The following is a 92,164-nucleotide window of genomic DNA, read 5'->3' as shown; positions in this document are numbered from 1 at the left end:
CAATGGCTGCCGCAACCGCTGCTTTTTTCGGATCAAGTGTGGTTGAATTTTCTGCTGTTTTTTCGAGCGTTTCGGTTTCTGCCTGCTGACGAGCCAAGCGGCGGGCTTTACGTAATGCCATCACATCTGAATTATCGGGCTGAACTTCGCCTTTTTCCGATGTTAAGGTTTTAATTGGTGCCGCTTCATCAGAATGAGATTTTTTGGCTTTTAAGCGTTCTAATGCGGCTTTAACCGGATCTTCGCCGTTGGTTTTGGCGAGTTCTTCCCTGCGTGCCTCAGCCGCACGTTGAGCTCGGGCTTTGCGTTCTTGTTCTTCACGAGCCATACGTGCCTGTTTGGCTTCAAAACGAACTTTCGCTTCATCGGCTTTTTTCTGTTTTTCTTTGATTTGCCAAATTTTCGCTTTTTCTTGGCGGAAATATTGGATTAAGGGAATGTGGCTCGGGCAAACATAGGCACATACGCCACATTCAATGCAATCTTTAAGGGCATATTCCTCTGATTTTTGGTGATCTTCGCTACGTGCAAACCAATAAAGTTGTTGTGGCATCAGATTAATCGGACAGGCATCAGAACAGCTTGAACAGCGAATACAGGCTTGTTCCGGCTCCGGTTCGGCATATTCAAAATGATCCGGTACGAGCAGACAGTTGACGATTTTTGTCACCGGTGCATTTAGATTAGGGAGTTCCAATCCCATCATCGGGCCGCCGGCAAAAACAGGAAAACGTTCATCAAATTGATAGCCTGCGTGGGTGAGTGCGTGATAAATCGGCGTGCCTAACCGCACCCAATAATTGCCTTTTTGTTGAATTTTATCGCCGGTGAGGGTAACGGCACGTTCGATTAAGGCTTCATCATCCATTACCGCTCGTTTAATCGCAAAGGCTGTGCCAACATTGTGCATAAGCACGCCAATATCGGATGAACGCCCGCCACTGGGTACTTCCATTCCGGTGAGTAAATAGATGAGCTGTTTGGAGGCACCGGAAGGATATTTTGTTGGAATAACACGCACATCAATATCGTTTGCACCTTGCAATGTATGTTTGATGGCTTGAATGGCAGCAGGTTTATTGTCTTCAATCGCAATGACAACTTTTTCCGGACGCAAGATATAGCGTAAAATCCGCACACCTTCGATAATTTCATCACTATGCTCTTGCATAAGGCGATCATCACAGGTGATATAGGGTTCACATTCTGCCCCATTAATAATTAATAATTTAACTTTTTTTTCCGCCGATTGAATTTTGGCGGCGGTTGGAAAGACGGCTCCGCCTAATCCTGCTACACCAGCTTGATAGATTTTTTCAATGAGTTGTTCCGGCGTGAGGGTGAGAAAATCTTCAATAGGATTTTGTTCAACACCTTTATCCAATCCGTCTGCCTGCAAATGAATAGTTGGCTCATCCAAACCGGAAGGGTGGGCGGCAACATAGGGTGCAATAGATTTAATGACGCCTGAAGTGGGGGCGTGGATCGGCAACATACGCAAGCCATCGCCTTGCGTTAAGGCTTGCCCTTTTAGCACATAATCGCCCACGTTCACCAATAAATGACCCGCTTGTCCGGCGTGTTGTTTGAGAGGAATGTAATAATCTGCACTTAAAGGCATATTTCTCAGTGGTTGATGGGCGGATTGGGCTTTCATATCAGGTGGGTGAATTCCCCCTTTGAAATCCCATAATTTACCGGAATTAAAACGAGATAAAACGTCCGTCATTTATTCCTCCACGCCTTTGAATACTGTCGATTTTTTATTGGTATCCGTTATATTCACCACCGGAATAATTAATTTTTCATCAAATTTCCAATCCCAGCTTTCAATCTCTTTTTTCACCGCAATCATCGAAATACAGTCGGTTGGACAAGGGGCGACACAAAGTTCACAGCCGGTGCAAAGATCGGGAATAATGGTATGCATTGCTTTGTTTGTTCCGATAATGGCATCCACCGGACAGGCTTGAATACACTTGGTGCAGCCAATACACATATTTTCATCAATAAAGGCGACCATTTCGACCGGTTCTTCCACACCTTCCATCGCCGGTACATCAACACCTAAAATTTCTGCGATTTTGACAACCGTTGGTTGACCGCCGGGAACGCATTTAGTGATTTGATCGCCATTGGCAATGGCTTCGGCATAAGGTTTGCAGCCGGGATAACCACACTGACCACATTGGCTTTGTGGCAATACGGCATCAATTTTTTCCACGATAGGATCGGCTTCTACTTTGAGTTTTAAGGAAGCAAAACCTAAAATCGCACCAAAAATTAAGGCGAGCAAGGTGATTACGATGAGGAGCGTTGTCATTGTTTCTTTATTTTTCCGAAAAATTTTTGATAAAGCCCGATAAATAAAATCAATAGGGTGATTGCCATTGCGGTTAAAAGATAGAACATAAGATTTAATTGGCGTTATTTAATCAGTCCGGTAAAGCCCATAAATGCAAGAGACATTAAACCTGCGGTGATAAGGGCAATGGATGAACCCCGAAACGTTATCGGCACATCTGCCGCCACCAGACGTTCACGCAAAGCGGCAAAAAGGACTAAAACAAGGGCAAAACCAAGGGAAGCACCAAAACCATAAATCACCGATTCCGTCAGATTATTGGCTAAATTCACATTGAGCAGGGCGACCCCTAAAACCGCACAGTTTGTTGTAATTAAAGGCAAGAAAATACCAAGCAGGCGATAAAGAGTAGGGCTGGTTTTATTGATCACCATTTCGGTAAATTGCACGACTACTGCAATAACGAGAATAAAAATAAGGGTTCGTAAAAACGTGGCATTTAAAGGCAACAAAATATAATGATCCACCAAATAAGCACAAAGAGATGCCACGGTTAATACAAACATTGTCGCCAAGCCCATTCCGATTGCCGTTTCAATTTTTTTCGACACACCCATAAATGGACAAAGTCCTAAAAACTTCACCAACACAAAGTTGTTAATCAATGCCGTGCTAATAATCAATAAAATATAATGTGTCATTCCTTTCCGCTTTTTTTGATGTTGCCCTTTTTACAGGGGCGTTATTATCCCTATTTATGCCCAAGAGAACAATAGGAAATTTTGGGGCGGAGAGGGGTGTTTTCCCCTCGATAAAGTGCGGTTAATTTACTTAGAGTTTTCCACCAATCCCCCTAAATTTTTCCACAAAAGCACTGATTTTTCTCTATATAACTAAAACTCAAGAATTCAGTAATATCTCATTGTCTCGCATTGGACAATAAAAAAGCCTTGAAGTCAGTATTTTCAAGGCTTTATCGGTTCTTATTGGATTGTGTTGGATTTAAATTTGGTGGAGCTGGCGGGAGTTGAACCCGCGTCCGAAATTACTCTACCTTCAGTACTACACGTTTAGTCGGTCTTTAATTTCACTTAAATATGCGGACAGACACGCTAAATTTAAGCTAGTTTGATTTAATTTAATGCTTCGATCCTCAAACGGCGGCATCCACACGATCTCGTTTTGGTTTGACTCCGCGAACTCCCCGTCTTACGAGCGGAAGCTGGGGCGCGAAGGCTAAATGCAGGTTATTAAGCTGCTAAAGCGTATTGTTCGTCGTTTGCGACTATTTTTTTGCGGTTTGTTTACGAGGCCTACCGCACCTCGACGTGCACCTTGGGCTTCGCTAATCCCGTCGAATCCAGAATCAGCCCCAAATTTGGGCGTAAGTGTATCAAAAAAAAACGGCAAATAAAAGAATCTATTTATTCAGGCTTTTTATTGGGTTAGAATCTGCCCGTTTTTATCAAAAGGAAAAATAAAATGAAAAATTTAACATCTCTCATTGCTATTTTTGTGGGTATATTTTTTTTAGCGTTCAATGTATCGGCGGCGTCAAATAAAGAAGTACCAAAAACAGCATCTAATAAGAGTGCGGAAATGGCTTCACTGAATCAAACTATCTCAATTAATGTTGAAAGTCGTCAGTTAAATGTAGATAGTAACGGGCAAGCACTTGCCGTGTTTAAATATGCGATTTCCAATGTGGGGAACAAGCCTATTTCAGGCATTGATTGGTTAAGTGTTTATGTGAATAATCGTGAGGTGGTACATAGTCAAGAGATGAAAATTGATCTTGCCTCCCCTTTAATGCCGGGCAAATCCTTAGCGATTAATTTACAAGTGCCTTTTGTGCAAATTCAAGAAAAATTCAGACCTATTTTTATGGATACCCAAGCTAAAATTGATGTTTATCCTGTCGATCGTATTATTCGATTTAGCGATAAAAAAGAGCTTCGGGAGAGTAAATAATCTGTTTTTGAATAAAGCCTGTCTTTGTACAGGCTTTATTTTTAACTGTATGCTTGAACAGTGTTTTGTTTGTGGTTATACTAAATGCCTTCATTTTTAACCGCACTTTTCAGCTATGCCTTTTACCCGAAAAATTATTCATATTGATATGGATTGTTTTTATGCCTCGGTAGAAATTCGTGAAAATCCTTCATTGGCAGGCAAGCCCGTTGCCGTAGGTGGTAGTTCACGCCAGCGTGGTGTATTGACAACCTGTAATTATGAGGCACGAAAATTTGGGTTGCATAGTGCGATGCCAACGGCACAAGCTGTGAAAAAATGCCCTAATTTGATCCTCGTGCCGGTGAATATGGCGTTGTATAAACAGGTTTCTGCGCAAATTCATCAAATCTTTCATCGTTATACCGATATTATCGAACCCCTTTCTTTAGACGAAGCCTATTTAGATGTGACAGATTGCCAAAAGTGTTCGGGATCGGCTACTTGGATTGCCCAAGAAATTCGTCAGACTATTTTTGATGAACTTAAACTTACCTCATCGGCAGGCGTAGCACCCTTAAAATTTCTTGCCAAAATTGCCTCGGATATGAATAAACCCAACGGACAATTTGTGATTAAACCAAATGAAGTCGATGATTTTGTTAAAAAACTCGCTTTGAAAAAAATTCCCGGCGTGGGAAGAGTCACCTCGCAACGTTTATCAGAAATGGAGTTGGAAACCTGTGCCGATGTGCAGCGAATTGATCAGTCTATTTTATTGAACCAATTTGGCAAAATGGGAAAACGTATTTGGGATTTCAGCCACGGCATTGATCCACGTGCAGTGCAGCCCCATCGGGAGCGAAAATCTGTCGGCGTTGAGCGTACTCTCGCAGAGAATATTCGGCAAGTGGAGGAGGGGATTGCCTTATTGGATAATTTGTATGCGGAATTACTTCGCCGTCTTGAACGTACCGTACCAAATCTCCCTTTATCTGCTTTTCGTAAAATAGGCGTGAAACTCAAATTTGAAGATTTTCAAGTGACTACATTAGAAAAGACCGGTTTGTCTTTTTCCTTGGCAAGTTTTCAGCAATTACTTTTGCAAATTTGGCAACGCAGCCAAGGGCGAAGCGTGCGTTTGGTAGGGCTACACGTAAATCTTCCGGAAGAAAATAAGCAAGAGCAAATGACCCTTTGGTGATATAATTCACCGCTTATCACATCAGTATTTGGAGAGATTATGGAACACAAATTAGAAGATATTATTGCCATTTTTAATCAATGTTTTGAACAGGAATACAACACCCGTCTGGTGAAAGGCGGCGAAGAACCGATTTATATTCCGGCAAATGAGGATGTCCCTTATCACGCTATTTATTTTGCCCGTGGCTTTTATAGCAGTGCCTTGCACGAAATTGCACATTGGTTGGTGGCGGGGAAGGAACGCCGAAAGTTGGAAGATTTTGGTTATTGGTATGAGCCGGATGGACGTTCTGAAGCACGCCAACGGGATTTTGAAAAAGTTGAAATCAAGCCCCAAGCCTTAGAATGGATTTTAGCCACGGCGGCAGGCTTTCGTTATTTTGCCAGTGCAGATAATTTAAACGGTAATCCGGGCGATACCCAACCTTTTAAATTAGCCGTGTATGAACAAGTAAAGATTTATGCCGAAAAAGGGCTGCCAAAGCGTGCGGAAACGTTGCGTAAAGCCTTGGCAAATTTTTACGGCACGGAAGATCGTATTGATTTAGATAAATTTGATGTAACCCGCATTTAAAGTGCGGTCAATTTTCGGCGTGTTTTCCGCACTGTCAATTTTCCCTAAAATCGGCTAGAATACGCCGATTTTATTTTTGCCGAGCAGATAGAAAAAGATGAAAGATTCCATTATTGCAAAACTTGAAAGTTTAAAAGAACGTTATGAAGAATTGGAAGCCTTGCTGGGCGATGCTTCCGTAATCAGTGATCAGGATAAATTCCGTGCCTATTCCAAAGAATATGCCCAACTTGAAGAAGTGGTGAAATGCTTTAACCGATGGACGCAACTCAATAGTAATATTGAAGAAGCGGAGATGTTGTTGGACGATCCTGAAATGAAAGAAATGGCGCAAATGGAAATTGAAGAATCCAAAGCGGAAATTGAAGAAGTGGAACAACAACTTCAAATTCTTTTGTTGCCGAAAGATCCAAACGATGAATATAACTGCTATTTAGAAATCCGTGCGGGAACAGGCGGTGATGAAGCGGGGATTTTTGCCGGTGATTTATTCCGAATGTACAGCCGTTATGCGGAAAGTAAACGCTGGCGTGTGGAAATGCTCAGTGCGAACGAAAGCGAGCAGGGCGGCTATAAAGAAGTGATCGTAAAAGTGAGCGGAGAAGGCGTTTACGGTCAGCTAAAATTTGAATCGGGCGGTCATCGCGTGCAACGTGTGCCGAAAACCGAATCTCAAGGGCGTATTCACACCTCTGCTTGTACGGTTGCCGTAATGCCGGAATTGCCGGAGTCCGAAATGCCGGAAATCAATCCGGCGGATTTACGTATTGATACCTATCGTTCGTCCGGTGCAGGCGGTCAGCACGTCAATACTACGGATTCTGCGGTGCGTATCACCCATATCCCAACGGGGATCGTGGTGGAGTGTCAGGACGAACGTTCACAACATAAAAATAAAGCGAAAGCGATGTCTGTACTTGCCTCACGCATTGTTCAAGCGGAGCAAGAACGCCAAGCCGCAGAACAAACGGATATGCGCCGTAACTTATTAGGTTCAGGCGATCGTTCCGACAAAATCCGCACTTATAATTATCCGCAAGGTCGAGTGACGGATCACCGTATCAATTTAACCATTTACCGTTTGGACGAAGTGATGAACGGTAAAATTGATGAATTAATTCAGCCAATTATTACCGAATATCAGGCAGATCAGCTGGCTGCGTTGTCTGAACAAAATTAATCTTTGGAGCATCCCTCGGTGGATGCTTTTTAACTTTCGGAGAAAATAAAATGTTAATTGAAAATCAACATGATAGTGATTTCACAGATTCTTCTGCTTTAATTCCTGCCGGTCGGTTCAAACGCTGGCTTGCGAGTATGATCAATGGGCTGCTTCTTTGGCTTATCCCCGGCATTGGTTTTGTTTTGGGGGATTTTGGTGGTTTGCTATTCACCATTTTGTATGTGGCATTACAGATTTATTTTATGAAAACCTACGGGCAGACGATTGCCAAACGTTGGTTGGGGCTACGGGTATTTGATTACAACACACAGCATCCAATCACATTGGGCAAATATATTGGACGTGAAGTGATCGATCTTTTGTTTGCGTGGACAGGATTTTTAATCATCATCAGTGGCATTGTGGCGCTTGTGCGTGATGATCGCCGTTCTTTAACGGATTTGCTGATTGGCTCTGTCGTGGTAAAAGACGAGTAATAATGAATTATCGACAATGGTTGCTACAAGCTACTACGAGGCTCAATGAAGCCAATCCAAAGGAGAACGGCAAACTTGATGCCTTGGTGTTATTGCAATATGCCAGCGGAAAATCCCGCACGCAGATCCTTGCATTTGATGAGACCGAAATAGATGAAAAAGTGCGGTCAAATTTAACCGCACTTTTGGCACGCCGAATAAAAGGCGAACCCGTTGCCTATATTCTGGGGGAAAAAGAGTTTTGGTCATTGCCGTTGAATGTGTCGAAAGAGACTTTGATTCCACGTCCCGATACTGAAATTTTAGTGGAAAAGGCTTTGGCGATAGCGATAGAACAACTCCAAAAAAATCCACCGCACTTTAAGATTTTAGATCTTGGCACCGGCACAGGGGCAATCGCTTTAGCTTTGTCTTCCGAGCTTGCACCGATTTGTGAAAAACAACAAATTTCATTGGAAATTATCGGGGTAGATTTAATTCATCAAGCCGTTGATCTTGCAAAATCGAACGCAGAAAAAAATCGCTTGAATGTGAGTTTTTTTCAAAGCAAGTGGTTTGATAAGGTAGAAGGACAATTTGATTTGATTGTCAGCAATCCGCCTTATATTGATGAAAAAGATGTGCATTTGGCTCAAGGTGATGTGCGGTTTGAGCCTTCATCCGCACTGGTTGCTTCCGAGCAAGGCTATGCCGATTTACGTCATATTATTGAACAGGCACCGCATTATTTAATAAAAGGTGGTTGTCTGCTTGTTGAACACAGCTGGCAGCAAGGCGAAAAAGTGCGGTCAATTTTTCAGGCAAATTATTGGGAAAATATTGCAACCTTGCGTGATTATGGCGACAATGAACGCATTACATTCGGTTTTTGGAAAAAATAATGAAATATTACAGACGTGGGTTATACGATCAATTTGTCAGTTTTTATCTTGCGGTTTCTGATGATGGCGGCGAATTAGAAACGCAATTTCGTGCCAAAATGGGGCATTTTGTGCGTAAGGCTCGCCGAGAAATTTCTTTGGAATGGACGCTGGAAAAGCGTATTCGTCATTTGCTGAAATTGGTTTATGAGGATTGGGCATTCCATTGTAGTCCCGACAATTATTTTTACGCCCGTAACCTTTATTTGCCTTATGTATTTGAATATCGTGAAGGAATGCCGGTTACCCTTGGCGCAATCGTACTTTATCTTGCTGATGCCTTAGATTTGCCGATTTATCCGGTAAATTTTCCAACCCAACTGATTTTGCGGGCGGAAATTGAAGATAAGGTTATTTTTATTGATCCTTGGAACGGTCAGGATATTTCCCAAGAAAAATTACAGCAACTTTATGAAGGTGCTTTTGGTTTTGGCGCGAAAATTCAACAGGAAGAACTTGAACGGGCGGATTTGAATTTGCTTTATTCGCGTTTTGAACAGCTTGCCAAAAACGCGCTGATTCGTGAAGAACATAATGATATGGCATTTCGTTACATAGAATATTTACTTATTTTAAAGTCTGATGATCCTTATCATATTCGTGATCGTGGATTTGTATTGGCACAAATGGGGGCGTATCCTGCTGCCTTGAAAGATTTGGAATATTTTGTTGATAACTGTCCTCAAGATCCTACATCGGCACTCATCCGCACCCAACTTTTAGAACTCAAAGGCGAAATTGATCAAGATCGCCATTTTCTTCAGTAAATAAAGGAAAATTTTATGCAAAACAAAATTGTAAAAATCGGCAACATTGATATGGCGAATAACAAGCCTTTCGTCCTTTTCGGCGGTATGAATGTATTGGAAAGCCGCGATATGGCAATGCAGGTATGCGAAGCCTATGTAAAAGTAACGGAAAAACTTGGTGTGCCTTATGTGTTTAAAGCCTCTTTTGACAAGGCGAATCGTTCGTCTATTCATTCATATCGAGGCCCGGGAATGGAAGAAGGGTTAAAAATTTTCCAAGAATTAAAACAAACTTTCGGCGTGAAAGTGATCACCGATGTCCACGAAATTTATCAGTGCAAACCGGTGGCGGAAGTGGTGGATGTGATTCAATTACCGGCATTTTTGGCCCGTCAAACAGATCTTGTTGAAGCAATGGCGCGTACCGGTGCGGTGATTAATGTAAAAAAACCACAATTTTTAAGTCCGGGGCAAATGGGCAATATTGTTGAAAAAATTGAGGAATGTGGCAACGACAAAGTGATTCTTTGTGATCGCGGTACAAATTTTGGTTACGATAATTTAGTCGTGGATATGCTTGGTTTCAGCGTTATGAAAAAAGCCTCCAAAGGCAGTCCGGTGATTTTTGATGTTACCCATTCTCTACAATGTCGCGATCCTTTTGGTGCGGCTTCCGGTGGTCGCCGTGAGCAAGTGACGGAATTGGCACGTTCAGGTTTGGCGGTGGGCATTGCCGGTTTATTTCTTGAGGCGCATCCAAACCCAAATCAGGCAAAATGTGACGGCCCGTCCGCATTACCGCTTTCAGTGTTGGAAGGCTTTGTTGCGCAAATGAAAGCCATTGATGATTTAGTGAAATCTTTCCCTGAATTAGATACTTCTATTTAACGGAAAAGTGCGGTTGAAAATTAAAAAATTTTTGACCGCACTTTTTAACATTACAAGTTTTTTAAAACGAAAAGGAGAACACAATGAAAATCGTATTTTTAGACAGCACCGCCATTCCAAAACACATTCCAATTCCTCGCCCGAATTTTGCTCACGAATGGATTGAATATGAACACACTTCTGCACAACAAACCATTGAACGTGCAAAAGATGCAGAGATTGTGATTACCAGTAAAGTGGTTTTTGATCGCAACACATTGGAACAGCTACCAAAACTTAAACTCATCGCCATTACCGCAACGGGAACGAATAACGTGGATCTTGTTGCTGCAAAAGAATTGGGTGTGGCAGTAAAAAATGTAACCGGTTATTCCGGTGTGACCGTGCCGGAACACGTGTTGGGATTAATTTTCTCGTTAAAACACAGTCTTGCCGGCTGGTTGTGTGATCAAACGATGGCGAAATGGGCAGATTGTCCGCAATTTTGTTATTTTGATTATCCGATTACCGATGTACGGGGAGCGACTTTAGGGGTATTTGGCAAAGGTTGCTTAGGGACGGAAGTCGGGCGATTGGCTGAAGCTATCGGGATGAAAGTGCTTTATGCCGAACATAAAGATGCCACAACTTGCCGTGAAGGTTATACGCCTTTTGCAGACGTATTAAAACAGGCGGATATTGTTACCTTACATTGTCCACTAACGGAAACCACGAAAAATTTAATCAATTCAGAAACCCTGTCACAAATGAAAAAAGGGGCATTTTTGATTAATACGGGGCGTGGGCCTTTGGTGGATGAAAATGCTTTACTTGAGGCTTTAAAAAGCGGTCATCTGGCAGGTGCTGCATTGGATGTAATGAGTAAAGAGCCACCGGAAAAAGACAATGCGTTAATTCTTGCGGCAAAAACAATGCCGAATTTGATTATCACACCACATATTGCTTGGGCAAGCGACAGTGCGGTTACCACATTGGTGCAAAAAGTGACGCAAAATATGGAAGAATTTGTGGCGCAATTAAAATAATATGAAATTACCCATTTCCCTTTATATCGCCCTACGTTATTGGCGGGCTAAAAGTACCGATCGTTTTGGGCGATTGGTGACCAATCTTGCCGCTTTCGGTATTGTATTAGGCGTGATGGCATTAATTATTGTGCTTTCGGTGATGAACGGATTGGAAAGTTACCAAAAACAACAGGTGTTATCTTCTCTTCCGCACGCCATTATAAGTAAAGAACAGCCCATTTCTACGGAAAAACTACCGGAAAATTTACCGTACTTTGTACAAAAAATCGTACCGATTAATACCACAAATGTGATTTATCAAACGAAAAAAGGCGTGAGTGCGGGGCAGGTGATTGGCGTGCAATCCTTTTCTGATGATCCCTTGTTGGAATCTTTGGATAACGCTCAATTTGAGGCGTTGTTACCTGAAGGCGAATTTAAGCTGATTATTGGTGATCGACTTGCGCAAAAATTGGGGGTGAATATTGGTGATAAAATCCGCTTAATGATTACGGAAAACAGCCAATATACCCCCTTTGGGCGTGTGCCAATGCAACGTTTGTTCACGGTGAGTGAGATCTATTTTGATTATGGTGAAGCCTCGGATTATGAGGCATTTGCGAATTTATCGGATATTGGTCGTTTAATGCGTATTCAGCCTGAGTTGGCGCAAGGTTATCGCCTATTTTTAACCGATCCTTTCTTGATCACAGCACTACCCCAAGCCTTTTCGGAATGGCAAATTGACGATTGGCGGGTTCAAAAAGGAGAATTTTTCCAAGCGGTGCGAATGGAAAAAAATATGATGGGGTTATTGATTAGTTTAATCATTGTGGTGGCGGTTTCTAATATCGTCACTTCACTTAGCCTTATGGTGGTGGATAAAAAAGGCGAAATTGCCATTTTACAAACGCAGGGATTGACGAAGTCTCAAGTGCGTTTGGTCTTTATTTTTCAAGGCTTATTAGTGGGATTTGTCGGCACATTGATTGGCACGATTTTAGGCGTGTTGGTTACGTTAAATTTGACGACAATAATAAGTGCGGTCAATTCAAACGGTGTTTTTCTCCCTACCGAAATTTCTCCGCTGCAGATTATGACGGTGGTGGTTTTTTCTTTATTATTATCTTTTATATCAACCATTTATCCGGCTTATCGTGCGGCGAAAACCGCACCGGCGGAAGCCTTACGCTATGAATAGTAGTAAAAGATTTTGATACGATTGAGAGAATTATGGAAGAACAAAAACTCTTAGAATTTGATCATCAATATATTTGGCATCCTTATTCTTCAATCTATTCAGATATGCCCCTTTATGCGGTAGAAGGAGCAGAAGGTGTGCATATCAAATTAAAGAGTGGTGGCTCATTAATTGATGGTATGTCGTCTTGGTGGGCGGCGCTGCACGGTTATAATCATCCTCGTTTAAACGCCGCTGCGCAAAACCAGTTGGCAAAGATGAGCCATATTATGTTTGGTGGTTTTACGCATGAACCGGCTGTAGAGTTAGCGCAATTATTGGTTCAAATTTTACCACAGGGATTGGATAAGATCTTTTTTGCTGATAGTGGTTCTGTTGCTGTTGAAGTTGCAATGAAAATGGCAATTCAGTATCAATATGCCAAAGGTGAGCCGCAACGACAAAAATTTGCCACGATTCGTTCGGGATATCATGGTGATACTTGGCATGCGATGTCCGTTTGTGATCCAACCACTGGTATGCATCATTTATTTCGTAGCAGTTTGCCGGTGCAGTATTTTTTGCCACAGCCTTGTATAACATTTAATGAATCTTGGAATGACAACGCGATAGCTCCTCTTGCGGATTTATTGGAAAAACATGGGCAAGAAATTGCCGCATTAATTTTTGAACCAGTTGTGCAAGGTGCTGGCGGAATGTATTTCTATTCACCGACTTATCTTGTTAAAGCGCAAGAATTATGCCAAAGACATAATGTATTATTGATTTTTGATGAAATTGCCACCGGTTTTGGACGAACCGGAAAATTATTTGCATCAGAACACGCAGGTGTTTCACCGGATATTATGTGTATTGGTAAAGCCTTAACTGGTGGGTATTTGACCTTATCGGCAACGATCACAACTGAAACAGTGGCACAAATAATTTGTAGTGGCGAAGCAAATTGTTTTATGCATGGTCCTACCTTTATGGCAAACCCTTTGGCTTGTGCCATTGCTGCGGAATCTATTCGATTATTATTAGAAAGTCCGTGGCAAGAGAATGTTCGACATATTGAACAAATATTGCATCAACAACTTTCACCGCTTACAGAAAAAAATTATGTGGAAGGCGTCAGAGTATTAGGCGCAATTGGGGTGATTGAAATGAAAAAATCGGTGAATATGAAAAGTTTAGTCCCGCGTTTTGTTGAAAATGGTGTTTGGATCCGCCCTTTTGGAAAATTGGTTTATGTGATGCCACCTTTTATTATTCAAGATCATGAGTTAATTCAATTAACTCAAGGGATGATCAATGCATTATCACAAGAATATGAAAAATAAAGGAATGAAATGAACTATTTTGAGCAGCAACTAAACCAATTAAAAAATATCAATCAATATCGTTCGCTCCCTAATTTAACGCATCGTGGACGTTATATTGAGCATGATGGGCGGTTAATACTTAATATGTCTTCTAATGATTATTTGGGGTTGGCATCAAATGAAGTATTACGTCAAACTTTTCTTGAACAATATGGCAGAAAATTGCCTGAATTTACCTCTTCATCTTCCCGTTTACTAACAGGTAATTTCCCAATTTATAATGAATTGGAACAGTTGATTGCACAACGATTTCAACGTGAAAGTTGCTTGTTGTTTAATAGCGGTTATCACGCCAATATCGGTATTCTACCGGCATTGACAAGCTCAAAAAGTTTGATTTTGGCGGATAAATTGGTTCATGCAAGTCTCATTGATGGCATTCGATTAAGCCAATGTCAATTTTTCCGTTATCGCCATAATGATTACGAACATTTGCAGCAATTTTTAGAAAAAAATATCGGCAAATTTGACCGCACTTTTATTGTAACCGAATCGGTTTTCAGTATGGACGGTGATGTTTCTGATTTGACTCAATTAGTTCAACTGAAAAAACAATTTCCAAATACGTATCTTTATGTAGATGAAGCCCACGCCATCGGTGTCTATGGCGAAAATGGGCTGGGTATGGCTGAAAAATTTGGCGTGTTGCAGGACATTGATTTATTAATCGGCACTTTTGGCAAGGCTTTGGCATCGATGGGAGCTTATGTAGTCTGCGATGAAATATTGAAAGACTATTTAATCAACCAAATGCGTCCGCTGATTTTTTCTACCGCATTACCGCCAATTAATGTGGCCTGGACCTATTTTCTCTTTGAACGTTTGCCTTTGTTTTCTACTGAAAGGAAACATCTTGCCGAATTAAGTACGTTTTTGCGTGATGAAGTAGAACAATATTCAGGAAAAATGCCAAGTTCTACCTGTATTGTGCCTTATATTTTAGGCGATAATGAATCTACCCTTGAAAAAGCACAACAGCTACAACAAAAGGGTTATTATTGCTTACCTATTCGCCCACCGACAGTACCGGTGGGAACGTCAAGAATTCGTTTATCACTTACGGCAGATATGACCAAAGAAGAGTTGATGCAGTTTGTCGAGTATTTGTAGGTAATAAAATGAAAATAGAATTTGAAGATCACCAAGCTGATAATTTGCTGGTGTATTTTGCAGGTTGGGGAACACCAATTTCAGCCGTTGACCATTTAAAACTGCCTGAAAATTATGATTTATTAATTTGCTATGATTATCAAGATTTCACATTAAACTTTGATTTTTCACCTTATCAAAAAATTCGCATTGTCGCTTGGTCTATGGGCGTTTGGGTGGCAGAGAGGGTATTGCAAAATGTTCAACTTGAGTCAGCAACGGCAATAAATGGGACCGGATTGCCTTGCGATGATAATTTCGGTATTCCTTATACTATTTTTAAAGGGACATTAGATAATCTGAATGAAACCACACGAGCAAAATTTGATCGCCGTATTTGTGGCGATAAAGCAAATTTAGTATTTTATCAGTTGGCACCAAGCCGCGAGTTTAAGGAAATTCAGCAAGAATTGACCGCACTTTTTGAAACAATTTTGCAAGATAAACGTACTGATTTAATTGCTTGGGACAAAGCGATTATCGGTAATCGGGATAAAATTTTTTCACCGTTCAATCAACGTCAATATTGGCTAAATCGTACGACAATCAAGGAAATTGAGGGGGAACATTATCTATTTTCTGCGTTTACCCATTGGTCACAACTATGGGATTAACTATGAAATTTATTGAAAAACAACGCATACAACAACATTTTCAGAAAGCCCTTAACCGTTATGATGCAAATGCTTTAGTACAGAAAAAAATTAATCAACAGCTTATTGCTCAATTAATACCGAATTTGCCTGCTACACCACTTGATCACGTTTTAGAATTAGGTTGTGGAACAGGACTGCTAAGCGAACAATTACAGCAGCAGATACAAGCCAAACACTGGATATTGAATGATTTATGTGATGTAAAAAATTGCCTTCACAAAAGATTATCACAACCCTTTGAGTTTTATTGTGGTGATGCCGAGCAATTTCCTTTTACCAGAAAATATGACCTCATTATTACGGCTTCCGCAGTACAATGGTTTCACCATAAAGCAGAGTTTATTCAGCATTGTAAGGTGGGATTAAAGCCTGATGGATTATTGGCAATCGCTACTTTTGGGCAAGAAAATTTAAAAGAAATTCGCACACTCACGCAAATTGGTTTAGATTATCCCGATTTATCCGATTGGAAAGAGTGGTTACAAACCAATTTTGATTTGCTCTATGGTGAAACAACAACAGAAGAGCTTACTTTTCCGACACCGATAAGTGTGTTACAACATCTGAAAAATACCGGAGTAACCGCAACAGGGAAAGGACATTGGACAAAACAACAACTCAATACGTTTATCAAACAGTATCAACAGCAATTTTCTTTATTATCAAAAAAAGTACGTTTGACTTATCAGCCACTATGGTTGATTGCGCGGTATAAACAATAGGAGTATGTTGTGGGAAAAGTGATTTTTATTTCAGGAATTGATACGGATGTGGGAAAAACCATTGCCACAGGTATTTTGGCAAAGCAATTAATGCTTCAAGGATTTTCTGTGATCACACAAAAAATGATTCAAACGGGCTGTAGGAAAATTGCCGAGGATTTATTGGTTCATCGAAAAATTCAAGGTATTGCATTGACTGAAGATGATCTTAACGGCACAACTTGCCCTTACCTTTTTGAATATCCTTGCTCTCCTCATTTAGCGGCAAAAAGAGAAGCTTATGTAATTGATACAAAAAAGATTGAAAAATCAACCGCACTTTTGGCTGAAAAGTACGATTATGTGCTACTTGAGGGCGCAGGTGGATTAATGGTTCCTTATAATGAATATGATACCTCATTGGATTATATTCAGGCTCAGGGTTATCCTTTAATGTTGGTCACTTCAGGAAAATTGGGCAGTATAAATCATACTTTATTGAGTTTAGAGGCGTGTAAAACGAGAAATATTTGCGTGTTACGCGTATTGTATAACCTTTATCCCGAATATGATCCGATTATTTCTGAAGATACGCGGCGTTATTTAGAAAATTATTTGGCAAGGTATTTTCCTCAGACGCTATTTGAAACTTTTGAAAAGGTTGAGGTTTAACCAGAATTGAGAAAACGTATTAATAGATTTATCTACATTTCTTAATTGTTTACATTAACAAATTTAATATGCAAGTGCGGTTAAAATTAGAGTAAAAAATGAATAATTATCTACTAAAATGTAAAAATATCAGCAAATTTTATCAAGAAGGCGAGCATCAAACTCAAGTGTTGAAAGGGGTTTCTTTCGCAATGAAACCGAATGAATTGGTGGCGATTGTCGGCAGTTCCGGTTCGGGAAAAAGTACGCTTTTGCACACCTTGGGTGGTTTGGATCAGCCAAGCAGTGGTGAAGTGTTTATCAAAGGGCAATCTTTACAAAAAGCCTCCGAATCGGAATTGGCGAAATTGCGTAATCAACATTTAGGCTTTGTGTATCAATTTCATCATTTGATGGCAGATTTTACCGCACTTGAGAATGTGATGATGCCAATGTTGATTGGGGGAATTAATAAAGGGGAAGCAGAAGATCGTGCGGGGAGTATATTGAGAAAAGTGGGGTTGCAACATCGCATTTCTCATCGTCCTTCAGCATTGTCGGGGGGAGAGCGGCAGCGTGTGGCGATTGCCCGTGCTTTGGTAAATAACCCTGCTTTGGTGTTGGCGGACGAACCAACGGGGAATTTGGATCATAGAACCACCGAAAGTATTTTTGAGTTGATTCAAACCCTAAATCAAGAACAAAATATTGCCTTTTTGTTAGTCACGCACGATATGGGATTGGCGGAAAAATTATCTCGCCGTTTAACGATGCAAGACGGTGTGTTGTGGGAAGGGGCATAATGAATACACCTTTTTTTATTAGCTGGCGTTATCAACGCGGTAAACAAAAAAATCCGTTGGTCGCCTTGATTTCAAAATTTTCAGCCATTGGTATCGCCCTTGGCGTAGCGGTGTTGATTGTGGGATTGAGCGCAATGAATGGCTTTGAGCGTGAGTTAAATCAACGTATTCTTGCCGTTGTGCCTCACGCGGAAATCACGGTGAACCCCAATGGGCGTGAGCAAACCATCAATCAATGGCAAAACCTTGCGGATCTATTAAAAACAAATGAAAAAATAACCGCACTTTCACCTTTCGTGAGTTTTACGGCGTTGGTTGAAAACGGCAGTAAACTGAAAGTAGTGCAAGTAAAAGGCGTGGATCACGCGGCGGAAGATAGGGTGAGTTCACTGGGTAAGTTTGTAGAAGGTGAAGGTTGGCAGCGGTTTGGCAAAGAAGGTGGCTTGGTACTTGGCTCGGGCATTGCAAGAGAGTTGGATGTGCAGGTGGGGGATTGGGTTTCTTTATTGATTTCCCAACAAAATGGTGAAGAACAGCTTTCCCAACCGAATCGGGAGCGGATTCAAGTGACCGCAATCTTGCGTTTGGAAGGGCAGCTTGATTATAGCTATGCCTTAATGCCTCTTACGCAAGCGCAGACATTGCTTGGTTATCGGGAAGATCAAATTACCGGTGTTGAGCTAAAAGTAAATGATCCTTTTAACGTACAATCAATTGATTATTCGGCATTAAACCACTATCCACAAATACTTTATTTACAAAATTGGATAAGCAAATTTGGTTATATGTATCGCGATATTCAGCTTATTCGCACGGTAATGTATATCGCAATGGTGTTGGTGATTGGTGTTGCCTGCTTTAATATTGTTTCCACTTTAATGATGGCGGTGAAAGATAAGCAGGGGGATATTGCCATTATGCGTACTCTTGGGGCAAATAACGGCTTTATTAAGCGAATTTTCATCTGGTACGGCTTGCAAGCGGGAATGAAAGGTTGTCTAATAGGGATTGTTCTTGGCGTAATATTGGCGTTGAATTTAACCACGCTGATTCAGGGCTTGGAATATTTACTCGGAAAGAAATTGTTATCGGATGGTATCTACTTTATTGATTTTCTTCCTAGTGAACTTCATTGGCAGGATGTTTTGTTGGTGTTAATGGCGGCATTGGTGTTAAGCCTTTTGGCAAGCCTTTATCCGGCAGGTCGGGCGGCAAAACTTCAACCGGCTCAGGTTTTGAGCAATCATTAGTTAACACGTTAAAAACTTACTGTTGAACTAGTTTACTAGTACATAAAATGAGTGTAGAGTATCCGCAATTTTTAAACACAACATTTTACAATTATAAGAGAGTGATGTATGAAAAAAGAAAAAATCGAAATTGTTGTCGCAAATGATGACACACGCATTGAAAAAGTTGATCAGGTTTTACCGCCAATCGCGTTATTAGAAAAATTTCCGGCAAGTGAAGAAGCTGCCGCATTAGTGAAACAAACCCGCCAAGAAACGCATAACATTATTCACGGCAAAGATGATCGTCTGCTGGTTGTTATAGGGCCTTGTTCTATTCACGATCCAAAAGCCGCCTTAGAATATGCCGCACGTTTAAAACCGTTACGTGAAAAATACAAAGACAGTCTTGAAATTATTATGCGTGTTTATTTTGAAAAACCGCGTACAACGGTGGGTTGGAAGGGTTTAATTAACGATCCTTATTTAAATGATACTTATCGCTTAAATGATGGTTTACGCATCGCCCGTAAATTATTATCCGATATTAATAATTTAGGTGTGCCTTCAGCCGGTGAATTTTTAGATATGATCACACCGCAATATGTTGCAGACTTTATGAGCTGGGGGGCGATTGGTGCGCGTACAACCGAATCTCAAGTTCACCGTGAATTGGCTTCAGGCTTATCCTGTGCGGTGGGTTTTAAAAATGCAACCAACGGTGGTGTGAAAGTCGCATTAGATGCGATTGGGGCGGCAGAAGCGCCACATTATTTCTTATCGGTGACTAAATTTGGTCATTCCGCCATTGTTTCCACAAAAGGTAACGAAGACTGCCACATCATCTTACGTGGTGGCGATAAAGGCCCAAATTATAGTGCAGAAGATGTTGCGAAAGTTTGTGCGGATATTGAAAAATCAGGGCGTATTCCACACGTTATGGTGGATTTCAGCCACGCAAACAGTAGCAAACAATTCAAAAAACAAATGGAAGTTTGTGAAGACGTGAGCAAACAAATTGCCGGTGGCTCAAAACAAATCTTTGGTGTAATGGTGGAAAGTCATCTTGTGGAAGGTCGCCAAGATTTAGTAAATGGTAAAGCCGCCACTTACGGACAAAGCATTACCGATGCGTGTATCGGTTGGGAAGATACGGAAATTTTACTAAAACAGCTCTCCGATGCCGTCATTGCAAGACGTCAAGTAAACGCTTAGTTTTTCACACCTAAAGTGCGGTCAAATTTAGTTCTATTTTGACCGCACTTTTTTGTTTTTACGGTATTACCCATTCAACGTATAAAGAAAAAATAAATTGATTGGTTGGATTGATTCCATTCAGAGATTGAAAAATTTGGCGGGAGGAAATAAACAATGCAAGAGATGATAAGTGGGCTGCTAATGGTTTTAGTGCCATTGTTATTAGGTTATTTGCTCAAAATAAAGAATAAAAGTTACATCACAAAAATTAATCAAATTGTGATGTTTTTACTTTATATCATTTTATTTTTGATGGGATACCTGCTTGGTCAATTAGACAATCTTGAAAAAGTCCTCCCCGTGATTGGTAAAACGGCAGTGATACTTTCAGTGACGATTTTATCCATTAATATAGGCGGGCTTATGTTATACGATCGTTTAAATCCCGCACCACCGCTTAAAACACAGGGTAAAATCGGTTCTCGATGGCACGCTTTTCAGGATTCTTTTAAACTTTTCTGTGCCGTAGTGATTGGGGCATTACTGGGTTGGTTATTAAAATCTCATTTCACCCTGTCGGGCGGAATGAATCTTTATGTATTAATTGCTTTAATCTTTTTTGTGGGTATTCAGCTTCGCAACAATGGTATTGCTTTGAAAGAGGCACTTTTTAATAAACGGGGTTTTCAAACCGCAATCATATTTACCCTCACATCATTATTGGGAGGAATGATCGCCGCCTTTATCTTATCTATACCGATTACTCAGGGGTTGGCATTTGCTTCAGGAATGGGGTGGTATTCTTTATCCAGCGTGGTACTCACCAATGCTTGGGGGCCGGTGCAGGGAAGTATCGCATTTTTTAATGATTTATTACGTGAAATGGTAAGCCTATTTATCGTGCCATTTTTTATGCAACATTTTCGCTCAACCGCTATCGGCATTACCGGCGCAACGGCGTTGGATTGCACTTTACCCATTATTCAAAAATCCGGTGGAATTGAAGTTGTTCCCATTGCTATTTCTTTTGGGTTTGTCACAAATATCTTACCGCCATTATTATTGGTGCTTTTTTCCGGCATCCCACTTTAAAACAAAAGGGAAGTCATCAATGATTTCCCTTGTGTGAACTCTATTTTTTCCAAATAACGTGAAATTCGCGATCTTCTTCACGGTGGGAAATTAAGAATTTGGCGAAAATATCCTCCATTTCATCCTGTTCATTCACCAAGCCAATCCAAACTTCGGCAAATGCTTCGGGATCAATTAATACACCGATTTCTTGCTCCCAATCATCGGCGGTTTCGACAAATTCGACTGCACCGCATTCTTCAAATTGAAGATTGAATAAAATGATGTCGGCAGGATCTAAATTTTCCCCTGCCATTTCTAAGAAAATATCGTAAGCAATATCAATCGCCGTATCGGGGGCAAGTTTTTGAATTTGAGTCGTCATTGGTTTTCTCATTATTAATTATGGGGAAAGGGTGAAATAAAAGTGCGGTCAAATTTTTCGGTGTTTTATTCCAAATGTGTTGCATCATTGACTTTCTCAACACGAAATCCGTTTTCGCTGTCATAATGGACAACACTGATGGCGGTATTGAGCAAAGAGACGGATTTACCCTGTTCACGGTGATTTTGCCAGCTTGCACCGGCAAGTAGGGCAATCAATAGGCGTAGCGTGTGTCCGTGGGAAACAATTAAAATATTGCCACTATTATGAATTTTAATGATGTCTTGTAAGGCTTTCATTACACGCTTGGCAAGTTGCCCGTAGGTTTCACCGCCATTGGTTTCCGCTTTGTAATTTGCCGGATCATTGATCATCTGTTTAAATTCCGGATGTTCACGCAATGGCTCAACCCATTGGCCTTCCCATTTTCCGAAAAATTGTTCGTTTAATCCTTTATGTTGAAAGAGGGGAATATCACGCTCGCCAATGATCAATTCTGCCGTATCAATTGTACGTTTTAAACAGCTGGAATAGGCAGCATTGAAATTAATCTGTTGCAACGCAATACGGGCTTTTTTCGCCCCGAGAATGCCTTGCTCCGTTAAAGGTGAATCGCCGTGACCCTGCATTAGTCCTTGTTCGTTCCAATGTGTTCTGCCGTGGCGAATGAAATAAAAAGTCAGTTGTTTTTTCATTTTTTTTAATACTCTGTCAAAAAATAAGGAAGTCGAAACTTCCTTATTATGTGATTAGCGGGAGTAGTAACCTGCCATTGAGCTATATACCGCATTTTCTGCCTGAATGACGTTATATTTGGCTTGTAAAATGGCAAGTTGTGAGCTTTTTTCCGTGTTTGCGGCATTTAACCATTCACGAAGTTCCGATACGCCGGCGTTATAGCGGTTACGGTAGTATTGCGTAATACGTTTGTTGTAATCGAAAGTTTTTTGTTGGTTGGCAAAGGCATTTTGCGCTTGCGTGAAGGCAAAATAGTTGGTGTCCACGTCATTTAAGGCGGTGGTGATACTTTGTTCATAACTTAAACGCGCACTTTCATAATCGGCTTCGGAAATTTTCACGTTCCATTTTACGGTATTCCAATTTAAGAACGGTAAATTAATACCAATTGTGCCACCTGCAACCGGACTATGGAGGGCATTGCCTACTTTTGTGCCGGTCGAGCTTAAACTGCCGCCCAATGTAATTTCAGGGAACCAGCTTTTTTGTGTGGCTTTCGCATTTTTAAAGGCACTGCTTAGACGATATTGATAGCCTTTCACATCAGGACGGTTGGCGATGGCGGAAACCGGTACATTTAAGTTCACGCCCACATTTTTCACATTCAGAATGTGTGGGAAGGTGATATTTAATGCTTCTTCCGGTTTTAAGTTAAGCAAATTACGCAAGGTTTGTTCTGCGGTTTTGCGCTGGGTTTGATAGTTAATCAAATTGTTGCGTGCGGTTAATACGGATTGTTGTGCTTGATCCACACTGGCGGCATCGGCAACCCCTTGGCTTAAACGGCGTTGCATAATGCTACTGATATCGTTGTAATATTTAATGCTTTCTTCTGTGGTGCTGATGGCGTCATTCAAATAGGCAATTTGATAATAAGTCGTTACCACTGAATTGATTAATGAAAGTTTGGTCGCTTCCAAGTCTTCTGCGGTGGCTTTGTGTGTCCATTCTGCCGCATCGGTGGTATCGGCTAAACGACGCCATAAATCGAGGGTATAAGAGACATTAAGTGAGCCGGTGTGGGAAATGGTAGAACCCGCGCCGGTATCAATACGGCGTTGTGCGCCGGAGGAGGTTGAACCGTTAAATGCCGGCACTAAATCCGCCCCAACCAAATTGGCGTTATAAAGCGCACGGTTTACGGCAACGGCAGCTTTGGCGAGATCTTTATTGTTCAACAGAGCCTGTTCCACCACACGATTGAGTTGGGCATCGTTATAAAGCGACCACCAATTTTCTTTTATATTAAATTGCTTGGTGATTTCTTCGTATTGTTGATAATCCGCTTGGCTGGCTTTGTAAGAATCGCCGATATTGGCGCAGCCTGCGAGGGTTGTTGCCATTACAACGGCAAGGCTTAATTTTTTCATTTTTAACATTGGTTTTTCCTTCATTATCATCGTTAAAAAGTGCGGTGAATTTTAACCGCATTTTGAGGTTTTACAAAATCTATTCACGCGCCAGTGCGGTGATAGGGTTTAACTGTGCCGCACGTTTTGCCGGCATATAGCCAAATATCACGCCGATAAGGGTGGAAAAGACTACCGCCGTAATAATTGACACCGCAGAAAATGCCATTGCAAAATCTTTCATAAAAAGATTAAACAGCAAACCGATTACGCCTGAAAGTAAAATGCCGGTAATACCGCCAATTAAACAAATTAACACCGCTTCAATTAAAAATTGCTGCAAAATATTGGTTTGACGTGCGCCAATCGCCATTCGCACGCCAATTTCTTTGGTGCGTTCCGTCACTGACACCAACATAATATTCATTACACCGATACCGCCCACAATTAACGAAATAAAGGCAATAGAGGAAATGAGCAATTTCATTGTGCCGGTGGTACTTTCAATGGTTTGTTTGATGGTATCGCTGTTCATTACGAAAAAATCTTTTTTGCCGTGGCGTGCTTGCAACAATTCGGTAATGCCTTTTTCGGCAGCGGTAGAATTGATGTCATCGGCGATTTTGAGTGTGATCGAACCAATTTTTTTACTGCCGGAAATTTTATTCATCACCGTAGTGTAAGGGGCATAAACATTCAAAGAGCTGCTTGCGCCACCCATTTGTTTATCGGATACCACGCCGATAATCCGTAGCGGGCGTTTGTTAAAGATCACCACTTTTCCAAGAGGGGATTCATTGGCAAAAATAGCTTTTTGCGCACTTTCATCAATGAGTGCCACCTGATTATTTTCCCGCACGTCTTGTGCCGAGAAAAAATTGCCTAATTTGAGGCTAAGTCCGTCCACATCAAAATATTGTTCACCCACGCCTTTTAAATTGGTGGAAGAAAAGGTTTGATTGCCATAAACCAAGGTGCCACTGGAGCTACTGTTTGGCGTAACACTTTGCACATAACTTTGTTTATTTAACGCATTGGCATCGCTCACGGTAAGATTTTGCATTTGTTCTGCCTTGCGATCGCCAAAGCCTGTACCGTTAAAAATCGTCATTGTGTTTGTGCCAATGCCTTTAATATTTTCTAAAATTTTTTGTTGCGAACCATTCCCAAGGGCAACCACGGAAACCACCGAGGTGATCCCAATAATAATGCCGAGCATTGTCAGCAACGAACGCATTTTATGCGCCACAATGGCACTGACGGACATTCGGAAGGCTTCAATAAGTTGATCTTTGCTGAACCCAAAGTGCGGTTTTATTTTGGCGTGATTTTCGACCGCACTTTTCACTGCTTCTTTTTGTGTATCGGCAATGATTTCGCCGTCTTTAATTTCGATCACACGGTTTGCACCGGCGGCAATATCACGATCGTGGGTGACCATTACAATGGTATGCCCCTCGTGATGAAGTTGGCGCAAAATTTCCATTACATTTTGCCCACTGTGGGAATCCAATGCACCGGTAGGTTCATCGGCAAGGATGATTTCACCACCGTTCATTAAGGCTCGGGCAATACTTACCCGTTGTTGCTGTCCGCCGGAAAGCTGGCTTGGTTTATTTTGCCATTTATCGCCCAAGCCCAGTTTCTCCAATAATTGCTTGGCGCGTTCTAAGCGTTGGGTTTGTGGCATTCCGGCATAAATAGCCGGTAGTGCCACGTTTTCTGCCGCCGTTAAACTGGAAAGCAAATTGTAACGCTGGAAAATAAAACCGAATTTTTGGCTGCGTAAGTCAGAGAGTTGATTGGCAGAAAGTTGGTTGGTTTCTTTGCCGTCAATTTTGTAAGAACCGGAAGTGGCGGTATCAAGGCAGCCAATGATATTCATTAGGGTGGATTTGCCCGAACCGGATTGCCCGATAATTGCTACAAAATCGCCTTTTTCTATTTTCAGTGAAATATTTTTCAAAATATGAACGCGATTTTCACCTTCGCCAAAGTAGCGGTTGAGCTGGTTAATTTCGATAATATTCATTAAATTTCTACCGCACTTTAAAACATTCTCGGGCCACGAACCGCACCGCCCACTTTTTCACCTGCCGCAACTTGTGAGACGATGACGTTATCACCTTCATTTAAACCGGCTTTAATTTCCGTTTGAAAATCATTTTGTACGCCTATTTCAACTTCACGCATTTCCGGTTGATTGTCGGCATTGAGAATATTCACAAAGGTTTTACCGTCTTTATGTTGAATTGCCATATTGGAAACCAACAACACATCTTGCGCATCGGCAATTTTAATATTGTTTTCCGTGGTCATTCCGATACGCAAAGTGCGGTTAGGGTTATCCACGATTAAATTGGCATAATAATAGACCGCACTTGTGCTGCTTGAAGAACTTGAGCTACTTGATGTCGAGGTATTATCGCTTTCTGTTGTGGTGGCGGGATCGACGGAAGAAATCACGCCTTCATATTGCGTATTCGGTTCAGACAAAATTGTAAAACTAACTTTTTGACCAGCCTTTACCTTTGTTATATCGCCTTCCGAAATCTCCGGTTTCACCCGCATTTGGGTTAAATCTGCTACTTTTACAATAGTTGGGGTCGTTTGTGCCGAGTTGACGGTTTGTCCTTCGGAAATTGGAGTCGAAATAATCGTGCCATTAATTGGGGAAGTGATTTTGGTATAGCCCACATTGGTTTCGGCAGTGTTTACTTCAATTTCCGCCTGTTTTATGGATTCTTTTAAGGCATCCACTTCCGCTTTCGCCGCATCAAAGGTGTTTTTGGCATTGTTTAGCTCATCAAGAGAGGTGGCTTTTTGACCGTAAAGTTTTGAATAGCGGGAATAAGCGGATTGTGCCACGTTAAGTGCCGTCTCTTTGGCTTTTAATTGTGCCTGAAAACTCGCAAGGGCGGCTTTTTTGGTATTGAGATCATTAATTTGTGTGGTGGAATCAATATCGGCAATTAAATCGCCTTTTTTGACCTCCTGCCCCAAGGTGACATAAAGTTTGGTGATTTTACCGGAAACCTGAGCCCCCACATCCACTTCATTAATACTGCTGATAGAGCCTGAGGCGACAACGGTTTTTTCAATGTTACCGCGTGTCACTTTTTCCGTTAAATAGGTGGATTGTTGGTTGTTATTGTTTGTAAAAAAATAAAAGGCGGCACCGCCTAAAATTAAGAGTCCGAGTACAAATAAGATTTTCTTCATTGACAATAAATTTCCAATAATGAACGATTGTTCAGTTTGTGTATTTTAATGATAAATTTTCCGCTTTGCACGAAAAATCTTGGTGTGAGACAACATCTTTCTCAAGATGTTTAATCTTACATTTTAAAATTAGCTAAAAATTAGTGGTGCGAAATTCCACATTTTTGCATATCTCGCTTTTTTTTTATAAAACAGATAGAATAGCCGATTATTTTTTTACCCATTTGAGAAAGTTATGAGCAATACCGAACATTCCTTAGAAAATGCGGAAAGCACTCGCCCGCATAATTTTATTACCCAAATTATTGACGAAGATTTAGCAAGCGGAAAACACAATAATGTGTACACCCGTTTCCCGCCAGAACCAAACGGCTATTTACATATTGGCCACGCCAAATCCATCTGCCTCAATTTTGGTCTCGCAAAGGATTACAACGGATTATGTAATTTACGTTTTGACGATACCAATCCTGTTAAAGAAGATGTGGAATACGTGGATTCCATCAAACAAGATGTGGAATGGCTAGGATTCCATTGGGCAGGGGATATTCATTACGCTTCCGATTATTTTGATACACTGTACGGTTATGCCATTGAATTGATCAAAAAAGGCTTGGCGTATGTGGATGAACTTTCACCGGAAGAAATGCGTGAATACCGTGGCACTTTGACCGAGCCGGGTAAAAACAGCCCATATCGTGATCGCAGCGTGGAAGAAAACCTCGCCTTATTTGAAAAAATGAAAAACGGTGAATTTGTCGAAGGAAAAGCCAGTTTACGGGCAAAAATTGATATGGCTTCGCCTTTTATGGTAATGCGTGATCCGGTGCTTTATCGCATTAAATTTGCAAGCCATCACCAAACGGGCGATAAATGGTGCATTTATCCAATGTATGATTTTACCCATTGTATTTCCGATGCCATTGAGCGTATTACCCACTCATTGTGTACGTTGGAATTCCAAGATAACCGCCGTTTATATGATTGGGTGTTGGATAATATTTCTATTGAACGTCCGTTGCCGCACCAATATGAATTTTCACGTTTAAATTTAGAATATACCCTCACTTCTAAACGTAAATTGTTGAAATTAGTGACAGATGGCATTGTAGATGGTTGGAATGATCCGCGTATGCCAACTATTTCGGGATTACGCCGCCGTGGTTATACCCCTGCTTCCATTCGTGAATTTTGCCGCCGCATTGGGGTGACAAAACAGGACAATGTGGTGGAATACAGTGCGTTGGAATCTTGTATTCGTGATGATTTAAACGAAAATGCACCACGTGCAATGGCGGTGTTGAATCCGTTAAAAGTCGTGATCGAAAACTTTGGCGAAAAAGAAATATTAACCGCACCAAATCACCCGAATCGTCCGGAGCTAGGCACGCGTGAACTGCCTTTCACCCGCGAGATTTATATCGATCAAGCGGATTTCCGTGAAGAAGCGAATAAACAATATAAACGCTTGGTGCTGGGTAAAGAAGTGCGTTTACGCAATGCCTATGTGATTAAGGCAGAACGCGTGGAAAAAGACGCCGAAGGCAATATCACCACTGTATATTGTTCTTACGATCCGGCAACCTTGGGCAAAAATCCGGCAGACGGTCGCAAAGTGAAAGGCGTGATTCAATGGGTTTCCGCAGAAGATAATTTACCGGCGGAATTTCGTTTGTACGATCGTTTGTTTACCGTGGCAAATCCAAGTGCGGCGGAAGAGCTTTACGATGTGTTAAACCCAAATTCATTAACCGTTAAACAGGGTTTTGTGGAAAAAAGCCTGCATAATGCCGAAGCGGAGAAAGCCTATCAATTTGAACGTGAAGGCTACTATTGTGCCGACAGCAAAGATAGCCGTCCGGAACATTTAGTTTTCAATTTAACGGTAAGTTTAAAAGAAGGTTTCTAAACCGAATATAAGAAAAAAGTGCGGTGAAAAATGACCGCACTTTCTTTTTTATGACGAAATTGTAGGCTCGAATATCGGTTAAAAATACACAATTTCATTATGTTATTGTTACTTATGCCTGCGTGTCGCCCCTAAGTTTTCATTATAAAATTGCTAACAACGCCTTATCTCATTTCTATGAAAAATTTAACCCCCAATTTTTGGCAAACCAAATCCCTGCTTGAGATGACAGAATCTGAATGGGAAGCATTATGTGATGGTTGCGGCAAATGTTGTTATCGGAAATACATTCAAGGGCGGCGCAAACATCAGAAACTTTATTACACCCGTATTGCCTGCAATTTATTGGATCTTGAAACCGGCAAGTGTGCTAATTATACGCATCGTTTTCAAATCGAAAAAGATTGCACAAAATTGACGAAGAAAAATTTGCCGGATTTTCATTGGTTGCCAAACACTTGTGCTTATCGCCTCATTTATGAAGGTAAACCTTTACCGAATTGGCATCCATTAATTTCAGACGATCCGCAGGCGGTGAAAAATGCCGATATATTAATTGCCAATGGTATTCACGAAAAGGATGTAATTGATTGGTTTGAATTTGTGATTGATGAAGTATAAAACCATTTTTATTGCAAAGAACGGCAAGAGATAAATGCTGATAGTCAATAATTTTTATGCTAAAATCCGCCACCGTTTTTATCATTATGAAGAATATAGGAAAAAATATGAAAGTTTTAGAAGGCGCAGTTGCCGCACCAAATGCAAAAGTTGCCGTGGCTATTGCCCGTTTTAACAGTTTTATTAATGAAAGTTTACTAGAAGGTGCAGTAGATGCCTTAAAACGTATCGGTCAGGTTAAAGACGAAAATATTACGATCGTGCGTGCGCCGGGTGCCTATGAATTGCCGTTAGCGGCACGCCGCTTGGCAGAAAGTAAAAAATTTGATGCGATCGTAGCACTTGGCACGGTTATTCGTGGCGGTACGGCGCATTTTGAATATGTTGCAGGTGAAGCCAGCAATGGTTTAGGCAAAGTGGCTATGGAGGCGGAAATTCCGGTGGCATTTGGTGTGTTAACCACGGAAAATATCGAGCAAGCCATTGAACGAGCCGGCACCAAAGCAGGTAATAAAGGGGCTGAAGCGGCATTAACCGCCCTTGAAATGGTCAATCTTCTTCAACAAATTGACGCGGCATAGTGCTTATGACTGAACAAAAACAAGTGAAAAAGCCTTCTGCCCGCCGCCGTGCGCGTGAATGTGCGGTTCAAGCCTTATATTCTTGGGCGATTTCCGGTAATAATGTTGAACAAGTGGAACTTGCCTTTGTGCTTGATCAAGATATGGATGGGGTGGATAAACCTTATTTTCGTAAATTGTTTCGCCAAACGGTAGAAAATATTGATACCGTTGATTTTACTATTGAGCCTTATATTGACCGCACTTTTGATGAACTCGATCCCATTGAAAAAGCGGTGCTACGTTTAGCCGTGTATGAATTGCGTTTTGAATTGGATGTGCCGTACAAAGTGGTGATTAATGAAGCGATTGAGGTTGCAAAAGTATTCGGTTCGGACGACAGCCATAAATATATTAACGGTGTGTTAGACAAAATCGCTCCGGCACTAGGGCGTAAATAAATCCTCTTAACTTAAAATGGCGCGCGTTTACAACGCGTGCTTTTTTATTTGACACAAAATAATCAGTGGAGCCGCCACGCTTGGTATCCTGATTAACACTCAAGCTATTTCAATGGGTAAACATTTTTAGATAATAGACGTGGTTTCTCGTTTGGGTATTTTAGGGATGAAAATCAATGGAAAATAATCCTTTAAAACGTATTTCTTTAAAAAATCCCGTGCATTTACTGGCGGTGGGATTAGGCTCCGGCTTACTGACCCCCGCCCCCGGCACTTGGGGAAGTGCAGTAGGTACGATTTTAGGTGTCGCATTACTGATGCTTTGCGGCACAAAAATCTTTCTCATTTTGACCGCACTTTGCTTTGCGCTGGGTTGTTACCTCTGCCAAAAAACGGCGGAAGATATGGGCATACACGACCACGGTGCAATTGTATGGGATGAATTTGTCGGCGTCTTTATCGTTTTGTCTGCGGTACCGACACTTTCTTGGCAATGGATTGTCACGGCATTTGTGCTATTTCGCTTTTTCGATATTCTAAAACCTTTCCCAATTCGTTATTTTGATGAAAAATTAGAAAGCGGTTTTGGCATTATGGTGGATGATGTCCTCGCCGCCATTTATGCGGTAATGGTAATTCTTGTTGTACAAATTTGGATTTAATGATGTTGAATTTAATGATCGTTCATTTATTTGGTTTAATGACACCGGGGCCGGATTTCTTTTATGTAAGCCGAATGGCGGCGAGTAATTCCCGCCGAAATACAATCTGTGGCATTTTTGGCATCACATTGGGCGTGGCATTTTGGGCAGCGTTGTCAATGCTTGGTCTCGCCGTGTTATTTGCCACAATGCCCGCATTACACGGCGTGATAATGATGTTGGGGGGGAGCTATTTGGCGTACCTTGGATTTTTAATGGCACGAAGTAAAAAACACGCTCAATTTGAACCCGTTTCAGCGTTGGAATTAAATCAACAAACCACCATTAAAAAAGAAATAATGAAAGGGCTTTTGGTGAATTTATCCAATGCTAAAGTGGTGGTGTATTTCAGCAGTGTGATGTCGCTGGTGTTGGTGCATATTACGGAGACGTGGCAAATTTTGTTCGCTTTTTTCATTATTGTGTTGGAAACCTTTTTCTATTTTTATTTGGTTTCATTGATTTTTTCACGCAGTATTGCCAAGCGATTATATAGCCAATACAGCCGTTACATTGATAATGCGGCAGGTGTAGTGTTTTTGTTTTTCGGTTTATTACTGATTTACAATGGCATTAACGAAATTATTCATTAAAAAGAGGAAAGTAAAATGACAGTAAAAATGGCGATTGTCGGTGCCGGCGGAAGAATGGGACGTCAGTTGATTCAAGCGGTTCAAAATGCGGAAGGGGTAGAATTGGGGGCGGCTTTTGAGCGTAAAGGTTCATCTTTAGTCGGGGCGGATGCCGGTGAATTGGCGGGCATTGGAAAGCTAGGGATAGCGGTTTCCGATGATTTACTTTCACAAAAAGATCGCTTTGATATTTTAATTGACTTCACCCGCCCCGAAGGCACGCTTGAACACCTTGCTTTTTGTATCGCGAATAATAAGAAAATGGTGATTGGCACAACCGGTTTTGATGAAGCTGGTAAAACCGCGATTCAAATGGCGGCGGAGAACATTGCCATTGTATTTGCCTCAAATTACAGCGTTGGTGTGAATTTAGTGTTTAAACTTCTGGAGAAAGCCGCCAAAGTAATGGGGGATTATTGCGATATTGAAATTATCGAAGCCCATCATCGCCACAAAGTAGATGCGCCTTCAGGCACCGCACTTTCAATGGGAGAACATATCGCAAAAACCTTAGGACGTGATTTAAAAACTCACGGCGTATTTTGCCGAGAAGGAATCACCGGTGAACGCAAACGGGAAGAAATTGGCTTTTCAACCATTCGTGCCGCCGATGTAGTGGGCGAACATAGTGTGTGGTTTGCCGATATTGGCGAACGGGTAGAAATTTCCCATAAAGCCTCAAGCCGAATGACCTTCGCAAATGGAGCCGTGCGTGCCGGAAAGTGGCTTGAAGGTAAATCAAAGGGGTTATTTGATATGACGGATGTGTTGGATTTGAATAACTTATAAATCCAGCTCAATATCACTTTCCACTCGGCAACAGCATAGTAAAATTTCATCAGGTTGAATAAAGGCAAGGGGGGATTCCCGATAGGAAACCTTGCCTTTTTTGATCTTCACCCGACACGAACCGCAATAACCGCTGCGGCATTGATATTCGTGGTGAATGTGATGGCGTTCTAAATGATCGAGCAAACTGGTTTCATTATTGAAATCAAGGGTGATTTGGCGGCGGATTAAGTGGATTTTCATAATCAAATTGAAGATAAATTTTAGTGCATTATATAGGGAAACAATGAAATTTTTGATAAAAACTTCCGTGATTTTGACCGCACTTTGCTTAAGTGGGTGCAGTGCAATCAGTAAAGAACCGATAAAATCCATTGATATTTATGTGAAGCCTTATTATTCCGCCCAAAAGGGCAAAGCAGATAATGTGTTTGTACATCCTAAAATTGATCCGATGTTGCGTGCAAATACATTGGAAGACTATCAAAGTGCGGTCAAATTTGTGGAAGAAAATCCGGCGCGAATTTCACCGATAACAATGTTTACGCTGGCAGCACGAGCTTATGATTTCGGCTTACGTGATGAGGCGGTAAATTGGTATTATCGAGGGCAAAATCGTCTTATTACGACACTTTATGTGCTGGGTTTACCAACACAGACCGTGGCAGAAAATACCGGATTTAGCCAATTAGTCGGGCAATTTATTAATCCCTATGCTTTTTGTGATTTGAAAAAACAGCGTAAAGCAGCAGAAGAAGCGATAAGTTGGACGATCTCCCATCCTTATGAAGTGCTTTTTATCACAGCATTTCCATCAAAATTTCAAGATCGCACGGCAGCATTAAAAGAAGCGGAAGTTAAATTAAAAGCGCGTTTGAAAGCTCAAGATGACTTTTTTGCCAATCCTCAAAATAAGGAAAAGTGGCAAAAAGAGCGGTCGGAAAATTTTGTAAATCAGCGGTTCTGTTGGTAAGAACAAAAATCCCTTAATCTTTTGATTAAGAGATTTTTATATACGATCAATTAATTTAATCAGACGATTATATTTTTCCGTCTCTCTAAATTGAAAATTTACGCTGGCTCTTTTTAATAATATTCCATTAAATATTTATTTAGGCATACGCATTACTCTCTTTCTATTTTGTGTATCTGGTACATATTTCCCCAAGATTTGGTTATTTCTTCGGTAGATCATTTATGATGAATAATTTATATCTATCCATCGCCGTTGTTGTGCAGATATCATGATTGCTTCTAAGATTTTTGATACGTTATATCCTTCTTCAAAATCAGGATATATTGAGTTATTGGTCGCGATACCATTGATTAAATCTCGAATTTCAACACTTTTTTGCTCATTGAATCCAACGCCATGTCCGGCACTAGCACAGAATGCAGCATAATCAGGATGTGTTGGCCCAACCAAGATAGTTTTAAAGCCTTGTCTTGATGGTGTGTCATTGTGAATGTAAAGTTTAAGTTCTGCCATTCTTTCTTGGGTGTAAATCAATGTTCCTTTTGTTCCTGTAACGGTATAGGTTAGCCCCATTTTTCGCCCACAAGCAATACGGGAGCTTTCAATCGTACCCATTACACCATTAGAAAACCGTATTAAAGTAGAGGCTTGATCTTCATTTTCTACCTGTATTTTTTGTGTTGGATTATGGGGATCGGGACGTTCGGTAATTATAGTTTGAATATCGCCACAGACGCTTACAATTTGTTCACCAACTAAATAATGTGCCATGTTGATGATATGTGCGGCAAGATCGCCTAACGTACCTAAGCCGGCTTTATCCTTGTAACAATGCCAATCTATCGGTGTATTAGGATTTGCGAGATAATCTTCATTATGTGTACCGTAAAAGTGAATGATTTCTCCGATTTCACCATTTTGAATAATTTCTCTTGCTAATTGAGTTGTAGGATTCTTAATATAATTAAAGCCGACCATCGTTTTTACACCAGCTTTTTTGGCCGCTTCTACCATTTCTTTAGCATCATCGGCTGTTAAAGCTAACGGTTTTTCCGAGTAAACGTGCTTACCATTAGCAATAGCAACCAAGGCAATTTCTTTATGTAGAAAATTAGGTGTGCAAATATCTACTACATCGACATTTGGATGGGATACCAATTCTCGCCAATCACCAGTGGCGTGAGCAAAACCGAACTCTTTGGCTTTTTGTTCGGCGAGATTTTGATTAATTTCTGCTAGATACTCTAGTTTGATATTTGCTTTAAGTGGGAAAAGGGTTGCTACTTGAGCATAAGCAATAGCGTGACAACGTCCTATATAGCCAGTACCGACTAAGCCGATTCTAATGGTTTCATTGTTGCCTCCTGAATATGAGTTTACGAATATTTATTAAAAAATAGCCATTGTGAGGAGTTAAATTGCCCCTCGATGACTTTTTGCATAAGTATCAAAGGTGACGGCTAGAATAATGATCACTCCCATTATGATTTGTTGGTAATAAGCGGAGACATCCATTAATACCAAGCCATTGATTAACACCCCTATAATGATTGAACCAAAGATAGTACCGGTGATTTTGCCGTAACCACCCAATAATGACATACACACTTACCAGCGTACGGTTGATATTCACTCCAGCGAGGTGAGCCGCTTCGCGATTGTCTCCTACGGAATAGACGTAACGTCCCCAACGGGTTTTGTGCAACGCAAAATAACCAAGTATAGCAATAAGCGCAAACAGTAGGATTGGTACAGGTACGCCAAGCAGATCGCCTCTTCCCCACCAGTGATAATTGGCATCAAAACCAGCAATAGGGGAACCGTTATTGATGACTAAGGTAATTCCACGCCAAATGGTCATTCCTCCAAGGGTAACAATAAATGGCGGTAGTTTAAGTTTTGTTACACCCAGTCCATGTATCCAGCCAATAAAGGTACCAAGGATGAGGCAAATAACTAAACCAATCATTCCACTCATCCCACCCACGATCCAGGTTCGATAGTAATGGCATTACCGCCTTTGATAATATAGGCGGCAAACATTGTAGTTACTGCTAGAATTGACCCAACGGATAAATCAATACCTGCAGTTAAAATAACAGATGTCATTCCAACCGCCATAATCCCAAAAATAGATACTTCAGTTAGAACATTGTAAATATTACGTTGAGAAAGAAAAGCTTTATTTTGAGCTTGGAAGAAAATTAATACGCCAAAGCGTTCAAAAAAGGAGATAAAATCAATTTTACCTTTTTCATCAACTATACCTAAACATTTTAAAAATTGAGTAGACATAAATTCCTCACAGATTTAATTGTTACGCTGTACGCCTATTGCCATCATCGACATTAATTTTTCTTCAGTTGCTTCATCACCGTGAATTTCACCTGTTACCCTTCCTTCAGAAAGGGTAATAATACGGTCGGAAATTGCCATAATTTCCGGTAAATCAGATGAAATCACTAAAATGGCAACTCCCTGTTTTGTCATATCAAATAGCACTTGATGAATTTCAGATTTTGCTCCTATATCAATTCCCCTGGTTGGTTCATCAACAATTCTTCTGGTACGAGCGCGATCCCTTTTTCAAGCGCATCAAGCGGTGAGGTGGCTTGATAGGGTTTGCCATTGAGTGTCAATACATCTGCGGTATATTTCTCAAGTCCAAATAGACAACGGGCGATTTCAGTTCGTCCGGTACCGACTAAGCCGGCAATACCCAATATTTCGCCTTGATGAATACTAAAAGAGATATCATGTAAAGCGATACCGTGCGGATCAAGTATCGGTTTTTCCCGTGTTAGATTTTTTACGGTAAGTACAATCGGTTTATCGGCATGATGAGTTTCTTCCGAGGGACGGCGGGTAAAAGCCACCTCTCGCCCAACCATCATTTTTATAATGTTATCCACTGAAGTGTCTGAAACATTACCTTCCCCGACATAACATTCGTCTTGAAAAACAGTAAAACGATCACATAAGGCAAACACTTCATTTAAACGGTGGGTTATATAAATAACACTAACACCACGTTTTTTAAGATCTCGCACGATTTTATGGAGTGTTTCTACTTCTTTATCGCTCAATGCGGCAGAAAGTTCATCCATAATAATCAGCTTGGTATTCAGCGTCATCGCTCGGGCAATTTCTACCATCTGCTGTTGAGCGATACTTAAACGGGCGACCTGAGTATCCGATTTGATATTCAACCCTAAATTATCCAACACCATTTGAGCTTCTTCATTCATTATTTTTTCATTGATAAATAGGCCATGGGTTGGCTCTCTACCGAGAAAGAAATTCTCTGCAATGGTCATATTTGGTAATAAATTAAACTCTTGATAAATGGTCACAATCCCTTTTAATTGGCGATCAAAAGGGGGAATCATGCAATGAAAGTACTTCACCGTTGAAGATAATTTCACCTCTTGTTTGAGGCTGCGCCCTGGAAAGCGCTTTGAGTAAGGTTGATTTGCCAGCCTCATTTTCGCCAAGCAGCGCATGTACTTCCCCTGGTTGCATGGTTAAATATGCTTTATTTAATGCCATAATAATCCTGCTTGCAGATATAACTCGCACTTGTCTGTAACGTTATTCGTTTATAGTCTTCAAACGCTTTCCAGTTTTGCCATTTATCTTCAACCATCGCTTCGATAAAGCGGATAAACTCGCTTTTAGTCGAGCTAAAAAAGATGTACGGCGGGCGGGTTAAATGTATCAACCTCAAGAAATCAACCAAATCAAAGTAAGTCGCTTGTTTATAGCTTTCTTGCTTTGTACATAAATATGGCGGATCTAACACAAATAACGCTTTCGGATTGTCTGTAAGTTTAGGTAAGAGCGTATGAAACGACTCCCGAATAATCTCAACTCCGTCTAAATAACCGTCTGCGCTTGGATAATTAGATTGACGAATACAACGCCAAAAATCATTTTTGAATAGATCTTCGAGCGTGCCGACTTGCTGACCACTAAAAAGCAACCAACTCGCCAAGCAATTTAAGTCCTTTATATCCCTCAAAATTTTGAATGATTTTGACGAGTTCTGCCTTTAATACCTTTGGCATTCGTTTGTTTTTTGGCGTACCGTCACCGATTGCAGCATAAAGTTGTGAACGCAATGCGTTAGTGTCATCAATATGCGCTAATCGCTCGGCGTATCCGTCAAAGTCATTGTAAATCACTCTCGCCTTGGGTTTGATATGTTTTGCCGTGTGACTTAATAAACCCGAACCACCAAAGGTATCAATAATAGTCCAGTCTTCGCCGTCACCGAGAATATTTTCATTAAGAACGTTTTCAAAATGTTTCAGAAACATTCGTTTTTGACCGACAAATGGGAGCGGGGCTTGTTTGAAGATAGTTTGATTTGCCATAGTTTTATTCTATGGCATTCCGGCACTCTTAGCTTGGTGCTCCGATACTCAAATTTGTTAAAATTGATTTAAAGTTTTACAACGCACGCATTTAATTTCTAAGCGTTGTACATTTTCTGCTCGTGCAAGTAATTTTTTACAGCACTTGCACCGGATTTCTTTCATTTTTTGCATATAAGCATTTCCCACTTTTAATGGTTTTGTTAAAATCCGCACGCCTCGCGAGGCAGGCGGCAGATGGCTATATGCAAGCTAGGATTGCGTAGCTGGCACAGCGGGTGCGGTAACACCTACTGTGTCGCCGTCTTCATTTTTTAAAGATAATTGCTAAGTCATTAGGACTAAACCTCCATCCATTGTCCGAGTTAAATATCACATTAAAACACCACTCGCTACAAAAATACTTGCTTCTTTTTTGCTTGATGCCGAATACAATCCCCAACACGCCCCACCAGTCATATTTCGCCCCACAAGTGCGGTCAAAATACGCCTTAATTTGGGCTTCGGTGAGGTTATCGATTGGGATTAAATCCCACTTTGAACTGTCGGCAACGTTGATTTGTTTACAACGCACGCCCCCGTCCCGAGGGCTTGAGCTGTAACAATCATAAACAGGGCGGTAGTCATATTGTCCCCATTGTTCTAACCGTTCAACAACTAACTCACAGTGCGAATATTGACCTTTTGTAAAAAAACGAATAATACTGTCTTGCAGCCGTTCAACGAGATTTTTAGCTTTGCCTTTGTAAATGGCTAAATAGATTGCCATTTGTCAATCTCCTTACTAATGTTTTCCAGTTCTTCTAAAGTTTGGGCTTGTTCAATATGGGTTTCAAAATTCTGCTTAACGGCAAAGGTTTTGCCCATAATGATTGCAAACAAATCCGCTTTTTCGATAACTTTTTCCTTGAGTTGCTCAATATTGACTAAATCGTCCCGCCCCTCGAATAGTTCGGTCAATAACATCAACGGTAATTCGCCCCGTGCTTCACGTTCCTGTCGATAAAAACTATCAATTTCAGCTTGGGAATAGCCCAGCAAATACTGTGCTTTTAATTGGTCGGTTTTATCTGCAATGTGTTGTAATAACGCTGTTTTTCGGTCGGTTAAAAGTGCGGTCAGTTTTTCCTGCGAAACTTCCCAGCAACCCGCATCTTCATTCCACATGTCGTATTCGCTATCCGGTTTGAGTGCGGTTAAATTTTGGGGGATTTCCCCGAGTTTTGAGATGATTGTTTCTGTTCGGGTCGATTTGTCGTAACAGATTTTGCCTCGGTGGTCTGCAATATACTCCCAACCCTTGTCGGTGCGGATAATCGCAAAACCTGCTTTATCCTGTAGCGGAGCATCTAAAAATGCTCCGGCGCTTAAACCGGCGCCAATACTCACATATTCATTTTCACTGTGATGGTAAATGCCTTGGCTATCTACCACATAAACGGTTACTTCGCCACTTTTAAGGGCAAAGCCTTCTGCGTTAAACTGAACGGTCATTGTCATTCCTTTTATTTTTTGTTAAATAGTGAATTACCCAGCTAAACAAATGTACTGAAAAGCGATATTGCGAGGACGGGTTTCGCCTGCGGTTCGTTGGTCGGTGTTATATTTAGCACTAGCGCGGTAAGTTCTTGCTATCCCATTGTCGGCGATATTTGGATTATTTCCATTATTGCTCCCTAATGCACTAACACGAATTAATGCACCATCGATTTTTCTATTGCCACCGTTATCTAAGAATACTGATTGAATATCCTCTTCCCACTTTGATGAGTCGCCATTCTGTGTTGGCAATAAATGGAAATGGTCTTGAATGGCATCGCTTTGAGAACTTAATAAATTTCGTCCTGCATCTACGTTTCTTCCGTTATCCCAACCCCGAATAAATTCCCCCCGTAAATCGGGTAAATAGCCTGATGGATAACGCTCCGCCAAAATAGGATAACGATTCTTATCGAAACGAGAGCCATTCATCGCCAAAAAGCCTTCGGGAACATTACCGAGCGGATAGGGTTGTGGTATGCCAATTAAATGCCTTAGCATGACAGCTTGAGATAATGACTTGCCTTGAGCAATAAAATCTTGTCCGAATATTTTTCCGTTTTCGTACACGGCAGCAATTTCTTGCTTTTGAGTCAAATTGAAAAAATGAAAAGTACCATTGGAGTTAAATCCTATCGCTGCTACATCATTGCCTATTAAAGTATCGTTTCCTATTTTGATAGGACGTTTCCAATCCCAGTTGCTTAGACGAATGCTATCTACATACTCCGAATTAGCTAATGCTAATCCGTTTTTTAAACGGACAGTTCCTACGAAATTTTTTATCCCGTTGATATCAGCATTGCCATCAAGGGGAATGCGGCTATTGACATCTTCTATTGTTGCAAGTGTGGCATTTTTTTTGGGTAACCCTAGTACGTTTAAGTTGTCGCCATTCGCATTTCTTAGAATAAAATTACCAAAAGTATCAGAGCCTAATGAATAAGGTTTATGCTCAAATAAAATTCGCTGTCCAGCGCGGTTTCGCAATTCAATGTTGGAGTAATCACCATAATCAATAATCAGATTACCCGTCATCGTATCGCCTGATTTTGAAACTCGTTCGTTGGCGTTATCGTTTGCAGATTTTACCGCCGCACTTGTTGCAATGGTGGCGCTACTTGAGCTATTGGTAGCGTTGGATTTTTTGCTGTTTGGAATGTAATTCCCAAGGCTTCGGGTGAGGCTGTCAATCAGTCCCTTAAATTTTTTAATCACTTTCAGTGTTGGAGCTTTAGTCTCGTCATCGCTGTTATCGTCATTTGAGAGTTGTACAATCCCTGCTTGACTTGTCGTAGCTTTGTCTATTTTGTGATTGTGACCGCTTTCATCAAAGCCATTTTCGTCGTAGCGGTGATAGTTTTCGGGGTGAGTTGTTGGCGGGGGACAAAAATCACACTGTGATCGACACTTAATGTGACGGCACTCACTGTTGCACGGTGCTTTTCACGCACAAGGGAAGTGCGATTGGCAGTTGGCGTAACGGTTTGTCCGTTGCCATCGCCCACGGCAAAGGTGGTAAGTTGTAGCGGTTGGCTACTGCTGATGACTTTGGCAAAAGCGGCAGTGCCGTAATCTGTTAAAAGTGCAAAATATTGTGATGCCATAAATTATCCTTGTGGGTAAAGGGTGGTGATTTCGCCTTCTTGTTGTCCGATAAAGGTGTTCAATGCCCCTGTTGGCGAAATGGCGATAGCGAGTTGTGTCAGGTGGCGAGAGACGGGTTTGACATCATTCACCAAACGCACCAACTCATTGTAAGTTTGTTCAGTCAAGCCGCTTTCCGGCACTTCAACGGTTAAACTAAAGGTGCCGGGTTGTCCTTGCGGTTGGGTGTTAAACCATTCTTTTAATTCAATCAAATAGCCGATAGGCTCAATCACCCGTTTCACGGCGGCAATCGTGCCTTTGTGTTTATGCACAAAATAAGATTGCTTAATGGCAATGCGTTTGACTTCGTCTGTCCAATGTTCGTCCCATTTATCCACCGAAAACGCCCACGCTAAATAGGGCAGGAGTTCGGGTGGGCAACGGTCGGGGTTGATTAAATCCGCAATAATAATGGGATTCTCGACCGCACTTTTGAGGATTTTCGCTGCCCGTTTTTCAAGGGGTGTTGAGCCAATGGGCAATAAATGGTTAGTAATCATCGCTGGTGACTATTTCAATATTGATGTTGGTGCAGTAACCCGATTTTGAGCTTGGCAGCACAATATCGGTGGTTGGGGAAAGCAGTTCTACCCGTTGCACACCTTCTAAATGTAAAGCGGCGTAAATGCCGGATAGGCTAATATCCCGTCCCAGTCGGCGTTTTTCTTCCGTGTAGGCGGTAAGTTTTTTTAAGGTTTCCGCTTTGATTGGTTCATATTCCGGGCCACGATATAAATGCAGTTTGGCGTGGATTTGATAAGGATTGATCACCGCACTTTGTATGGTGACACGGTCGCCAATAGGGCGGGTGTTTTCATCGTTGAGTTTTTCCCGCACGGCGTTGAGTACTGCCTCGCTTGCCGTGCCTTGTCCGATTCGGCTTAAAATGGTGACGGTAACCTGTGCCGGTTCGGGTGAAACCACGGAAACATCCGCCACTTCAGGATGAGCAGAAAGGGCGTGAAACACATAAGCTGAACGCGGCCCTGCAACCGAAAGCCCCTCAAAGGCTAATTGGGTGCGCAGGCGTAGGGCGGTGTCGTCTTCCAAAATGGCAGGAATGGGCGGTGTAACGCTGTTATCTTCTGCTTGGATGACTTGGCGTTGCACGTTGTAATTTGCCGCAATCACATCTAAATCGCTGCCGGTGGCATAAGCCAACATTGTGGCTTGTGCCGCTTGATTAATACGTGAGCGTTCCAACAACTGCAAATACACGGCTTCTTGCAATAATTTGGTAATGGGTTCACTTTCAAGATTGAGCCGTGCCTGCCAAAAGGGCTGCTCTTCCGGCGGATAGAGGGCGATAAATTCCGCTTTGCGTTCGGCAAGTAAGGTTTCAAAGTTTAAATCTTCAAGCACTTTGGGGGCTTCAAGTTTGGATAAATCAACAAGTTCGCTCATTATTTGCCACTTAGTAATAATTGTTCGTTTCGGATTTCTTGATTGTTTTTGCGAAAGCGTGCCACATAGCTTGCATTAATGCCGCCTTCAATCGGCTGCGGTTTAAATTGGGTGATTTGCACGCGCGGTTCCCAACGGTTGATCGCCGTAACCGCACAAGCGGCAAGTTGTAATAAAAGCGTGCGATTAATCGGGCGGTCAAGCAACATTGGAATAAGACTGCCATATTCACGCCGCTGCAGGCGGGAGCCAATGGGCGTGAGCAGAATATCTGCAATAGATTGTTTGATGTGAGCGGTTTCGTCCGCTAACTGTTCGCCTGTGTATCGGTTCATTTTGCTTTGCCTGTGTCTTTACCGTCACCTTGCTCAAGGTGTTTGTGATTTTGTAGGCTAATTTTGCCGCCTTTTACATCACCGCTTGCGGTGATGCTGCCTTCGACTTTTACATTGCCTTTGATATTGACGAAGGGGCAATCAATATTGATTTGGTTTGCTGCCGTAATATTGGCGACTTTAATACCGCTGACAGTCAATGCGCCTGTGGCTTGGTTGTATTCAATGATTGCCCCGTCTGCAAATTGAATGAGGTGCAAATCTTGGGAATGGCTTGGGCTGTTTTGGGTATAAAGCCCCACAAGCACACAAGCCGTGGTAAATTCACCACTTGCCGCCAAAATGACACATTGCTCGCCTATGGTTGGCGGCGACCACGTTTGGGTTGTGCCGGCACGAAAGGTTACAAAGGGTAAAAAATCCGTCAGAATTTGACCGCTCTTTACCCGCGCACGGGCTTGCGCATAATCCACTTCGGCAATCAGCCCAAAGCGGATCAGGTTATCAATTCGGCGGTTGATTTCGGCAGACATAGGGTAGATTGTGATGATGTAATAAATAGCCCTATTGTTGGTGAGATAAAGGAAGATTGCGAGGGTGGGGGCGTGTGAAGTGTGGGGTAACAAAAAAAGCAAGCGTGAGACTTGCTTTAGATAGAAAAAGGAAAAGATTTAGGGGCGAGGATATAATCGGCGGGAGTGGATAATAGTTTGAATATATACTTCACCGCCGACAATATCATAAACGATACGATAACCACGGCAAAAAGCTTCACGGCGGTTATCTTGAATAATTCTGCCTGCGGCCATAGGCATATAGGCGATCACATCAATTTTAGCAAAAATATCATCGGCTAACTTAATTCCGCTTAACTCATAACCCGTATATTCAATAACGTTTGAAACAATCTCGTTTAAGTTACGATCGGCTTCTTGGGTAAAGATAATCTTAGCCATAAATCAATACTTCACGTTCAGTATCTTCAAGTTCTCGTGCTTTTTTTTCGATTGTTTTTTGCAGATGTGCTTTAGTTTGTTCTAAAGTAAATACGCGCCCTGCAGCAACGTCCGCTTCACCACGTTTAATACTTGCTGCTAAAAATTCATCATAGCCTTTTTCTTTGAACATTTTTCACACTCCTATGGGATGGATAGGTTCGCTACTATAACCCGAGTGATTTTTTTTATCAAACAAAAAAGGGCTTTCGCCCTTTTGTTACCCCCTGTCGCGTAAGCTGTTGCGTGCGCGTGCCTGTTGTTGGTTTTGGATGCGTTGAAATTCTTTTGCCACTTGTTGTGCAATCATTCGCTCGTCCATACCTTGTGCGGCATTAATGGTGATTTGCACTGTCATTGGTTGGGTGACTTGTGCGGCAACGGGACGTGCTGAAATGGGCGGTCGGCTATCAGCCTGCACCGGTGCGGCCGTGGCAACACTTACGCCCAAGCCGCCTGCAATTAAGGCTTGTTTGCCATAATTGAGGGCGTTTAGGGTGTGAATGCCAAGGCGTGAGGTCGCCTCTTTTGTCATCACATATTCGCCGCCGTGAACAATCCCCATTGGTTGATATTTACCGCCGTTGCCGGTGTAGCCGCCTGCTGAATAGCCTTTCACTAATCCGCCTTTCCAGTGTTGTAAATTAGGATCGCTTAGTAGTTGCATAGTTTTGCCTAAAATACCGTCCCCAAAAGCCTTTTTGATTCCTTCTTCTTTTATTTGTTGGGCTTGTTCGGTGATTTGGTTTCCTTTATCAAGGGCGTTACTGATACCTTCAATACTTGGCATATGATCTAATACCCATTGAATGCCATCTTGTAATAATTTCAACGGTGTGAGCGCGAGATCAATTCCTTTTGCTACCCATTCACCAAATTTTTTACCGGCACTTGCGGCGGCATCTAAATCTTTTTGTGTGCTTTGAACCGGCGAGAGCAAATCCATAAACCATTTCACGGCTTTTTCAATCCAGCCGACTACAACGCCAAATAGATCGCCCAACGGTTTAAATTTTTCAATAACCGGTGCAAGCCCTGATTTTAATCCTTCCCAAAAACCACCGAAAAAGGCTTTGATTGGTGTCCAATATTTATAAATTGAACCGGCTATTATTCCAACTGTTGCAATAATAACTGCCCCTAAAGGCGTGAAGGCAAACATCAATAATTTAAGTGGTGACAATAAACCGCGTAGAATTGAGCCATCGACAGTTTTGAAGGACGCACTAATTTTAGGCAATAAAATTTTTAGCTTTGACAAGCCAAGAAATAATCGGGCAATAGGATAAACCACAAAACTTAATGCAAGGCTTAATGCGCCGAAAGCAGTAAGCGTTGTGCCGATTGCACCCGCAACAATAAGAATTTTTCTTGCGAGTTCCGGATTAGCTTCTATCCACGCTTTGACCTTGTCAATGATCCCCCCAATTTTAACCATTACTGAATTTAGTGTAGGTGCAAGCACGCCTCCAATCGTTGCTTTTAAATTGTAAAGTTGGTTTTCAAAAATCTGTGTCGATGCCGAAAGGGCTTTCATTCTTGTTTCAAACTCTCTCGCCATTGAGCCTTTTGCTGCCTCGCTATTGGCAAGTTTAATTTGTCTACGCCATTCTTCGGTATTTGTCACTAATTTTGAAATGGTTTTAATATGCGGAATCCCCACAAGTCCTTTCATTACATCAGTTTGTTCACTGTCTTTTAACCCTTTGATTTTTTCGACAATCAACATCAATGTGGCTTGTGCATCTTTTGCCATTCCACTTGCAATTTTTTTCGGATCTAACCTTAATTTTTTAAGTGCGCCATCCACTTCTTTATGGTTTCCTGCCACACCTAAACGGGTAAAAATCGTGGTAACGGCTGTGGCACTATCTTCTTCTGCCGCGCCTAATGTTTGTAATGTTGAGCCAAGAGCAGCCATATTTTTATCGGTGATTTTGGCAATGCCGGCAATACCTGCCACTCTGTTCATATAGCCTATAATGCCCGTACCTTTAGAAATGGTGTTATCGTCCAAATAGTTGATCGTATCGGCAAGTTCTCTTGTTTGTTCTTGAGTGAGTTTAAAGTTTTTACTGACTTTTCCGAACGCCTCAACCATTTCATCCGGATTGGTTGCATCAAATGCAGTTGCCATTTGTGTGTTAATCCGCACAAATTCTTCCAGTTGCTCTTTCGGAATATCCATTCTTGCCGCACTTTCAATCATATTGGCGATTTGAACAGTGGTTAGCGGTAGCGTTTTTGATAGATTTTGGATTTTCTTTTTCCACTCATCAAATTCAGGGGTAAAGTTTCCGAATTCATCTTTTAAGCCCGGAACTTGGCGTGCCACACCAATCATTGCATCTTCAAAATTCATAAAATCTTTGGTGACGTTGGCAAGTGGAGCGGTGATAGTCGCACCGGCTGCCATAGATTGCGCACCAATCATTTGCGCTTTTCCGCTGATTTCTTTTAGATTTTCGACTTGCCCACGATATTTTTGATAGGCAGCCTGTTTAGCGTTTAATTTCGCTAAGCGTGCTTGTTGTTGCTCAATGGTTTTATTGGCTGCTTTAATTTTTTCAGCAAGCAAGGTTTCTTGTTGGGCAAAATGCTTTGTATCAATCCCTGCCTCTTTCAACTTGCGCTTTAACTCTCGAAGTTGTAAAAGTTGTTTGGCTTTTTCACGGCGACCGGCTTTCCATTCAGCATTTTCTTTACTTATTTTTCTGCCGGTTTCGCTAATGCTTCCTTGTAGCTTTTCATATTGTTTGGTGAGATCGCCAATTTTGACACGGACTGCCAAGGCTTCGGCAACCTTTCCCTTAGAAATTAAACTTGAATGATAAAGCTCGGCATCTTTAATTTGACCTTTGAGATCAACCCGCTCATTTTTCATTTTAGAAATTTTATTGCGTAGGTTATCTAATTTTTTGGCGTGTTTATTGATTGCCTCGGTGCTTTTATTTATTTTCTCTGTGGTGCGAGAAAATGAATTCATTTGATTTTGTACTTTTTCAAGTTCACGCAATGCTGATTTGCTATTTTTTAATTGTTCTGAAAGGGCATTGACACTTTTAGCCGCATTTTTTACCGGCGCGGAAATTTTATCAATGGCATTGAGTAATACGGTAAGCTGTAAATTATTCATAAAAACTCGCTTTTTTATTGACAAATTTTTGTGTTAGGTTTAATAATCAGCAAAATAAAGGGAGGAAATATGGCACTGATACTGGCATTGGCATTTCGTTGATTATCTGTTTAGGATTATTTTTTGCCGGAAGCCTCACTATTGCGGTGATTTCTGCTATTTTTAGTATGGCAACGGTTGCGTTTATTCCGATTGTGGCATTGGTTTTCGTGCTTTGGTTAATAACCGATAGTATTCTTTTATCTCTATTTATCACGATAATTTTGGGTTTTATTGTTGCCGCAATACCGGATAATAACGCTAAAGCCTAATTCAATTATGTGATAATTGAGTTAGCACCAGTTCTTCAATCAATTCTAAATCCTGTTCCGTAAAGCCCAACAATTCCCGTTGGGCATATTTTGTTTTAATCCCTTTCTTTCTATCTACCGTGCCCTTTAACCCATATTGATGCACCGTTGCAATCGCCGCACTTGAGCCGTTAAAGCCCACTAAAACCTCATTGCCGTTTGACCGCACTTTTAAATGGCGGGCGGTGCGCAACTTGGCGAACATTGCTTTGCGTTTAATGCGCCCCTGCTTTTTGCCAAAATGTTTACGGGGCTTGCGGGCTTCAAAGGCACTGCCGTCCGGGTTTTGTTGTCGGGCAATGCGTGCGGCTTGATTTTTTCGCAAGGATTGTCCGATGTTTTTTGCCAGTTTGCGGCGTGCTTGGGGCGATAAGTTGTTGATAAGTGCGGTTAATTTTGCTTGGATTTCTTGCACCGTTGCCATTAAACGTTCCCCTCAAAAATCAAATTATCCCAATCCTGCAAATACACTTTCACGCGGCGGGCTTCGTCAAGCACCGGTTCTTTGGCATAACGAATTTGCACGCCTTCAACCTCATTTTTAGACACCACCCGTTCGGTGAGTTGGATTTCAAAACTGATGTCGGCGGTGTTGTTATTGTTGTAATCTACTTCAAACTTGAAGGCATTTTCACGCCGTGCAGGGTTTTCAAATATTTCAGGCTGATTGGTGCGTAGGTAAGCAATGATTGGCACGACAAGGGCGGCAATATCACCGGCATAATCCGTGACAACCACGTTGAGGGTGTAGCGATATTCAAAGCTGAATGAATGGCTACCGGTGGCAATGATTTGACCGCCGTCAACATAAAGCTGCAGGCGGTCGGGATTGTTGATAAAGTCGGCGTGACTTTGTTCAAGGATGTTGCGTAGTTGGTTGGGCTTTTTCATTTTCTAAAGTTCCGTTGGCGTTTTTCTTCACGTTCTTGGCAAGTTACACAACGGGTTACGCCTACAATAGTTTGGCGGCGTTTTTCCGGAATGGGTGCCTCGCAATCTTCGCAATAAAGACGGCTGACCGCTTTAAACGTGCGGTGTTTTTTGAGGGCGATTTCACGGTGTATTTCTTCAAGCTGTTGTGCGCGGTCGAATTGGTCGGTCATTGGTTTTGTTCCTTTTGGTTAAAATCTTCGATGCATTTTTTTAGGCTGTCGTTTTCTATCACGCACAAATTTAGCCTGTGCTGTGTCTGTTGATAGGCTTCGGCGAGTTCGCCATTGGTGCGAATTGGTGGCGAAAACCGACCGCACTCGGCAACCTGCGGACAAAGTATCGGCGATTTAATGATTTGCGGGGGCGTTGAACACGCCGCGCACGCTGTCAGGCACAGGGCTATCAGCCCACGTTTGATGTTGTTTAAGCGCATTTTTTAAATCCTGTGTTTGTTTTGTTTGTTGGGTTTTGAGATCATTCACGGCGGCGGTGAGCTGTTTTTGCTGTTCGGCAAATTGTTGGACTTGATTGTTTAACGCAAAGTAAGCCGTTTGCCACTTAGCTTTGAGTTGTTCCTCTTTTATCATTTCGGCACGCCAGTGATTTGCCTGCCAACCAAGAAAAAGGATAACCAACCCCATCAACATTGGCCCGATGAATAAAATGCCTTTTTCTTTGAGGCTTAAAAAGTTAAACATAGGGCTTTCTCCTTTTGGCGGCGGTCAATTAAGCCGTTGAGCGGTTTACCGCCGGCATAAATCCAACGTTCAAATTGACCGCACATTGCGGGGCTGTAACCTTGACGGGCGAGTTTAAACAGGGTGCTGTTTTTGAGCTTTCCGCAACCGACATTGAAGGTGATCGAGGTTAAGGCATCAAATGCGCCTTGTGGCATTGTTTGCCCGTTGGCGTAGGTGTTGACACATTTTTCCGCCTGTTGTACGCCTTTGGCAAAGGCGCGGGCAATTTCTTCGTCTGTGTAAATTTTATTGGGATTGATTTTTTCCACCGTGTCTGTTGTGCCAATGCCAAAAGTGAGGACATCGGCAGGGCAGGTGTAGGGCTTACGTTGGCAGCCTTCGGCATTGCCGATTAAGAGCAAGCCTTGTTCTGATGTGCGAATTTCATTGCCGTGTGCGGCAATCACTAGGGCAACCACGGCAACCACCGAGCAACCCCATTTAGCGGCTTTTCTTACCATTGATTTTTCCTTCAATTTCCAGTTTTCTTAGTTCAAAATCTTTTTTCTTGTAATACCAGTTGACGATAAAGGTGGCGACAGCAATCAAAATACCGACCACCGAGGCGACATCCGCCCAGTTGATATTTGCGTACATATCGGCAATGCGCCCCATAATAAAACTCGTGAATGCGCCCGTGTAGGCGTTTTGAGTGGCTTTTTCGTGCATATCAGCTCCAAAGTTGTAAGGTATCTTGCGCCACGTTAATTTTTTCGGTGTCCGGATCAGGCAGGTTGACTTCTGTTCCAATAGGAATGACGGCCAAGTGCATTAAGTGCGGATTTAATTCGCAGGCAATTTCGAGCAAGCCTTGGCTTTTGCCGAAATGGCGATAAACGATGGCATCAAGATTGTCATTTTGTTGGGCGCGCACTTTCATTAAATCAGCTCCACATCAATTCGGCGGATTTTTAACAAATCGCTAATGGCAAAACGAGCGTCACGGCGCAGTTGGTCGATGCTGTCTTTGAGCAGTTCCATTTTCTTTTCGCCGTCATTGGTGTTGTCGTAGGCGGCGTAGCGTTCGTTCAAATTGGCTGCTGCAAGGCAAAGGACGGCACGGCGATAACGTTGCACCAAAATGCTTTCATTGTTGATACGTTGTGCCGGAATCTGTGCCAGTGTGCCGTGTTCGGCGTTTTCTTGTTTAAACGCCGCCAGTTCTTCGTTCACCGAGGCAACGGCTTCAATCAGCGCGTCAAGTAAACGGGTTTCTGTTACGGTGCCGTCAATGCGCATTTGATTACGACATTGTGCAAGGGATAAATCGGGGAAAAATGCCTCATTGATAATGAGATCATCATTTACACCGGAAGGGGTTTCGAGCCGCTGTTGTACTGCCCCCATTTCATAATTGGGGGCGAGTTTGATAGAAATTGCACCGTCTGACATTATGTTGACCTTTAAAAAAAGAGCGGGGTGGGGAGAATCAGTGCGGTCAAAAAAGGAGAAAAATTTAACCGCACTTTCTCCGCCCCGCGGCTGCGTGGTTTGCTTGGTTACGTTCTTTCTTGCTTGTGCAAGAAAGAACCAAAGAACACACCCCGACTAAATCGCTTTTCCGTGCTTAGAATGCATTTTTTGACGGAAAATTTGTCAACTCGCTACGCTCAAACAGTACAAATTTTCCTAAAAATTCATTCACGCTCGGGCGATTTACACGGGGCTTAAACAACATCAAGATTCACTGTCGTTTTTCTCAAGTTGTTTTCTTAATTTTTTAATCTCGCCTTTTACGCCGATGTTTTGATTTAATCCAAGTGCGCGTTCAAGATATTCAAGAGCTTGTGTTGGATTTTTCGGGGCGGTGAGTAACCCTAGTTCCCGCAATAACCTTGCCCGACTTTCATCCGGCATATCGCAATCGGCGGTCAGGCGGTTTGCCTGTTCCAAGTAGGCGACTTCAAAGGGTTGATTGGTCGCTTGTGCCGCCTTGGCTGCGTCAGCAAATTCTTCGGCGATAAGCGTGCCTAAGGTTCGGGTGAACGGTTCAGGCAGGCGTAAATCGTGAAAAATCGCATAGTTGGCAATGGTTAAGGCGAGGTGATATTCGCCGCAGTCAATCGCCCAAACACACCACATCATCAGCACGTTATCTTGCTTGCCGCTGCCGGTCGATAACGCGCCCTCAAGCCACGGCAGATAATCCGGCAAAATGCGTTTTTTGAAGTCTGCTTTGCGTGCCGTAGATTGGATTTGTTTTAAATCCTTTTTATGACGGGCAAGCAGACGGAGCATTTTGTCGTATTCGCTAAATTGGCTTAAATCTTCGGTTTCTGCCGCATTCGCTAAAGCGGCAGAGGTTTCCAGAAAATGACGTTTGGTTGGGCGCATTGGTTTATTCCGTTGCTTTTGGCGGTTCGGTCGGTGCGACCGGTGCTTCGACAATGGTGATATTTTTCGCCATTGCCACGGCTTCGTAGTTCTCAACCACATAGGCTTCGTTGGACGATAAATAATCTTCCACGCGGTTGCGTTCCGGCACGTCTTTAATGTGGCGGCGCACTTTGCCTTCCTGTACATAAATAGACAGGTTATCAAGCGAGGTAACAAGCACCGTACCTTTCGGGAAATACGGCACAGAAACAGCTTGTAAGCCGCCCACCCGTTTTTGGCTGATGACCGTATCACCGGCTAGCATTTCCGTTGGTTTTTCTTGGTTGATTAGCGGGAAGTATTTATCCGCCAATAAATCACTGCCCATAATGGCAACCAGTTTGGTGTCGTCTCGGTATTGGGCAGGGATAAAATCTTCTTTAAGCGCAAAAATAAGCGCGTCGAGGTTTTTGTAGGTTTTGCCTGCGCCCACTTCAATTTTGCCGCTGCCTTTGACTTCTTCTTTCATCACGCGGGCAGGGGCTTTTTCGTCAATTTGGACTAGCCAACCTTTATTGACATCTTCCAATAATGGATTTTTGACACGGTTGGTGGTTGTGGCAACACTTGCGCCGTTAAAGCCAATCATAATGCGGTCAAGGGCAATGCGTTCGGCTTTTAAGTTGCCAATGCGCGCCGCAAAATCAGGGAATTTCGCCCACGCGTCTAAAATCGGGTAGCTTAAATGGGTGTCGAAATTAGTTTGTACACAGTCGTAGATGTTTTCTTCAAGCGAGTGAATATCGGTGGTTTCACGGGCTTTTTTGTTGGTGTCGGTGCGGCTTGCTACCGGGCTTAATACACCTAAACGCAGTGTCGCCCCTTTCATTTCTTCAACCGTAATAACATTGATGCGTTTTAAGAAATCAGAATTTTCAAGCACCGCTTTTTCTAATTTTTGTTGAATGGTCGGCTCAATGGTAATTTGACCGCCGCTTGCGACAAAACTTTCGCTTACGTTGTTGTCTGCCGCAACGCCTGCAAGGTATTGAGTAAATTTTTGTTGGGTAAATTTTTTCATTGAGAAAATCCTATGAGTAAGTGGTTCGGTTCATTTTAAAATGGGGGGTATCGCTTATTTAGAAAAAACGACCGTCAGCGTTTTGGCTTTCCCCTGCCACAATCGGGCGTGGGGTGTAATTTGTTGCAGGTTGTTTTTCAAGCTCGGCAAATTTGCTGTGGATTTTTTCATTTTCCGCTTTCAATTCGGCAAATTCGCTTTCACGTTTGGCTAAATCTTCTGAAAGTGCGGTCAATTTTTCTTGCGTTTTTTGTACCTGTTCGCCAAGCAGTTCTAATGCTGCTTGATGATCGGCAAAGCGTTCATCATCGGATTTTTCTTTACTTGCAAACAAGGTTTGGAGTTTAGCAAAGATGGATAAACCTTTTTCTTTTACTTCTTCAAACTCTAATTGCGTTTCAATCGCTGCGGTGAAAAGGTTTTCGGGTTTTTCTTTGCGGTTTGAAAGGGGATTGGCAGCCGCACCGGCAGAAAATTTCAACATTTCAGTGCCGAGGCTTGCCGGATTGTCTGTCACCGCTAAACCGACTAAATAAGCCTCGCCGGTGTCGGCAAAATTCGGATCACATTCAATGGACGTGTAGATTTTTTGGCGGTCTTTATTGAGTTTGATTAAATCTTCCGTTGGGTCGATTTGTGCCAATAATTGCAATTTGCCTTCTTCGTTTTCTTCGGTTTTTAATGCCAAAACATCGCCATAGCATTTTGAATGGGGTTCGCCTTTCCAAAGCATACTGAATTTGATGTGTTCAAGATTGATCCGTGCGCCGTATTTTTTCGGGTTGTAATTTGCCGCCATTTGCTCAATCCAAGCGCGATTGATGGTGCGGCCGTCTGTGGTTGCACCTTCTGTTGCAACGATAAACCATTTTGATTTTTTCGGCATTGTCTTTCCTATTTGAGTGAGTTCAATCATTGCGCCCATTCTGGAAGACTTTTCACACCTATGCGAGAGCTTGCCATTGTTGAGGATTATCTGTTTTAAGATTATCCAATAGTTTTTTGATGAATGGTTTATTGGCTTTATAAATCCGTTTGTATTCCGTGACATTGCCGTAAATATTCGGGCTGATTGAAGAATCCAACAAGGCTAATGGCTTGTAAAGGCGTTCAAGTAAAAAACGCATTTTTTCGTGGCTGAAGAGTAACCAAACAAGCTGATGTATCTCTTGTTGAGAGAAAGATTGTGTGTACGTGGGTTCCGGTGTTAAGAGTTGATTTTGTTGTGGCTCAATTTGATTTAAAAACGCTCGGAGTACAGTAAGGTGAAATGTAGGGCTGATCCACGCAGCGTAAGCGATAACGAGTTCTTTGCAAGCGTATGTACCGCCAGTTGTACCTCGTAAGGTTTTAATTGCGCAGATCGGCGCATTTAAATTTTCAGTCTCAATTTCATTAATGAGATCTTTTGTAGTTTCAAGACGAATAAACTGATTTGGGCGGTGTTTTGAATTGTTTCCACTGATAGCGTGGAGATCATTTAAAGAGTAAAGATTATCAAGAGTATGAATTGAAGTGTTGAGAATGGTTAAATTTGACATTTGAACATTTCCTTTTGAGAGAAATCCCGATATTCGGGCGGTCGGCAGCTCAAAACCTGTGTTCAATCAGGCGGAATTATTTCCCTTGCGGGTGTTTTATTCTTCGCACTGCCGACCATTGAAAAAAAATATTTATTTTTGACCGCACTTTTTTGCGGATACAAAAAAATCACGCTGACGGGGTGAATTACCGTTGAACATAAGGCTTTTGAGACCTTGAAGCAAATCCTACCCTTGAAATAGGCGTATGTCAAGAACTAGAATTTAACAGATTGAGATTTGTATATGGATAAACTGGAACATAATCAAGAAACCACGGCAGACACCAAACGCCAAGCGCAAGTGATGTATTTTAGCGGTTATAAAATCGCTGAAATTGCGCGCCAACTTAACATTCCAACTTCTACTATTTCCAGTTGGAAAGAGCGCGAAAAATGGGACGATTTTGCACCGGTCGGGCGTGTCGAACTAACACTTGAAAGCCGTTTGAATTTGCTCATTCTGAAAGAAAATAAGAGCGGGGCAGATTACAAAGAAATTGATTTACTCGGTCGCCAAATGGAACGTATGGCACGAGTGAAAAAATATTCCTTTGGCGAAGGCAATGAAGTGGATTTAAACCCGAAACTTGCCAATCGCAACAAAGGCGAACGCAAGAAAGCCGAGCCAAATGCAATTAGCCAAGAACAAGAAGAATTGTTGATTAATGGCTTTCTTGAAGGAATGTTTGATTATCAACGGGTGTGGCATAGAGCCAAGCAACATCGCATTCGCAATATTTTGAAAAGTCGTCAGATTGGGGCGACTTATTATTTTGCCCACGAAGCCTTTGTGGATGCCTTAACAACCGGTCATAACCAAATTTTTATTTCCGCCAGTAAAAAGCAGGCATTGCAATTTCGCTCTTATATCGTCAATTATGCCAAACAAACCGCCGATGTGGATTTGAAAGGAGAAACGATCAAACTGCCAAATGGGGCAGAGTTGATTTTTCTGGGGACGAATTCCGCTACGGCGCAATCCTACCACGGCAATTTGTATTTTGACGAAATCTTTTGGGTGCCAAAATTTGATGTGATGCGCAAAGTGGCAAGCGGTATGGCGGCGCAAAAGATGTATCGCCAAACCTATTTTTCTACGCCCACAACCATTGCCCACCCTGCCTATGCGTTCTTTTCCGGCAAAGCCTTTAATCGCAACCGTGCAAAAACTGAAAAGGTTGATATTGATATTTCTCACGAAAATTTACGTGCCGGCAAGCTCTGTGCTGATCGCCAATGGAAACAAATTGTGAGCATTTACGATGCAATGGAAGGTGGGTGCAATCTGTTTAATATTGATGATTTGATTGCGGAAAATAGCAAGGAAGAATTTGAGCAGTTATTTTTATGTCAATTTGCCGATGATAACAGTGCCGCCTTTAAATTTGCCGATTTGCAGTTATGTCAGGTGGATAGCCTTGAGGAATGGGAAGATTACAAGCCATTTTGGGCGCGTCCCTTTGGCAATCGTGAGGTGTGGTTGGGCTATGATCCTGCCTTTACCGGCGACCGTGCCGCCTTGCCCTTGTCGCCCCGCCAAAAGTAGAAGGCGGGGATTATCGGGTGCTGCATTGGCAAACCTTTCACGGAATGGATTATGAAACCCAAGCAGGGCGGATTAAGCAATTTTGTGATGATTACAACGTCACCCGCATTGTGATTGATAAAACGGAAATGGGGTCGGGCGTGTATCAAGAGGTAAGAAAATTTTACCCAATGGCACAAGGGCTGGACTATAACGCAGAGCTAAAAAACGAAATGGTGCTAAAAACCCAAAACCTTATTCAGAAACGCCGCCTGAAATTTGACGGCAAAGAAATTATCACCAGTTTTATGACCGTGAAAAAACGCACCACCGGCACGAGCAGAATTACTTACGTTTCCGACCGTTCGGAAGAAGCAAGCCACGGCGATTTATCGTGGGCGATTATGAACTGCATTTTAAATGTACCTTACGGCTTTGGCGCTGATATTGCCGGCAATCAAGCCACGATTTTTACTTTTGAATAGGACAAATAAATGAAAAAATCACGTAAAAAAATGACCGCACTTTCTCATCCAAAAGCGGAAGCCTTTAGTTTTGGCGAACCCATTCCGGTGCTTGACCGGGCGGAAATCCTCAATTACTTTGAGCCGGTGGCGATGTATCAAAAATATTATTATCCACCCATTAATTTGACTTATCTCGCCAAGGCGATTAATGCGTCATCTCATCATCAAAGTGCGATCACCGTGAAGAAAAATATTTTACTTTCTACTTGCAAAACGACCGCACTTTTGCCCCGTACCCAGTTCGATATGGAAGCCTAGCTGATTGCATAGACAATGCAATAAAAGATATTCAAAAAATACAAAAAGTATTTTGGATTGACGAAGATACGGAAATATATGCCGGACATACAGTAGAAGAGATTGTTCACGAATTCTTTGATGAGCAAGATCGTGAAAGAATTTTAAAAGAAAAAATGTATGGTGAGATTGATTTAAATCAGAAATTCATCGTAAGAGATGAGTATTCGGGTATCGGTATAGAAAAAACAGCTAAAGAGTTAATTGATGAAACAGTAACTTTTCCTGATTTAATACTAACCGTTTACTAATAACGCCTTATTAGATTATTCGCCCACTGTAACAGGTTGGCTTTTTTATGGAGAAAATTATAATGATCATTATTTCAACAATCACAATCATTTTTGCATTAATATTGATTTTTACATTTAAAAGATAGCTATTTCTTTATCAATTTAATTATCTTTATTAGATAATCAGGAGAAATGATTAAATTATCCCTACTATCTATTTGATGATTTATTTTTTCAAATTTTGAAAAACTTTTAAGAATATCTTGACATAAAGTCTCATCATTTTTTCTTAATGCCAGATTTAAAGCTAATACACGATGTTCAATAGCTGTTAGTTCATCATTCCAATATTTTATTTCTTGTAAATTATCTTTGTATAATCGCAAAAAGAAATAAGCAAAAGTTTCGATAAGCAGCACAAAAGATAACCTAGGTAAGAAATTAGAAATAAAATCTAACGTATCCTTAGGTGAAAAATTAAAAGAATGAGCCAGATAAAGTAATACAAGCGCACCTGTTAAGCTAAATACAATACCTAATAACAAGTTAATTATAGATTTCTTTTCCTGCTGCTTGATAGCACTCAGAATTCGAGATGTTGTCCATTGTGTTTTATATTCAGCATATGTTTGCAATTTTTCTTCTTCTGTTTCTTCCATTGCTTCTTCCATATTATCAACAATATCTAATATTGATTTACCAGAAATAACGTGTTCGTCATCGCTATAGTCATTGGGGGATAAATAAGAAATAAATAACATAAGTAATACAGCGACACTAATAATGATTACAAAAACATTAATGCCTTTAATCCATTCTTGTATTTTTGTTTCTGGAATACCGTAGATTTCACTGAAAATAACAAGCCCCCCAACTAAACATACAAGAACAGCTAAAAAACCCTGGAAGAATTTAATCACCTTATTATGGTTTTGTTTAACACAATTTAAAATAAAACTAAACATAGTCACCTCAAATTAAGTAAAAAAATTATGCAACACTTTTTGTCGCCCTTTTTACTTGTGATCGCAAAGCAAGTGTACCACGTTGGCGAGCGTGGATAAATAAGTCGCAGAAATATTGACACCCACCGCCCTTTGTTCTAAACTACTCCCACTTTCAACAGAAAGTCGTTAATTAAAAAATAGAATAATACGCAGTGGCTTACAGTAATGTAGGCTTTTTTTATATTGAGCGGAAAATAGAATGAAATCAATATTCACAGCACAATTTGGACAATTCCCGTTACGATTTATCTTAAAAAATGACGAATTATTTTTTTCTAAATCAGATTTAACCACCATTTTTTATGATTTTTTCCCAACATCACATCGTTATTTTGTAGATGAAAAGGTATTCCAAATGTCATCGGTGATAAACACGATATAACCTCTGGAATTATAGGGCAATCTGAAATTGGTGCAGTGATTCATTTTCACGCTGTAGGCAACTTAGTTACCTCTTATAGCGAATTAACCGATGTTGAGAGTGATGTCTTACGCAATGCGGCATATCAAGTACGAACCTTTTCACACTGGTACATAAAAGCCTTATCCAAAGCGGGTGAATATTTTGGCAGAACCATAGAGGATTTATTTATGTCAGTAAAAAATCGATTAGATCGTATCAATCCCCCTTATCTTGTAGAAGTGATGTACGATGTTGAAGACAATGTCCCGTCTTGGATTGGAACTTGCGATAAGTTACGCCTTGTTACAGAGGGCAGAACTTACGAAGAACTCCAAGAACGTGTTTGGGAAATTGCCCCTGAAATGCACGAATTACAAGGGTACGGTAAAGAAAGCGATAATATCCGAATTTCGTTTATTCAAACAGAAAGTCACACAGAACATCAACGCTTGGAGATGTAAAATGGGAAGTGGCTACTACGATCGGCTCATCAAAGTGTTAAAACAGCAAGGTTGCTATTTATATAGACAAGGAAAAGGCAGCCACGAAATTTGGTTTAGTCCCCTAGTTAATGACACCTTTCCTGTGGCTTATACTATCAAAAATAGACATACCGCCAATGGGATTTTAAAACAAGCAGGAATTGATTTTAAATTCTAGTTTACAAATAAAAATAACCGCTCTATAATTCAAACACTTCCACACGGAAGTCGGGATTGGTCTCCTGAAATATCTCAAAGGGCGGATGATAGCACGCCTCAAAGCGTGTTTTTTTATATCTGCAAAACAGCAAATCAACCTTTTTCAGAAATTTCTGAAAAAGTTCTCTATGGTGAGCTGAATGGAAGTCCGAAAGGACGCCGTGAACCTTTGAGAGCGGTAAGACCAATTCCGTTCAGTTCACCACCAATGATTGGTCTCTGCGGTGGTGAGTGTTAAAGCTTATCTCAAAGGACGATCAAAATGACTAATATCATTTCTGCCGATTACAATGGTACTCAAGTTTTCTTCCAAGATGACGCATTTCTTAATGCAACTGCAATCGCCGCTCATTTCAACAAAAAACCGATTGACTGGTTACGTTTACCAAGCACAGAAGAATATATCAATGCTCTTTGTGAAAAAGCCGAAGTGAGAAAATCCCACTTCGTAAAAACAATCAAAGGTGGTAAAGATTTATCTCAACAAGGCACTTGGCTACGCCGCAGATTGGCAGTTGCTTTCGCCCGTTGGCTAAATGTTGAATTTGCTATTTGGTGCGACGAACAAATCGAAAAAATCTTGATTAGTAAAAATCAACCGAAACAGCTTGCTTTGCCCGAACCTGAAAAGAAATTCACGTTTGAATTTACCGAACACGAGCTTCAGTTATTACCGTGGATATGGTTTATCGCTCTGCGCGGCACGGAAACCTGCCGAATGATTTACCCAGCAATGGAAACGATCGGTTCAAATTTTTCCGGTGCAATTTACGGGCAAGCCTATGAATATAGACACACCATTCGGGAAGTTCACAAGCTCCTGAAACGCCTCACGGCTGATTTTCAATACGACTATGAGAGTAATTGGCGGGTGCTAAAACACATCTCAACAATTACGACCCAAAATCCAATAACTACCAAGTAATTTAAAACTTAACCAAAACCGACCGCACTTTTCCCTGTGAAAATCGTGTGGCGGTTGTCTGCACCCTAAATTCAGTAAATCGACTAAAAAGGAAACAAAATGAAAACCGAATTATTTAACGATCATTTCCAAAATTACAAACGCTACCACATCCCTAAGGCGCAACTTGTGATTGCTGACATCCCCTACAACCTAGGCAATAACGCCTATGCCTCAAGCCCTGAATGGTATGTAGATGGCAATAATAAAAACGGTGAAAGCGACAAAGCCAACAGCAGCTTTTTTGACACCGACAAGGATTTTCGCATTGCCGAATTTATGCACTTTTGCTCAAAAATGCTGATTAAAGAACCCAAAGAGCGGGGGAAAGCGCCTTGTATGATTGTGTTTTGCGCATTCCAGCAAATCCCAATGGTCATTGATTATGCCAAACAGCACGGTTTTGAAAATCACATCCCTTCGGTTTTTATCAAATCATCATCACCACAAGTGCTAAAAGCCAATATGAAAGTGGTCGGTGCAACGGAATATGCCTTGATTTTATACCGTGACAAACTGCCTAAATTTAACAACAACGGCAAGATGATCAAAAACTGGTTCCAGTGGGAAAAAGATAACAGAAAAGAAATCCCCAAACTACACCCAACCCAAAAGCCGGTCGCAGTCTTAAAGCGTCTTATTGAAATCTTTACTGATGAAGGAGATGTTGTGATTGATCCGGTTGCAGGAAGCGCCTCCACACTTCGCGCCGCTCGCGAACTCAACCGCCCTTCTTATGGTTTTGAAATTAAAAAAGATAGCTGCAAAACAGCAAAAGAACAAATGCTCAATATCCAATAAGGAAACAAAATGAAACCAAAACGCGCTAAAAACGCTTTCTTCCAAGAAAAAAATAGCTTCACAGACTTTCTAAAAGGTACTGCCGGTTGGCTTGCCGTAGGCGCATTACTGGCTGTGATGATTTTAATCGCTTTTCGTCCTGCCTACGCTAACCCGACAGACTGGCACAATCACGAGCTCAGCGAACAAATCAGCCATGAAACCCGCTGTGAACTGAAAGGCGGTGTATATGAAAACGGACTTTGTTTACCGCCTAATTTAACCCCACAAGTGGAACAGGAACTCCTCCACTACACCGCACAGAAACAAGCAGAAATTGACCTCACTTTAGGAGTGAAAAAATGAACCCTCACCTTGCCACAGCCCATCAAGAACACTTAGACAGCCTTGCTGCTTGGGATTTAGCTCTTGAGGAACAAAAGGAAAATATCGATAAGGATTTAAAAGATTCCGGTAAAGAAAGTGATTATTTTGATGAACTCACCGAATTACTGGGTACTGATGATAACTTTTAGCTCGCTATTGGTAGCGATGCGAATTATAACGAACTGAGAGATAAGGCAATAGAAAAACTTGCCACCGATTTTCTCAAATCCCAAGAAAATGAATACTATCCTGATTGAGGTGAAAAATGACAACCGCACTCCAAACTTTAACCCATAAACTTGCCGAGCGTTTTGAAATGGGATCAAGTGAAAACCTTGCCCAAACCTTAACGGCAACTGCATTTAAAGGGCAAAACGTTACCGCCGACCAAATGACAGCCCTTTTGGTCGTAGCCAATCAATATGAGCTGAACCCTTGGACAAATGAAATCTACGCCTTTCCTGCAAAGGGTGGAGGGATTATCCCAATTGTTGGCGTGGATGGCTGGTACGCCATCATCAATAAACATCCTCAATTTGACGGTATCGAATTTGAACAAGATAACGAAAGTTGCACTTGCAAAATCTACCGCAAAGATCGCCAACGCCCCACTATCGTCACCGAATATTTGGACGAATGTAAGCGTAATACTGACCCGTGGAATAAATACCCAAAACGTATGCTCCGTCACAAAGCAGCTATTCAATGTGCAAGGGTTGCGTTCAGTCTTTCCGGAATTTACGAACCGGACGAAGCAGAGCGTATTACTGAAAACCAACAAACTGAAAATCAAAAAAACGTACCGCCTACCCAAAAATCTGCAACGAGTGGTGATAGTTCACATCAGGATTATGAAATGTTGGTTTCTGCCCTTGAAAATATTGCCCCTCAAGGTGTTGAAGCCTTTCAGAAACACTGGACGGCATTGACAAAAGAACAACGTCAAATTATCGGGGCCGCAGAGCTTGCACGGGTTAAAGCGCTTGCCGAGCAATATCAACAAGGCACAATGCAAGATGCGCAATATACGGAGGCAAGCCAATGATTGAGCAAGGTAGCCCGGAATGGTTTGAGCAGCGCAAAGGTAAAGTAACCGCTTCACGCATTGCCGACCTAATGGCAAAAACAAAAAGCGGTTATTCCACCTCTCGCCAAAACTATTTAATGCAACTCCTTTGTGAGCGACTGACCGGAAAAGTGGTTGAAAGCTATAAATCGGATGCAATGCAACGAGGTAATGAGCTTGAGGGGGAGGCTCGCAACCGATACCAAATCGAAACGGGAGAAATTGTTGAACAAATCAGCTTTATCGACCACCCAACCATTAATTTTGCCGGCGCAAGCCCCGATGGTTTAGTGGGTAAAGACGGGTTAATTGAAATCAAATGCCCTAATACGGCTACCCATATTGACACGCTCCGAACGAAAAAGCCCGCCGACCGCTGCTACAAGCAAATGCAGTGGCAAATGGCGTGTACCGGGCGAGCGTGGTGTGATTTTATTAGCTTTGACGACAGACTTCCGGAACATTTGAGTTACTTCTGCACACGTATCCCCCGAGATGAACAAGCAATTATAGAAATTGAAACTGAAGTCATTGCTTTTCTTACCGAGTTAGAAAACACGCAAAATGAGCTTTCGGAAAAGCCTTAATTATCACAACGCCCACCTCACCGTGGGCTTTTTTATAGGTAAACAAAAATGATGAAAAAATATGAACTATTGAAAGACGATACCAAAGAATATTTGGGCAGAACGTTATACCGCATTAAAGCATTAATCTCTTTTGGTGCGGTAGTCGCCGGTGAGCTTGGCGGCTATATCGAAGCTGAGAAAAATTTAGATCAATCCGGCAACGCTTGGGTATATGACGACGCTCGGGTATATGGCGACGCTGAGGTTAGATCTTGCGCCATTGTTTCCGAGCGAAAAATGATTTTCTGGGCGAGTAATGTTGGGTCAGAAAACGGTACGCTTACGGTATTTAACGGTGAAGACGGGTTAATCGTTACAAGAGGATGTTTTACAGGCACGACAGAGTAGTTTTTAGCGAAATCAGCAGAAGTACACGATGAGAAAACCAAACGGGAATATCAACTGTTAATTGAAGTAGCGAAGAGTCGAATTTTAGGAGCAGATCAATGAACGAAATCCATATCAGCATTGCTTATTCTTTTTTTTGCTGAATTGTTTGGTAAATACATACACGACAATTTTAATCTCAGAAAACCTAATAGGCTGAGAGCAATTGAACAAGTTAAAAAATACTGGCTACTTTTAGACAGCGAACAACGAGCGTTTGTCATTGGGCAGGCAACCCAACAAGCCCGTTATTATGACGAATTTAGCAACTTATTAACGTGGATAACGGAACACAGAAATCAACACCAGCCCACAGCAAAACCACTCAACAACCTTTTGGAATTGCCAGTGGTTAATCCTAAGCAGCATAAACATCGCTAAAGTGCGGTGGGCTCATTTAGAAATCAATTGTTCTATATAAGTTCTAACAAACACCGCGTTACTCACATCAACTCGTTTTAGCTGTTCAGTGTTTGGCTTACCTTCTGGAAAATACAAATATGGGCATGTGATATAATGTATATCATATCTATCTTTGTATTCATTTATCGCATCGTGAGTTCCACCAAATGTCCGACAAGCTGTAATGATGACATCACATTTTTCTTGAATAAGTTTTTCAAGATTTTTAGAAACGGTATCTCCATCATCTCCACCTGCTGCAATACCTAACTTAATGCCATTATAGTCAAGGCATACAACACGATCTATTGAATTGGCTTCACTGAAATCACTCATTTCAAATGTTTCAGAAAAACAATCAATAAGCTGGTTTAATGCACTCGTTTTACCATTATTGCTAGCGCCATAAAAACCAATGATGAATTTGTTCATAAAATCCTCTTTGTAGAAGTGTTAAATTAAAAGTTTGGTCACTGATAATCTTATCACCGAGCAAAGAGGATTTCATTATGGAAATAACATTGACACCCACCGCCCTTTCGGATTAAGATAACCGCACTATCAAAACGTAAGTCGGTTATCCGCTCCGACAAATTAGCGGTTTTTTTGTACCTAAATTTTAGGTAGAAATGATCATATTTGTTATGGTCGGGTCGAGAGAGCCTAATAAAATACCGAAAGGAAATAAGCTCCGCCGATCTTACGTTTGGTAGTTGAAGCCCGACCGCTCAAGGTCATTACTAACTAAAAACGTAAGGTACAAAAATGTCAAATTCTCATACTTCTTCTCAAATTTCCCCATACGATAAACTCACCATTTCAGCCGAACAACTAAGAGCAATTCTTGCGTTATTAACTGAAAATGGTTGCAGTATCAACGATGGGTTTAATCTACCTCATCGCTTTATCATTAATTCACTTGAATTAGCCGAAGAAATTGCCGATGAAATTCAATCTTTAATCCCTCAAGCCCTCTCTACCCGACAAGGAGAATAAGAAATGACAAACTTAATTACATTAACTCAAAACAACGAAATGACAATGAGCAGTCGTGAGATTGCGGAGCTTTGCGAGAAAGAACATAGAGGTGTATTGCGTGATATTGACAATATGCTAAATGGACTTGAAATTCAACCTGCACAATTTTGTGCAGATTACAAAGATAGCAAGGGGAGAACATATCGTTGTTACAATTTGCCTAAAGATTTAACCATTACCTTAATTGCAGGCTATAAGGTTAAGCTTCGCAAACGCATTATTGATCGCTGGCAAGAGCTTGAAAATCAAATCCGCCAACCAGTAGATCCAATGCAAATGCTTAATGATCCACAAGCCTTGCGCGGATTACTTGGCAACTATGCAGAAAAAGTGATTACCTTAGAACATAAAGTAGAAGAAATGCAGCCGACAGTCGCCGCCTACTATCGCATAACAAAATCAGAGGGATCGCTCAATTTAACCGAAACGGCGAAAGTGCTACAAATGCCACCAAAGCAATTTATCGCTTGGCTTTCTGCTCAAAAGTGGATTTATAAACGGGCAGGCGGTAAAACTTGGATCGCTTATCAGGAAAAAATCCAACAAGGATTACTAGAACATAAAACCCACACTGCAATCAGAGAAGATGGCACAGAAAAAATTTGCGATCAAGTTCTCGTAACAGCAAAAGGTATCGCTAAAGCCTCTAAGCTATTGCAACTACACTAAAACAATAGATTAATTTAATAACCGCCCACAGAAATGTAGGCGGTTTTTTATTGGAGGAAAAATGTCACAAGAATTACAAATTATAAACGGCAAACGATATATCGTACTTGAATGTAAATACATTTGGAGTGTAGTCGAAGAAACTTATAAAACAGTAACAGAAGAGCAAGCATTAGAAATCGTCCAGCATTATCTAAAATACAAAAATATGAAACTGGAACAGCTAAAAGTTGTTGAAGTGCCGGATATTTTGAAGTGACGAGGAAAATATGGAACAAACACTAACTATTGCTGAAGTAGCCAAGCTATTAAAGATGAGCTATGGATATGTTTTCAGCAAAAGAAAACTGTGGGGATTTTTTCAAATGGAAGGATCGAGAGTCTGGCGGGTGTTTGAATCAGATCTTGCTAAATACAGAAAAAAATCACAGAATGTGAGCCGACAGGATACTCAGTATGGGGTAGTGACAATATTTGCATAGAGAAAAAGAAAAAATTTGGCTCGAAAAAATTGGCTTGAGGCTTGTGTGGTGGGGCTTGGGCGGTTTTGGTGGGGGATTTTATGCAAAAAATGAAAATGGTGGGGATTGGTTGAAAATGGGCGGAAATTGGTTTTTTATTTGCATAAAAGTTGGCGGTATTTAGGCGATTTTTAAACAGTTTTTAAAATACGTTTTAAGGAGCTTTAAATTGTGAATAGTAGGCTGGGTTATCCAGCCTTTTTTATTGGTTTTAAATCTATAAGGTTAAAAATTACGATATCCTCTCACAAGTTGTCCGATAACACGTAATTTGTCGGCTTCTTCATTGGTAATTTTTATGGGGCGGTATGCGGTGTTATCACTTAACAATTCAATCCCCTCATAGGTAAATTGCACTTTTTTCACTAACATTGCACCACCGTGATTTAGGACAAAAATTTTACCCTCTTGTAATTGGCGTTTTGAGCGATCTACAATAATCTCTTCACCATCCCTTAAAGTTGGTTCCATGCTTTCACCCTTGACTGTAAACATTGCACAGTCTTTAGATTTAATCCCAGTTCTTTGAAACCAAGAGCTTTCAACCATTATGTAAGCGGGTTCATATTGTTCTTCGTTTTCAGAACCCAACCCAGCAGAAACTCTAACGTCTCTAAAGTCATCAATAGGTTCATAATAATCGGGATTAACTTGATTGAAATCAGCAAAGCCATTTTCTTTTATTGCATGTTTTTCGGCTGAATCATGTAAATTGCTTTTTATCGCTTGTATTCCATCTCTAAATCCTAAAGACATTTGGGTTAGCTTTGGTAGACTTGATATATGATATTCAAACCCTCCACCTTTTACACCTTTAGCCTCCCTAGTTATCCAATTTTCATTTTTAGCTTTCCTTGTAATGTTTGTCGCATGAGAAGGAAGACCATTTAGCCCCTCTAATTCTTTAGCAGTAAACCAGACCTTATCAGATGATTTCATAAAGCACCTTTCTTAATCAAAATGGGATAAAAATATTCAAATGATTAAGTTAAACAAAATCAATGATTTAAGCAATCACTCAAAAGATTTTGTAAAAAATTGTTAAATCACCTATTGATTAAGAAAATGATTTAATATATATTTCAAATCGTAGGTGATTAAGTACTTAATCAAGTAGTTAAACGACTAGTTTTTAAGGATCGCACAAAATGAAAGAAAAAGGAAGAACTAATGATATGCATAGAGCAGACATTAGAGCTGAATTGATTAAAAAAGGGATTTCATTAGCTCAATTAGGGATTCAGCATGGATTAGCAAAAACAACATTGAGAAATGCTTTTGATAAACGTTATCCAAAAGGTGAAAAAATTATTGCTGATGCGCTAGGAAAAGAACCAAAAGATATATGGCCTAGCAGATATCTAGATTAAATAAGGATGAGCTGTTATGAAATTATGGTTTAGTGCAAAAGAATTAGTTGGCATTGGAGGATTATCTAAACATCCAAGCAATGTAAATAGACAAGCTAGAAAAGAAAAATGGCAATCTCAACCATTAAAAGGGGTTAAAGGCGGTGGTGTTGAATATGCCCTATCGTCCCTGCCACAGGCGGTACAAGATGAAATCCGCAATAAATTTGCGACCGCTGTCGTGAAATCCAAACCCAGAGCCCCACTCGCTCTTCGCCAAGTTGAGTTAAAAACCTTAACAGCAAAACAGCGTGAGGCGGCAGACGCAAGGATGGCGTTGGTGGTGAAAGTGTTGGAACTTGAACAAGCACAGCCCCGTTATAAAGCCGTTAAGTTTTTATGTGAACAAATTAAACACGGCGAGGTGTCGGCGGAGTTGATGAAGTTGGTGGAGCTTGCCAATAACAAGAAAGGTAAAAATCGTACGCTTTCCGACCGCACTTTAAATCAGTGGGTGTTGGATTATGAGAAAGCGGATACGCCGGAAGCACGCTTGAAAGCCCTTGCACCGATGAAGCGAATGGCGAAAAAAGCGGAAGAGATTTGGTGGTTGCCGGATTTTTTGGCGGTATATCGCCAAACTAACGGCATTAATGTGGCGGAAGCCTATCACTATTTCTCGGCGCAATGGGATGAGCGATTTGCAGATGAACCGCTACGTCTTGCAATGAAACCGAGCCTCGACCAAGTGCGGTCGGCGTTGGCGAAATTACCCCGCCATATTAAAGAGATTGGACGTAAAACCGGCTCTGAATTACGCGCCCTTAACACTTATGTAAAACGCGATTGGAGCGTGTTATTGGTAAATGATGTGTGGGTGGGTGATGGACACAGTATGAAGATGAAAGTGGCACATCCTATTCACGGTCGCCCCTTTATTCCGGAGGTCACGTTGATTATGGATACCGCCTGCCGCTTTATTGTAGGGTGGTCGGCTAGTTTAGCCGAAAACGTGTTAGCGGTGGCAGATGCGCTACGACACGGGATTGAACGCTACGGCATACCGGCGGTTTATTACTCCGATAACGGGGGAGGTGAAAAGAACTGGATGTTGGATGCGGATATTACCGGGATGTTGCCCCGCTTGGGGATTAATCACCAAACCGGGATACCGGGCAACCCACAAGGGCGTGGGATTATCGAACGGGTACATCAGACGATTTTGTATCGTGTTGCACGTCAGTTTGATACTTATCACGGTTCAGGGGCTGACCGAGACACGGTGCGTCAAGTAAGCACTGCCGTGGTATCGCTAGATAAAGCCAAACGCAAAGGTGTAACGGAGCTGACCCCAAAACAAAAATGGGCGGTGGGTAAATTGCCGAGTTGGAATGCGTTTTTGAGTGCCGTGCAAGAAGGCATTGATTGGTATAACAACGAACACGTTCATCGTGAAATCGGGATGACCCCGGCATCCAAACGCCGTCAGTTGATGGCGAAAATGAAAGCAGAGGACTTGGTATTCATCACGCCGGTTGAAGCAAGGGATTTATTCCGCCCGAGCGTGTTACGCACCGCACAACGTGGTTGGTTACAGTTATTTAACAATGATTATTTCAACACGAAGTTGTTAGATGTGGATGGGCAAAAAGTGCAGGTGATGTTTGATATTCACGACCCGTCAAAAGTGATAGTACGCAAGCAAGACGGTGGTTTTGTGTGTTATGCCGAATTAGACGGCAACAAGCGTGATGCGTTCCCACTTCCGTTTATTGAACAAACCCGCAGAACACGTATGAAAGGACGTTTGAAACGTGAGATGGAGAAAGTCGATGAAATCAATGCGGAATTGAATCCGGTTGTAACGATTGAACATCAACCGAGCTTTGAATTATTACGAACGAAAGCCAAACCGAAAAAAGAGCTTACACCGATTTTCTTGACGAAAGCCGAAAAAGAGGCGTGGGAACAACGAAAAAAGTTAGTGAATGAATAAGGGGAAAATGATGAAAAGCCAAGACTTAAAAGCCTTTATGGATGCCAACAAAATGAGCCAAAAACAGGTGGCAACATTGTTTGATGTGTCCATTACCACGGTGAGCCAATATTTGAACGGTAAATATCCAACTGATACCAAATGGATTGATGAAAAAGTGGACGAACTTTTAGCCCGCCAAAAAGCAAAAGTGGTAGAAGCAAAATATAACGCCAAGTTTGTCCCGACAATGACAGCAAGACGTGGAATGGAAATTATGCAATTTGCCCACGCAGAAGGCGAAATTAACGTGATTTACGGTGCGGCAGGCTTAGGCAAAACGCAGATGTTGAAACAATATGCCAAAGAACACAGCTCCGCCGTTTTGATTGAAACCGACCCAAGCTGCAATCCGAAAGTATTGCTCCGCAAGATTGCCGAAGCGGTGGGGGCAAACAGCCGCGGAATTAATAACGATGTGTTATCCGGCATTGTGGAAAAACTGAAAGGATCGGAACGGTTATTAATCATTGATGAAGCGGAATTACTTTCTACCCGTGCATTAGAGTTTATCCGCCGCATTCACGATTTAACCCAATGTGGCGTGATTTTAGCCGGTATGCCTCGCTTATTAGTGAATTTAAAAGGTAAAAATAACGAATTGGCACAGCTTTATAGCCGCGTGGGTTTTGCCTGCGATTTAGGCAACGCCCTACCCGATGAAGATTTGGCAATGTTAGCGCAAAGTGCGCTAAATACCAGCGAATTTAACGAGCCATTGATTAAAGCCTGCAAAGGGAACGCCCGCCGATTAAGCAAATTAATGCGCGGTGTGGTGCGGTCGGCAGAAATAAACGACACCCAAATCAGTGCAGCAATGATTGAACAGTATAGCAAAATGTTGATTAGCTAAGGAGCAAACAATGAGAGAACAAATGATCCGTGTGGCGTATGCGTTAAGACGTGAAGGCGTGCAAATTGTGGAAAGTAAAGACGGGCGTTTTCCGATGATGGTGGTGATGAACCCAAGCCGCCGTTTAAAGCAAAAAAGCGTGCAGATGACCACTTACAGCCAAGGGGTAAGACGTGTGCGAAATGTCGCAGACGAGCAAGGTGTTACGGTGTATTGGTAAGGAGGGGCTATGACAAAGCGTCGTCAAATCTATGCCGTATATCGCGGAGAGGAAAATTTAGGCGACGGCACGGCAGAAGAATTAGCAGAAAAACTGGGCGTACAAGCCAAGACCATACAAAGTATGAGTACGCCAAGGTTTCACAGGCGAAATCAATCGGGGAAACGGTTGGTTGTGATTAAGTTAGATAAAGAGGAATTCTAAATGAAAGTAATGATTGAAGGAAAAGAATACTGGCGCGATGCAAAGGGCAATTTAACCCCTGCCGATTTGGTGAAAGACATCGACAAAGAGCGTGATGCGTTGGTGCGGGAATGGATTGGCAAAGGGAAAGCAATTCGCCGAGAAATCAGTGAATTTAAGGACAGTATTTTCGGCGATATTCAGGCTTTTGTTGAGTTATCTGCCGAGAAGTATCAAGCCAAAGTGGGCGGCACAAAAGGCAATATCACGCTATTTAGCTATGACGGCAAATACAAAATCCAACGTGCCATTAACGACCATCTGCAATTTGACGAACGTATTCAAGCGGCAAAAGTGCTGATTGATGAATGTTTAAGTGAATGGTCGGAAGGCTCTCGCCCTGAATTGAAAGCCTTAATTGAGCGGGCGTTTAATGTGGATAAAGAAGGCAATTTGAATACCTCTCGCATTTTAGGGTTACGACGGGTGGATATTCAAGACGAACGCTGGCAAAACGCAATGCAGGCGATTAGCGAAAGCGTGCAAGTGGTGAGCAGTAAAGCCTATGTGCGACTTTATGAACGCGTGGGTGAAAGCGATCAGTATGTGCCGATTGCGTTGGATGTGGCGGGGGTGTGATATGTGGAAGCCAACAATATCAGAATACCAACTGGCTGAAAAATTACTCAATGTACATGCAATTAGCCCAACGGAAAGCGATACGTTATATGAAATCAAATACGCATACGAAAACCCTGTAGAACTGGATTGGTTGCAACGTGCGGAATTAATGGCATTAGAACAAAAATATAAAGGGCAATTAGCTGAAATGTAAAACTCTTTTCAACGCTCTTTAAACCCGCTTTAAGGGGCGTTTATAAAGTGTTTTAACCAACAGGAGTAACAATGAAAAAAGCAATCGTGATTTTGACCGCACTTTGTGCATTAACTGCTTGTGATAGACCGACACAACAGCAAATCGAACAAGCATCAATTAAAGCAAGCATACACGAAACTTGTATTAGTGGCGTTGTATATTTGGTTTACGAAGGTTATAGCAAAGGGGGAATTACGCCAAAAGTGAATGCGGATTTTTATCCCTACACCTGCAATAACAATGATGTGCCGAATTAGGAGGAAATAATGGCGAAGTATATAGCCCGTTTTTATTGCTTAGTTGAGGCAGTGGTCGAGGCTGAAAGCAATGAGCAAGTATTAGAAAAATGTGATTTAAACACTTTTGATATTAACAATTTGCCACACAAAATCGTTGAAATTGATGATGTTGTTGAGGTGGAGGAAGTATGAAAAAGGCAGATATTGCGCAACAAATTGTCGATATTCAGACGCTGTTGGAAATTGCCAAAGACAATTTGCTGGAAGATAAAAATAGCGATGCCCTGAAAGTATTACATCGGGCAAGTCGGGAGATGAAAACGGTGGCGTGGCGAATTGCGCCGGTATTGGGGGAATGAAAATGAAATTAACAGGAAAACAACTGGTAACCGTAGAAACCGATAGTTGGTGTGGCGTTGAAGCAAATGTGAAATTTGAGATTGATTTTGACCATCCAAAATTGAAAGACGCTGTAATTGAAATGTCAACATTTTGGGCTGAACATCCAAATAAAAATGCCCCCTTTAAAGAACATTTAGCATCTTGGTTGCCGCTCGCCGCACATCGAATTTTTTACTTTGCCAACGACTATTCTGAGATACACATCATTAAGATTATGGAACGTGAGGAAGGGTATTTCCCACTAGATGGATCATTTGGTATCAAATTTCACAGTTACAACGTGCCGGATATTACTAGCGATGATTTTATTATTGCTAATTGGAAAGAGATCAAGGAGTAAAAAATGGAAAACAAAATCTTTGAGTTCAGAACCGTTGAAGATTTTTTACAGATGAGTGAAGAGCAATTTAACCGATTTTTGCCGGATTTTATACATTGGTTTGCTATCCGCAAAGCGTTTATTGCGAAACGTCAAGTTGCTATTGATGGCTTAGGCGTAGCAGTGCAAATCAACCCTGCGCCGGTTATTAGATGGAAGGATGACGGCAGAATCGGCGTTGATGAGTATGATGTAACGATTAGACATCATCACAATGGCGAAAATGATGTAAAGATTAAGGTACGCAAGGAGGATTAAAAATGAGCAAATATTTTAGCTATGAAGGCTGCGAAGGTGAATTCAGTTTGCACTCTACATTAGATGAAGCAAAATCCGCTGCAATAAATGAAGCAGATAAATCTTATTGTTATGGCGGTGAATGGGATGGTAGTTTTTCGGAAGAGTTACAAGATGGAATCAGAAGAACCTGTTTCGGTGTAATTTTAGGTGATTTTAGTTTACCAACAAGACCACTAACCGAAGCAGAAAAAGAAGAATACGGCAATGATTTTAATTATATGGTTGAACATCCTCAGCTTGTTGAATATAACCGGAATAATGGTTGGATTAAGTGTTCGGAAGAATTGCCAAAGGTATTTGATCATAATGGATTTGAACGTAGTGATGTTGTGATGTGTTTTGGTGTCGATGAACCCGATGATGAAACTTATGTATTAGCTTATATGGTGCAAGGTAATCGGTTTTATGGATTTAACGGAGAGTGTACGAAAATAAGATATTGGCGTCCGCTTCCGATACCACCACAAGAATTTATGGATAAATCTTAAAACCCATTTACAGCCCATTTTCCACGTAAAGTGGGCTGAATAATGTGTTTTGTCAATTAACAAAGGAGCGATTATGCAAAAAGAGATTATTCAGTGGTTGGCTGATGATGAAGATGTTGGACTCAGTAGCAAGTGTATGGCATTTGTGATTGGGTTTGGTGTTGTGCCGAGGGGGAAACATTATCCCCGTGATCCGTCTGATTTGGCTCGTTGTATCAAGCTGTTAGAACGAGTGCCGGAAATGAATTATCACCTTAACAAAATGAAACGAGTGTCACCAATTTGGGAAAAATTAGTGGAACATTGGGCAGAATTAGAAAGTTTGTTCAAAGAGGAAAAAGGGAGCGGACGTTGCCCTAAAACTTATCAATTAATAAAACAGCTTACCAAAAATGATGCTAGTGTAGTGTTTAGTTCAGGTGGCTTTTCTATTCAAGTGGTGGAATAAAATGGCTAGTAACACAAAGCATTATTTAGTGACATTGGAAATTAATGTAACAACGGCAGAGGATGATTTGACATTTAATGTCGGTGCAGCGTATCGAAATCATCCGAATAATTATGTTAAGGATATGATGAATTTAATGATGTTCAAATTACCTGCTGTTGTTCGTGCCGGTTGGTTAGCACTTGAACGTGTTGATCCAAATATTGAGTCTGGATTCTCACACAAATTACATTTTGATTTTGAACAATGTGCGGATGACGAATGGGAAATCAGTGCTAAAACTGAAATAAACGATGTAATTGGACGAACTTTAATTGAGTTAAGTAAGCGTATTTTTATGGAAGACCCAACGATTGATGAGATTATCGCATTAGCTGATTAAAACCCATTTACAGCCCATTTAAACCACATTTTAAGTGGGCTAAATAATGTGTTTTAAACTCAGTTTAAAGGAGCGAATAATGAAATGTAAATGCCCGGCTTGCGGTGCGATCTTATCGCTTGATGTGTTATTACAACACGAACAAGCGACGCAAGCGGTAATAAGTGCAATGCAGTTCAATGGTGAGTTTGGGCGATTGGCGGTGCAGTATTTAGCATTATTTCGTCCGGATGTCTCTGCCCTTACGATGCATCGTGTCGCAAAGCTATTGGGAGAGTTAATGACTTTAGCCAAGCAAGGGGAATTTGCTCGTAATGGGCAGATTTATGCCGCACCTTTAGAGGCGTGGATTGATGGCTTTAACACGGTGCTTAACAATCGCCATAACATTAAACGCCCATTAGTCGGACACGGCTATTTGCTTGAAGTGATGAGCAAATGGCAGGAAAAATCTCAATCCCTTGAGCCGGCTACAAGAGTTGCGGCAAAAAATCATCAGCATACGCCATTAAACAGCAAAACAGGTCAAGCATTGGCAAATTTAGCGGAGTTTGCAAATGGAAAAAAATGATTGGTTGAATGCCGTCATTGCAAAGGGGTTAATGGGGCTTGTGACATTAAGATTGCCCAATACACCACCAGAGGAAATCATCGTAAAAACGGCTCAAGTTTGGGTGTTGGCACTCACCAAAGGGCTAGGTACTAAATGGGAGAAAGAGCGTGACATCCCCCGCATTGAGAAAGCCTTTATGCGACTTTACGCAGAATGTGACAGATTTCCTAATCCGAAAATGTTGATTGACCGCTTACCACGCTATTACCCTGAAACATTAATGATTGAGCGAAAAATGACGGAAGAAGACCGAAAACGTACAGGCGAAATGTGCCAAAAATTACGAGAAATCTTAACAGGAGTGAAAATCAATGGTTAATCATAAAAGTTTAGTCACTAAAATCCATATCGGCAAAACCCAACTGGGAATGGATGATGAAACTTACCGTCAGTTACTTATCAACACCACGGGAATAGCCAGTTGCTCCTTGATGAATGAGGAGCAATTACAGCAAGTATTAAATGCAATGGTGAAAAAAGGCTTTAAAGTGCGGTCAAAATTTTGGGGAAATCGTGCGGCTCCGCGTGAAGATAAAAAGATTTATCTCGCCAAAATCACCGCACTGTTGGCAAAACACAATCTCCCGAAGGAATATGCAGACGGTATCGCAAAACGCTCTTTTAAAGTGGATTTTGTGCATTGGTTGCAGCCGTGGCAGTTGAAAAAGGTGGTGCAGATGTTGTCGGTGTATGATCACAATAAAAAGGCATTGTGAAAATGCTTTGTCAGGTGTAAATTAAAGGCTCTTTTGAGCCTTTTTTATGGGAGAAAAATAATGAAAAAATTATTAGTTGGTGTCATTTGTGCCGCTCTTTCGTTTTCTGCATTTGCAATGACAGATAAAGCAAAAGGAGAATTAAACAAAGCATTACAGGGGGATTATCAAGCGTTACGTAATGCCGCATTTTCGATGAAAGATGGCTCTGCCGGTCACGATAAAAACCCGATAGCAGGCTGTGCACTACGAAAAATCACATTAATTGTGGCGCAAAATGAAACGGATATGGGCGACTATGGCAATGAGTATGTGGATTGTAAAGCATTATCACCGGACGAATCAGAACAGGCTTGGAAAATGACGTTGCAGTTATTACCACAGGTTATGCAATTAAAAGCTCAAGAAAAATAATTATTTTTACGCCTATAATAATCCCGCCTTGTGCGGGATTTTTTTTCAAAAAAATATCCCTAAAACCCCCTCACTTTTGAAAATTCCGTGTTAAATTTCGCCAAAATAATTTAAGCGAGGAGGATATATGCAATCTCAATTTGAACGTGTTGCCGATTATCTGCCGGAAGTCGTATTAGAAATGGTGGACTTGGTTGGGTTTAGTAATGTGGATAAAATCATTCAAGCGTTTGGCGGAACAAACTTTCTTTTTTCTGATGGTAAGGTGTATTTTCCCAAGTTGAAAGCCTTAGTTGGTTTGGAAAATGCGGTGAAATTACGCCGTTATTTTAAGTCTGAATGGGTATATATTCCTCGTTGTGAAGTGGCATTGCGCCTGTTGCGTAATGAAAGATTAAAAGCGGATTTTGATTTTCTTACGCAAACTGAGAAAAAAAGTGGGCGTATGGCAATGTTAGATCTTTGCAAAAAATATCAACTTTCAGACCGGCACGCGTGGGATATAGTCCGCGGACTGCGGTCAATGTCGTTTTATCAACACCAACAAGTCCCCCTTTTTTAACGCTTTGAGCGTGTGGAACTCTCTCCCCCTTTCAACCATTGTTTTTTATTACACAATACCCTCAATTTAGTAATGAATGAGGGTATTTTTTTATGTCTTTAACCTTTCAACAAATTTTTGACCGCCTTATCGGACACGAGGGCGGTTATGTCAATGACCCACGCGATCCGGGCGGTGAAACCAACTGGGGGATTACCAAACGCACGGCGCAAGCAAACGGCTATTTAGGCAGTATGCGTGCAATGACCCGTGAGCAAGCCTTTAAAATTTATTATTCCGCGTTTTGGGTGCGTTATCAGTGCGAAAAAATGCCATCGGCAGTCGCATTTCAATTTTTTGATGCCGCGGTGAACCACGGTTTAGGCAATGCAAGCCGAATGTTGCAACGGGCAGTCGGTGTCGTTGATGACGGAATTATTGGCAATATGACCCTTGCTACTATTAAGAAAATAGCAATTTCTGATGTGATTATGCGACTGAATGGAGAGCGGCTGGAGTTTTATTGCAAACTCGGCAATTTCGCAACCTATGGCAAAGGCTGGGTACGTCGCATCGCAGGCAATTTGAGATACGGAGCGAAAGACAATGAAGTTTAAATTTTTAGGGGTGTTTAAACGGCTTTTTAACCGACTTTTTCAACGTAAACATCAAAAAACACCGGCTCGCCGACCACGTGCTTTTAGCAAAAATGCGTGGAGTTATGTCAGCCGAGGCAAGCCTACAGCGGCTGAAGTGATAATGTGGAGATTATACGATGAGCAATAAATTTACCGAGTTGTTTACGAATAATGACGGGCGTGCCAGTACCACGGGTTTTATTCAGTTTTTTGGCTTTTTAGTGATGGCTGGCGTGTTGGTTTATTCGGTGTATTTAGATCGTGCCATTACCACCGATTTGTATTTTTATTTTGCCTGTTTTTGCGGTGGATCGGCGGCGACAAAAGGCGCAGTGGCAGCCTATCAAGCCCGAGAAAAATCAAAGGCTGAAACGCAAGAACAAGCCGAAGTCGACTTTGAGACGAAACCAAAGGGGATTTGATGAATTTACAGCAGATTGGACTTGCATTGATTGGGGCGGTGTTAGTGGGGGGCTATGTTTGGCACAAATTAAGCCAAGCAAAGCGCGAAATCGACCGATTATTAAAAACCAATGCCACCCTTTCGCAAGAAAAAGCCGTGGCAGATACACAAGTCACCCATTTTAACGTGAGAAAACAAAATGAAGAAAACCATCGCAATACTGACCGCACTTCTCTTATTGACGGGTTGCACAAGTCAGGGGATCTCCGTGATTAATGCAAGTTGTGCAGGCTTTTCAACGATTTCGGCAAGCCGACAGGATACCACCGAAACTCTGCGCCAAATTAAAGTGCATAACGAGACTTATCGGGCAATTTGCACCGACAACAAGGGGGCAGAATGATTGACGATAAAGTGTTTATCGGTATCGGCACCACACTGATTATGACGTTAGTCGGCTGGGTTTGGAAATCGGTGAATGACAAGGTAGCAAACAATGAAAAAGCGATTCGTGAGTTGGAAAAATCCGTTGAGCGTGATTATCAACGCAAAGAGATAGCGGATGTAAAAGATAAGCACATGGAAAGCATTTTAAAGGAAGTGCGCGACCAGTTAAAAGAAATTAATCATAAGCTAGACAAAAAGGCGGATAAATAATGCCAGCAATACCAAATCAAAGACGGTTACAACAGAAAAATGAACAAGACCAAACTAACCAAAAATTAGATGAAATCTTAAGTTTAACACGGCAAGTTAATCATAAAATCGACCGTTTGGACGGGCGTGTCGATGATATTGATGTCCGTTTGGCAAAGGTAGAACAAAACCTTGCAAAACTTGGCGTGCGTGCCGCCATTATGGGTGGTTTAGGCGGATTGGTTGTCTCGGTGGGTTTTGAACTGATTAAAGCAAAATTTGGGGGCTAAATGGCACACGATGAAAAAACCAAAGCCGAGGTGCGCCGTTACTATGTATTTGATTGCTTAACACTAGAACTTGCCGCCGAAAAAGCTAAGGTATCTTACAACACGGCACGGCGTTGGAAGCGTGAAGCGGAAGGACGTGGCGATAATTGGGATAAAGTGCGCGATGCGAACACAATGGCAAGCGGTAAAGTGGAAGATGTGGCACGCGGTATGCTCACCTCGTTTGTGCTTTATTTTGAAAATACGTTAGATGAGTTACGCAAGACGGAAGATTTACCCGTGAGCGAAAAAGCCAAATTAATGCAGGGACTTGGTGATTCGTATTCAAAAATGATTGCAAGCAGTAAGCGGTTATTGCCGGAAGTATCAGAACTTGCTACGGCAATTAAGACGATCACAATGTTTGGCGATTATGTCCACGCCAATAAACCTGCGCTTATCAGTGATTTTGCCGATTTATTGGATAAGTTTGCAAGTGTGTTAGAGAAGGAATTTAAAGCGTGAGTTTGTGCCAGTTAATTTTAGTGATCATTGCCTGCAATATGGCGGCAAAAGGTCAAGATGGCTGGGGGTGGCTTATTTTTATTGCAGTTTTATTGGGTAAATGATGAAAAACAAAGCACTATTAGCAGAACTTAAAGCCTATTCGGATAGCCTTCGTCAAAAAGTTGAAGCGCAATTTGACGGTTGGGATGATACACCGGAAGCGGTGGTTGCACGGCGTAAAAAAGTGTTAGATCCGGTTTCAGGCTATGATTTTTTTGTGTCTAATTATTTTCCGCATTATGTCCGTTCTGAAAGTCGCTCACAGCTACACAATTATCTTTTTGAGCAGTTACCCCTTACTCTTCAACAGCCTACCTCGGTGCATTTAGCCATTGCTGCCCCTCGTGGTGAGGCTAAATCAACTTTAGTGTCGCAGTTGTTCACGCTTTACTGCCTTGTCACACAGAAAAAACGCTATGCCCTCATTGTGATGGACAGTATCGACCAAGCCTACCCAATGCTTGAGGCAATCAAGGTGGAGTTGGAATTTAATCAACGGCTTAAAATTGACTTTCCGGAAATTGCCGGACAAGGGCGTGTGTGGCAAGCGGCAACAATTATCACGAAAGCCAATCAGAAAGTGCAGGTGGCAGGGAGTGGTAAGAAATTGCGGGGTTTACGCCACGGTGCGTATCGTCCCGATTTAGTCGTGTTGGACGATATTGAAAATGACGAACAAGTCCGCAGCCCGGAACAGCGGGATAAATTGCACGATTGGCTTAAAAAAACCGTGCTGCCATTAGGGGCTGCCGGGGATAAGTTGGATGTGGTGTATATCGGCACAATTTTGCATTACGACAGCGTTTTAAACCGCACTTTGGCAAGTAAGGCGTGGAAAACCGCCAAATTTAAAGCCTTAATTAAACAGCCGGATGATATGAGCCTTTGGGATAAGTGGGAAGATTTTTACTTAAACGAAGGTGAAGCGGTTGCCGATGCCTTTTATCAGCAACATCAAGCCGAGATGGATAAAGGCGCGGTAGTCAGTTGGGCGGCTCGTCCAATTTTAACATTGATGAAAATTCGCGCCCGTGACGGACACGCCACCTTTGACTCCGAGTATCAAAACGACCCATTAAGCAGTGATGATGCAATGTTTGCCAACAGTCTTGTTTACTGGACGGAATTGCCGGAAGACTTGATTTATTTTGGCGCACTTGATCCTTCGCTCGGCAAAGCCGGAGCAAGTCGTGACCCTTCGGCAATTTTAGTCGGCGGTTATCAACGGGCGACCGGCAAACTTTATGTGGTTGAGGCACAAGTAAAAAAACGCCTACCCGATTTAATTATTGAAGATGTGATCCGATTGCAAAAACAATATCAGTGTCAACGTTGGTTTGTCGAAACTGTGCAATTTCAGGAATTTTTAAAAGACGAATTAGTCAAGCGTTCGGCTCAACGAGGGTGTCCTGTGCCGGCAACGGCAACAAAACCCAACACGGACAAAATGTTACGTATTGAAAGCCTGCAACCGCATATGGCAAACGGGTTGATTTTGTTGCACACCTCGCAAGCCACGTTAATTGCCCAGTTGCGCCATTTTCCAAAAGCCGATCACGATGACGGCCCGGATGCGTTGGAAATGTTGTGGCGTAATGCGGTAACCAATTCCGCACCGATTGAATGGGTGAGCGTGAGTGACTTGGAGCGTAATGATGAACTGGATGATCTATACAGCGTTTGGCGCAGTTAAGGCAGCATAAATGGGATTTTTAGATAAAGTAAAAGGCTTTTTTAAGCCAAGCGAAACCGAAGAAACACAAACCGATGAAGCCCGTGTGACCGAAACGGGTCGGGTGCTGGATGATCACCCTTCGGCAAAAATTACCCCGGGCAAACTCAAAAGCATTTTAGAGGACGCTGAAAACGGCGATATTCAGGCGCAGCATCAGCTTTTTATGGATATTGAAGAACAAGACAGCAGCATTGCCGCCAATATGATGACCCGCAAGCGGTCAGTATTGACCCTTGACTGGCGTATTATTGAACCACGCAACGCCACGCCCGCAGAAGAAAAACTGCAAGCGGAAATTGATGAACTGTTTCATCAATATCCAAACCTTGAAGATTTGTTTGTGGATTTAATGGATGCGGTAGGACACGGTTTTGCCGCCCTTGAAATCCAATGGGCGCAAGTGGACGGCAAATGGATACCGAAAGGGTTTAAACCTTGTCCGCAATCGTGGTTTAACCTTGATAAACACGACAATCTTTTATTACGCACACCGGATAATCCAACCGGTGAGCCGCTACGCCCTTTTGGCTGGGTGGTGCATCGTCATAAATCCCGCTCAACCCAATTAGCCCGTGATGGGTTATACCGCACGTTGGCGTGGCTTTATATGTATAAGCACTATTCCGTGCGGGATTTTGCGGAGTTTTTAGAGCTTTACGGTATGCCTATTCGTATCGGGAAATATGGGGCGGGGGCAACGCATAAGGAAAAACAAACATTACTGCGCGCCCTTGCCGAAATCGGTCACAATGCGGCGGGGATTATGCCGGAGTCAATGCAAATTGAGTTGCACAATGTAGCTACGGGTACATCAGCAGGCAATAATCCCTTTTTGCAAATGGTCGATTGGTGCGAAAAATCCATTGCACGCTTAATTTTGGGGCAAACTTTAACCAGTGGCGCGGATGGTAAAAGCTCAACCAATGCGCTCGGCAACGTGCATAACGAGGTACGCCGTGATTTGATGATAAGTGATGCCAAGCAAATCGCTCAAACCATCACCCAACAAATTATTTTGCCGTATTTACAAATTAACGTTGATCCAAATATCGCGCCGCACCGTGTGCCGTACTTTGAGTTTGATACCAAAGAATATGACGATTTATCTGTACTCGCGGAAGCATTGCCAAAACTGGTGCAAATTGGCGTGAAAGTGCCGGAAAGCTGGGCAAGAGATAAACTCGGTATTCCGGAAGCACAGGAAGATGACGAACTGTTAAAACCTTTTCAAAGCGCAGTTAAAACCGATTTAAACGAAGAAAAAACACCGAAAAAAACCACCGCACTTTCTTCTCAATCTTCTGCCGCCCACGTGGTCGGTTGTCAGTGTGACGGGTGTTTGGGTAAAAAAGTGGTCGCATTGTCGAAAACATCAGAGGAAAGGGATGAGCAGGCGTGGTTGGATGAAAGTTTAGACGAAGCCTTGGAACAGGTGGATTTTAATCAACAACTTGATCCAATGGTACAAAAAGCGGTGCGGGTGATGTTGTCTTGTCATTCTTATGAAGAAGCGCAGGAAAAACTTGCAACCCTTTATCCGGAATTAACCTCAAAAGCCCATCACGAGTATTTAACCCGTGCGGTGTTTTTAGCCGAACTGCTTGGAGTGTCCAATGCCAAAACGAAACCTTAGTTTTGCATTAGGCTTACCGCCGAAAAAAGCCATTGAATTTTTGAAAAGTAAAAAAGCCTTTTTAGATCATATTGATGAAAAAGGCTTGATGGACAGCGCACGGGCAAAAGCAACACGTATTGCCAATCTTTCAAGTCTTGAAATGACGAAAGATATTTACCAATCACTGATTGAAGCACAGCAACAAGGACAATCTTTCGGCGAGTGGAAAAAAGGCATTTTTGAGCATTTTAAAAAGAAAGGTTGGATTGCCGGTTACGATAAAGGCTATTTACTGGCTGATCCAAAAACCGGTGAATATTTTGGTACGCCACGGCGGTTAGAGACCATTTATCGCACCAATATGCAGGCGGCATATTCGAGCGAGCGTTATCAACAAATGCGGGATAATGCCGACAGCCGCCCTTATTGGCAATATTCGGCGGTTAATGATGACAGAACCCGCCCAAGCCATTCGGCGATGAGCGGATTAGTGTATCGTTATGATGACCCATTTTGGAATGTGTTTTATCCCCCGAATGGCTTTAATTGTCGTTGCTCGGTGATTGCCCTTGCCGAGCGGGATATTGCGCGGCGTCATCTTGTGGTCGGCGAAAGCCAAGAACGCTTGATTGAGTACAATCGCAAAATCAATGCGACTCAAACGGAAAAAACCACCGCATTTAAGGTGTCAGATGACAAATGGGTGGTCACAGACCGTGGGTTTGATTACAACGTGGGACGCACCACTTATAAACCGAACTTAGATTTATATCCGGAAGCCTTAGCGTATCAGTTTGCCAAACGTGAAATGGGCGGTGAGGGGTTTAAATTTGATTTTAAGCAGTTTGAAAACGAATTTAAACAAGCTAAACAACGACTAAATTTAAGCGAGAAACTGACCTCGGACGATTTAACGGCGGTGCGAAATCAACTTCGCCGTGAATATAAATTTGCGGCCGGTGTATTAAATGCTACCGATAAAAAGGCATTAATGAGTGAAACGGCAACGGTGTGGTTGTCGGATGATACACTCATTAAACAATTTAATAGCCGTGATGGGCAGGGATTTGGGCTTGAAGAATATGCGCTATTACCTGATGTTATTAATAAACCTGACAAAGTCATACCGGATGAATTTGGGTATCAGTTTTATAAACAAATTGAGGGTAAAAAAATAGTTGCAGTGTTGAAAGTGCTTAGAAAAGAAAACGAAATATTTATGCAATCTGTTCGTTTTGTGAGTGAAAAACAATGGAAAAAGGCATTTAAATAACGCCACTAGGTAGGGCTCGAACCACCTACACACAATCCAAGGTACTCTTTCAACCTATCGTCCGCGATCCTCGAGATTCATCGCTTTTCTAGTGGCAAAGGACAATATAACGATGATTGAAATAAAAATCAACAATGAAAAAGAAGTGGTGGCACTGTTAGAACGGGTGGCAGAAGGCATTCGTTATAATGTTCCGTTAATGCGCACGATTGCCGGTACAATGCAAAGTGCGGTAGATCAGAACTTTGAAGCCGGTGGTCGCCCGAAATGGCTTGGCGTAAAAAGTCGTCCGGGTGGTTCGCCCCTGATTGACAGCGGTGCATTACGTAATAGTATTCACGCCCGTTGGGACAATGATGAAGCACAAGTTGGCACAAATTTAGTGTATGCGGCTATTCATCATTTTGGCGGAGAAACCAAACCGCATAAAATCAAGCCAGTAACAAAAAAAGGGTTGGCATTTAATGGTATTGTGCGCAAGTCGGTAGATCACCCCGGCAGCAAAATTCAGGCACGCCCTTTCCTTGTTTTAACCCCGCAAGATGAAGCGGATATTTTAGATGATGTGCAAAGTTATTTTCAAAGCCTGATGAAATAAATCAAAAATCGCCCTTAATCGCACACAGGGCGATTTTCTTTTTTATGGGTATCATTTTTCGTCCTTTATTTTTTAAAACAATTTAAAGCGGTTTTAAAACGTTTTAAAATGGGTTTGAGGTAAAAATCTCTTCTCTTTTTATTTTTCACACAAAGTGGAACGTGTGGAACTCTCTCCTCTCTTTTCATTTTATCCTTTCCGTTATTCTGTTATCCGCTATTAAAGAACGAGGATAACAAACGATGAATCTCACGCCGATTGCATTAAGTTTCGAGCTAGATAAAAAAACAAACGGGCGTATTCAGTTATTCCCCTTTGGTCGTTTTTATCCGCAAGATGAACGCACCGAAGGTGCAGGAGGCTGGTATGTAGATGACAGTAACGGCTACGCTTTAGCTGAAGAAATTAATCAGTTAAAGATTAAGCTGATGATTGACTACGAACATCAAACACTCTTTATCGAAACAAACGGCAAACCCAATCCTGCCGCAGGGTGGATGGAAAAGGCGGAATATATTTCCGGCGAAGGGATTTTTGTCGATGTGGATTGGACAAAAAAAGCCCATCAACAAATTCAAGACGGTGAATACCGGTATATTTCGCCGATGTTTTTAAGCGCTAAAGACGGCAAAGTCACAAAGGTGCTAAATGCCGCTCTCACCAACCGTCCGGCTTGTCACGATTTGGCAGAGGCGATTGCCTTTTCATCCCGATTTAATCAACAGCAAAAAAAGGATAATTCTATGTTGGAGTTATTACGTCAATTATTCGGTACACCACAAGCGACCGAAGACGAAATGAAACAAAAACTGACCGCACTTTCTGCCGCAAAAGGCGATAGCCCGGTGGCATTAAGTGATGTGTATGAAAAGTTAAAAGAAAAAGACAACGAGGTCGTTGCATTAAGTGCCAAAGTTGGCGCAGAACCTGACCCGACAAAGTATGTGCAGGTGTCTGTAATGAAAGACGTGCAAGACAAATTAGCCGCATTGACCGCACAGGTGCAAAACGACAAAGTGGCAGATTTAATTCAAACCGCACTTTCGGATGGACGTTTATTGCCTTCGCAAAAAGACTGGGCAGAAAAATTAGGTAAAGCGGATGTGACCGCATTATCTGATTATTTAGCCGTAGCAACGCCAAATCAGGCTTTAGGCGGTGAAAGTCAGGCGAAAGAAGATCCGAATCAGAAAGTGGTTGCGTTGAGTGCAGGTGAAGCTGCAGCTGCAAAAGCCCTAGGTTTAAGTGAACAAGAATATATGACTGCTTATAAGGAGCAAAAATAATGGATAAATTTAAAAAATCGGAACTTTTAAATGCCCTCGACCAAGCCTTTAAAAAAGAGTTTAGTGGCGGATTAAGTTTGGTAACCCCACAATGGGCGGAAGTGGCAATGAAAGTATCAAGTTCCACTGAAACAAATACTTATGGCTGGTTAGGTCATTTCCCAAAACTCCAAGAATGGGTGGGTAAACGTCGTTTACGCAAAATGCAAGCCCAAGGTATGCAAGTCACCAATAAACTTTTTGAAAGTACCGTCGCCATTCCGCGTACAAACATTGAAGATGATCAGGTGGGTTTATTTAGTCCGATGGTGAAACAAATGGGGCAAAGTGCCGCAGAATTGCCGGACGACTTAGTGTTTGGCTTACTTAAACAAGGTAAATCAATGCTTTGCTATGACGGTCAAAACTTTTTTGATGATGACCACCCTGTCTATGCTGAAGTTGATGGGACAGGTAATCAGACGACACAAAGCAACATTACCAAAGGCACCGCAGCAGGTAAACCGGCATTTTACGTGTTAGATACCACGAATTCAATTAAGCCACTGATTTGGCAAGAACGCACACGTCCTGAAATTGAAACAAAATTTGACCCGTCTAAATCCGATACGGTCTTTATGGAAGATCAATATGTGTGGGGTGTTCGAGCGCGTGGTAATGCCGGTTTTGCATTCTGGCAGTTAGCCCACCGTGTAGAAGATTCAGAACTCACTGAACAAGTGTTGATGGATGTTATTGCGAAAATGAAATCATTAAAAGGCGATGGAGGCAAGTTACTTAATATTCGACCAAATGTGCTACTCGTCCCACCTTCTCTTGAGTATGCCGCGAAGAAAATGTTAGAGGCCGATATTATCAATGGCACATCTAATGTATTAAAAGGCACATTAAAAGTGATGGTGTCAACGCAAATTGTTGAGTAATCAACATATTTAAATGGTGGGTTTAAGCCCACCTTTAGGAGAAAGAAAATGGGTCGTCAAAAACAAACAACGCCATCCGAAAAGGATGAAAAAATCAATACTCCGCCGCCAGCTGACGAAACGGTCTCGGATAATGTTCCGAAACCGGAAGAGAAAGTATTGGATGAAACGCCAAAACCGGATGAAAACGAAGCGGAAAAATCCAATGCGGAACAAGTCAAAATAGAGAGCAATGTTATTGAGCCTGTGGCTTACAGCGTGAAATTACGTCCTATTCATCCGCAATCAAGCTATGGGCGTGCCGGCTTTCGTTTTACGAAAGAAGCTGAAACTGTCATCGATGTGAATGACATTACGCCGGATAAAGTGATTTTACTTGCCGAAGATCCGTGGTTAGAGCTTATCCCTGTGTGTGAGGAGTAGCGATGAATTACGCCAGTGTTGAAGATTTTGTATTGCGTGTCGGTGAAGTACAAGCCATTGAACTGACTGACCGTGATTTAGAAGGCAAAGTGAATGAAAACGTGTTGAATATTGCATTGTCCGATAGTGCCGGTCAAATTGATGGTTATTTGGCAGCGCGTTATCGCCTACCGCTTGAGAACGTGCCACAAAATCTTGTACGGCTTTGTTGTGATTTGGCTCGGTATCGTTTGGCGAGTATGTCGGGCGTAGATATTACCGATGAGATTATTGCCCGTTATAAATTGAGCTTAAAAGAGCTTGAAGATATTAGCACGGGCAAAATGTCGCTTGGTTTGCCGCCGGCTGATGACAATGCAGACAGCAATGACAACGGCGTGATTTTTACTAATCCCAAAAACAGGATTTTTAGTCGTGATAACACAAATTGAGCAAGCCCTTGTTGACCGTTTACAACGTGGTTTGGGGCGGTTAGTCAATACGGTAAAAAGCTATGGCGGCGAACTGGACAAAGACAGCCTAGGCACGTCACGTTTACCGATGTGTTTAGTGACCTTTGGCGGGTCACGTATTGAGCGAATGGGGACAAACGCTAAACGGCATCAATCTACGGCAACTTTTGTAATTATCGTAGCCGTCAATTCTTTGCGCAGCAATCTTGCCGCCCGACAAGGTGGGGTGAATGAGCGCGAAGTGGGTGTCAATCAGTTGATTACAGCGGTGCGGCGTTTATTGGATGCGCAAACCTTGGGACGGTTAGTTAAACCACTCAAACCTACCAATGTGCGCACCATTTTTAACAATGCCGCTTTTAAAGGTGGCGCAATTACCGCCTATGCCATTGAGTATGAAGCAGTGTATGACGATTTAGCCCCGCTTGAAGACGGTTTATTCCCAGAAGAAACCCGTGATATTGAAAATCCTGATTATGTGTTTACCCGTTATCAGGGCGAGCATTCCGAGCCTGCGCCAATGTTGGAACGTATTGGCGGTGGTATTTATGACCCAATGAGCGGTGCAGTCGTGCCGTTTGAAGTGGAGACAAAAGAATGAAAAAACATTATTTAACTGCAATTTTATGTGCCGCTGTCGCTATCTCTGCGAATGCGGTGGTAATGCCTATTGCGGCAACCACAGCAGCTACAACGGCAGCAATTTCTGCCAATAATAACGCCCGACAGCAATCGGAAAAAAGAAAACACGCAGAGCAACAGGCGCAAGTAGTGAATCAGATTGCACAACAAGGCGGATTAACCGTTGAAGCGGGAAGCGGACACGTGATTATTCGTTGCGAATGGGTAAAAGGGGGACTGTGTCAAAAAAGAATTATCAATGATGATGGTTGGTTCCAGCGTTACAAAAATGTTTCCGTCAGTCCAGAGGAGTTTGCCAAGGCGCACGGATATAACAAGGTGCATCGTATCACGTTGCTCCCCCTCTATAACAACACTTGGTTAGCCCTTGATGTGAGTAAGGAGTAAAAAAATGAAAGTTAAAGCTAAAGCCGGAGTGAAAGTCCCGATGGAATACCACCCCTTTGCTTATATTGAACAAACACCGGTGGATGTTGAACCGTCTGTTTATTATCAACGCCGTATCCAAGACGGTGATTTAGTTGTGGTAAGTGACCGTTCACGCAAACAGGAGAAAAACAATGAGTGAAACCCATATTGAATTTGACAATATTCCGGGCAGTATTCGTCTGCCGGGTGTTTACACGGAATATAACGCACGTAATGCAATCAGTGCATTACCGCAAAATGAACAAAATGTCTTGATTGTTGCACCGATGTTGGGCGGTGAAACAGCTTTTAGCGCACCAACCCCGATTTATTCTGATCTCGATGCAAAAAATGCGTTTGGTGCAGGGTCTTGGGTGCATTTGATGGCACGTGTGGCAATCCAAAATAACGCGATGATCCGTTTGACCGCCATCGGTTTAAAAGATAATGAAGCAGGTGTTGCTGCAACCGGTACTATTGTTTTAAACGGTACGGCGAGCAATGCCGGTGTATTGAAAGTGCTGATTGGCGGTGTGGATTATTCGGTGTCGATTGCTAAATCAGAAACGGCAGCAAACATTGCTACCCGTTTAAGTGCGGTGATTAATGCCGGTGATTATTGCCCGGTAAATGCCGAAGCGAATGAAGGCACAGTCAATTTAACGGCGAAATGCAAAGGTGAAATTGGTAATGAAATTCAGGTAAGTGCAACGCTGACCGTCGCCGATATGGCAGTGAATGTGACAGCTCTTGCCAATGGCGCAGAAAATGCGGATTTATCCGCTGCCCTTGCCAGCGTTGCCGGTGAGCATTATCACGTGATTATCTCGCCGTTTGCCGATGACAAAAATGCCAGAGTGTTACGTGAGCATTTAGAGACCGTTGCAAGCCCAACCGAGAAAAAACCGGGTATCGGTGTCTTGGGTTGGCGCGGTTCAATGGCGGGCGGTACAACTTATGCGGGCAACATTAATGATAAACGTGTAACCGTGGGGTGGTATAAAGGGGCGATTGAGTCCAATGCCTTAATCGCAGCCGGTTTTGGCGCGATTATTGCAGGCGAAGAAGATCCGGCAAAACCGCTTAATACACTTGAAATTAAAGGTTTGACACCGGTCAATGCCACTGAAACGCCACTTAAAACCGAAGTAAACCAAGCCTTATTTCACGGTTTGACGCCGATTATGGTGGTGAATAATCGGGTGCAAATTGTGCGAGCTATTACCACTTACACGAAATCGCCAAGTAATGTAGATGACCCAACTTGGTTGGATTTAACCACAATTCGCACCTTAGACTACACACGCAAAGCCATTGAACAACGCATTGCGTTACGTTTTCCGCGCGATAAGTTATCCGACAAAACGCCACCTAAAGTGCGGTCAGAAATCCTTGATGTGCTTTACCGCCTAGAAGACCAAGAAATTTTAGAAGGGGTGGATAAGCACAAAGTGAATTTGTTGGTTGTACGTAACGGCAAAGATCCAAATCGCGTAGATACAGCCATTCCGGCTGATGTAGTGAATGGCTTGCACATTGTGGCAAATCGTATTGATTTAATTTTATAGGGGGCATAAATGGAAAAATATGCAGGCTCTGCCGTATTAGAGGTGGATGGTGTTGAAATCGAAATCCAAGATTTAAACATCACCAAGCAAACCGGGCGCAAGCTGGTAAAAACGATGAACTCTGAAGGGCGTGCGCGTGGTTTTGCCAAAGGCATTGCCACGTGGGAAATCTCGCTCACTGCGGCAATGCCGATTGACGGTTCGGAAATTGATTGGGCTGAAATCAGTGATGCCAAAATCACCATTTATCCGCTCAACCAAGATGATAAACGCACCTCTTATCTCGGCTGTTTTACCACCCAAGTAGGCGAAAAATACACGGTGGATAACGAGGCGGTGATTGACATCCAAATGAATGCGTTAAAAGAGGTGAAAGAATAATGCGTTTATTATTGGGTATCCCTTATCAGGGCAAACGTTATTTTGATATTGAGCCACGTTTACTGACCTTAGGTAGAGAATGTGCGGCACTTGAGAAAATCGCCGATTTGGGTTTAGACGGCAAAGAAAAACTCAATAAAGCCGAGCAAATGTTAGTGGATTTAGCGTATTTATCCGAGCAATTTAAGGTGATTGGCATACCGAAAGAGACGCTTACACCGCAATTTTTGCTGAATACGCTTGCCACCGATGATTATGTGCTGATAACGGAAGCGATTGCGGATTTGCGAAAAAAGCATATCGACGCTGGGGAAAACCTGAGCCAAGCAAACGCCGAATAAAACAACGCTATGGTGTGTTTGAAGCAGAGCAAAATTATCGCAGTGCGGTAATGTTGCTTGCAAAATTTGGCTTTACGGCGACACAAGTGCGGGCAATGTGTCACGCAGAAGTGGCTGCGTGGATAGCGAGCTGGCAAAAATCGCAAGGGATTAAACCGCAGGCGGAAAAAGGCGATACGGTGCATTACAACTTTATGCGTCGTAAAAATAAGGGGGCATAAGCCCCTTTTTTTGTAGATTTAAAATGAGTTTAAAAAGGGTTTAAAAAATGGCAAAAATGACCTTGGCGTTAGCATTAAAAGCGCAGGATTATGCCAGTCGCGTGATTGATAAAATGCGTGGCAATGTAAATAAAGCGACACAAGAAATAACAAATCAAACGGTACAAAGTGGCACAAGACAACAAGAAAGTGTACGTCGTACAGCGAGAGTTACGGAACAATCATTCCGTCAAATGCAACAAGCCGCCCGCGTTGTGGCTCGCGACCGTGAGAGCCTTGGTATACGTAGTGAGAATACCATTCAGCGGGAAATTGCACAGACTATTGCTGCTTATCAACGTTTGCGAGCCAGTGGCATGGCAAGCAGCCGAGAACTTGCTCGTGCGGCAGAAGTTACACGAGCTAAAATTGCAAGTTTAAATGCGGAAATGGGGAAAACGACTTGGGGACAGCGTGCTGCTGGTTTTATGCGTGCAGGTGGTGCGATAGTTGCCGGTGCGGTAGGCATAAAAAATAAGATTGCCCCTGCCCTTAATGATAAAAAGCAATGGGATAGCAATGTTGCAGAAGTGGCATTAACAGCATTTAGCGATAAGTCTGCCGACTATATCAAAAATGAGGGTTTTGCCAAAATTAATCAAGCCGTATTAGATACTGTCGATAAATATGGGGGAACTGCTGATCAAGCCTTACAAGGCTTAGACGGTATGCTAAAAGGCGGAATGAACTTTGATGAAGCCGTGGCTAATTTAGGGACATCTCAAAAAATGCAAATCGCGGCAAATGCGAGCGGCGAAGATGTGGGGTCACTGGTTAAAACGTTGAGTGATTATGGCTTTAAGGGCAATGATCTTAATAAAGCGTTAGAAATGGTGTTGCAATCCGGTTATGACGGAAAATTTGAAGTCTCGGATATGGTGAGTAAATTGCCTTCTATCTTATCTACGGCAAAAAACAATGCTTATTCTGGTATAGAGGATTTTAAATTTATCTTATCGTGGCTACAAAGTGCGGCAAATAAAGCAGGTTCAAATGACGAAGCAGCAACTAACGTTAGCAATGCGTTAAACAAACAAACGGCGGCAGACACGGTAACCCGTCTTAAAAAATTAGATCACCCTGCATTAAAAGGAAAAGGCATTGATGTGGAAAAATCCATGCTCGATGGCGCAAAAAAAGGGATGAACCCGATGCAGGTGTTATTAAAAATCGTAGAGGAAATGCTAAAAGGTGATAAAGCGTATCAAGCTCTGCGTAAAAAGCTCGCCAATGCCACCAAAGAAACCGAAAAACAAGAAATCCAACGCCAATTAGATTTAAAACGTGGTTTTTTGATTTCTCAAGTTATGCCGGATGTTCAAGCTAAAGCAGGGGTTATTGCAGCCACCGACAAAGAACAAACGGCACAATATTCTGAAAATTTAGAAGAGGGAAAATTAGGTAAGAATATTGATAAAGCGGTCAGTGTCAAAAATTCCACTTCTGCCGCCGTAGAAGCGAAAGCGGATTCATTGAAATTTTTACAATCCCAACCATTACTAGGCAAAGTTAATGATCTCGGTAAAGCCTATGATCAGTGGTTCATTAGCCAAATGAAAGATCACCCCGAATTAGCCGGTATCGGGCAAGTGGCAAGTGTTGCCGGTTCTGCCGCAATGTATGGTTTGGGCGGCTATATGATGGGGGGATTAGGAAGTTTAGGGTTAGGCGTTGGAACCACAGTGACAGGTTCAGGCGCAACGACGGCAAG

General features: G+C 42.0%; 130 protein-coding genes, 1 other RNA gene and 6 pseudogenes (1 of these 137 only partly in view). 91 read left to right on the top strand and 46 right to left on the bottom strand.

The window, feature by feature from the left end; all coding sequences use genetic code 11:
• The 4 genes from rsxC to ssrA form a co-directional block, all read right to left on the bottom strand.
• Positions 1-1,729, bottom strand: a 1,729-nt coding sequence (rsxC, locus tag BKL49_RS04905) for an electron transport complex subunit RsxC (protein ID WP_077423494.1), incomplete at its 3' end; no start/stop codon positions are given.
• Positions 1,730-2,323 (bottom strand): electron transport complex subunit RsxB, encoded by a 594-nt coding sequence (gene rsxB, locus BKL49_RS04900; RefSeq protein WP_077423493.1) that lies wholly within the window; start codon positions 2,321-2,323, stop codon positions 1,730-1,732.
• Between the two features lie 104 nt (positions 2,324-2,427).
• The gene (gene rsxA / locus BKL49_RS04895) at positions 2,428-3,006 is read right to left on the bottom strand and encodes an electron transport complex subunit RsxA (protein ID WP_077423492.1); all 579 of its coding nucleotides are present in this window, start codon (positions 3,004-3,006) and stop codon (positions 2,428-2,430) included.
• A gap of 308 nt (positions 3,007-3,314) precedes the next feature.
• Positions 3,315-3,679: a transfer-messenger RNA gene (gene ssrA / locus BKL49_RS04890) on the bottom strand.
• 108 nt (positions 3,680-3,787) lie between these two features.
• Between ssrA and BKL49_RS04885 the strand changes: the two genes are divergently transcribed.
• From BKL49_RS04885 to BKL49_RS04795, 19 genes are all read left to right on the top strand, one after another.
• Positions 3,788-4,276 carry a hypothetical protein gene (locus BKL49_RS04885; protein WP_077423491.1) on the top strand — a complete coding sequence of 163 codons (489 nt, stop codon included), beginning with the start codon at positions 3,788-3,790 and terminating at the stop codon, positions 4,274-4,276.
• A 115-nt stretch (positions 4,277-4,391) separates the two neighbouring features.
• Positions 4,392-5,459 (top strand): DNA polymerase IV, encoded by a 1,068-nt coding sequence (gene dinB, locus BKL49_RS04880; RefSeq protein WP_077423490.1) that lies wholly within the window; start codon positions 4,392-4,394, stop codon positions 5,457-5,459.
• 39 nt (positions 5,460-5,498) lie between these two features.
• On the top strand, positions 5,499-6,035 hold the full coding sequence (locus BKL49_RS04875; RefSeq protein WP_077423489.1) for an elongation factor P hydroxylase: 537 nt from the start codon (positions 5,499-5,501) through the stop codon (positions 6,033-6,035).
• Between the two features lie 97 nt (positions 6,036-6,132).
• On the top strand, positions 6,133-7,215 hold the full coding sequence (gene prfA / locus BKL49_RS04870; protein WP_077423488.1) for a peptide chain release factor 1: 1,083 nt from the start codon (positions 6,133-6,135) through the stop codon (positions 7,213-7,215).
• Positions 7,216-7,265: 50 nt separating this feature from the next.
• The gene (locus BKL49_RS04865) at positions 7,266-7,694 is read left to right on the top strand and encodes an RDD family protein (RefSeq protein WP_077423487.1); all 429 of its coding nucleotides are present in this window, start codon (positions 7,266-7,268) and stop codon (positions 7,692-7,694) included.
• A gap of 2 nt (positions 7,695-7,696) precedes the next feature.
• Positions 7,697-8,575, top strand: a complete 879-nt coding sequence (prmC, locus tag BKL49_RS04860; protein WP_077423486.1) for a peptide chain release factor N(5)-glutamine methyltransferase — start codon at positions 7,697-7,699, stop codon at positions 8,573-8,575.
• Positions 8,575-9,381 (top strand): SirB1 family protein, encoded by an 807-nt coding sequence (locus tag BKL49_RS04855; RefSeq protein WP_077423485.1) that lies wholly within the window; start codon positions 8,575-8,577, stop codon positions 9,379-9,381. Before prmC ends, BKL49_RS04855 begins: the two co-directional genes overlap by 1 nt.
• Positions 9,382-9,396: 15 nt before the next feature.
• A complete protein-coding gene (gene kdsA, locus BKL49_RS04850; RefSeq protein ID WP_077423484.1) occupies positions 9,397-10,251 on the top strand; it encodes a 3-deoxy-8-phosphooctulonate synthase in 855 nt (284 codons plus the stop codon).
• Positions 10,252-10,334: 83 nt separating this feature from the next.
• Entirely contained in the window at positions 10,335-11,276 is a 942-nt protein-coding gene (locus BKL49_RS04845) for a 2-hydroxyacid dehydrogenase (RefSeq protein WP_077423483.1), read from the top strand.
• A 1-nt stretch (position 11,277) separates the two neighbouring features.
• A complete protein-coding gene (locus tag BKL49_RS04840) occupies positions 11,278-12,459 on the top strand; it encodes a lipoprotein-releasing ABC transporter permease subunit (RefSeq protein ID WP_077423482.1) in 1,182 nt (393 codons plus the stop codon).
• Between the two features lie 32 nt (positions 12,460-12,491).
• Complete coding sequence (gene bioA, locus BKL49_RS04835) at positions 12,492-13,781, top strand: adenosylmethionine--8-amino-7-oxononanoate transaminase (RefSeq protein WP_167367113.1); 1,290 nt, start codon at positions 12,492-12,494, stop codon at positions 13,779-13,781.
• Between the two features lie 9 nt (positions 13,782-13,790).
• Complete coding sequence (bioF, locus tag BKL49_RS04830) at positions 13,791-14,933, top strand: 8-amino-7-oxononanoate synthase (RefSeq protein WP_077423480.1); 1,143 nt, start codon at positions 13,791-13,793, stop codon at positions 14,931-14,933.
• Positions 14,934-14,941: 8 nt separating this feature from the next.
• Positions 14,942-15,586, top strand: a complete 645-nt coding sequence (locus tag BKL49_RS04825) for a pimeloyl-ACP methyl esterase BioG family protein (RefSeq protein ID WP_077423479.1) — start codon at positions 14,942-14,944, stop codon at positions 15,584-15,586.
• Positions 15,587-15,588: 2 nt separating this feature from the next.
• On the top strand, positions 15,589-16,350 hold the full coding sequence (gene bioC / locus BKL49_RS04820) for a malonyl-ACP O-methyltransferase BioC (protein WP_425271869.1): 762 nt from the start codon (positions 15,589-15,591) through the stop codon (positions 16,348-16,350).
• Between the two features lie 9 nt (positions 16,351-16,359).
• The gene (gene bioD, locus BKL49_RS04815; protein WP_077423477.1) at positions 16,360-17,001 is read left to right on the top strand and encodes a dethiobiotin synthase; all 642 of its coding nucleotides are present in this window, start codon (positions 16,360-16,362) and stop codon (positions 16,999-17,001) included.
• A gap of 98 nt (positions 17,002-17,099) precedes the next feature.
• Positions 17,100-17,783 (top strand): lipoprotein-releasing ABC transporter ATP-binding protein LolD, encoded by a 684-nt coding sequence (gene lolD / locus BKL49_RS04810; RefSeq protein WP_077423476.1) that lies wholly within the window; start codon positions 17,100-17,102, stop codon positions 17,781-17,783.
• Positions 17,783-19,033, top strand: coding sequence for a lipoprotein-releasing ABC transporter permease subunit LolE (lolE, locus tag BKL49_RS04805; protein WP_077423475.1), 1,251 nt, complete (start codon positions 17,783-17,785; stop codon positions 19,031-19,033). Before lolD ends, lolE begins: the two co-directional genes overlap by 1 nt.
• Positions 19,034-19,141: 108 nt before the next feature.
• Positions 19,142-20,227 (top strand): 3-deoxy-7-phosphoheptulonate synthase AroG, encoded by a 1,086-nt coding sequence (aroG, locus tag BKL49_RS04800; protein ID WP_077423474.1) that lies wholly within the window; start codon positions 19,142-19,144, stop codon positions 20,225-20,227.
• A gap of 156 nt (positions 20,228-20,383) precedes the next feature.
• Positions 20,384-21,301 (top strand): LysO family transporter, encoded by a 918-nt coding sequence (locus BKL49_RS04795; RefSeq protein ID WP_208607800.1) that lies wholly within the window; start codon positions 20,384-20,386, stop codon positions 21,299-21,301.
• A 40-nt stretch (positions 21,302-21,341) separates the two neighbouring features.
• Here the strand turns inward: BKL49_RS04795 and BKL49_RS04790 are convergent, their stop codons facing one another.
• The 5 genes from BKL49_RS04790 to BKL49_RS04770 form a co-directional block, all read right to left on the bottom strand.
• On the bottom strand, positions 21,342-21,665 hold the full coding sequence (locus tag BKL49_RS04790) for an HI1450 family dsDNA-mimic protein (protein ID WP_077423473.1): 324 nt from the start codon (positions 21,663-21,665) through the stop codon (positions 21,342-21,344).
• A gap of 65 nt (positions 21,666-21,730) precedes the next feature.
• Positions 21,731-22,360: a histidine phosphatase family protein gene (locus tag BKL49_RS04785; RefSeq protein ID WP_077423472.1), complete on the bottom strand. Its 630-nt coding sequence runs from the start codon at positions 22,358-22,360 to the stop codon at positions 21,731-21,733.
• A 54-nt stretch (positions 22,361-22,414) separates the two neighbouring features.
• Entirely contained in the window at positions 22,415-23,782 is a 1,368-nt protein-coding gene (tdeA, locus tag BKL49_RS04780; RefSeq protein WP_077423471.1) for a toxin/drug exporter TdeA, read from the bottom strand.
• Between the two features lie 70 nt (positions 23,783-23,852).
• On the bottom strand, positions 23,853-25,784 hold the full coding sequence (locus tag BKL49_RS04775) for a MacB family efflux pump subunit (RefSeq protein ID WP_077423470.1): 1,932 nt from the start codon (positions 25,782-25,784) through the stop codon (positions 23,853-23,855).
• Between the two features lie 17 nt (positions 25,785-25,801).
• Complete coding sequence (locus BKL49_RS04770) at positions 25,802-26,974, bottom strand: efflux RND transporter periplasmic adaptor subunit (protein ID WP_077423469.1); 1,173 nt, start codon at positions 26,972-26,974, stop codon at positions 25,802-25,804.
• Between the two features lie 235 nt (positions 26,975-27,209).
• On the opposite strand from BKL49_RS04770, the gene glnS reads away from it, so the two are divergent.
• The 7 genes from glnS to dapB all read left to right on the top strand — a co-directional run bounded on the left by glnS (position 27,210) and on the right by dapB (position 32,647).
• Positions 27,210-28,883 carry a glutamine--tRNA ligase gene (gene glnS, locus BKL49_RS04765; protein WP_077423468.1) on the top strand — a complete coding sequence of 558 codons (1,674 nt, stop codon included), beginning with the start codon at positions 27,210-27,212 and terminating at the stop codon, positions 28,881-28,883.
• A gap of 177 nt (positions 28,884-29,060) precedes the next feature.
• Positions 29,061-29,504, top strand: a complete 444-nt coding sequence (locus BKL49_RS04760; RefSeq protein WP_077423467.1) for a YcgN family cysteine cluster protein — start codon at positions 29,061-29,063, stop codon at positions 29,502-29,504.
• Positions 29,505-29,611: 107 nt separating this feature from the next.
• The gene (ribH, locus tag BKL49_RS04755; protein ID WP_077423466.1) at positions 29,612-30,085 is read left to right on the top strand and encodes a 6,7-dimethyl-8-ribityllumazine synthase; all 474 of its coding nucleotides are present in this window, start codon (positions 29,612-29,614) and stop codon (positions 30,083-30,085) included.
• A gap of 5 nt (positions 30,086-30,090) precedes the next feature.
• Positions 30,091-30,525 carry a transcription antitermination factor NusB gene (nusB, locus tag BKL49_RS04750; RefSeq protein ID WP_077423465.1) on the top strand — a complete coding sequence of 145 codons (435 nt, stop codon included), beginning with the start codon at positions 30,091-30,093 and terminating at the stop codon, positions 30,523-30,525.
• Between the two features lie 176 nt (positions 30,526-30,701).
• Positions 30,702-31,187 carry a phosphatidylglycerophosphatase A family protein gene (locus BKL49_RS04745; RefSeq protein WP_077423464.1) on the top strand — a complete coding sequence of 162 codons (486 nt, stop codon included), beginning with the start codon at positions 30,702-30,704 and terminating at the stop codon, positions 31,185-31,187.
• A gap of 2 nt (positions 31,188-31,189) precedes the next feature.
• Positions 31,190-31,819: a LysE family transporter gene (locus tag BKL49_RS04740; RefSeq protein ID WP_167367115.1), complete on the top strand. Its 630-nt coding sequence runs from the start codon at positions 31,190-31,192 to the stop codon at positions 31,817-31,819.
• A 15-nt stretch (positions 31,820-31,834) separates the two neighbouring features.
• Entirely contained in the window at positions 31,835-32,647 is an 813-nt protein-coding gene (gene dapB / locus BKL49_RS04735; RefSeq protein WP_077423462.1) for a 4-hydroxy-tetrahydrodipicolinate reductase, read from the top strand.
• Here dapB and yfaE read toward each other — a convergent pair.
• On the bottom strand, positions 32,642-32,890 hold the full coding sequence (yfaE, locus tag BKL49_RS04730; RefSeq protein ID WP_077423461.1) for a class I ribonucleotide reductase maintenance protein YfaE: 249 nt from the start codon (positions 32,888-32,890) through the stop codon (positions 32,642-32,644). The two genes, dapB and yfaE, sit on opposite strands and share 6 nt — an antisense overlap.
• A 43-nt stretch (positions 32,891-32,933) precedes the next feature.
• Between yfaE and BKL49_RS04725 the strand changes: the two genes are divergently transcribed.
• Entirely contained in the window at positions 32,934-33,620 is a 687-nt protein-coding gene (locus tag BKL49_RS04725; RefSeq protein ID WP_077423460.1) for a hypothetical protein, read from the top strand.
• Between the two features lie 222 nt (positions 33,621-33,842).
• Here the strand turns inward: BKL49_RS04725 and BKL49_RS04720 are convergent, their stop codons facing one another.
• The 20 genes and pseudogenes from BKL49_RS04720 to BKL49_RS04645 form a co-directional block, all read right to left on the bottom strand.
• Positions 33,843-34,970 carry a Gfo/Idh/MocA family protein gene (locus BKL49_RS04720; protein WP_425271870.1) on the bottom strand — a complete coding sequence of 376 codons (1,128 nt, stop codon included), beginning with the start codon at positions 34,968-34,970 and terminating at the stop codon, positions 33,843-33,845.
• Positions 34,971-35,036: 66 nt separating this feature from the next.
• Positions 35,037-35,225 carry a hypothetical protein gene (locus tag BKL49_RS12655; RefSeq protein ID WP_244151955.1) on the bottom strand — a complete coding sequence of 63 codons (189 nt, stop codon included), beginning with the start codon at positions 35,223-35,225 and terminating at the stop codon, positions 35,037-35,039.
• A gap of 43 nt (positions 35,226-35,268) precedes the next feature.
• A pseudogene (locus BKL49_RS12650) lies at positions 35,269-35,592 on the bottom strand (ABC transporter permease); the annotation flags it as partial.
• Between the two features lie 5 nt (positions 35,593-35,597).
• Positions 35,598-35,918: an ABC transporter permease gene (locus tag BKL49_RS12645; protein WP_244151954.1), complete on the bottom strand. Its 321-nt coding sequence runs from the start codon at positions 35,916-35,918 to the stop codon at positions 35,598-35,600.
• 15 nt (positions 35,919-35,933) lie between these two features.
• Complete coding sequence (locus BKL49_RS12640; RefSeq protein ID WP_244151953.1) at positions 35,934-36,113, bottom strand: hypothetical protein; 180 nt, start codon at positions 36,111-36,113, stop codon at positions 35,934-35,936.
• Between the two features lie 35 nt (positions 36,114-36,148).
• Positions 36,149-37,012 carry an ATP-binding cassette domain-containing protein gene (locus BKL49_RS04710; RefSeq protein WP_279625911.1) on the bottom strand — a complete coding sequence of 288 codons (864 nt, stop codon included), beginning with the start codon at positions 37,010-37,012 and terminating at the stop codon, positions 36,149-36,151.
• The gene (locus BKL49_RS12805; protein ID WP_279625910.1) at positions 36,996-37,172 is read right to left on the bottom strand and encodes an ATP-binding cassette domain-containing protein; all 177 of its coding nucleotides are present in this window, start codon (positions 37,170-37,172) and stop codon (positions 36,996-36,998) included. Before BKL49_RS12805 ends, BKL49_RS04710 begins: the two co-directional genes overlap by 17 nt.
• Positions 37,159-37,999: pseudogene (locus BKL49_RS04705) on the bottom strand (hypothetical protein). Before BKL49_RS04705 ends, BKL49_RS12805 begins: the two are co-directional and overlap by 14 nt.
• A gap of 57 nt (positions 38,000-38,056) precedes the next feature.
• On the bottom strand, positions 38,057-38,164 hold the full coding sequence (locus BKL49_RS12880) for a Com family DNA-binding transcriptional regulator (protein WP_143530812.1): 108 nt from the start codon (positions 38,162-38,164) through the stop codon (positions 38,057-38,059).
• 142 nt (positions 38,165-38,306) lie between these two features.
• Complete coding sequence (locus BKL49_RS04695; protein WP_077423457.1) at positions 38,307-38,768, bottom strand: enoyl-CoA hydratase; 462 nt, start codon at positions 38,766-38,768, stop codon at positions 38,307-38,309.
• A complete protein-coding gene (locus BKL49_RS12485) occupies positions 38,753-39,493 on the bottom strand; it encodes a tail fiber assembly protein (protein WP_208607799.1) in 741 nt (246 codons plus the stop codon). The genes BKL49_RS04695 and BKL49_RS12485 overlap by 16 nt, the downstream gene beginning before the upstream one ends.
• Before the next feature lie 33 nt (positions 39,494-39,526).
• A complete protein-coding gene (locus tag BKL49_RS12635) occupies positions 39,527-40,756 on the bottom strand; it encodes a phage tail protein (protein ID WP_244151952.1) in 1,230 nt (409 codons plus the stop codon).
• A gap of 86 nt (positions 40,757-40,842) precedes the next feature.
• Positions 40,843-41,145 carry a phage tail-collar fiber domain-containing protein gene (locus BKL49_RS12625; protein WP_244151951.1) on the bottom strand — a complete coding sequence of 101 codons (303 nt, stop codon included), beginning with the start codon at positions 41,143-41,145 and terminating at the stop codon, positions 40,843-40,845.
• A gap of 3 nt (positions 41,146-41,148) precedes the next feature.
• Positions 41,149-41,688, bottom strand: coding sequence for a phage tail protein I (locus tag BKL49_RS04675; RefSeq protein WP_077423456.1), 540 nt, complete (start codon positions 41,686-41,688; stop codon positions 41,149-41,151).
• A complete protein-coding gene (locus BKL49_RS04670; protein WP_077423455.1) occupies positions 41,678-42,592 on the bottom strand; it encodes a baseplate assembly protein in 915 nt (304 codons plus the stop codon). The genes BKL49_RS04675 and BKL49_RS04670 overlap by 11 nt, the downstream gene beginning before the upstream one ends.
• Complete coding sequence (locus tag BKL49_RS04665; RefSeq protein ID WP_077423454.1) at positions 42,592-42,927, bottom strand: GPW/gp25 family protein; 336 nt, start codon at positions 42,925-42,927, stop codon at positions 42,592-42,594. The genes BKL49_RS04670 and BKL49_RS04665 overlap by 1 nt, the downstream gene beginning before the upstream one ends.
• Positions 42,924-43,460 carry a phage baseplate assembly protein V gene (locus BKL49_RS04660; protein ID WP_077423453.1) on the bottom strand — a complete coding sequence of 179 codons (537 nt, stop codon included), beginning with the start codon at positions 43,458-43,460 and terminating at the stop codon, positions 42,924-42,926. Before BKL49_RS04660 ends, BKL49_RS04665 begins: the two co-directional genes overlap by 4 nt.
• A 138-nt stretch (positions 43,461-43,598) precedes the next feature.
• Positions 43,599-43,883: a type II toxin-antitoxin system RelE/ParE family toxin gene (locus BKL49_RS04655; protein ID WP_077423452.1), complete on the bottom strand. Its 285-nt coding sequence runs from the start codon at positions 43,881-43,883 to the stop codon at positions 43,599-43,601.
• A complete protein-coding gene (locus BKL49_RS04650; RefSeq protein ID WP_077423451.1) occupies positions 43,876-44,055 on the bottom strand; it encodes a hypothetical protein in 180 nt (59 codons plus the stop codon). Before BKL49_RS04650 ends, BKL49_RS04655 begins: the two co-directional genes overlap by 8 nt.
• A gap of 87 nt (positions 44,056-44,142) precedes the next feature.
• Complete coding sequence (locus tag BKL49_RS04645; RefSeq protein ID WP_077423450.1) at positions 44,143-47,058, bottom strand: phage tail tape measure protein; 2,916 nt, start codon at positions 47,056-47,058, stop codon at positions 44,143-44,145.
• 98 nt (positions 47,059-47,156) lie between these two features.
• Here BKL49_RS04645 and BKL49_RS04640 point away from each other — a divergent pair, with 98 nt between their 5' ends.
• Entirely contained in the window at positions 47,157-47,369 is a 213-nt protein-coding gene (locus BKL49_RS04640) for a hypothetical protein (protein WP_077423449.1), read from the top strand.
• 1 nt (position 47,370) lies between these two features.
• Here BKL49_RS04640 and BKL49_RS04635 read toward each other — a convergent pair whose 3' ends face one another.
• From BKL49_RS04635 to BKL49_RS04575, 13 genes are all read right to left on the bottom strand, one after another.
• Positions 47,371-47,832: a phage virion morphogenesis protein gene (locus tag BKL49_RS04635; RefSeq protein ID WP_077423448.1), complete on the bottom strand. Its 462-nt coding sequence runs from the start codon at positions 47,830-47,832 to the stop codon at positions 47,371-47,373.
• Positions 47,832-48,299, bottom strand: a complete 468-nt coding sequence (locus BKL49_RS04630) for a phage tail protein (RefSeq protein ID WP_077423447.1) — start codon at positions 48,297-48,299, stop codon at positions 47,832-47,834. The genes BKL49_RS04635 and BKL49_RS04630 overlap by 1 nt, the downstream gene beginning before the upstream one ends.
• A complete protein-coding gene (locus BKL49_RS04625; protein ID WP_077423446.1) occupies positions 48,296-48,511 on the bottom strand; it encodes a TraR/DksA C4-type zinc finger protein in 216 nt (71 codons plus the stop codon). Before BKL49_RS04625 ends, BKL49_RS04630 begins: the two co-directional genes overlap by 4 nt.
• Positions 48,508-48,774, bottom strand: coding sequence for an Rz1-like lysis system protein LysC (gene lysC, locus BKL49_RS12620; RefSeq protein ID WP_077423445.1), 267 nt, complete (start codon positions 48,772-48,774; stop codon positions 48,508-48,510). Before lysC ends, BKL49_RS04625 begins: the two co-directional genes overlap by 4 nt.
• Entirely contained in the window at positions 48,689-49,039 is a 351-nt protein-coding gene (locus BKL49_RS04615; RefSeq protein WP_077423444.1) for a chemotaxis protein, read from the bottom strand. The genes lysC and BKL49_RS04615 overlap by 86 nt, the downstream gene beginning before the upstream one ends.
• Entirely contained in the window at positions 49,024-49,542 is a 519-nt protein-coding gene (locus BKL49_RS04610) for a lysozyme (protein ID WP_077423443.1), read from the bottom strand. Before BKL49_RS04610 ends, BKL49_RS04615 begins: the two co-directional genes overlap by 16 nt.
• Entirely contained in the window at positions 49,523-49,750 is a 228-nt protein-coding gene (locus BKL49_RS04605) for a phage holin (RefSeq protein ID WP_077423442.1), read from the bottom strand. Before BKL49_RS04605 ends, BKL49_RS04610 begins: the two co-directional genes overlap by 20 nt.
• A 1-nt stretch (position 49,751) precedes the next feature.
• Positions 49,752-49,961, bottom strand: coding sequence for a tail protein X (locus BKL49_RS04600; protein ID WP_077423441.1), 210 nt, complete (start codon positions 49,959-49,961; stop codon positions 49,752-49,754).
• On the bottom strand, positions 49,961-50,473 hold the full coding sequence (locus BKL49_RS04595) for a head completion/stabilization protein (RefSeq protein ID WP_077423440.1): 513 nt from the start codon (positions 50,471-50,473) through the stop codon (positions 49,961-49,963). Before BKL49_RS04595 ends, BKL49_RS04600 begins: the two co-directional genes overlap by 1 nt.
• 285 nt (positions 50,474-50,758) lie before the next feature.
• Positions 50,759-51,415: a phage terminase small subunit gene (gpM, locus tag BKL49_RS04590; protein WP_077423439.1), complete on the bottom strand. Its 657-nt coding sequence runs from the start codon at positions 51,413-51,415 to the stop codon at positions 50,759-50,761.
• 4 nt (positions 51,416-51,419) lie between these two features.
• Positions 51,420-52,478 (bottom strand): phage major capsid protein, P2 family, encoded by a 1,059-nt coding sequence (locus tag BKL49_RS04585; RefSeq protein ID WP_077423438.1) that lies wholly within the window; start codon positions 52,476-52,478, stop codon positions 51,420-51,422.
• A 58-nt stretch (positions 52,479-52,536) separates the two neighbouring features.
• On the bottom strand, positions 52,537-53,364 hold the full coding sequence (locus BKL49_RS04580) for a GPO family capsid scaffolding protein (protein WP_077423437.1): 828 nt from the start codon (positions 53,362-53,364) through the stop codon (positions 52,537-52,539).
• A gap of 58 nt (positions 53,365-53,422) precedes the next feature.
• A complete protein-coding gene (locus BKL49_RS04575) occupies positions 53,423-54,019 on the bottom strand; it encodes a KilA-N domain-containing protein (RefSeq protein ID WP_077423436.1) in 597 nt (198 codons plus the stop codon).
• A gap of 285 nt (positions 54,020-54,304) precedes the next feature.
• Between BKL49_RS04575 and BKL49_RS04570 the strand changes: the two are divergent.
• The 3 genes and pseudogenes from BKL49_RS04570 to BKL49_RS12140 all read left to right on the top strand — a co-directional run bounded on the left by BKL49_RS04570 (position 54,305) and on the right by BKL49_RS12140 (position 56,660).
• Positions 54,305-56,070, top strand: a pseudogene (locus BKL49_RS04570) (terminase large subunit domain-containing protein).
• A 9-nt stretch (positions 56,071-56,079) separates the two neighbouring features.
• Positions 56,080-56,358: pseudogene (locus tag BKL49_RS04565) on the top strand (phage portal protein); the annotation flags it as partial.
• Positions 56,319-56,660: a hypothetical protein gene (locus BKL49_RS12140; protein ID WP_143530807.1), complete on the top strand. Its 342-nt coding sequence runs from the start codon at positions 56,319-56,321 to the stop codon at positions 56,658-56,660. The pseudogene BKL49_RS04565 and the gene BKL49_RS12140, both read left to right, overlap by 40 nt.
• A gap of 128 nt (positions 56,661-56,788) precedes the next feature.
• On the opposite strand, the gene BKL49_RS04560 is transcribed toward BKL49_RS12140, so the two are convergent.
• Positions 56,789-57,607: a hypothetical protein gene (locus BKL49_RS04560; RefSeq protein ID WP_077423435.1), complete on the bottom strand. Its 819-nt coding sequence runs from the start codon at positions 57,605-57,607 to the stop codon at positions 56,789-56,791.
• 241 nt (positions 57,608-57,848) lie between these two features.
• Here BKL49_RS04560 and BKL49_RS04555 point away from each other — a divergent pair, with 241 nt between their 5' ends.
• The 11 genes and pseudogenes from BKL49_RS04555 to BKL49_RS04510 all read left to right on the top strand — a co-directional run bounded on the left by BKL49_RS04555 (position 57,849) and on the right by BKL49_RS04510 (position 63,347).
• Entirely contained in the window at positions 57,849-58,031 is a 183-nt protein-coding gene (locus BKL49_RS04555) for a hypothetical protein (RefSeq protein ID WP_077423434.1), read from the top strand.
• 35 nt (positions 58,032-58,066) lie between these two features.
• A complete protein-coding gene (locus BKL49_RS12475; protein ID WP_208607798.1) occupies positions 58,067-58,513 on the top strand; it encodes a DUF1902 domain-containing protein in 447 nt (148 codons plus the stop codon).
• A 1-nt stretch (position 58,514) separates the two neighbouring features.
• Positions 58,515-58,712, top strand: a complete 198-nt coding sequence (locus tag BKL49_RS04545) for a type II toxin-antitoxin system HicA family toxin (RefSeq protein ID WP_077423432.1) — start codon at positions 58,515-58,517, stop codon at positions 58,710-58,712.
• A gap of 303 nt (positions 58,713-59,015) precedes the next feature.
• Entirely contained in the window at positions 59,016-59,678 is a 663-nt protein-coding gene (locus BKL49_RS04540) for a P22AR C-terminal domain-containing protein (RefSeq protein WP_077423431.1), read from the top strand.
• Positions 59,679-59,777: 99 nt separating this feature from the next.
• Positions 59,778-60,518, top strand: coding sequence for a DNA-methyltransferase (locus tag BKL49_RS04535; protein WP_077423430.1), 741 nt, complete (start codon positions 59,778-59,780; stop codon positions 60,516-60,518).
• A 9-nt stretch (positions 60,519-60,527) separates the two neighbouring features.
• Complete coding sequence (locus BKL49_RS04530) at positions 60,528-60,863, top strand: hypothetical protein (RefSeq protein WP_077423429.1); 336 nt, start codon at positions 60,528-60,530, stop codon at positions 60,861-60,863.
• A complete protein-coding gene (locus BKL49_RS12305; RefSeq protein WP_158074782.1) occupies positions 60,860-61,033 on the top strand; it encodes a hypothetical protein in 174 nt (57 codons plus the stop codon). The genes BKL49_RS04530 and BKL49_RS12305 overlap by 4 nt, the downstream gene beginning before the upstream one ends.
• Before the next feature lie 116 nt (positions 61,034-61,149).
• Complete coding sequence (bet, locus tag BKL49_RS04525; protein WP_077423428.1) at positions 61,150-61,929, top strand: phage recombination protein Bet; 780 nt, start codon at positions 61,150-61,152, stop codon at positions 61,927-61,929.
• Positions 61,926-62,537: a lambda exonuclease family protein gene (locus tag BKL49_RS04520; protein ID WP_077423427.1), complete on the top strand. Its 612-nt coding sequence runs from the start codon at positions 61,926-61,928 to the stop codon at positions 62,535-62,537. The genes bet and BKL49_RS04520 overlap by 4 nt, the downstream gene beginning before the upstream one ends.
• 48 nt (positions 62,538-62,585) lie before the next feature.
• Positions 62,586-63,029 (top strand): annotated as a pseudogene (locus tag BKL49_RS04515) (hypothetical protein).
• Positions 63,030-63,047: 18 nt separating this feature from the next.
• Entirely contained in the window at positions 63,048-63,347 is a 300-nt protein-coding gene (locus BKL49_RS04510; RefSeq protein WP_077423426.1) for a hypothetical protein, read from the top strand.
• 12 nt (positions 63,348-63,359) lie between these two features.
• Here the strand turns inward: BKL49_RS04510 and BKL49_RS04505 are convergent, their stop codons facing one another.
• A complete protein-coding gene (locus BKL49_RS04505; protein ID WP_077423425.1) occupies positions 63,360-63,800 on the bottom strand; it encodes a hypothetical protein in 441 nt (146 codons plus the stop codon).
• 333 nt (positions 63,801-64,133) lie between these two features.
• On the opposite strand from BKL49_RS04505, the gene BKL49_RS04500 reads away from it, so the two are divergent.
• From BKL49_RS04500 to BKL49_RS12300, 5 genes are all read left to right on the top strand, one after another.
• Positions 64,134-64,364 carry a hypothetical protein gene (locus BKL49_RS04500; RefSeq protein ID WP_077423424.1) on the top strand — a complete coding sequence of 77 codons (231 nt, stop codon included), beginning with the start codon at positions 64,134-64,136 and terminating at the stop codon, positions 64,362-64,364.
• Positions 64,365-64,367: 3 nt separating this feature from the next.
• Entirely contained in the window at positions 64,368-65,075 is a 708-nt protein-coding gene (locus tag BKL49_RS04495; RefSeq protein ID WP_077423423.1) for a phage antirepressor KilAC domain-containing protein, read from the top strand.
• A 61-nt stretch (positions 65,076-65,136) separates the two neighbouring features.
• Complete coding sequence (locus BKL49_RS04490) at positions 65,137-65,334, top strand: hypothetical protein (protein WP_077423422.1); 198 nt, start codon at positions 65,137-65,139, stop codon at positions 65,332-65,334.
• A 10-nt stretch (positions 65,335-65,344) separates the two neighbouring features.
• The gene (locus BKL49_RS04485; protein WP_077423421.1) at positions 65,345-65,557 is read left to right on the top strand and encodes a hypothetical protein; all 213 of its coding nucleotides are present in this window, start codon (positions 65,345-65,347) and stop codon (positions 65,555-65,557) included.
• Positions 65,550-65,720, top strand: coding sequence for a hypothetical protein (locus BKL49_RS12300; protein WP_158074781.1), 171 nt, complete (start codon positions 65,550-65,552; stop codon positions 65,718-65,720). The genes BKL49_RS04485 and BKL49_RS12300 overlap by 8 nt, the downstream gene beginning before the upstream one ends.
• A 101-nt stretch (positions 65,721-65,821) precedes the next feature.
• Here BKL49_RS12300 and BKL49_RS04480 read toward each other — a convergent pair whose 3' ends face one another.
• Positions 65,822-66,535, bottom strand: a complete 714-nt coding sequence (locus BKL49_RS04480) for a helix-turn-helix domain-containing protein (protein ID WP_077423420.1) — start codon at positions 66,533-66,535, stop codon at positions 65,822-65,824.
• 209 nt (positions 66,536-66,744) lie between these two features.
• Between BKL49_RS04480 and BKL49_RS04475 the strand changes: the two genes are divergently transcribed.
• The 44 genes and pseudogenes from BKL49_RS04475 to BKL49_RS04275 form a co-directional block, all read left to right on the top strand.
• Complete coding sequence (locus BKL49_RS04475; protein WP_077423419.1) at positions 66,745-66,966, top strand: helix-turn-helix domain-containing protein; 222 nt, start codon at positions 66,745-66,747, stop codon at positions 66,964-66,966.
• A 16-nt stretch (positions 66,967-66,982) separates the two neighbouring features.
• Positions 66,983-68,941 carry a Mu transposase C-terminal domain-containing protein gene (locus tag BKL49_RS04470; protein WP_077423418.1) on the top strand — a complete coding sequence of 653 codons (1,959 nt, stop codon included), beginning with the start codon at positions 66,983-66,985 and terminating at the stop codon, positions 68,939-68,941.
• 10 nt (positions 68,942-68,951) lie between these two features.
• Complete coding sequence (locus BKL49_RS04465; protein WP_077423502.1) at positions 68,952-69,833, top strand: AAA family ATPase; 882 nt, start codon at positions 68,952-68,954, stop codon at positions 69,831-69,833.
• A gap of 10 nt (positions 69,834-69,843) precedes the next feature.
• Positions 69,844-70,053 carry a hypothetical protein gene (locus BKL49_RS04460; RefSeq protein ID WP_077423417.1) on the top strand — a complete coding sequence of 70 codons (210 nt, stop codon included), beginning with the start codon at positions 69,844-69,846 and terminating at the stop codon, positions 70,051-70,053.
• Between the two features lie 9 nt (positions 70,054-70,062).
• A complete protein-coding gene (locus tag BKL49_RS04455) occupies positions 70,063-70,257 on the top strand; it encodes a hypothetical protein (RefSeq protein WP_077423416.1) in 195 nt (64 codons plus the stop codon).
• Positions 70,258-70,875, top strand: a complete 618-nt coding sequence (locus BKL49_RS04450) for a DUF3164 family protein (RefSeq protein WP_077423415.1) — start codon at positions 70,258-70,260, stop codon at positions 70,873-70,875. It abuts the gene before it with no gap.
• Between the two features lies 1 nt (position 70,876).
• A complete protein-coding gene (locus BKL49_RS04445) occupies positions 70,877-71,071 on the top strand; it encodes a hypothetical protein (protein WP_077423414.1) in 195 nt (64 codons plus the stop codon).
• A 71-nt stretch (positions 71,072-71,142) separates the two neighbouring features.
• Positions 71,143-71,370, top strand: coding sequence for a hypothetical protein (locus BKL49_RS04440; RefSeq protein ID WP_077423413.1), 228 nt, complete (start codon positions 71,143-71,145; stop codon positions 71,368-71,370).
• A gap of 9 nt (positions 71,371-71,379) precedes the next feature.
• Positions 71,380-71,544, top strand: a complete 165-nt coding sequence (locus tag BKL49_RS12425) for a hypothetical protein (protein WP_167366620.1) — start codon at positions 71,380-71,382, stop codon at positions 71,542-71,544.
• Entirely contained in the window at positions 71,541-71,711 is a 171-nt protein-coding gene (locus BKL49_RS12135) for an FMN-dependent NADH-azoreductase (protein WP_143530806.1), read from the top strand. The genes BKL49_RS12425 and BKL49_RS12135 overlap by 4 nt, the downstream gene beginning before the upstream one ends.
• A gap of 2 nt (positions 71,712-71,713) precedes the next feature.
• Complete coding sequence (locus tag BKL49_RS04435) at positions 71,714-72,094, top strand: DUF2528 family protein (protein ID WP_077423412.1); 381 nt, start codon at positions 71,714-71,716, stop codon at positions 72,092-72,094.
• A gap of 3 nt (positions 72,095-72,097) precedes the next feature.
• Positions 72,098-72,391: a hypothetical protein gene (locus tag BKL49_RS04430; protein ID WP_077423411.1), complete on the top strand. Its 294-nt coding sequence runs from the start codon at positions 72,098-72,100 to the stop codon at positions 72,389-72,391.
• Positions 72,392-72,393: 2 nt separating this feature from the next.
• Positions 72,394-72,921, top strand: a complete 528-nt coding sequence (locus tag BKL49_RS04425; protein ID WP_077423410.1) for a DUF551 domain-containing protein — start codon at positions 72,394-72,396, stop codon at positions 72,919-72,921.
• A 73-nt stretch (positions 72,922-72,994) separates the two neighbouring features.
• Positions 72,995-73,369, top strand: a complete 375-nt coding sequence (locus BKL49_RS04420; RefSeq protein ID WP_077423409.1) for a hypothetical protein — start codon at positions 72,995-72,997, stop codon at positions 73,367-73,369.
• A gap of 1 nt (position 73,370) precedes the next feature.
• Complete coding sequence (locus tag BKL49_RS04415) at positions 73,371-73,751, top strand: hypothetical protein (protein ID WP_077423408.1); 381 nt, start codon at positions 73,371-73,373, stop codon at positions 73,749-73,751.
• Between the two features lie 79 nt (positions 73,752-73,830).
• Positions 73,831-74,322 carry a hypothetical protein gene (locus BKL49_RS04410; protein ID WP_077423407.1) on the top strand — a complete coding sequence of 164 codons (492 nt, stop codon included), beginning with the start codon at positions 73,831-73,833 and terminating at the stop codon, positions 74,320-74,322.
• Positions 74,309-74,683, top strand: a complete 375-nt coding sequence (locus BKL49_RS04405) for a hypothetical protein (protein ID WP_077423406.1) — start codon at positions 74,309-74,311, stop codon at positions 74,681-74,683. Before BKL49_RS04410 ends, BKL49_RS04405 begins: the two co-directional genes overlap by 14 nt.
• Complete coding sequence (locus tag BKL49_RS04400; RefSeq protein ID WP_077423405.1) at positions 74,676-75,080, top strand: gp16 family protein; 405 nt, start codon at positions 74,676-74,678, stop codon at positions 75,078-75,080. Before BKL49_RS04405 ends, BKL49_RS04400 begins: the two co-directional genes overlap by 8 nt.
• 60 nt (positions 75,081-75,140) lie before the next feature.
• A complete protein-coding gene (locus tag BKL49_RS04395) occupies positions 75,141-75,494 on the top strand; it encodes a hypothetical protein (protein WP_077423404.1) in 354 nt (117 codons plus the stop codon).
• A gap of 127 nt (positions 75,495-75,621) precedes the next feature.
• On the top strand, positions 75,622-76,056 hold the full coding sequence (locus BKL49_RS04390; RefSeq protein ID WP_077423403.1) for a Mor transcription activator family protein: 435 nt from the start codon (positions 75,622-75,624) through the stop codon (positions 76,054-76,056).
• A 92-nt stretch (positions 76,057-76,148) separates the two neighbouring features.
• Positions 76,149-76,652, top strand: coding sequence for a glycoside hydrolase family 108 protein (locus BKL49_RS04385; RefSeq protein WP_077423402.1), 504 nt, complete (start codon positions 76,149-76,151; stop codon positions 76,650-76,652).
• Positions 76,642-76,821: a hypothetical protein gene (locus BKL49_RS04380; protein ID WP_077423401.1), complete on the top strand. Its 180-nt coding sequence runs from the start codon at positions 76,642-76,644 to the stop codon at positions 76,819-76,821. The genes BKL49_RS04385 and BKL49_RS04380 overlap by 11 nt, the downstream gene beginning before the upstream one ends.
• Positions 76,811-77,095 (top strand): DUF2644 domain-containing protein, encoded by a 285-nt coding sequence (locus BKL49_RS04375; RefSeq protein ID WP_077423400.1) that lies wholly within the window; start codon positions 76,811-76,813, stop codon positions 77,093-77,095. The genes BKL49_RS04380 and BKL49_RS04375 overlap by 11 nt, the downstream gene beginning before the upstream one ends.
• Positions 77,095-77,289, top strand: a pseudogene (locus tag BKL49_RS04370) (DUF2681 domain-containing protein); the annotation flags it as partial. The gene BKL49_RS04375 and the pseudogene BKL49_RS04370, both read left to right, overlap by 1 nt.
• Before the next feature lie 55 nt (positions 77,290-77,344).
• A complete protein-coding gene (locus BKL49_RS12800; protein ID WP_279625912.1) occupies positions 77,345-77,479 on the top strand; it encodes a hypothetical protein in 135 nt (44 codons plus the stop codon).
• Positions 77,476-77,733 (top strand): hypothetical protein, encoded by a 258-nt coding sequence (locus tag BKL49_RS04365; RefSeq protein ID WP_077423398.1) that lies wholly within the window; start codon positions 77,476-77,478, stop codon positions 77,731-77,733. Before BKL49_RS12800 ends, BKL49_RS04365 begins: the two co-directional genes overlap by 4 nt.
• Positions 77,733-78,002 carry a hypothetical protein gene (locus BKL49_RS04360; RefSeq protein WP_077423397.1) on the top strand — a complete coding sequence of 90 codons (270 nt, stop codon included), beginning with the start codon at positions 77,733-77,735 and terminating at the stop codon, positions 78,000-78,002. The genes BKL49_RS04365 and BKL49_RS04360 overlap by 1 nt, the downstream gene beginning before the upstream one ends.
• Positions 78,003-78,506: a DUF1804 family protein gene (locus tag BKL49_RS04355; RefSeq protein ID WP_077423396.1), complete on the top strand. Its 504-nt coding sequence runs from the start codon at positions 78,003-78,005 to the stop codon at positions 78,504-78,506.
• A gap of 103 nt (positions 78,507-78,609) precedes the next feature.
• Entirely contained in the window at positions 78,610-80,241 is a 1,632-nt protein-coding gene (gene terL / locus BKL49_RS04350; protein ID WP_077423395.1) for a phage terminase large subunit, read from the top strand.
• A gap of 10 nt (positions 80,242-80,251) precedes the next feature.
• Positions 80,252-81,916 (top strand): DUF935 domain-containing protein, encoded by a 1,665-nt coding sequence (locus BKL49_RS04345; protein ID WP_077423394.1) that lies wholly within the window; start codon positions 80,252-80,254, stop codon positions 81,914-81,916.
• On the top strand, positions 81,897-83,171 hold the full coding sequence (locus tag BKL49_RS04340; protein WP_077423393.1) for a phage minor head protein: 1,275 nt from the start codon (positions 81,897-81,899) through the stop codon (positions 83,169-83,171). The genes BKL49_RS04345 and BKL49_RS04340 overlap by 20 nt, the downstream gene beginning before the upstream one ends.
• Before the next feature lie 112 nt (positions 83,172-83,283).
• Entirely contained in the window at positions 83,284-83,769 is a 486-nt protein-coding gene (locus BKL49_RS04335; RefSeq protein WP_077423392.1) for a phage virion morphogenesis protein, read from the top strand.
• 242 nt (positions 83,770-84,011) lie between these two features.
• Complete coding sequence (locus BKL49_RS04330; RefSeq protein ID WP_077423391.1) at positions 84,012-85,055, top strand: phage protease; 1,044 nt, start codon at positions 84,012-84,014, stop codon at positions 85,053-85,055.
• Entirely contained in the window at positions 85,055-85,978 is a 924-nt protein-coding gene (locus BKL49_RS04325; RefSeq protein WP_077423390.1) for a Mu-like prophage major head subunit gpT family protein, read from the top strand. The genes BKL49_RS04330 and BKL49_RS04325 overlap by 1 nt, the downstream gene beginning before the upstream one ends.
• A 48-nt stretch (positions 85,979-86,026) precedes the next feature.
• The gene (locus BKL49_RS04320) at positions 86,027-86,401 is read left to right on the top strand and encodes a hypothetical protein (RefSeq protein ID WP_244151950.1); all 375 of its coding nucleotides are present in this window, start codon (positions 86,027-86,029) and stop codon (positions 86,399-86,401) included.
• 2 nt (positions 86,402-86,403) lie between these two features.
• Positions 86,404-86,832, top strand: a complete 429-nt coding sequence (locus tag BKL49_RS04315) for a gp436 family protein (RefSeq protein WP_077423389.1) — start codon at positions 86,404-86,406, stop codon at positions 86,830-86,832.
• Positions 86,816-87,454 carry a DUF1834 family protein gene (locus tag BKL49_RS04310; RefSeq protein WP_077423388.1) on the top strand — a complete coding sequence of 213 codons (639 nt, stop codon included), beginning with the start codon at positions 86,816-86,818 and terminating at the stop codon, positions 87,452-87,454. Before BKL49_RS04315 ends, BKL49_RS04310 begins: the two co-directional genes overlap by 17 nt.
• Positions 87,451-87,882: a hypothetical protein gene (locus tag BKL49_RS04305; RefSeq protein ID WP_077423387.1), complete on the top strand. Its 432-nt coding sequence runs from the start codon at positions 87,451-87,453 to the stop codon at positions 87,880-87,882. The genes BKL49_RS04310 and BKL49_RS04305 overlap by 4 nt, the downstream gene beginning before the upstream one ends.
• Before the next feature lie 4 nt (positions 87,883-87,886).
• Positions 87,887-88,063, top strand: coding sequence for a DUF2635 domain-containing protein (locus BKL49_RS04300; protein ID WP_077423386.1), 177 nt, complete (start codon positions 87,887-87,889; stop codon positions 88,061-88,063).
• Positions 88,056-89,471 carry a phage tail sheath subtilisin-like domain-containing protein gene (locus BKL49_RS04295; protein WP_077423385.1) on the top strand — a complete coding sequence of 472 codons (1,416 nt, stop codon included), beginning with the start codon at positions 88,056-88,058 and terminating at the stop codon, positions 89,469-89,471. Before BKL49_RS04300 ends, BKL49_RS04295 begins: the two co-directional genes overlap by 8 nt.
• A gap of 9 nt (positions 89,472-89,480) precedes the next feature.
• Positions 89,481-89,852 (top strand): phage tail protein, encoded by a 372-nt coding sequence (locus tag BKL49_RS04290; protein WP_077423384.1) that lies wholly within the window; start codon positions 89,481-89,483, stop codon positions 89,850-89,852.
• On the top strand, positions 89,852-90,193 hold the full coding sequence (locus BKL49_RS04285; protein ID WP_077423383.1) for a hypothetical protein: 342 nt from the start codon (positions 89,852-89,854) through the stop codon (positions 90,191-90,193). Before BKL49_RS04290 ends, BKL49_RS04285 begins: the two co-directional genes overlap by 1 nt.
• A 14-nt stretch (positions 90,194-90,207) precedes the next feature.
• Positions 90,208-90,414, top strand: a complete 207-nt coding sequence (locus BKL49_RS04280) for a hypothetical protein (protein ID WP_077423382.1) — start codon at positions 90,208-90,210, stop codon at positions 90,412-90,414.
• 47 nt (positions 90,415-90,461) lie between these two features.
• On the top strand, positions 90,462-92,164 hold the 5' portion of the coding sequence (locus BKL49_RS04275) for a phage tail tape measure protein (protein WP_077423381.1). Its footprint extends 742 nt past the window's final position; only the first 1,703 of its 2,445 coding nucleotides appear in the window; its start codon is at positions 90,462-90,464; its stop codon lies beyond the right edge, outside the window.

Source organism: Rodentibacter myodis, assembly GCF_001999305.1.
In the GTDB taxonomy this organism is placed as follows: Bacteria; Pseudomonadota; Gammaproteobacteria; order Enterobacterales; family Pasteurellaceae; genus Rodentibacter; species Rodentibacter myodis.
This window is presented reverse-complemented; position numbering and strand designations above follow the sequence as displayed.

Coding starts and splice junctions, on each gene's coding strand:
- rsxB (WP_077423493.1), bottom strand. CDS start 2,323: ATGACAACGCTCCTCATCGTAATCACCTTGCTCGCCTTAATTTTTGGT.
- rsxA (WP_077423492.1), bottom strand. CDS start 3,006: ATGACACATTATATTTTATTGATTATTAGCACGGCATTGATTAACAAC.
- BKL49_RS04885 (WP_077423491.1), top strand. CDS start 3,788: ATGAAAAATTTAACATCTCTCATTGCTATTTTTGTGGGTATATTTTTT.
- dinB (WP_077423490.1), top strand. CDS start 4,392: ATGCCTTTTACCCGAAAAATTATTCATATTGATATGGATTGTTTTTAT.
- BKL49_RS04875 (WP_077423489.1), top strand. CDS start 5,499: ATGGAACACAAATTAGAAGATATTATTGCCATTTTTAATCAATGTTTT.
- prfA (WP_077423488.1), top strand. CDS start 6,133: ATGAAAGATTCCATTATTGCAAAACTTGAAAGTTTAAAAGAACGTTAT.
- BKL49_RS04865 (WP_077423487.1), top strand. CDS start 7,266: ATGTTAATTGAAAATCAACATGATAGTGATTTCACAGATTCTTCTGCT.
- prmC (WP_077423486.1), top strand. CDS start 7,697: ATGAATTATCGACAATGGTTGCTACAAGCTACTACGAGGCTCAATGAA.
- BKL49_RS04855 (WP_077423485.1), top strand. CDS start 8,575: ATGAAATATTACAGACGTGGGTTATACGATCAATTTGTCAGTTTTTAT.
- kdsA (WP_077423484.1), top strand. CDS start 9,397: ATGCAAAACAAAATTGTAAAAATCGGCAACATTGATATGGCGAATAAC.
- BKL49_RS04845 (WP_077423483.1), top strand. CDS start 10,335: ATGAAAATCGTATTTTTAGACAGCACCGCCATTCCAAAACACATTCCA.
- BKL49_RS04840 (WP_077423482.1), top strand. CDS start 11,278: ATGAAATTACCCATTTCCCTTTATATCGCCCTACGTTATTGGCGGGCT.
- bioA (WP_167367113.1), top strand. CDS start 12,492: ATGGAAGAACAAAAACTCTTAGAATTTGATCATCAATATATTTGGCAT.
- bioF (WP_077423480.1), top strand. CDS start 13,791: ATGAACTATTTTGAGCAGCAACTAAACCAATTAAAAAATATCAATCAA.
- BKL49_RS04825 (WP_077423479.1), top strand. CDS start 14,942: ATGAAAATAGAATTTGAAGATCACCAAGCTGATAATTTGCTGGTGTAT.
- bioC (WP_425271869.1), top strand. CDS start 15,589: ATGAAATTTATTGAAAAACAACGCATACAACAACATTTTCAGAAAGCC.
- lolD (WP_077423476.1), top strand. CDS start 17,100: ATGAATAATTATCTACTAAAATGTAAAAATATCAGCAAATTTTATCAA.
- lolE (WP_077423475.1), top strand. CDS start 17,783: ATGAATACACCTTTTTTTATTAGCTGGCGTTATCAACGCGGTAAACAA.
- aroG (WP_077423474.1), top strand. CDS start 19,142: ATGAAAAAAGAAAAAATCGAAATTGTTGTCGCAAATGATGACACACGC.
- BKL49_RS04795 (WP_208607800.1), top strand. CDS start 20,384: ATGCAAGAGATGATAAGTGGGCTGCTAATGGTTTTAGTGCCATTGTTA.
- BKL49_RS04790 (WP_077423473.1), bottom strand. CDS start 21,665: ATGACGACTCAAATTCAAAAACTTGCCCCCGATACGGCGATTGATATT.
- BKL49_RS04785 (WP_077423472.1), bottom strand. CDS start 22,360: ATGAAAAAACAACTGACTTTTTATTTCATTCGCCACGGCAGAACACAT.
- tdeA (WP_077423471.1), bottom strand. CDS start 23,782: ATGTTAAAAATGAAAAAATTAAGCCTTGCCGTTGTAATGGCAACAACC.
- BKL49_RS04775 (WP_077423470.1), bottom strand. CDS start 25,784: ATGAATATTATCGAAATTAACCAGCTCAACCGCTACTTTGGCGAAGGT.
- BKL49_RS04770 (WP_077423469.1), bottom strand. CDS start 26,974: ATGAAGAAAATCTTATTTGTACTCGGACTCTTAATTTTAGGCGGTGCC.
- glnS (WP_077423468.1), top strand. CDS start 27,210: ATGAGCAATACCGAACATTCCTTAGAAAATGCGGAAAGCACTCGCCCG.
- BKL49_RS04760 (WP_077423467.1), top strand. CDS start 29,061: ATGAAAAATTTAACCCCCAATTTTTGGCAAACCAAATCCCTGCTTGAG.
- ribH (WP_077423466.1), top strand. CDS start 29,612: ATGAAAGTTTTAGAAGGCGCAGTTGCCGCACCAAATGCAAAAGTTGCC.
- nusB (WP_077423465.1), top strand. CDS start 30,091: ATGACTGAACAAAAACAAGTGAAAAAGCCTTCTGCCCGCCGCCGTGCG.
- BKL49_RS04745 (WP_077423464.1), top strand. CDS start 30,702: ATGGAAAATAATCCTTTAAAACGTATTTCTTTAAAAAATCCCGTGCAT.
- BKL49_RS04740 (WP_167367115.1), top strand. CDS start 31,190: ATGTTGAATTTAATGATCGTTCATTTATTTGGTTTAATGACACCGGGG.
- dapB (WP_077423462.1), top strand. CDS start 31,835: ATGACAGTAAAAATGGCGATTGTCGGTGCCGGCGGAAGAATGGGACGT.
- yfaE (WP_077423461.1), bottom strand. CDS start 32,890: ATGAAAATCCACTTAATCCGCCGCCAAATCACCCTTGATTTCAATAAT.
- BKL49_RS04725 (WP_077423460.1), top strand. CDS start 32,934: ATGAAATTTTTGATAAAAACTTCCGTGATTTTGACCGCACTTTGCTTA.
- BKL49_RS12655 (WP_244151955.1), bottom strand. CDS start 35,225: ATGTCATTATTGGGTGGTTACGGCAAAATCACCGGTACTATCTTTGGT.
- BKL49_RS12645 (WP_244151954.1), bottom strand. CDS start 35,918: ATGTCTACTCAATTTTTAAAATGTTTAGGTATAGTTGATGAAAAAGGT.
- BKL49_RS12640 (WP_244151953.1), bottom strand. CDS start 36,113: ATGACAAAACAGGGAGTTGCCATTTTAGTGATTTCATCTGATTTACCG.
- BKL49_RS04710 (WP_279625911.1), bottom strand. CDS start 37,012: ATGATTCCCCCTTTTGATCGCCAATTAAAAGGGATTGTGACCATTTAT.
- BKL49_RS12805 (WP_279625910.1), bottom strand. CDS start 37,172: ATGGCATTAAATAAAGCATATTTAACCATGCAACCAGGGGAAGTACAT.
- BKL49_RS12880 (WP_143530812.1), bottom strand. CDS start 38,164: ATGAAAGAAATCCGGTGCAAGTGCTGTAAAAAATTACTTGCACGAGCA.
- BKL49_RS04695 (WP_077423457.1), bottom strand. CDS start 38,768: ATGGCAATCTATTTAGCCATTTACAAAGGCAAAGCTAAAAATCTCGTT.
- BKL49_RS12485 (WP_208607799.1), bottom strand. CDS start 39,493: ATGACCGTTCAGTTTAACGCAGAAGGCTTTGCCCTTAAAAGTGGCGAA.
- BKL49_RS12625 (WP_244151951.1), bottom strand. CDS start 41,145: ATGGCATCACAATATTTTGCACTTTTAACAGATTACGGCACTGCCGCT.
- BKL49_RS04675 (WP_077423456.1), bottom strand. CDS start 41,688: ATGATTACTAACCATTTATTGCCCATTGGCTCAACACCCCTTGAAAAA.
- BKL49_RS04670 (WP_077423455.1), bottom strand. CDS start 42,592: ATGAGCGAACTTGTTGATTTATCCAAACTTGAAGCCCCCAAAGTGCTT.
- BKL49_RS04665 (WP_077423454.1), bottom strand. CDS start 42,927: ATGAACCGATACACAGGCGAACAGTTAGCGGACGAAACCGCTCACATC.
- BKL49_RS04660 (WP_077423453.1), bottom strand. CDS start 43,460: ATGTCTGCCGAAATCAACCGCCGAATTGATAACCTGATCCGCTTTGGG.
- BKL49_RS04655 (WP_077423452.1), bottom strand. CDS start 43,883: ATGGCTAAGATTATCTTTACCCAAGAAGCCGATCGTAACTTAAACGAG.
- BKL49_RS04650 (WP_077423451.1), bottom strand. CDS start 44,055: ATGTTCAAAGAAAAAGGCTATGATGAATTTTTAGCAGCAAGTATTAAA.
- BKL49_RS04645 (WP_077423450.1), bottom strand. CDS start 47,058: ATGAATAATTTACAGCTTACCGTATTACTCAATGCCATTGATAAAATT.
- BKL49_RS04635 (WP_077423448.1), bottom strand. CDS start 47,832: ATGGCAACGGTGCAAGAAATCCAAGCAAAATTAACCGCACTTATCAAC.
- BKL49_RS04630 (WP_077423447.1), bottom strand. CDS start 48,299: ATGAAAAAGCCCAACCAACTACGCAACATCCTTGAACAAAGTCACGCC.
- BKL49_RS04625 (WP_077423446.1), bottom strand. CDS start 48,511: ATGACCGACCAATTCGACCGCGCACAACAGCTTGAAGAAATACACCGT.
- lysC (WP_077423445.1), bottom strand. CDS start 48,774: ATGCGCTTAAACAACATCAAACGTGGGCTGATAGCCCTGTGCCTGACA.
- BKL49_RS04615 (WP_077423444.1), bottom strand. CDS start 49,039: ATGTTTAACTTTTTAAGCCTCAAAGAAAAAGGCATTTTATTCATCGGG.
- BKL49_RS04610 (WP_077423443.1), bottom strand. CDS start 49,542: ATGGTAAGAAAAGCCGCTAAATGGGGTTGCTCGGTGGTTGCCGTGGTT.
- BKL49_RS04605 (WP_077423442.1), bottom strand. CDS start 49,750: ATGCACGAAAAAGCCACTCAAAACGCCTACACGGGCGCATTCACGAGT.
- BKL49_RS04600 (WP_077423441.1), bottom strand. CDS start 49,961: ATGAAAGTGCGCGCCCAACAAAATGACAATCTTGATGCCATCGTTTAT.
- BKL49_RS04595 (WP_077423440.1), bottom strand. CDS start 50,473: ATGTCAGACGGTGCAATTTCTATCAAACTCGCCCCCAATTATGAAATG.
- gpM (WP_077423439.1), bottom strand. CDS start 51,415: ATGCGCCCAACCAAACGTCATTTTCTGGAAACCTCTGCCGCTTTAGCG.
- BKL49_RS04585 (WP_077423438.1), bottom strand. CDS start 52,478: ATGAAAAAATTTACCCAACAAAAATTTACTCAATACCTTGCAGGCGTT.
- BKL49_RS04580 (WP_077423437.1), bottom strand. CDS start 53,364: ATGCCGAAAAAATCAAAATGGTTTATCGTTGCAACAGAAGGTGCAACC.
- BKL49_RS04575 (WP_077423436.1), bottom strand. CDS start 54,019: ATGTCAAATTTAACCATTCTCAACACTTCAATTCATACTCTTGATAAT.
- BKL49_RS04560 (WP_077423435.1), bottom strand. CDS start 57,607: ATGTTTAGTTTTATTTTAAATTGTGTTAAACAAAACCATAATAAGGTG.
- BKL49_RS04555 (WP_077423434.1), top strand. CDS start 57,849: ATGAAATCAATATTCACAGCACAATTTGGACAATTCCCGTTACGATTT.
- BKL49_RS04545 (WP_077423432.1), top strand. CDS start 58,515: ATGGGAAGTGGCTACTACGATCGGCTCATCAAAGTGTTAAAACAGCAA.
- BKL49_RS04540 (WP_077423431.1), top strand. CDS start 59,016: ATGACTAATATCATTTCTGCCGATTACAATGGTACTCAAGTTTTCTTC.
- BKL49_RS04535 (WP_077423430.1), top strand. CDS start 59,778: ATGAAAACCGAATTATTTAACGATCATTTCCAAAATTACAAACGCTAC.
- BKL49_RS04530 (WP_077423429.1), top strand. CDS start 60,528: ATGAAACCAAAACGCGCTAAAAACGCTTTCTTCCAAGAAAAAAATAGC.
- BKL49_RS12305 (WP_158074782.1), top strand. CDS start 60,860: ATGAACCCTCACCTTGCCACAGCCCATCAAGAACACTTAGACAGCCTT.
- bet (WP_077423428.1), top strand. CDS start 61,150: ATGACAACCGCACTCCAAACTTTAACCCATAAACTTGCCGAGCGTTTT.
- BKL49_RS04520 (WP_077423427.1), top strand. CDS start 61,926: ATGATTGAGCAAGGTAGCCCGGAATGGTTTGAGCAGCGCAAAGGTAAA.
- BKL49_RS04505 (WP_077423425.1), bottom strand. CDS start 63,800: ATGAACAAATTCATCATTGGTTTTTATGGCGCTAGCAATAATGGTAAA.
- BKL49_RS04500 (WP_077423424.1), top strand. CDS start 64,134: ATGTCAAATTCTCATACTTCTTCTCAAATTTCCCCATACGATAAACTC.
- BKL49_RS04495 (WP_077423423.1), top strand. CDS start 64,368: ATGACAAACTTAATTACATTAACTCAAAACAACGAAATGACAATGAGC.
- BKL49_RS04490 (WP_077423422.1), top strand. CDS start 65,137: ATGTCACAAGAATTACAAATTATAAACGGCAAACGATATATCGTACTT.
- BKL49_RS04485 (WP_077423421.1), top strand. CDS start 65,345: ATGGAACAAACACTAACTATTGCTGAAGTAGCCAAGCTATTAAAGATG.
- BKL49_RS04480 (WP_077423420.1), bottom strand. CDS start 66,535: ATGAAATCATCTGATAAGGTCTGGTTTACTGCTAAAGAATTAGAGGGG.
- BKL49_RS04475 (WP_077423419.1), top strand. CDS start 66,745: ATGAAAGAAAAAGGAAGAACTAATGATATGCATAGAGCAGACATTAGA.
- BKL49_RS04470 (WP_077423418.1), top strand. CDS start 66,983: ATGAAATTATGGTTTAGTGCAAAAGAATTAGTTGGCATTGGAGGATTA.
- BKL49_RS04465 (WP_077423502.1), top strand. CDS start 68,952: ATGAAAAGCCAAGACTTAAAAGCCTTTATGGATGCCAACAAAATGAGC.
- BKL49_RS04460 (WP_077423417.1), top strand. CDS start 69,844: ATGAGAGAACAAATGATCCGTGTGGCGTATGCGTTAAGACGTGAAGGC.
- BKL49_RS04455 (WP_077423416.1), top strand. CDS start 70,063: ATGACAAAGCGTCGTCAAATCTATGCCGTATATCGCGGAGAGGAAAAT.
- BKL49_RS04450 (WP_077423415.1), top strand. CDS start 70,258: ATGAAAGTAATGATTGAAGGAAAAGAATACTGGCGCGATGCAAAGGGC.
- BKL49_RS04445 (WP_077423414.1), top strand. CDS start 70,877: ATGTGGAAGCCAACAATATCAGAATACCAACTGGCTGAAAAATTACTC.
- BKL49_RS04440 (WP_077423413.1), top strand. CDS start 71,143: ATGAAAAAAGCAATCGTGATTTTGACCGCACTTTGTGCATTAACTGCT.
- BKL49_RS12425 (WP_167366620.1), top strand. CDS start 71,380: ATGGCGAAGTATATAGCCCGTTTTTATTGCTTAGTTGAGGCAGTGGTC.
- BKL49_RS12135 (WP_143530806.1), top strand. CDS start 71,541: ATGAAAAAGGCAGATATTGCGCAACAAATTGTCGATATTCAGACGCTG.
- BKL49_RS04435 (WP_077423412.1), top strand. CDS start 71,714: ATGAAATTAACAGGAAAACAACTGGTAACCGTAGAAACCGATAGTTGG.
- BKL49_RS04430 (WP_077423411.1), top strand. CDS start 72,098: ATGGAAAACAAAATCTTTGAGTTCAGAACCGTTGAAGATTTTTTACAG.
- BKL49_RS04425 (WP_077423410.1), top strand. CDS start 72,394: ATGAGCAAATATTTTAGCTATGAAGGCTGCGAAGGTGAATTCAGTTTG.
- BKL49_RS04420 (WP_077423409.1), top strand. CDS start 72,995: ATGCAAAAAGAGATTATTCAGTGGTTGGCTGATGATGAAGATGTTGGA.
- BKL49_RS04415 (WP_077423408.1), top strand. CDS start 73,371: ATGGCTAGTAACACAAAGCATTATTTAGTGACATTGGAAATTAATGTA.
- BKL49_RS04410 (WP_077423407.1), top strand. CDS start 73,831: ATGAAATGTAAATGCCCGGCTTGCGGTGCGATCTTATCGCTTGATGTG.
- BKL49_RS04405 (WP_077423406.1), top strand. CDS start 74,309: ATGGAAAAAAATGATTGGTTGAATGCCGTCATTGCAAAGGGGTTAATG.
- BKL49_RS04400 (WP_077423405.1), top strand. CDS start 74,676: ATGGTTAATCATAAAAGTTTAGTCACTAAAATCCATATCGGCAAAACC.
- BKL49_RS04395 (WP_077423404.1), top strand. CDS start 75,141: ATGAAAAAATTATTAGTTGGTGTCATTTGTGCCGCTCTTTCGTTTTCT.
- BKL49_RS04390 (WP_077423403.1), top strand. CDS start 75,622: ATGCAATCTCAATTTGAACGTGTTGCCGATTATCTGCCGGAAGTCGTA.
- BKL49_RS04385 (WP_077423402.1), top strand. CDS start 76,149: ATGTCTTTAACCTTTCAACAAATTTTTGACCGCCTTATCGGACACGAG.
- BKL49_RS04380 (WP_077423401.1), top strand. CDS start 76,642: ATGAAGTTTAAATTTTTAGGGGTGTTTAAACGGCTTTTTAACCGACTT.
- BKL49_RS04375 (WP_077423400.1), top strand. CDS start 76,811: ATGAGCAATAAATTTACCGAGTTGTTTACGAATAATGACGGGCGTGCC.
- BKL49_RS04365 (WP_077423398.1), top strand. CDS start 77,476: ATGATTGACGATAAAGTGTTTATCGGTATCGGCACCACACTGATTATG.
- BKL49_RS04360 (WP_077423397.1), top strand. CDS start 77,733: ATGCCAGCAATACCAAATCAAAGACGGTTACAACAGAAAAATGAACAA.
- BKL49_RS04355 (WP_077423396.1), top strand. CDS start 78,003: ATGGCACACGATGAAAAAACCAAAGCCGAGGTGCGCCGTTACTATGTA.
- terL (WP_077423395.1), top strand. CDS start 78,610: ATGAAAAACAAAGCACTATTAGCAGAACTTAAAGCCTATTCGGATAGC.
- BKL49_RS04345 (WP_077423394.1), top strand. CDS start 80,252: ATGGGATTTTTAGATAAAGTAAAAGGCTTTTTTAAGCCAAGCGAAACC.
- BKL49_RS04340 (WP_077423393.1), top strand. CDS start 81,897: ATGCCAAAACGAAACCTTAGTTTTGCATTAGGCTTACCGCCGAAAAAA.
- BKL49_RS04335 (WP_077423392.1), top strand. CDS start 83,284: ATGATTGAAATAAAAATCAACAATGAAAAAGAAGTGGTGGCACTGTTA.
- BKL49_RS04330 (WP_077423391.1), top strand. CDS start 84,012: ATGAATCTCACGCCGATTGCATTAAGTTTCGAGCTAGATAAAAAAACA.
- BKL49_RS04325 (WP_077423390.1), top strand. CDS start 85,055: ATGGATAAATTTAAAAAATCGGAACTTTTAAATGCCCTCGACCAAGCC.
- BKL49_RS04320 (WP_244151950.1), top strand. CDS start 86,027: ATGGGTCGTCAAAAACAAACAACGCCATCCGAAAAGGATGAAAAAATC.
- BKL49_RS04315 (WP_077423389.1), top strand. CDS start 86,404: ATGAATTACGCCAGTGTTGAAGATTTTGTATTGCGTGTCGGTGAAGTA.
- BKL49_RS04305 (WP_077423387.1), top strand. CDS start 87,451: ATGAAAAAACATTATTTAACTGCAATTTTATGTGCCGCTGTCGCTATC.
- BKL49_RS04300 (WP_077423386.1), top strand. CDS start 87,887: ATGAAAGTTAAAGCTAAAGCCGGAGTGAAAGTCCCGATGGAATACCAC.
- BKL49_RS04295 (WP_077423385.1), top strand. CDS start 88,056: ATGAGTGAAACCCATATTGAATTTGACAATATTCCGGGCAGTATTCGT.
- BKL49_RS04290 (WP_077423384.1), top strand. CDS start 89,481: ATGGAAAAATATGCAGGCTCTGCCGTATTAGAGGTGGATGGTGTTGAA.
- BKL49_RS04285 (WP_077423383.1), top strand. CDS start 89,852: ATGCGTTTATTATTGGGTATCCCTTATCAGGGCAAACGTTATTTTGAT.